The organism is Lachnoclostridium sp. An196, from assembly GCF_002160135.1.
In the GTDB taxonomy this organism is placed as follows: Bacteria; Bacillota; Clostridia; order Lachnospirales; family Lachnospiraceae; genus Hominiventricola; species Hominiventricola avistercoris.
In genome coordinates, this window is record NZ_NFJZ01000003.1 from 1 (window position 1) to 115,343 (window position 115,343).

The 115,343-nt window shown below is 48.2% G+C and carries 96 protein-coding genes, 2 pseudogenes and 1 other annotated feature (1 of these 99 running past the window's edge); of the genes and pseudogenes, 73 read left to right on the top strand and 25 right to left on the bottom strand.

Annotation, left to right across the window (positions count from 1 at the left end; translation table 11 throughout):
* Window positions 1-184 precede the first annotated feature (184 nt).
* The gene (locus B5F29_RS04480) at window positions 185-715 is read left to right on the top strand and encodes an ATP-binding protein (protein ID WP_242955576.1); all 531 of its coding nucleotides are present in this window, start codon (window positions 185-187) and stop codon (window positions 713-715) included.
* A 174-nt stretch (window positions 716-889) separates the two neighbouring features.
* On the opposite strand, the gene B5F29_RS16250 is transcribed toward B5F29_RS04480, so the two are convergent.
* Window positions 890-1,069 (bottom strand): hypothetical protein, encoded by a 180-nt coding sequence (locus tag B5F29_RS16250; protein WP_143449120.1) that lies wholly within the window; start codon window positions 1,067-1,069, stop codon window positions 890-892.
* A 186-nt stretch (window positions 1,070-1,255) separates the two neighbouring features.
* On the opposite strand from B5F29_RS16250, the pseudogene B5F29_RS17140 reads away from it, so the two are divergent.
* From B5F29_RS17140 to B5F29_RS04500, 3 genes and pseudogenes are all read left to right on the top strand, one after another.
* Window positions 1,256-2,263 (top strand): annotated as a pseudogene (locus B5F29_RS17140) (ABC transporter ATP-binding protein); the annotation flags it as partial.
* Window positions 2,264-2,832: 569 nt separating this feature from the next.
* Window positions 2,833-3,672, top strand: coding sequence for an ABC transporter permease (locus tag B5F29_RS04495; protein ID WP_087153492.1), 840 nt, complete (start codon window positions 2,833-2,835; stop codon window positions 3,670-3,672).
* Window positions 3,673-3,676: 4 nt separating this feature from the next.
* Window positions 3,677-5,569 carry an extracellular solute-binding protein gene (locus tag B5F29_RS04500; RefSeq protein ID WP_087153493.1) on the top strand — a complete coding sequence of 631 codons (1,893 nt, stop codon included), beginning with the start codon at window positions 3,677-3,679 and terminating at the stop codon, window positions 5,567-5,569.
* On the opposite strand, the gene B5F29_RS04505 is transcribed toward B5F29_RS04500, so the two are convergent.
* Genes B5F29_RS04505 through B5F29_RS04515 form a run of 3 tightly spaced genes read right to left on the bottom strand, consistent with a single transcriptional unit; the run spans window position 5,517 to window position 7,293 of the window.
* Window positions 5,517-6,071, bottom strand: a complete 555-nt coding sequence (locus B5F29_RS04505; protein WP_087153494.1) for a GNAT family N-acetyltransferase — start codon at window positions 6,069-6,071, stop codon at window positions 5,517-5,519. The two genes, B5F29_RS04500 and B5F29_RS04505, sit on opposite strands and share 53 nt — an antisense overlap.
* Window positions 6,068-6,814, bottom strand: a complete 747-nt coding sequence (locus B5F29_RS04510) for an AAA family ATPase (protein ID WP_087153495.1) — start codon at window positions 6,812-6,814, stop codon at window positions 6,068-6,070. Before B5F29_RS04510 ends, B5F29_RS04505 begins: the two co-directional genes overlap by 4 nt.
* Entirely contained in the window at window positions 6,811-7,293 is a 483-nt protein-coding gene (locus tag B5F29_RS04515; RefSeq protein ID WP_087153496.1) for a GNAT family N-acetyltransferase, read from the bottom strand. The genes B5F29_RS04510 and B5F29_RS04515 overlap by 4 nt, the downstream gene beginning before the upstream one ends.
* 186 nt (window positions 7,294-7,479) lie before the next feature.
* On the opposite strand from B5F29_RS04515, the gene B5F29_RS04520 reads away from it, so the two are divergent.
* The 11 genes from B5F29_RS04520 to B5F29_RS04570 all read left to right on the top strand — a co-directional run bounded on the left by B5F29_RS04520 (window position 7,480) and on the right by B5F29_RS04570 (window position 21,113).
* Window positions 7,480-7,893 carry a pyridoxamine 5'-phosphate oxidase family protein gene (locus tag B5F29_RS04520; protein WP_330397523.1) on the top strand — a complete coding sequence of 138 codons (414 nt, stop codon included), beginning with the start codon at window positions 7,480-7,482 and terminating at the stop codon, window positions 7,891-7,893.
* A gap of 231 nt (window positions 7,894-8,124) precedes the next feature.
* Window positions 8,125-9,654, top strand: coding sequence for an arabinosylfuranosidase ArfA (gene arfA, locus B5F29_RS04525; protein ID WP_087153497.1), 1,530 nt, complete (start codon window positions 8,125-8,127; stop codon window positions 9,652-9,654).
* A gap of 24 nt (window positions 9,655-9,678) precedes the next feature.
* Window positions 9,679-11,178: a sugar ABC transporter ATP-binding protein gene (locus B5F29_RS04530; protein ID WP_087153498.1), complete on the top strand. Its 1,500-nt coding sequence runs from the start codon at window positions 9,679-9,681 to the stop codon at window positions 11,176-11,178.
* Between the two features lie 22 nt (window positions 11,179-11,200).
* Window positions 11,201-12,157: an ABC transporter permease gene (locus B5F29_RS04535; RefSeq protein ID WP_087153499.1), complete on the top strand. Its 957-nt coding sequence runs from the start codon at window positions 11,201-11,203 to the stop codon at window positions 12,155-12,157.
* 14 nt (window positions 12,158-12,171) lie between these two features.
* Complete coding sequence (locus B5F29_RS04540; protein WP_087153500.1) at window positions 12,172-13,386, top strand: sugar ABC transporter substrate-binding protein; 1,215 nt, start codon at window positions 12,172-12,174, stop codon at window positions 13,384-13,386.
* A gap of 29 nt (window positions 13,387-13,415) precedes the next feature.
* Window positions 13,416-14,399 (top strand): ABC transporter permease, encoded by a 984-nt coding sequence (locus B5F29_RS04545; protein ID WP_162608366.1) that lies wholly within the window; start codon window positions 13,416-13,418, stop codon window positions 14,397-14,399.
* 92 nt (window positions 14,400-14,491) lie between these two features.
* Window positions 14,492-16,090: a response regulator transcription factor gene (locus B5F29_RS04550; RefSeq protein ID WP_087153502.1), complete on the top strand. Its 1,599-nt coding sequence runs from the start codon at window positions 14,492-14,494 to the stop codon at window positions 16,088-16,090.
* The gene (locus B5F29_RS04555) at window positions 16,087-17,844 is read left to right on the top strand and encodes a sensor histidine kinase (protein ID WP_087153503.1); all 1,758 of its coding nucleotides are present in this window, start codon (window positions 16,087-16,089) and stop codon (window positions 17,842-17,844) included. Before B5F29_RS04550 ends, B5F29_RS04555 begins: the two co-directional genes overlap by 4 nt.
* A gap of 174 nt (window positions 17,845-18,018) precedes the next feature.
* The gene (locus B5F29_RS04560) at window positions 18,019-19,149 is read left to right on the top strand and encodes an AAA family ATPase (RefSeq protein WP_087153504.1); all 1,131 of its coding nucleotides are present in this window, start codon (window positions 18,019-18,021) and stop codon (window positions 19,147-19,149) included.
* A gap of 1 nt (window position 19,150) precedes the next feature.
* On the top strand, window positions 19,151-19,882 hold the full coding sequence (locus tag B5F29_RS04565; protein ID WP_087153505.1) for a DUF3226 domain-containing protein: 732 nt from the start codon (window positions 19,151-19,153) through the stop codon (window positions 19,880-19,882).
* A gap of 214 nt (window positions 19,883-20,096) precedes the next feature.
* Entirely contained in the window at window positions 20,097-21,113 is a 1,017-nt protein-coding gene (locus tag B5F29_RS04570; protein ID WP_087153506.1) for a hypothetical protein, read from the top strand.
* Between the two features lie 52 nt (window positions 21,114-21,165).
* On the opposite strand, the gene B5F29_RS04575 is transcribed toward B5F29_RS04570, so the two are convergent.
* Window positions 21,166-22,188 carry a threonine aldolase family protein gene (locus B5F29_RS04575; protein WP_087153507.1) on the bottom strand — a complete coding sequence of 341 codons (1,023 nt, stop codon included), beginning with the start codon at window positions 22,186-22,188 and terminating at the stop codon, window positions 21,166-21,168.
* A gap of 115 nt (window positions 22,189-22,303) precedes the next feature.
* On the opposite strand from B5F29_RS04575, the gene B5F29_RS04580 reads away from it, so the two are divergent.
* From B5F29_RS04580 to B5F29_RS04605, 6 genes are all read left to right on the top strand, one after another.
* A complete protein-coding gene (locus B5F29_RS04580; protein WP_242955577.1) occupies window positions 22,304-22,744 on the top strand; it encodes a hypothetical protein in 441 nt (146 codons plus the stop codon).
* A gap of 86 nt (window positions 22,745-22,830) precedes the next feature.
* Window positions 22,831-25,329 (top strand): hypothetical protein, encoded by a 2,499-nt coding sequence (locus B5F29_RS04585; RefSeq protein WP_087153508.1) that lies wholly within the window; start codon window positions 22,831-22,833, stop codon window positions 25,327-25,329.
* A gap of 17 nt (window positions 25,330-25,346) precedes the next feature.
* A complete protein-coding gene (locus B5F29_RS04590) occupies window positions 25,347-26,465 on the top strand; it encodes an aminopeptidase (RefSeq protein WP_087153509.1) in 1,119 nt (372 codons plus the stop codon).
* A 158-nt stretch (window positions 26,466-26,623) separates the two neighbouring features.
* Complete coding sequence (locus B5F29_RS04595) at window positions 26,624-27,325, top strand: response regulator transcription factor (protein ID WP_087153510.1); 702 nt, start codon at window positions 26,624-26,626, stop codon at window positions 27,323-27,325.
* Entirely contained in the window at window positions 27,322-29,343 is a 2,022-nt protein-coding gene (locus B5F29_RS04600) for a sensor histidine kinase (RefSeq protein ID WP_087153511.1), read from the top strand. The genes B5F29_RS04595 and B5F29_RS04600 overlap by 4 nt, the downstream gene beginning before the upstream one ends.
* A gap of 71 nt (window positions 29,344-29,414) precedes the next feature.
* The gene (locus B5F29_RS04605; RefSeq protein ID WP_087153512.1) at window positions 29,415-31,700 is read left to right on the top strand and encodes a hydratase; all 2,286 of its coding nucleotides are present in this window, start codon (window positions 29,415-29,417) and stop codon (window positions 31,698-31,700) included.
* A gap of 49 nt (window positions 31,701-31,749) precedes the next feature.
* Here B5F29_RS04605 and B5F29_RS04610 read toward each other — a convergent pair whose 3' ends face one another.
* Genes B5F29_RS04610 through B5F29_RS04620 form a run of 3 tightly spaced genes read right to left on the bottom strand, consistent with a single transcriptional unit; the run spans window position 31,750 to window position 36,269 of the window.
* Entirely contained in the window at window positions 31,750-33,183 is a 1,434-nt protein-coding gene (locus tag B5F29_RS04610) for a sensor histidine kinase (protein WP_087153513.1), read from the bottom strand.
* Window positions 33,183-33,878, bottom strand: a complete 696-nt coding sequence (locus B5F29_RS04615; RefSeq protein ID WP_087153514.1) for a response regulator transcription factor — start codon at window positions 33,876-33,878, stop codon at window positions 33,183-33,185. Before B5F29_RS04615 ends, B5F29_RS04610 begins: the two co-directional genes overlap by 1 nt.
* Window positions 33,879-33,896: 18 nt before the next feature.
* Window positions 33,897-36,269 carry an endonuclease MutS2 gene (locus B5F29_RS04620; RefSeq protein ID WP_087153515.1) on the bottom strand — a complete coding sequence of 791 codons (2,373 nt, stop codon included), beginning with the start codon at window positions 36,267-36,269 and terminating at the stop codon, window positions 33,897-33,899.
* A gap of 171 nt (window positions 36,270-36,440) precedes the next feature.
* Here B5F29_RS04620 and B5F29_RS04625 point away from each other — a divergent pair, with 171 nt between their 5' ends.
* The 4 genes from B5F29_RS04625 to B5F29_RS04640 all read left to right on the top strand — a co-directional run bounded on the left by B5F29_RS04625 (window position 36,441) and on the right by B5F29_RS04640 (window position 40,727).
* Window positions 36,441-37,703 (top strand): S1C family serine protease, encoded by a 1,263-nt coding sequence (locus B5F29_RS04625; RefSeq protein WP_087153516.1) that lies wholly within the window; start codon window positions 36,441-36,443, stop codon window positions 37,701-37,703.
* A gap of 86 nt (window positions 37,704-37,789) precedes the next feature.
* On the top strand, window positions 37,790-38,734 hold the full coding sequence (locus tag B5F29_RS04630) for a 3'-5' exoribonuclease YhaM family protein (protein ID WP_087153517.1): 945 nt from the start codon (window positions 37,790-37,792) through the stop codon (window positions 38,732-38,734).
* A 92-nt stretch (window positions 38,735-38,826) separates the two neighbouring features.
* Window positions 38,827-40,272 carry a 23S rRNA (uracil(1939)-C(5))-methyltransferase RlmD gene (gene rlmD, locus B5F29_RS04635; protein WP_087153709.1) on the top strand — a complete coding sequence of 482 codons (1,446 nt, stop codon included), beginning with the start codon at window positions 38,827-38,829 and terminating at the stop codon, window positions 40,270-40,272.
* A gap of 122 nt (window positions 40,273-40,394) precedes the next feature.
* The gene (locus B5F29_RS04640) at window positions 40,395-40,727 is read left to right on the top strand and encodes a SymE family type I addiction module toxin (protein ID WP_087153518.1); all 333 of its coding nucleotides are present in this window, start codon (window positions 40,395-40,397) and stop codon (window positions 40,725-40,727) included.
* Window positions 40,728-41,088: 361 nt separating this feature from the next.
* Here B5F29_RS04640 and B5F29_RS04650 read toward each other — a convergent pair whose 3' ends face one another.
* Window positions 41,089-41,700 carry a hypothetical protein gene (locus B5F29_RS04650; RefSeq protein WP_087153520.1) on the bottom strand — a complete coding sequence of 204 codons (612 nt, stop codon included), beginning with the start codon at window positions 41,698-41,700 and terminating at the stop codon, window positions 41,089-41,091.
* A gap of 433 nt (window positions 41,701-42,133) precedes the next feature.
* Here B5F29_RS04650 and B5F29_RS04655 point away from each other — a divergent pair, with 433 nt between their 5' ends.
* From B5F29_RS04655 to B5F29_RS04720, 14 genes and pseudogenes are all read left to right on the top strand, one after another.
* Window positions 42,134-43,105: an ABC-three component system protein gene (locus tag B5F29_RS04655; RefSeq protein ID WP_242955578.1), complete on the top strand. Its 972-nt coding sequence runs from the start codon at window positions 42,134-42,136 to the stop codon at window positions 43,103-43,105.
* The gene (locus B5F29_RS04660) at window positions 43,089-43,544 is read left to right on the top strand and encodes an ABC-three component system middle component 2 (RefSeq protein WP_087153521.1); all 456 of its coding nucleotides are present in this window, start codon (window positions 43,089-43,091) and stop codon (window positions 43,542-43,544) included. The genes B5F29_RS04655 and B5F29_RS04660 overlap by 17 nt, the downstream gene beginning before the upstream one ends.
* Window positions 43,541-45,394, top strand: a complete 1,854-nt coding sequence (locus B5F29_RS04665) for an AAA family ATPase (protein ID WP_087153522.1) — start codon at window positions 43,541-43,543, stop codon at window positions 45,392-45,394. Before B5F29_RS04660 ends, B5F29_RS04665 begins: the two co-directional genes overlap by 4 nt.
* Before the next feature lie 35 nt (window positions 45,395-45,429).
* Entirely contained in the window at window positions 45,430-45,678 is a 249-nt protein-coding gene (locus B5F29_RS04670) for a helix-turn-helix domain-containing protein (RefSeq protein ID WP_087153523.1), read from the top strand.
* 14 nt (window positions 45,679-45,692) lie between these two features.
* On the top strand, window positions 45,693-48,515 hold the full coding sequence (locus tag B5F29_RS04675) for a DEAD/DEAH box helicase (RefSeq protein ID WP_087153524.1): 2,823 nt from the start codon (window positions 45,693-45,695) through the stop codon (window positions 48,513-48,515).
* Window positions 48,512-53,287: an Eco57I restriction-modification methylase domain-containing protein gene (locus B5F29_RS04680; protein ID WP_242955579.1), complete on the top strand. Its 4,776-nt coding sequence runs from the start codon at window positions 48,512-48,514 to the stop codon at window positions 53,285-53,287. The genes B5F29_RS04675 and B5F29_RS04680 overlap by 4 nt, the downstream gene beginning before the upstream one ends.
* Before the next feature lie 14 nt (window positions 53,288-53,301).
* Entirely contained in the window at window positions 53,302-54,000 is a 699-nt protein-coding gene (locus B5F29_RS04685) for a hypothetical protein (RefSeq protein ID WP_087153525.1), read from the top strand.
* Entirely contained in the window at window positions 54,000-54,980 is a 981-nt protein-coding gene (locus B5F29_RS04690; RefSeq protein WP_087153526.1) for a hypothetical protein, read from the top strand. The genes B5F29_RS04685 and B5F29_RS04690 overlap by 1 nt, the downstream gene beginning before the upstream one ends.
* 41 nt (window positions 54,981-55,021) lie before the next feature.
* Complete coding sequence (locus B5F29_RS04695; protein WP_087153527.1) at window positions 55,022-61,345, top strand: DEAD/DEAH box helicase; 6,324 nt, start codon at window positions 55,022-55,024, stop codon at window positions 61,343-61,345.
* 3 nt (window positions 61,346-61,348) lie between these two features.
* Window positions 61,349-63,451 carry a UvrD-helicase domain-containing protein gene (locus B5F29_RS04700; RefSeq protein WP_087153528.1) on the top strand — a complete coding sequence of 701 codons (2,103 nt, stop codon included), beginning with the start codon at window positions 61,349-61,351 and terminating at the stop codon, window positions 63,449-63,451.
* Window positions 63,452-63,475: 24 nt separating this feature from the next.
* Window positions 63,476-63,769, top strand: coding sequence for a zinc ribbon domain-containing protein (locus B5F29_RS04705; RefSeq protein WP_087153529.1), 294 nt, complete (start codon window positions 63,476-63,478; stop codon window positions 63,767-63,769).
* Window positions 63,770-63,951: 182 nt separating this feature from the next.
* Window positions 63,952-64,299: pseudogene (locus B5F29_RS04710) on the top strand (hypothetical protein); the annotation flags it as partial.
* On the top strand, window positions 64,299-64,568 hold the full coding sequence (locus B5F29_RS04715) for a hypothetical protein (RefSeq protein WP_087153531.1): 270 nt from the start codon (window positions 64,299-64,301) through the stop codon (window positions 64,566-64,568). The pseudogene B5F29_RS04710 and the gene B5F29_RS04715, both read left to right, overlap by 1 nt.
* 75 nt (window positions 64,569-64,643) lie before the next feature.
* Window positions 64,644-65,498 (top strand): KilA-N domain-containing protein, encoded by an 855-nt coding sequence (locus B5F29_RS04720; protein WP_087153532.1) that lies wholly within the window; start codon window positions 64,644-64,646, stop codon window positions 65,496-65,498.
* A gap of 132 nt (window positions 65,499-65,630) precedes the next feature.
* On the opposite strand, the gene B5F29_RS04725 is transcribed toward B5F29_RS04720, so the two are convergent.
* Together B5F29_RS04725 and B5F29_RS04730 are read right to left on the bottom strand one after the other, a co-directional pair.
* Window positions 65,631-65,768, bottom strand: coding sequence for a cell filamentation protein Fic (locus B5F29_RS04725; protein ID WP_087153533.1), 138 nt, complete (start codon window positions 65,766-65,768; stop codon window positions 65,631-65,633).
* A complete protein-coding gene (locus B5F29_RS04730; RefSeq protein ID WP_087153534.1) occupies window positions 65,765-66,007 on the bottom strand; it encodes a type II toxin-antitoxin system Phd/YefM family antitoxin in 243 nt (80 codons plus the stop codon). The genes B5F29_RS04725 and B5F29_RS04730 overlap by 4 nt, the downstream gene beginning before the upstream one ends.
* Window positions 66,008-66,498: 491 nt before the next feature.
* Here B5F29_RS04730 and B5F29_RS04740 point away from each other — a divergent pair, with 491 nt between their 5' ends.
* Both B5F29_RS04740 and B5F29_RS04745 read left to right on the top strand, forming a co-directional pair.
* Window positions 66,499-66,678: an HTH domain-containing protein gene (locus B5F29_RS04740; protein ID WP_087153535.1), complete on the top strand. Its 180-nt coding sequence runs from the start codon at window positions 66,499-66,501 to the stop codon at window positions 66,676-66,678.
* 173 nt (window positions 66,679-66,851) lie between these two features.
* Window positions 66,852-67,565, top strand: coding sequence for an N-acetylmuramoyl-L-alanine amidase (locus B5F29_RS04745; RefSeq protein ID WP_087153536.1), 714 nt, complete (start codon window positions 66,852-66,854; stop codon window positions 67,563-67,565).
* A gap of 141 nt (window positions 67,566-67,706) precedes the next feature.
* Here the strand turns inward: B5F29_RS04745 and B5F29_RS04750 are convergent, their stop codons facing one another.
* On the bottom strand, window positions 67,707-68,081 hold the full coding sequence (locus tag B5F29_RS04750) for an ArsR/SmtB family transcription factor (RefSeq protein ID WP_164488371.1): 375 nt from the start codon (window positions 68,079-68,081) through the stop codon (window positions 67,707-67,709).
* 181 nt (window positions 68,082-68,262) lie between these two features.
* Between B5F29_RS04750 and B5F29_RS04755 the strand changes: the two genes are divergently transcribed.
* From B5F29_RS04755 to rpoC, 12 genes are all read left to right on the top strand, one after another.
* Window positions 68,263-68,481, top strand: coding sequence for a cation transporter (locus tag B5F29_RS04755; RefSeq protein WP_087153537.1), 219 nt, complete (start codon window positions 68,263-68,265; stop codon window positions 68,479-68,481).
* Between the two features lie 20 nt (window positions 68,482-68,501).
* Entirely contained in the window at window positions 68,502-70,388 is a 1,887-nt protein-coding gene (locus B5F29_RS04760; protein ID WP_087153538.1) for a heavy metal translocating P-type ATPase, read from the top strand.
* A gap of 108 nt (window positions 70,389-70,496) precedes the next feature.
* Window positions 70,497-71,213 carry a gamma-glutamyl-gamma-aminobutyrate hydrolase family protein gene (locus tag B5F29_RS04765; RefSeq protein ID WP_087153539.1) on the top strand — a complete coding sequence of 239 codons (717 nt, stop codon included), beginning with the start codon at window positions 70,497-70,499 and terminating at the stop codon, window positions 71,211-71,213.
* Window positions 71,214-71,363: 150 nt separating this feature from the next.
* Window positions 71,364-71,513, top strand: coding sequence for a 50S ribosomal protein L33 (rpmG, locus tag B5F29_RS04770; protein WP_087153540.1), 150 nt, complete (start codon window positions 71,364-71,366; stop codon window positions 71,511-71,513).
* Window positions 71,514-71,545: 32 nt separating this feature from the next.
* Entirely contained in the window at window positions 71,546-71,755 is a 210-nt protein-coding gene (secE, locus tag B5F29_RS04775; protein ID WP_087153541.1) for a preprotein translocase subunit SecE, read from the top strand.
* Between the two features lie 20 nt (window positions 71,756-71,775).
* A complete protein-coding gene (gene nusG / locus B5F29_RS04780; RefSeq protein WP_087153542.1) occupies window positions 71,776-72,291 on the top strand; it encodes a transcription termination/antitermination protein NusG in 516 nt (171 codons plus the stop codon).
* A gap of 78 nt (window positions 72,292-72,369) precedes the next feature.
* Window positions 72,370-72,798, top strand: a complete 429-nt coding sequence (gene rplK, locus B5F29_RS04785; protein WP_087153543.1) for a 50S ribosomal protein L11 — start codon at window positions 72,370-72,372, stop codon at window positions 72,796-72,798.
* A 69-nt stretch (window positions 72,799-72,867) separates the two neighbouring features.
* Window positions 72,868-73,557: a 50S ribosomal protein L1 gene (gene rplA / locus B5F29_RS04790; RefSeq protein ID WP_087153544.1), complete on the top strand. Its 690-nt coding sequence runs from the start codon at window positions 72,868-72,870 to the stop codon at window positions 73,555-73,557.
* Between the two features lie 48 nt (window positions 73,558-73,605).
* Window positions 73,606-73,741 (top strand) — a sequence feature (ribosomal protein L10 leader region).
* A gap of 66 nt (window positions 73,742-73,807) precedes the next feature.
* A complete protein-coding gene (gene rplJ, locus B5F29_RS04795; protein WP_087153545.1) occupies window positions 73,808-74,296 on the top strand; it encodes a 50S ribosomal protein L10 in 489 nt (162 codons plus the stop codon).
* Between the two features lie 69 nt (window positions 74,297-74,365).
* A complete protein-coding gene (gene rplL / locus B5F29_RS04800; protein WP_087153546.1) occupies window positions 74,366-74,740 on the top strand; it encodes a 50S ribosomal protein L7/L12 in 375 nt (124 codons plus the stop codon).
* 213 nt (window positions 74,741-74,953) lie between these two features.
* On the top strand, window positions 74,954-78,799 hold the full coding sequence (gene rpoB / locus B5F29_RS04805; RefSeq protein ID WP_087153547.1) for a DNA-directed RNA polymerase subunit beta: 3,846 nt from the start codon (window positions 74,954-74,956) through the stop codon (window positions 78,797-78,799).
* A 16-nt stretch (window positions 78,800-78,815) separates the two neighbouring features.
* Window positions 78,816-82,544: a DNA-directed RNA polymerase subunit beta' gene (rpoC, locus tag B5F29_RS04810; RefSeq protein ID WP_087153548.1), complete on the top strand. Its 3,729-nt coding sequence runs from the start codon at window positions 78,816-78,818 to the stop codon at window positions 82,542-82,544.
* A gap of 120 nt (window positions 82,545-82,664) precedes the next feature.
* Here rpoC and B5F29_RS04815 read toward each other — a convergent pair whose 3' ends face one another.
* Window positions 82,665-83,570: a helix-turn-helix domain-containing protein gene (locus tag B5F29_RS04815; protein ID WP_087153549.1), complete on the bottom strand. Its 906-nt coding sequence runs from the start codon at window positions 83,568-83,570 to the stop codon at window positions 82,665-82,667.
* Between the two features lie 153 nt (window positions 83,571-83,723).
* Window positions 83,724-84,257 carry a VanZ family protein gene (locus tag B5F29_RS04820; protein ID WP_087153550.1) on the bottom strand — a complete coding sequence of 178 codons (534 nt, stop codon included), beginning with the start codon at window positions 84,255-84,257 and terminating at the stop codon, window positions 83,724-83,726.
* A gap of 306 nt (window positions 84,258-84,563) precedes the next feature.
* Here B5F29_RS04820 and rpsL point away from each other — a divergent pair, with 306 nt between their 5' ends.
* From rpsL to B5F29_RS04845, 5 genes are all read left to right on the top strand, one after another.
* Entirely contained in the window at window positions 84,564-84,986 is a 423-nt protein-coding gene (gene rpsL / locus B5F29_RS04825) for a 30S ribosomal protein S12 (protein WP_087153551.1), read from the top strand.
* Between the two features lie 263 nt (window positions 84,987-85,249).
* Complete coding sequence (gene rpsG / locus B5F29_RS04830; RefSeq protein WP_191394908.1) at window positions 85,250-85,720, top strand: 30S ribosomal protein S7; 471 nt, start codon at window positions 85,250-85,252, stop codon at window positions 85,718-85,720.
* Window positions 85,721-85,765: 45 nt separating this feature from the next.
* Window positions 85,766-87,883 (top strand): elongation factor G, encoded by a 2,118-nt coding sequence (fusA, locus tag B5F29_RS04835; protein WP_087153552.1) that lies wholly within the window; start codon window positions 85,766-85,768, stop codon window positions 87,881-87,883.
* A 101-nt stretch (window positions 87,884-87,984) separates the two neighbouring features.
* A complete protein-coding gene (tuf, locus tag B5F29_RS04840) occupies window positions 87,985-89,172 on the top strand; it encodes an elongation factor Tu (protein ID WP_087153553.1) in 1,188 nt (395 codons plus the stop codon).
* Window positions 89,173-89,331: 159 nt separating this feature from the next.
* Entirely contained in the window at window positions 89,332-90,660 is a 1,329-nt protein-coding gene (locus B5F29_RS04845; protein WP_087153554.1) for a hypothetical protein, read from the top strand.
* 445 nt (window positions 90,661-91,105) lie between these two features.
* Here the strand turns inward: B5F29_RS04845 and B5F29_RS04850 are convergent, their stop codons facing one another.
* Entirely contained in the window at window positions 91,106-91,666 is a 561-nt protein-coding gene (locus B5F29_RS04850) for a flavin reductase family protein (RefSeq protein ID WP_087153555.1), read from the bottom strand.
* 37 nt (window positions 91,667-91,703) lie between these two features.
* A complete protein-coding gene (locus B5F29_RS04855) occupies window positions 91,704-92,054 on the bottom strand; it encodes a LysR family transcriptional regulator (RefSeq protein WP_087153556.1) in 351 nt (116 codons plus the stop codon).
* Window positions 92,055-92,241: 187 nt separating this feature from the next.
* Between B5F29_RS04855 and B5F29_RS04860 the strand changes: the two genes are divergently transcribed.
* The 3 genes from B5F29_RS04860 to B5F29_RS04870 are packed head-to-tail and all read left to right on the top strand — an operon-like array spanning window position 92,242 to window position 94,282.
* Window positions 92,242-92,688 (top strand): DUF2975 domain-containing protein, encoded by a 447-nt coding sequence (locus tag B5F29_RS04860; RefSeq protein ID WP_087153713.1) that lies wholly within the window; start codon window positions 92,242-92,244, stop codon window positions 92,686-92,688.
* 20 nt (window positions 92,689-92,708) lie between these two features.
* Window positions 92,709-92,942, top strand: a complete 234-nt coding sequence (locus B5F29_RS04865) for a helix-turn-helix domain-containing protein (RefSeq protein WP_087153557.1) — start codon at window positions 92,709-92,711, stop codon at window positions 92,940-92,942.
* A complete protein-coding gene (locus B5F29_RS04870; protein WP_087153558.1) occupies window positions 92,939-94,282 on the top strand; it encodes a DUF4153 domain-containing protein in 1,344 nt (447 codons plus the stop codon). Before B5F29_RS04865 ends, B5F29_RS04870 begins: the two co-directional genes overlap by 4 nt.
* Window positions 94,283-94,286: 4 nt before the next feature.
* On the opposite strand, the gene B5F29_RS04875 is transcribed toward B5F29_RS04870, so the two are convergent.
* Genes B5F29_RS04875 through B5F29_RS04885 form a run of 3 tightly spaced genes read right to left on the bottom strand, consistent with a single transcriptional unit; the run spans window position 94,287 to window position 96,822 of the window.
* Window positions 94,287-95,567, bottom strand: a complete 1,281-nt coding sequence (locus B5F29_RS04875; protein ID WP_087153559.1) for a sensor histidine kinase — start codon at window positions 95,565-95,567, stop codon at window positions 94,287-94,289.
* Between the two features lie 36 nt (window positions 95,568-95,603).
* Window positions 95,604-96,278 carry a response regulator gene (locus tag B5F29_RS04880; RefSeq protein WP_087153560.1) on the bottom strand — a complete coding sequence of 225 codons (675 nt, stop codon included), beginning with the start codon at window positions 96,276-96,278 and terminating at the stop codon, window positions 95,604-95,606.
* 10 nt (window positions 96,279-96,288) lie between these two features.
* Entirely contained in the window at window positions 96,289-96,822 is a 534-nt protein-coding gene (locus tag B5F29_RS04885; RefSeq protein ID WP_087153561.1) for a PepSY domain-containing protein, read from the bottom strand.
* A 179-nt stretch (window positions 96,823-97,001) separates the two neighbouring features.
* Here B5F29_RS04885 and B5F29_RS04890 point away from each other — a divergent pair, with 179 nt between their 5' ends.
* From B5F29_RS04890 to B5F29_RS04910, 5 genes are all read left to right on the top strand, one after another.
* On the top strand, window positions 97,002-99,293 hold the full coding sequence (locus B5F29_RS04890; RefSeq protein ID WP_087153562.1) for an extracellular solute-binding protein: 2,292 nt from the start codon (window positions 97,002-97,004) through the stop codon (window positions 99,291-99,293).
* A gap of 13 nt (window positions 99,294-99,306) precedes the next feature.
* A complete protein-coding gene (locus B5F29_RS04895) occupies window positions 99,307-100,158 on the top strand; it encodes a carbohydrate ABC transporter permease (protein WP_087153563.1) in 852 nt (283 codons plus the stop codon).
* Between the two features lie 9 nt (window positions 100,159-100,167).
* Entirely contained in the window at window positions 100,168-101,025 is an 858-nt protein-coding gene (locus B5F29_RS04900) for a carbohydrate ABC transporter permease (protein ID WP_087153564.1), read from the top strand.
* Between the two features lie 4 nt (window positions 101,026-101,029).
* A complete protein-coding gene (locus B5F29_RS04905) occupies window positions 101,030-102,655 on the top strand; it encodes an HlyD family efflux transporter periplasmic adaptor subunit (protein WP_087153565.1) in 1,626 nt (541 codons plus the stop codon).
* Between the two features lie 181 nt (window positions 102,656-102,836).
* Window positions 102,837-104,306 carry a carbon starvation CstA family protein gene (locus tag B5F29_RS04910; protein ID WP_087153566.1) on the top strand — a complete coding sequence of 490 codons (1,470 nt, stop codon included), beginning with the start codon at window positions 102,837-102,839 and terminating at the stop codon, window positions 104,304-104,306.
* 73 nt (window positions 104,307-104,379) lie between these two features.
* Here B5F29_RS04910 and B5F29_RS04915 read toward each other — a convergent pair whose 3' ends face one another.
* The 5 genes from B5F29_RS04915 to B5F29_RS04935 form a co-directional block, all read right to left on the bottom strand.
* On the bottom strand, window positions 104,380-105,786 hold the full coding sequence (locus tag B5F29_RS04915) for an amidophosphoribosyltransferase (protein ID WP_087153567.1): 1,407 nt from the start codon (window positions 105,784-105,786) through the stop codon (window positions 104,380-104,382).
* Window positions 105,787-105,879: 93 nt separating this feature from the next.
* Window positions 105,880-106,068, bottom strand: a complete 189-nt coding sequence (locus tag B5F29_RS04920) for a PspC domain-containing protein (protein ID WP_191394897.1) — start codon at window positions 106,066-106,068, stop codon at window positions 105,880-105,882.
* A gap of 4 nt (window positions 106,069-106,072) precedes the next feature.
* Entirely contained in the window at window positions 106,073-106,996 is a 924-nt protein-coding gene (locus tag B5F29_RS04925) for a DUF4097 family beta strand repeat-containing protein (protein WP_087153568.1), read from the bottom strand.
* Window positions 106,993-107,676, bottom strand: coding sequence for a DUF1700 domain-containing protein (locus B5F29_RS04930; RefSeq protein ID WP_087153569.1), 684 nt, complete (start codon window positions 107,674-107,676; stop codon window positions 106,993-106,995). Before B5F29_RS04930 ends, B5F29_RS04925 begins: the two co-directional genes overlap by 4 nt.
* Window positions 107,673-107,996, bottom strand: coding sequence for a PadR family transcriptional regulator (locus B5F29_RS04935; protein ID WP_087153570.1), 324 nt, complete (start codon window positions 107,994-107,996; stop codon window positions 107,673-107,675). Before B5F29_RS04935 ends, B5F29_RS04930 begins: the two co-directional genes overlap by 4 nt.
* Window positions 107,997-108,227: 231 nt before the next feature.
* On the opposite strand from B5F29_RS04935, the gene guaA reads away from it, so the two are divergent.
* A complete protein-coding gene (gene guaA, locus B5F29_RS04940; RefSeq protein WP_087153715.1) occupies window positions 108,228-109,769 on the top strand; it encodes a glutamine-hydrolyzing GMP synthase in 1,542 nt (513 codons plus the stop codon).
* 190 nt (window positions 109,770-109,959) lie between these two features.
* Here the strand turns inward: guaA and B5F29_RS04945 are convergent, their stop codons facing one another.
* Complete coding sequence (locus tag B5F29_RS04945; RefSeq protein WP_087153571.1) at window positions 109,960-110,496, bottom strand: helix-turn-helix domain-containing protein; 537 nt, start codon at window positions 110,494-110,496, stop codon at window positions 109,960-109,962.
* 212 nt (window positions 110,497-110,708) lie between these two features.
* On the opposite strand from B5F29_RS04945, the gene B5F29_RS04950 reads away from it, so the two are divergent.
* The 6 genes from B5F29_RS04950 to B5F29_RS04975 form a co-directional block, all read left to right on the top strand.
* Window positions 110,709-110,888, top strand: coding sequence for a helix-turn-helix domain-containing protein (locus B5F29_RS04950; protein WP_055261463.1), 180 nt, complete (start codon window positions 110,709-110,711; stop codon window positions 110,886-110,888).
* A gap of 18 nt (window positions 110,889-110,906) precedes the next feature.
* Window positions 110,907-112,007, top strand: a complete 1,101-nt coding sequence (locus tag B5F29_RS04955) for a site-specific integrase (RefSeq protein WP_087153572.1) — start codon at window positions 110,907-110,909, stop codon at window positions 112,005-112,007.
* Window positions 111,991-112,314: a plasmid mobilization protein gene (locus tag B5F29_RS04960; RefSeq protein WP_087153573.1), complete on the top strand. Its 324-nt coding sequence runs from the start codon at window positions 111,991-111,993 to the stop codon at window positions 112,312-112,314. Before B5F29_RS04955 ends, B5F29_RS04960 begins: the two co-directional genes overlap by 17 nt.
* A complete protein-coding gene (locus tag B5F29_RS04965) occupies window positions 112,311-113,441 on the top strand; it encodes an AAA family ATPase (protein ID WP_087153574.1) in 1,131 nt (376 codons plus the stop codon). The genes B5F29_RS04960 and B5F29_RS04965 overlap by 4 nt, the downstream gene beginning before the upstream one ends.
* Before the next feature lie 100 nt (window positions 113,442-113,541).
* Entirely contained in the window at window positions 113,542-113,775 is a 234-nt protein-coding gene (locus tag B5F29_RS04970) for a complexin-2 (RefSeq protein ID WP_087153716.1), read from the top strand.
* Window positions 113,776-114,173: 398 nt separating this feature from the next.
* Window positions 114,174-115,343, top strand: partial view of a plasmid recombination protein gene (locus B5F29_RS04975; protein ID WP_087153575.1) — the 5' portion only. 123 nt of this gene lie beyond the right edge of the window; only the first 1,170 of its 1,293 coding nucleotides appear in the window; the start codon lies at window positions 114,174-114,176; its stop codon lies beyond the right edge, outside the window.

Below are 115,343 nucleotides of genomic sequence, written 5' to 3' on the forward strand. Positions count from 1 at the left end.
CAACCTGTGAGATGCTAAAATTTATGCAAAGTAAAAACTGCCGGATTTCCCATAAAACCAATGGATTCGGCAGTAACTTTGCATAACTATTAACTTTGCATAACATCGTGACTACCTGATTTTAGGCAGTGAAGTTCACATTGATATATTTGATGATCGCCTGACGATCTATTCGCCAGGCGGGATGCCGGATGGAACACTGATCCAGGACAGAGACATTACCACAGTCTCTTCCACCCGCCGAAATCCTGTTTTGGCTGATATTTTCGGGCGGTTGGGATACATGGAACGGCAGGGCAGCGGCCTGAATAAAATACGGGATGCCTATGAACAGGCGGCAAACTTTCGCGCTGGGATGGAACCCACATTCTATTCAGACCGCACGCAATTCACTGTTACATTGCCTAATCTAAATTATCACTTGAAAGACCATCAAACTGCGAGTCCTAAAAAGCAAGTTGCGATTGACGTTGCGATTGACGTTGCGATTGACGTTGCGATTGACAGCTTGAACATAACTGCATCGACAAAAGCAAAGATTCGATCCATTTTCAGTCATGTGGGTTACAACACCCCGTTTGGGCGAAAAGATATCGCAGAGATGACCGGCATTTCGCAAACTGCAGCAGGCAATCTAATCAATAAAATGAAAACAGCGGCCCTCATTGAACCAATCAGCGGACTTGGAAAAGGGAAGTACAAATTCAGAAGATAAAAAGCGTCTAGGTCTGCCGCGGTATATCCTTGCTTCGCAGATGCCAAGGGCTGGAAGACAGCTGGCAGTTTGCCAATCTGCCAATCTGCTATAGCATCTTACAATGTCTTCTGCAGATCACGCGCGCATATTTTTTCGGCGAGTCTTCCAGAACGCGTATTTCTCCCGTCCGGATCATATGCTCGATCCTGGCGGCGTACCACAGATCGTTTTGAAAAACGGGATATTTGCCAGCATATGCGCGGGAGGATTGCCGATGACAGAGACGGGACCGTCTGATCTGCACAGGCTTTTCATACTTTTTGCACATTTCATAGAACCGGCTTCGCTTTCGCCAAATAATACTTCTATCAAGATACTTTCCCCCTTTATCTGTTGACAGTTTCAGCATACTGTCCGGGAAACAGCCTGTCAATCCCGGAAGATTTGATTTCTTGCACCGTTGTAATTCTATGAAGGATAAGATAGAATGAAATAAAAGTGTGACAGAGGGATAAGGGAAATTTGACATAAGAGAAAGTGTTGTGAAAGGAGAACGGCATGGCGAAGAAACTGGTGGAGTTCCGGAACATTGTAAAGAACTTTGACGGCCAGATTGTCCTGAAAGGGGTCAATCTGGATATTTATGAGAATGAATTTGTGACGCTTCTCGGCCCCAGCGGGTGCGGGAAGACTACTCTTCTGCGTATCCTGGGAGGTTTCCTGGATCCGGATGAGGGGGAAGTGATCTTTGATGGCGAGGAGATCAGCAATAAACCGCCTTATGAGAGAGAACTGAATACTGTATTTCAGAAATATGCGCTGTTCCCTCATCTCAGTGTGTATGAGAATATCGCGTTTGGCCTGAAGATCAAGAAGATGGCCAAGGATATCATCGATCAGAAGGTCATGAAGATGCTGAAACTGATCGGCCTGGAAGGATATGAGAATAAGAATACGACTTTGTTGTCCGGCGGACAGCAGCAGCGCGTCGCCATTGCAAGAGCGCTGGTGAACGAGCCGAAGGTGCTGCTGCTGGACGAGCCGCTGGCGGCGCTGGATCTGAAGCTGCGCAAGGAAATGCAGTATGAATTGAAGCGGATCCAGCAGGAGGTGGGTATTACCTTTATCTTTGTCACTCATGACCAGGAAGAGGCGCTGACCATGTCTGATAAGATCGTGGTCATGAATAACGGAGAGATTCAGCAGGTGGGAGCGCCGGAAGATATTTATAATGAACCGGTCAACCGGTTTGTGGCAAATTTCATCGGTGAGAGCAATATCCTGCCTGCTGTCATGGTAGAAGACTATAAAGTGCGGTTTGACGACATTACGTTTGACTGTGTGGATTTTGGTTTTAAAGAAAATGAGCCGGTGGATGTGGTGATCCGTCCGGAGGACATCGACATTGTGGATGTGGCGGACGGAAAGATGACCGGCGAGGTGCTGAGCGTCCTGTTTAAGGGCGTACACTATGAGATCATTGTGGAGACCGTGCCGGGAACCAGCGTCACTGTGGATATGCGGGTGATCCGAAACCATGATGTGAGCAGCGAAGACGGCAACGAAATGATCAGCGCCAACGATTTTTATGTGGATGTGGACGACGTGGGAGAGCTGGATGAAAAAGAAGTCATCGCGCTGTCCAACGCCCAGGCATGGGATCCGAAGAGCGACGAATTTATCTCCATCGCAAAGGTGGAATACGAGGTGTCCGAGAAGGAGGGACAATATCCGGTGGTGTTCTCCACTGCCAAGGGCACGAAGATCAAGCGGACAATCTTCGTTGTGGACCAGCCTTTTGTAAAGAATGAAAAAGCCAATGAGGGCATCATGGCGTTTAACTTCTTCAAGACAGTGGATGAGATCACCGAATCCCAGGCGCTGGATACGGATCTGAAGACCTGGGCCAATGCGCAGGGCTGGAAGCTGAGCGATGAAAACCAGAGTATTGATATCAGCGTGGACTATGACTTTGAACCGGAACAGGTGAAAGAAGGAGTCTATAAGATTACATTCTGGACGACCGGCCGGGAGTTTAAAATTCACACTACCGACTATACGGAAGTGGGACAGCAGGTGGGACTTACATTCTTCCCGGAAGATATTCATGTGATGTCTAAGGGGGTATACGGAGGATGAAACGATTCGCACAGCTTGCGCTGCCGTACATTGTGTGGGCGGCTTTGATGCTGGTGCTTCCCATGGCGCTGATCGCCGTGTATTCTTTTATGGATCAGGGAAACAGCATCATACCTTTTTCTTTTACGCTGAGGCATTATATCCGGTTTTTTACAGATCCGGATTTCCTGCTGATCCTCTGGAGATCGATTCTGATCGCGGTGAAGACGACGGTGATCTGCCTGCTCCTGGGATATCCGATCGCATATTTTATCGCGCGCAGTTCGGAACGGCTTCAGAATATACTGATTCTCTGTATCACGATTCCTATGTGGATCAATATGCTGGTGCGTACCTATGCCTGGATCGGGCTTTTGAGCGAAGGCGGACTGGTGCAGCGTTTTCTCGGGCTTTTTGGTCTGGGAGATATGGAGCTTCTGTATACGGAAGGCTCTGTGCTGCTGGGAATGGTATATAATTTCCTGCCGTTCATGATCCTGCAGATTCAGACGGCGCTCAGCAAGATGGACCATTCTCTGCTGGAAGCCAGCGCGGACCTGGGGGCAAATCCCCGTCAGACCTTTCAGCGTGTGATCCTGCCGCTGTCGCTGCCGGGCGTGATCAACGGGATTACGCTGGTGTTCCTGCCGGCCGTGAGTTCCTTCTTTATCCCGAAACTGCTGGGAGGCGGCCAGTATTTCCTGATCGGAAATATGATCGAGAATCAGTTTATCACAGTAGGCGAGTGGAATTTCGGAAGTGCGATTTCCATGATTATGGCAGTGATTATGATGCTGCTGATGATGGCAGTGCATCGGATTGAGATCCGCAACCAGGGCGGAAAGGAGGATGAGTGACCGTATGAAGAGAGGAAAACGGCCGTTCGGAAAATTCCTGATGGTCCTGGCGATCGCATTTTTCTATCTGCCGATCTTATATATGATTGTATTTTCCTTCAATGACGGAAAATCTCTGACGGTTTTTTCGGGATTTTCGCTGCGGTGGTACCGGCATATGCTGGAGTCCGGAGATATGATGGAGGCTCTGTACACCACGTTCAGCATCGCGGTCCTTGCTACGGCGGTTTCTACGGTAGTGGGTACAATCTCGGCGATCGGACTGAGCAAGTCCAAAAAGATTGTCCGTGATGTGATGGAACAGGTAAATAATCTGCCGCTGATGAATCCGGAGATCGTGACGGCCATCGGACTTATGCTGCTGTTCATCACTTTCAGAGTAGAGAAGGGGTATGTGACTATGCTGCTGGCGCATATCGCGTTCTGTATCCCGTATGTGATGCTCTCTGTAATGCCGAAGATCCGGTCGCTGGATCCCAATCTGGCGGATGCGGCCATGGACCTGGGCGCGACGCCGTGGCAGGCGCTGACGAAGGTGATTGTCCCGCAGATCACACCGGGGATTGTTTCCGGAGCGCTGATCGCGTTTACCATGTCGGTGGATGATTTTATCATTTCCTATTTTGTGACGGGACGGGGAGTGAAAAACCTGAGTATCATGGTATATACCATGAGCAAGCGTGTCAATCCCAGCATCAACGCGATTTCCACACTGGTGGTCGTAATCATTACGATTGTGCTTGTGATCATCAATGTGGCGCCGGTGATCGCGGCAAAGCGGACTGCCAAGACGGAAGTGAAACACCGGCGGATCTGGATTCCGGTTACCGGAGGCGCGGTGCTGGCAGTGCTCGCCGTAGGTTTCCTGCAGTTTGGAAGAGGTACTCTGGAGCGCCCGTATGAGGGACAGACGCTTCATATCTATAACTGGGGCGAGTACACCGGGGAAAATATCATCCGTGACTTTGAGGAGGAGACCGGCGCTACGGTGGTAATGGACAATTTTGATTCCAATGAACAGATGTATATCCGGGTGGCGAACGGAGAATCCTACGACCTTCTGGTTCCCAGCGACTATATGATTCAGCGCCTGATCGAAGAAGATCTGCTGCAGAAGCTGGATAAGAGTAAACTGGACTGCCTGGATAAACTGTCCGATGCGGTGAAAGGCCTGCCCTATGACCCGGACAACGACTACTCCATTCCATATTTCTGGGGAACAGTGGGGATCGTATACGATAAGACGAAAGTGGATATCGAGGATCTGGAAAGGGAAGGATACAATATTTTCCTGGACGAAAAATATAAAGGGGATATTTATCTGTATGACTCGGAACGGGATTCCTTTATGATGGCATTGAAAGCGCTGGGGTATTCCATGAACACGGAGAATGAGGACGAACTTCAGGAAGCCTATGAATGGCTTGTGCAGTGCGTGCAGACCATGGAACCGGAGATTGTGACCGACGAGATTATCGACAACATGGCGCAGGGAAGAAAAGCGCTGGGACTGATCTACTCCGGAGACGCCACCTACGTCATGGCGGAAAACGAGAACATGGGTTACTATATGCCGGAAACCGGGACCAACCTGTGGTCGGACGCCATGGTGATTCCGAAAAATGCCCGGAATGTGGAACTGGCACATGCGTTCATCAATTATGCCAGTGACTATGACGGTGCGTATGATAATTCCAGCTATGTGGGCTATACTTCTGCAAATCAGGAAGTGATGGAGGTTCTGTCCGGAGAAGGCGGCGACTATGAAGGAATTAACGCTTATATCCCGCGGACAGACAACCCCAATGACGAGGTTTTCGTGTATAATGAAGAAACCAAAAAAATCATCGGGGATCTGTGGAGCCGTGTGAAGATTGCGGCGAGCAATGCGGATTGACAGCGCAGAACACCAGATGCGGCATGTCCATATGATAATAATGTTTTACCAACTGTCCGACGATTTTCATACTGTTTCTCCTGGCAACATTCTGGGATGCGGTATTGGTATCACGGATAATGGAATAAACTTCGCCTGCATGGAGTACGTCAAATGCGTATTCTTTGCAGGCGATTGCCGCCTCTGTGGCATAGCCCCGGCGCCAGCAGTCTTTTCGCAGGAGGTATCCTACTTCCAGAACCTGCTTTCCGTTGAAATCCTGCCAGGTCAGTCCGCACTGGCCGATCAGTTGGCCGGTGGTTTTCTGAATCATGCCCCAGAGACCGAAGCCATCCGACTGATAGCGTGAAATCTGGCGGTTCAGCCAGTCCCATGCTTCTTCATCACTGAAAGCATGCTCATAAGCGTACATCACTTCTTTATCCTGGAGCATAGCGCACAGCGCTTCAAAATTAGAGGGCTCCATTTCCCTTAAATACAGGCGTTCTGTAGATAAAATCATTCGTTGTCTTCCTCCAGTAATCTTTGGACTAAAATTTCCCGGTTGTTGATAAACAGTTCCGTGATCTGATAGCTTTCCGTATCTTCGTAGCGGCAGGGCCGGACTGCCCCGTCGTCAAAAGTCAGGATCTGCGCGTCCGGAATCCCCAGCAGGATGGGCGAATGGGTAGCGACAATGAACTGTGAACCACGCTCCGCCATCTTTGCCATCTGGATAAACAGGGTGAGCTGCCGTTGCGGAGACAGCGCCGCCTCCGGCTCGTCCATGAGAAAAAGCCCTTCCTGGTCAAAGGACTGGAAATAGGACAGGAAACTTTCTCCGTGGGACTGCTCGTGCAAGGATTTGCCTCCGAAACGGGAGTAATAGGCGGATTTGTCATCGCCGTCTCTGTATTCTTCCGCTTTGGTAGCGACATTGAAAAAGCTTTCTGCGCGGAAAAAATAGCCGGAGTGCGGACGGCGGAATCCTTTTTTCATCCGAACCGCGCGGCTCAGTTCCGAGACGTCGTCATAAGTACTGAACCGGTAGTTTCTGGTTCCGCCCTCCGCATTAAAGCCATACGCCACTGCGATGGCTTCCAGAAGAGTAGATTTTCCGGAACCGTTTTCGCCGGCGAAAAAGGTAATCGGATTTTCAAACGTCAGTTCCTCAATGGAATGAAGGGCGGGAATCTGTTTCAGATAAGAATGTTCTGAGATCTCGTCCCAGTGGATGGAGACGGTCTGGATAAATTGCCGGTTCATAAATCCAACCTCATGTAAATCGAAGAGTCCAGCGGACTGTCATTGTAGCGCGGGATTTCATAAAAACCGTACTGCCGGTACAGACTGATCGCATTCTGCAGGAAAGGGAGTGTATCCAACAGGAGAACGGTATAACCGATATCCCGCGTGTCTCCGATCACTTTTTCGATCAGCTGTCCGCCGATGCGGTGCCCCCGGAATTCAGGACGTACATAGAGCCGTTTCATCTCTCCGGTCTGCGCATCCAGCTTTCGCAGTCCGATGCAGCCGGCAGGACGGTCCCCGAGACAGGCAAGGTACAGCCGGCCGTAAGGAGGACCATATTTTTCGCCCAGATGGGACAGCTCTTTTTCATAATCCTGGATCTGAAGATATGCTTTTACAGATGGATTTTCTTCCGCCAGATAATCCGTATATTCCGTGAACAGCTGCCCGATCTCCTGTAAAGAATCATAGGCAGGAATAATGTCCGGTTTCATGTATATAAACCTCCGTGGGCAAGACTATAGAAAACGGTTTCGATATCTCAATGATACTCTGTTTTGACTATAGTGTAACAGCAGCATATGTGTCAATAATATAATTCACAACTATCTGAAAGTGTGCTACAATTTTTTATGAAAAAGTTCGCTGAAGTCTGCAGAGAATGGAAGGGGGATATAAAAATGACAACAGAACAGAGACAGGCAATGGAAACGGTACATGATTTTATTAAACAGGCGGGCACTTACTATATTGCTTCCGCAGAAGGGGATCAGCCCCGCGTACGTCCGTTCGGAGTGATTCATATTTTTGAAGACAAGCTCTATATTCAGACGGGCCGCAGAAAAAAATGTTACAAGCAGTTCGTGAACCAGAAGGTGGAACTTTGCTGTATGCATGGAGGAAAATGGATCCGCCTCTCGGGAACATTGGCAGAGGACAAGAGGATCGAGGCGGAGGAGGCCGTGCTGAGCGCGTACCCGAGCCTTGGCGGAATGTATAAGGCAGGCGATGGAAATAACTGCGTGCTCTACTTCACAAATGCCCGCGCGACGATTTCTTCGTTTACGGAGCCGGAAGAGGTTTATGAGTTTTAGTCGGTTCCCTAGTAATGAATTTTAGATCATAAGTGAAAAGGATTCCTTGGTTCAAAGCCGGGAATCCTTTTTTTGGAATAATCAGACCATAAAATTTTATACATTTTTCCGTGACTCCGAAAAAACTTAAAAATACTATACAATCTGGAAAAAAGATCGTATGGAGATTCAGGAGCAGGAAAGATAAAATATTGGCATCAAAAGTCAAATAAGAATTAAGGAGGGAACCTTGTGAAAAAGGCAGTTTGTTTTAGCGACAAGCATTATGCGATCGGGAAAATTGACGACAAGATGTATTCTTCTTTTACAGAACATTTGGGAAGAAGCATTTATTCCGGCATTTATGAGCCCGGTCATCCTGATGCTGACGAGGATGGGTATCGAAAAGACGTAATAGAATTGGTAAAAGAGCTGGGAGTGCCTGTAATTCGGTATCCAGGCGGAAATTTTGTGTCTTGCTACGACTGGCATGATGGCATAGGTCCCAAAGAAAAACGACCGAAAAGAATGGATTATGCCTGGGCCAGCATAGAAACAAATGAGTTCGGAATTGATGAATTTTGCAGATGGGCGAAAAAAGTCGGTGTGGAACCTATGATTGCGGTAAATCTTGGAACCGGATCCATCAAAGATGCGGGCGATTTAGTAGAGTACTGCAACCATCCGGGAGGGACTTACTGGAGCGATCTGAGAGCGAAAAACGGAAGTCCGGAACCGTATAATATTAAATACTGGTGTCTAGGAAACGAGATGGAAGGAAGCTGGCAGGCAGGACATTTGTCTGCAGAAGACTATACGAAAAAAGCGCTTGAAGCAGCAAAGATTATGAAATGGGTGGATCCGTCCATTAAACTGGTAGCCTGCGGCAGCAGTTATGAGATGCTTCCCACTTATATGGAATGGGACAGAACCATGCTTACGGAATTGTATGACCAGGTAGATTACCTTTCCACACATAATTATACGATGAACTCCGGGCAGGGAACGACGAATTTTGTGGCTGCATATAAACAACTGGATTCTCACATTAAGAACAGCGGTCGTGTGATCGAATACGTGAAAGCAAAAAACCATTTCGACAAAGATTTGAAAATCTGTCTGGACGAATGGAATGTCTGGAATTTCCAGGATATCAAATTAGATTCCCTGGACGACCTGCAGGGACTTACGACATTTGAGATGACATCTGCAGAGAAGTGGGAGATTGCTCCGGCTATTCTCCAGGAGAAGTATAGTCTGCTGGACGCGATTGTCGTTGGAGGATTGGGAATTACACTTCTAAACAATGCGGATATCGTAGAAATTGCATGCCTGGCACAGCTGATCAATGTGATCGCGCCGATTACCACCATCCGGAATGGAGGGCTTTTTAAACAGGCGATATATCATCCTTTCCATATGCTCAGCAAGTATGGACATGGAACAGCGATGAAAGCAGTTGTGGATGCTCCAAAATATTCCTGTGACTTCGGAGAGTTAAATATTGTGGAACCGGCTGTAGTGTATAACGAGGAATCAGATGAGGTGCGTATCTTCGTTTTGAACTGTGATCAGGAAGAAGATGTGGAATTTGAAATTGACTTACAGGGATATGGAGATAAGAAAGTAAAGAAGCATCTTGTATTGAATGGAGAAAATTATGAGGCCCGCAATACGATAGAGGATCCGGACCGGGTGACGATGAAAGAGCTGGAAGCATCTGGTGCGAACCATGTGGTTCTGCCTAAATTATCCTGGAATGTGGTGATTCTCGGGTCTTGATGCGAAACGGACACGGAGGAAACCATGAAAGGAAAAACTGTATTAAAAGTATTAAATATATCCAAAGACTTTGGCCAGACCCACGCGTTGAAAGATGTGTCTGTAGATATCGAACAGGGCGAGATCATAGGCCTGATTGGTGAGAATGGTTCCGGAAAGTCTACGCTGTCCTCCATCATCTCCGGCGTGTATCCTGCTACTAAGGGGACGATGGAGTTGGACGGAGAAACATATCTGCCAGCTAATCCTATGGATGCACAGAAACATGGAATCAGTATGATCGCTCAGGAGATGGGAACCTTACCGGGCATTCGAGTGGCGGATAACATTTTTTTAGGGAAAGAACAACTTTTTGTCAAAAAAGGAGTTGTAAACCGTAAAAAAATGTATGAAGAAGCCAAACACGCAATGGAAAATATTGGGATTGAAAATATCAATCCTGAAGATCCGATTACCAGATACAGCCTGGAAGAACGCAAGTTGGTGGAAGTTGTCAGGGCGCTGTATTCTGATCCCAGAATCTTTATTGTAGATGAAACGACGACTGCGTTATCACAAAAAGGGCGTAACCTGATCTATCAGATAATTCGTAAGCTGAAAGCAGAAAATAAAACGGTTTTGTTTATCTCCCATGACCTGGAAGAATTGATGGAGATCTGCAGCAAAATGATAGTACTTCGGGATGGAGTCTATATTGCGGAACTTCAGAAAGAAGAATTCCAGGAAGACCGGATTAAAGAATTAATGGTAGGACGCAAGCTGACAGGAGATTATTACCGCAGTGATTATGATGGAAGCTGCAGCGATGAAATCGTTTTGAAAGGAACGGATATCCATGTGGGTGAAAGCGTAAAAGGAGTATCTCTGGAGCTGCATAAGGGAGAAATCCTTGGGATCGGAGGCCTTACGGACTGCGGAATGCATGAACTGGGGAAAGCGCTTTTTGGAAATACACAACTTTTATATGGACAGGTAGTTTTGCAAAATGGAGAAAGAATAAAATCCGAAAAGCAGGCGATCAAAAACAGGATGGGGTATGTATCTAAGAATCGGGATCAGGAGGCGCTGATTCTTTCTGCCAGTATTCTTGACAATACCGTTCTGCCATCGCTTTCAAAATTATCGAAAGCGGGATTAATAACAAAAAAGGCCGAGAGAGATTTCACAAACAAACAGGTTGAAAAAATGAGTATCAAATGCAGAGAAATTACTCAGGATGTGAGGGATTTAAGCGGCGGAAATAAACAGAAGGTCGTATTCGGCAAGTGGCTGGGAAACGAGTCGGAGATTCTTATTTTGGATTGTCCTACAAGGGGTATCGACATTGGAGTAAAAGCATTTATGTATCAGTTGATGTATCAGCTGAAAAAAGAAGGCCGATCCATCATTATGATCTCGGAAGAATTGCCGGAACTGATTGGAATGAGTGATCGTATTCTGATCATGAAGGATGGGAGAGTTCAGAAATCTTTTGAACGGTCAGAGAGCCTTAGTGAAGCAGCTTTGATTCAGGAAATGGTCTAGGAAAGGAAAGGGGCATGAAAGTATGGAAAGAATGAAACAGACGTCTATGACCCATGTGACGGATGTGCTTCGAAAAATTGTTCCCTTCCTTGGGATCATTTTAATGATTTTAATTTTTCAGATCCTGGGTGATGGGAAACTCTTAACAAAAGGAAATCTGAACAGCATATTGAATCAAACCGTATATGTGGCAATTATGGCGTTCGGAGCCGTGTTTGTATATTCTCATGGCGGAATGGATCTGTCTTATGGCGGAGTTATTGGATTCAGCGTTTTGATATCTATATTGGTTGCGAATACTGGTGTGCCGGTTTTTGTAGTGTTTTTAAGCAATATTGCCGCAGCCCTGGTATGGTTTGTCCTGAACGGGGTCGTGTCGGTATATTTAAAAGTGTCTCCATTTATCACATCATTATGTATTATGTACATGTGCCGTGGTATTTTAAATACAGTATGTGCATCGCAGAAATATAGTATTCCGGTGTACCTGTATAACTACGACAACCAAATATTCAAACTGTGTATGCTGTTGGGTGTCTATGTGATTTGTTATCTTTTATTCGAAAAGACTCGGATCGGAAAAGAGAACAAAGCGATCGGCGGAAGTGCGGTAGCTGCGCAGCAAGCGGGAGTCAATGTGCAACGGACCAGGATGCTCGCATATGTAATCAGCGGTATTACAGTAGGAATTGCAGGATTCATTCTGATGGCCAGAGCGGGAAGCGTCAGTACTTCCACGGGTCAGGGGTTAGAGATGAATGTTATCACGGCGCTTGTACTTGGCGGGGTTCCCCTTTCCGGCGGCTCGCGTGTCAAAATGATCGGCGCGCTGGTTGGAAGTTTTTCCGTCATACTGCTGCGTAATGGATTGATAATTCTTGGAGTGAACGAGCGGGTGATAGAAGGCATCCAGGGACTTGTTCTGTTGCTTCTGGTATTTTTGACTTATGTCAAGAACCAGGATGGAATCTTAAAATAAGGAGGATAAGAAGAATGAAAAAGGCAGTGGCATTATTGTTGGCTTTTTCCATGGTGTTTGCGCTTTTTGGGTGCGGGAATACGGATACAGCGTCGGGTACCGCTGGTACAGATACTGCAGGAGCGGCAGAGGGATCTGCAGAAGATCCTGCTGCGGCAGACGAGACGACCAGTGAGGTATGGTCGGATCAGGCAGGAGCAGGGGAAGTATGCGGTGATGAAAATGGGAAATACACCATCGGTGTTGTAATCCATACTACTACGGATTTTCTTTGCGCGAAATACAAAGAGTATTCCGATTATCTCGGAAAAGCCTATGGTGTAAGATTTAATTATTACATTATTGAAAATTTCGCGGATGAGACTTACCTTTCTGCAATTGAGAACCTCTGCGCGCAGGGTGTAGACGCGATTATTACCACTAACTTCTCTGGTACGGCGGTTCTTCAGGGATTGAAAACCTGCGAGCAGAACGGCGTGTATCTAGGGGTAGGCTGGTCGCAGATTGATGAAAGCATTCGTGACCAGGTATTTGCCAGTGAGTATTTTGTGGGCAGCTCTTATGAAGCAGATTTCGATGCCGGATATGAGATCATCACGAGTTTGATTGATGCTGGCTGCACTAATATAGCGGCAATTGGTTATGAACCTGGAATCACTTGTCATGACAGACGTTGGGAAGGTATGATGCAGGCGTTTGAAGATCATCCGGAAGTACAGAAGGCCGGAGAGTACAGAGGCCTGGAATTTACAAAAGCTGTTGAAGATTTTCTGGCAGCAGATGATACCATTGACGGTATTGCAATTACTCTCCTTGGTATTGAATATTGTTCGGAGCCGATTAAATCTGCAGGCAGAGAGGGACAGGTAAAGATTGCCTTCTGCGACTTGTCCGAGAATTGTCAGGGAAGCCTGGACAGCGGTGAAACAGTATGCGCAATCGGCGGACAGTATGTCGACATTGTATTCCCGTTCGTATTGCTTTATAACGCATTGGAAGGAAACCCGATGGAAAAAGTAGAGGTGCCGGTGAACTTTATCGTTTGCAAATCCGGAGAAGAATTTGCTAATTACATGAAATATTTGCACGACGATGGAGTCTATGCGTGGACGACGGATGAAATTGATCAGCTGATCGTTTCCAAGAATAGTGAAGCATCTTCTGAAACACTTCTGGAGATGGGAGCGAATTACAGTATTGAGGATACGATCGCAAGACATGGCGAATAATGAATTCGCTTTCGGAAAGGGGAACTAAAATGAAGATCACATCCATCAATCTGAAAAATGCATTTAAAGTGATTCTGCTTCCCGTATTTGTGTATATACTGTTCTTTGTCTGCTCCGGCGGCAATTTTGGAAAGCCTTCCAGTATTATTATGAACCTGAAGCAGACTTTGACACCGACGCTGATCTCTTATGCGATGTGCTGCAATATGCTTTGCGACAGAATGGATCTGAGTGCGGGAGCAGTCGTGATGCTGTCAGCCATGTTTGGTGCCAAGATGGTGTACTTATATGGAATTGGACTCGTACCATTTGTGCTGCTGGTAGTAGGAGCGGGGATTGTCCTGGGAACTGTCTCCGGAATTATGTATATGCTTTTAAAAGTTCCTGCGATTGTAACTGCTCTGGGTGTCTGCATGGTTTATGAAACATTGTCGAATTTGGCAAGTATATCCTGGGTAACGGCGGTCAGCGGCGAGATTACTACATTAGGAAGATTTCCATGGTGTCTGGTTATCTTCGCGGTCATGTTTGTACTCTTTTATATCATATTTAATCATACAAAATTTGGATATCATGTACGGGCATGCGCGAGTTCACAGCAGATAGCGAAAAGCGCCGGAGTGGATACTAAAAAGACCGCATTTTTATGCTATGTAGTATCTGCATTATTCCTGGGGGTAGCGGCGCTGTTAAAAATTTCTATACAGGGATCCATTGATACGCCTATGTATATGTCCAGTACAAATATTATTTTTAACTGCATGTTGGGAATTTATGTAGGATTGGCACTGGAACCGTACTGCAATCTTCTGATTGGAATTTTTGTAGGTAATTTCATTCTGAATATGCTGACAACAGGGCTTTTGAGCATGGGACTGTCTGCATCGCTTCAGGACACGGCCTCCGGTGTGTTCCTGCTGATTATCATGATTTTTACTTATAATAATCAGAGAGTACTGGATTTTATAAACAGCCGGAAGCAAAGAAGGGAATTGGCAGAAGCACATCAATAAGAAAAAGTTGAACGGCGGTGTCCGGGGCAGTGCAGGAACAGATTCTTGCACGGCTCCGGATGCCGTTATATACTTACTAGGGGGGGAAAGATATGATCAATGTGCTGTTGGTGGATGATGAAAAACTGGCGCTGGAATACCTGGAAAATATTATTGACTGGAATTATTATGGCTTTTACCTGGTTGGAGTGACATCAGACCCGGAGCAGGCGCTGGCCATTTATAAAAAATGTCGGCCGGAGTTAATCATATCTGATGTGAAGATGCCTGTGATGAGCGGATTGGAACTGGTGGATGCGATGAGGGAGTATGGAGGAAATTCCCATATACTGTTCTTGTCTGCATATAAGAACTTTGATTATGTAAAACAGGCAATTCGGTTGAATATTGATGACTACATCCTCAAAAGCGACTTGGATGAAGAGACTCTATTAAAGAAGATATTAAGATTAAAAGAGGTTATTGAAAAAGAAAAGGCAAAAAGCAGTTATACAATTAATGTGATTTTTAAAGAATTGTTTGAAAAGAATATGCCGGAAGAGCAGTATCGGATTATGCTGGATGAAAGTGATTATCTTAAATTGCATAAGAACTATTATTACCTTATTCTGGCTCAGAGAGTGGTGCCAAGATTTATCAGCTCTTATATTCCTCAGAATCCGACACCTATATCTGTTTATGGCTATCAGTTTTCAAGTATATGCAGAAAGAATGAGACGGAAAGAGTGAAACTGGTGTCAGTTTTTGACATAAATGAAAATGAGACTTTGGCAGTTTTGGATCTTATGGGGAATGTATATGGCGAAAAAGAGATTGTCGAAAATATCTATTATTATGCCAGACAGGTTTTTCGGAGTATGAACCGGGAAACAGAAGGAAGATTTTATCTGTATTATTGTCGGCGAAAAGGATCATTGAGGCAGTTTGGCAAGCTTTATCATGAGAATAAAAATCAATTATCACAGAGATATTTGAAGAAGGATGCACAGCTGTTGGAATTTTCGGAGAGTTTGTCACAGCCGGGTTTACAGGGCGCAGTCCCGCCCTCTGTCACACCTGAAGACCTGTATTTCAGGATAAAGCAGGAAGACAGGGATGGAATAGGAATGTTTCTGCAGACTGTGAAAGACGCAGTTCTGGGGGAGGATTATGTAACTTATTTGTGGTATATAAAAAGTATTTTTGAAGCTTTTCATATGTTCGAAGGGTCTCTTGCAGGCGTAAGAAGCGGAAGAAGATTCTCTATGATGGAGGGGAGTTCTGCTTATGATTTGAGTATCCCTGAAGAACTGGTAAGCTATGTGGAATTTAAGGTAGAGGAAATATGGTTTTTACAGGGAGAAAAAGACGAGGGGGCGTGCTCTTCTACAATTGCGAATGCCATAAAATATATCAGAGAGCATTATGGAGAAGAGGAATGCTCTCTTTCTGGTGTCGCAAAACATGTAAATATCAGCCCATCCTGGCTTTCTACTAAATTCAAGGAAGAAGTAGGAACAGGCATTAATGATTTTATAAACAGCGTCAGGATTGAGAATGCAAAAAAACTGTTTGAGAGCGGAGACTATATGGTCTATGAAGTATCGGAGCGCGTGGGTTATACGTCCAGCCAGTACTTCAGCAAGATTTTTAAGGATTTTACAGGCATAACGCCTAATCGGTATCGGAGAGAACTGACAGATAAAAAATGAAATTAAAGAATAAACTGTTTTTTGCGCAAATTATCGTAGTACTGTTGATGTTTGTTACGATGACGCTGATGCTTTCTCAGATCGTATATATGACAAGCAGTCAAAATGACCGCGATAATACCATGATACTGAATGAGCAGATTATGACTCAGATAGATCAGTATTTTGAAGAACTGGAGCGCTTCACAGAAGTAGTGGCAGAAGATGGAGAATTAAAAAATCTGATCTGGGAATGTATGAGGAATCCAACCGAACAAAAGAAAGCCCAGATACGTATATATTTATCCGGATTGGCGGTAAAAAATAAGATGAAATCTTATTCTGTGAGGGGCATATACATTGAACTGCATGACAGTAAAAATGAATATGATTATTCAACGGTAGGATTCTCCGACAAAATAAAAGGATATTTGAGAGAAAAACTGCAGGCAATACCCGAAAACGAGGGGGATTTTATAGATCCTTTTTTAGAGGATGGGGATTCTACAACAGCTTGGGGAAACACGTTTAATATGGTTTATGGGTACGTGCTGCCTTATCAGGACAGTCAGATGTCAGGGCGGATTGTTGTGATATCTGCTTTCGATCAGATAATATATATAGCAGAAAAAATGAGCGGGTACAGTAATGATTATCTGCTGATGAACAGCGAGAATCAGGTCTTTTTGTCCGGAATGAAGGAGACGGGGATTTCTATAAATGAAGTTCTGGAAAATCTGGAATATGGAAATTCTTATATGGAAGGATATTATGAAGAACCGGGAGCGATAACAACAGTACGATTTTCAGAACCTGCCGGATGGAAGATTATGTGCCGGCTGACGAGGGAGGATATACTCCTGAATAATCAGTCATTAATCTTGCTGGATGAGGTTCTGGTGGCTGTATTCGGGCTTTGCGTGGTGCTGATCATGCTTCCGATTGTAAAGAAATTTACTGCGCCTCTTTCCAAAGTATCAGAGCAGATGCAGGAGATCGCAAAAGGCAATTTACAGGCGCGCATACAAGTCGAATCCAACGATGAAATTGCGGAGGTTGGAAGAAGCTTTAATCTCATGGCAGAAAAGTTACAGGAAAACATAGATAAGATGCTTGAGCAGGAAAAAAGAGAACAAAAGATGCGCTACAGTCTTTTGATCTCTCAGGTAGATCCGCATTTTATCTACAATACTATGAACATGATTACTTATCTTGCGCAAAAAGGCCGAAATGAAGATGTGATCGCGGTAAACAGGGCTATGATAGAGATCTTGAAAGACAGGCTTCGAATTGATCTGGAAGAGGTTTACGATACCGTTGACCAGGAGATTAAAGTAACGGAGCAGTTTTTGATTATTCAAAAATATCGTTATGCGGACACGTTTAAAACAGAAATCCAGATAGAAAAAGAGGCAAAAGGCTGTTATATTGCAAAAAATGTGATACAGCCGTTGGTAGAAAACGCTTTGTTCCACGGAATATTGTGCAACCGCGATGAAGATGGAGAAATACTGGGAGGCTGCATCCAGATTCAAGTAAAAAAGGATGGAGATTATATATGGATTTCCATAAAAGACAATGGAATCGGCATGTCGGAAAAAATGATTGAAGAGCTGGAAAAACAGCCAATTTCCAAAATAAGGGGAAAACATATAGGTATACGGAACATTAAGGGAAGAATCCATTATATTTACGGAAATAACTGCTCTTTTGCCATTCGATCGAAAGAGGGAGAAGGGACGGAAGTTCTGGTAAAATTGCCAGAGATGAATTGAATAACAAAATCTGTTCGGTTTATTTATGCAGAACAGAAAAAATAGTAGAGATTATTGCTTAGATACATTATAATATAGACATGCTTTGCAGCCCCCCAAAAAATACGTACGAATCTCTGATTGAACGATTAAAGAGCTTATGGTATCGTTTAAACTTTAAGGAAGGGAACGGAAATGATATATATAAAAAGTTTAGATATTAAATCTTTCAGAGGGATTTCTTCATTGCAATTAAATGAACTATCTCCCATTAATATTCTGACAGGAGATAACAATTGTGGAAAGACAAGTGTACTGGAGGTCTTACAGACTTATAGCAATCCGGAAAATTTTAAAATTTGGGGGACGGTGCTGAGAAGAAATGTTAGTAGAGTTGTTCCATTTTCTCCGTACTCATATTATGAAGGGATATATGACCTTTTTGATGTCAACAGGGAGAACAAATGTATCGAGTATACCGTTGTGAAACAAGAATCCGGGACAGGAATAAACACTGAAAATATCCGGCTTTTTGCAGAAATCATAGAAGAAGAACTGACAGAATCTGAATATGAAAAGATTCAGGGAGTTTCCATGACATTTTCAAAAAAAGGGGATTTGTCAGATGAAATTGTTCATAGTGTAAATAAGATGGAAATACATCTTTTTATCAACGGGAAGCTGAAAGCAGAAGGATATATATTCGACGGTCAAAGGCGAATAGAAGATAATCAAAAGTCCCCCGTGCTCAAATCAAAACGTAATGTTGTGTATATTTCGCCGTCCAGGCATACAGAAGCGGATATCTACCTTACAGATATTTTAAAATATCCGAATTTGTACGAGGAAATGCTTGAGATCCTGAAAGACTATGATGAGGATATTATAAGTATTAATTATGACAATGACGATAAATATCGTGCAAGCAGAGGTGTCTATAAGATATTATCAAAATCTTATAAAGAGGCATTGCCGCTTAATGTGTATGGCGATGGCATGAAAAAGGCGATCTTGCTTATGAGTGCTGTCTTAAAAGCTCAGGATGGCATTCTTTTGCTGGATGAGTTTGAAACCGCTATTCATACATCTGCAATGGACAGGACGTTTGGCTGGATATTGGAAACCTGTCTGAAACTTAATGTGCAGGTGTTCCTGACTACTCACAGCAAAGAGGCTATTGATAAAGTCTTAAAATGTTCTGAGGAAGTACGGGATAATACTTCTTTATATACTCTGTATAAAAACGAAGACAGGATTGCCGTGCGTCGTTTATCGGGGGAAAAAGCAGTAGAAGTACAGGACGAAATGGGATTGGAGCTGAGATAAGATGAATAGTATTATAATTTGTGAAGGCTCCACGGATTCCATTCTTTTGCAGTATTTTCTGAGAAAAGCGTATGGATGGGAAGATACAAGCGAACGTATCCCTTTAAGCAGAAAATTTAGGACGTTCAGAAAACTGAAAAAGGAAGAACGGACGCTCTGCATTGGGGGAAGCGGCGGCGCTAGCCAGATTGAGGATAAATTTGATTATATTCTGGAATTGAACAGCTTTGCAACAAATGGAGAAGAATACAATAAAATTATTATTTTGACGGATCGTGACGAAGTGGATACAGAAGTTGATTTCTGTACAAAAATCAGTCGGATTCTGACAGCGAGAACTGTATATACTGATCAGACAATAAAGAATAACGAATGGGTTCACTGCAAGATGAAAAATGGACAGGGAAAAGAAATATCAGTGGATTTACTTTTGCTGGTGATTCCATTTGAACAGACAGGAGCAATGGAAACATTTCTGCTGGATGCGATTGCTGAAATGGACACCTATGATAATACTATTATCAAACAGGGAAATGTTTTTGTGGATTCCGTTGATCCTGATAAGAGGTATTTATCAAAACGCAGGTATGTAACCAAAGCAAAGTTTGACGTTTACTTTTCTGTGAGAACAGCAGCGGAACAGTTTGTAGAACGCCAGAATCTATTAAAAAGTGTTCCGTGGGAGGAATATCTGTTGATTCAGGACAGTTTTAAAAAATTTAAGGATCTATAAGAGACACGATATATTCAATAGACTCAGAGGGTACGTGTTTGCGTGCCCTCGAACTATTTTGGGCACGATAGGACAGACAAAGCAGCGACGGAATATGATGGAGCGGATAAAAAGTGGAGGGGCAGTCGGAGAGTGACCGGATTTTTACAGAAAAGAACCCCCGACAAGGATATCTGGATCTGGCATATACTGGAAGATAAGGGGGGCCAAGGAGATGAAAAGGGACGGCATCGCAGGTGTCCTGCTGGCGGCAGGCATAATAATGTTTTGTGTTCTGTGCTTTCTTTTCCCGTACCTGAATCCTGTTTACGATAATCAAGAAGGGGTTGTTTTCTACGGAATTGTGGAGAATCTGGACATGAACGGGAGCCGCAGGCAAGTAGTAAATATTCCGGGCCGGGGCCAGACGGAGGTTCCCGAAACAGAAAAAATAACTTCGCGTACTCTGACAGAGGATTTTGAGGAGCTGGAAAACGGCGATCTGATAAAGCTTGTATTTCCAGAAGATGTCAGTATTATGGAGACCTGGCCGGCGCAGTTTTCTGAACCTGCGGACCGCATTGAAGTGATAGCCAGAGGTCCGTTCGCATTAAAACAGAAGAATGGCATGTGTTTTCTCGCGTTCCCGGAAAAGATGATTGCGGGAACGGGGGCGGATTCACTGCGCCCGGGAATTATGCTGGACTTTTGCCGGAACGGGCACGGAGAGACTTCCGGGGAGGAAAGGTTCGCGCTTCTTGAGATTGAGGGGGTAAATCAGGAACAGAACCAGATCTGGGTTAAACTGGATATAGAACAGGCGAAGGCCTTTCTGGAAGGATATGAATCCGGCGTCAGCTGCTATGTGTCAGAAAGACAGGATTTATCCTCAACACAGAAAGAAGATCCTGTAAATGTAATACAGTATGCGATGGATGGAAACGGCCGGGATCTGAAAGCAGAGGATTTTGTGGACGGGGCTGTGTGGGACGGGATTTATACAGTAAGAGCGCGCAGTGTGTCGAAAAATGGAAAGTCTGTATCTGTTCCTGTTCTGGACCGGACTGAAATTTTATTTTCTGAGGACTGTCTGTTCGTGATGGAGGAGCCTGGAGACAGTGGTCTTTACAGCGTAATGAGTTTTGAGGAGTTTGCAGATCTGGCAGAGGAAAAAACAGATCATGAACAGACCGCGTTGTTCTATGCAAAGTTTCAGGACGGGGAGATTACAGAAGTGTTTTTTCCGGATTGAACAGGCTCCGGCATGCCGCCAGAGCCTGAGAAAACAGGAAATTCCCATAACTTTATAACAGCGCTTCCAGCGCGTTGACATCTTCCATTTTTGTCGCCCAGCTGGTGGCGAATCTTACGACTGTGTGACTTTCATCATATTTTTCCCAGAAGCTGAATCTTACGGATTTGCTTAATGCTTCCATCTTCTGGTTGTCCAGTATCACAAAGAGCTGGTTAGTGGGCGAGTCCAGGAGAAAGCGATACCCTTTTCCTCGAAAGGCATCCCTCAGCCGTGCGGCTGTCGCGATGGCGTTCCTGCTGATGTGAAGATACAGCTGGTCGGTGAACAGCGTGTCGAATTGAATGCCCAGCAGCCGTCCTTTGGCCAGTAAAGCTCCCTGTTGTTTTACTATAGTCAGGAAATGATCGGGAGCCTGTCCGGGGAAAACGACGGCTTCTCCGCAGAGCGCGCCTGTTTTTGTGCCTCCGATATAAAACGCGTCGGTGCAGCGGGCAATATCCTCCAGTGTGACATCAGAAGAACTGCAGGCGAGGGCATATCCCAGCCTGGCGCCGTCCAGATACAGAGGAATATGATACTCCTGACATACGGAGGCGAGCGCTTCCAGCTCTTTTCGGGAATACAGTGTCCCGTACTCTGTGGGATGGGAAATATAGAGCATGCCCGGAAATACCATGTGCTCATGATTCTCATCGCCATAAAAGGTTTCCAGATATTCTTTTAATGTTTCCGAGGATATTTTCCCGTCTGTATGAGGCAGGGGGAGCACTTTGTGCCCGGTGTATTCTATGGCTCCGGCCTCATGAGCCGCAATATGTCCGGAAAAAGCGCAGAGCACGCCTTCGTACGCTTTGAGCATGGAACGGATCACTACAGCGTTGGTCTGGGTCCCGCCCATCAGAAAGAAGATTCCGGCCCCGGGACACCCGCATGCGGAGCGGATCTTTTTTTTTGCTGATTCACAGTATCTGTCAGTCCCGTATCCGGGTAATTTCTCCATATTTGTATCGATCAGTTTCTGCAGAATGACTTTGTGAGCGCCTTCACTGTAGTCGTTTTCAAAATACAGCATAAATGAGCCTCCGTTTTCAAATGATCATTTGATCATTATACCATATTTCCCCAGAACCAGTATACGGGCTTCTGCATATAGGTAATATATAAGAAAATAGAATGGAGTGGAATCCATGAGGAATCAAGGAGATTGGAATCCCTATTATATGGATCCGGCGTCCATGGGCACGCAGCAGGGAAGGATGTATCCGTGGCTGTATCCTTACGGAACCCGGCTGAACTGTTGGAATCTGTGGAATTCACCGGAACGCATGGAGGACGAGATGGACAGCCGCCGTCTGCAGGAGCTCTATCCGATCATGGCGCGCCGTCTGCAGCCTTATGTGGAAGAAGTGTGTACCCGTCTGGAGTATCCGGGAAGCATGATGTATGATGAGTATCCGGACCGGCTCTCCCTTCTTCGACAGGCAAAATCTGTGTGGGAAGAGGCAAGAGCACAGGAGAATTTTGAAGAACCGGAACCTAAGTGGGAACAGCTGCAGGATCTGATCGGAGTTCTTCTCCTGCAGGAGATGCTGCGCAGGAGGAAGAAGAACCGGTCCGGATGGAGATGAACCGTTTGGCGGCATATTGACCTTCCGGAAAAAGATTGCTAGAATATGCACATAACAAAGGGAAGTATGGAGACAGACAGATATATATGAAAAAATGGATCATCAGATATGGCACCGTGCTGCTGTGTTTTCTGGCGGGGATAGGAGTCATGAGCTATGCCACCCGGATGAGAAACAGGGATATGACCACGACGATGGCAGAGGCGACTCTGCCCGTGGCTTTCGCAGAACAGGACGGGCAGTTGTTTAATGAAATGCATGGATATGTACAGCCTATGGACGGCAGTTACATGAAGGATACGGTCATCGGAGTGTCAGAAGATCATGTGGTAGGGCTGGCTGTGGAAAAATACAATGCGGAGATTGAGAGCGTCTCTTATGAAGTGCGCAGCCTGGATATGAGCCGTCTGATCGAGAGCGGAGAAGGTCTGCAGGGAGAGGACGACGGAAGATATCTTCATTTTTCTCTGGAGCTGAAAGATTTGCTGGCGGAGGGAGAGTTGTATCTGCTGGTTCTGAATGTGCAGACCCATGAGCATGGGGACGTCTGGTATTATTCACAGCTGAGTTATCAGGGAGAGAACCATATACAGGAGTGCGTGGATTTTGCCCTGGAGTTTCACAATCGGATACTTCAGAAGGATATGGATTATATTCTGCCTTATCTGGAGAGCGACAGTTCCATGGACGGTTCTTCTCTGGGGTATGTGAATATTCATTCCAGGACAGGCCCTATGACCTGGGGAGATATGCAGATAGAGAGGACGACAGATCCGGAACTGACATTTACCGGTGTCAGTGATGATGTGGCTTCTTTAAAATTACAGTATCAGATCAGGAATACCCAGACGGGTGAATCCTATCAGGTAGAAGAGGCGTACCGCGTCCGCTATACCAGTACCAGGATGTATCTGCTTGCCTATGAACGTACGGCAGACAGGATCTTTGAGCCGGGTTCTCAGCTGGTGGAAGACGGACGCATTCAGATGGGTATCCAGAGTGAAGAAGTGAACTGGCTGAAAAATGAAGAAGAAAATGTGATCGGGTTTGTACAGCAGGGGCAGCTCTGGTCCTTCGATTTCGGTCAGAACCGTTTGAGCCTGGTCTATGGGTTTGCGGACGGAGACGACGGGAGGGGGACTTATGATGCCCATGATTTCCGGATCCTGAGCGTGGAGGATTCCGGAAGTATGGACTTCCTGGTCTACGGTTACATGAACCGGGGACGTTATGAAGGCATGAGCGGCGTGCTGCTCTGCCGCTATGACGCGCTTTTGAACACGGTTGAAGAGCAGTTTTTCCTGCCCAGCGATCATCCTTATCAGGCGGTGAAGGAAGAACTGGGAGCGTTGGCGGCTGAAAATGCGAACGGGACGGCATGGCTTTCTTACGGAGGCCAGATCCTGCAGATCAATCTTGCGGATTGTTCTGTGCAGGTATTAGAGGAAAATGTGTCCCAGGATGATTTGAAGATTTCAGGAAACGGCGCGCTGGCGGCCTGGACCGCCGCGGAAGGGACTGCCATCAGTCTTCTGGACGTACAGTCCGGAAGGATCCGGGAGATCCGGGCGGAGTCCGGGGAGGTGCTTCAGGCGCTGGGATTCATGGAGGAAGATTTCATCTATGGAACCGCGTATGCTTCGGATATTGTAACAAATCTGGCAGGGGAAGAGACCATACCTATGTACCGTGTGGTGATTCGCGATCATTCCGGCAATGAGGTGCGGGAATTCAATTATACTTCCAGAGGGAAATATGTGGTTGGAGTTACGATTGTGGAGAACCGTATAGACCTGGAATGTGTAAGCAGACAGGGGGACGGTTCTTACGCGGAAGCGCTTCCGGAACCAATTACTTATACCAGCGAGAGCGAGCCGGAACAGCTGGTGCTCACGGTAAAAGAGGATGAAACCAGAAGAAATGAATATGGTTTTGACTATTCGGGCACTTTAAAGAATGGTTCCATGAGACAGCCAAGAGTGCGTCTGGTGCTGTATGAGGATGACCGTACCCTGGAGGTTGCTCCTTCGGACAGAGAGTTCTATCTGGCTTATACATTTGCCGGGGAAGCATCCGGATTTGAGACTTTGTCTGCGGCTGTGAGATATGCGGATGAGGAGATGGGAAGCGTATGGAGAGACGGGTCCCGCTGCTTCTGGGAAAGAGGAGCGCAGGCGACAAGAGCGCAGCTTGATGGGTTTGAGATTCCGGAGACGGCAGAGAACACCGGCGACAGCCTGGCGCAGTGCCTGCAGCTTCTGCTGCGTCAGAAACAGATTTATACAGACGTGCAGGGGGCGCTGAATGCCGGAAATGCGGCATGGGAGATCTGCCGGGATGAACTTGGAGACAGCTGCTGCCTGCTGCCGGGATGCAGCCTGGACGAGGTCCTCTATTATATAAGCGCGGGAGCGCCGGTCATGGCGGTGACGGATACCGGCAGCGCGGTGCTGATCGTGGGATATGATGCGCAGAATATTGTATATTATGAGCCCGGGCAGAGCGACCTGAGGCGGGCAGGTATGAACGACAGCGCCTCCATGTTTGAGGCTGCCGGAAATCTGTTTTTCACGTATCTGCCATAGGAAAGAGAGGTCTGAGTATGGATGAGAGGATCCGGAAACTTGCCGGAAATCTGGTTAATTATTCTTGCCGTGTGGGGAATGGCGACAAAGTTTATATTCATTATACCGGAGCGTCTACGGCGGAACTGGCCGGCGAACTGGTGAAAGCGGTTTATGAGGCGGGCGGTCTTCCGTTTGTGCACTATACAGATCCCAAGGTGCAACGCAGACAGCTGATGGAATGCACCAGGGAACAGATGGAACTGATGGCGGAGATCGACGCGCTGGAGATGTCCCGTATGGACTGCTATATTGCTGTGCGGGGCAGCGACAATGTATCAGAGCTGTCCGATGTGCCGGCGGAGAAGATGGCCCTCTATGAAAAGTATTATATGACCCCGGTGCACCATGATATCCGGGTGCCAAAGACCCGCTGGGTGGTGCTTCGCTATCCCAATGACGCCATGGCGCAGTTGAACGGGACGAGTACGGAGGCTTTTGAGGATTTCTATTTCCGGGTATGCTGCCTGGATTACAGCAGGATGGCCCGGGCCATGAAACCTCTGGTGGAACTGATGGAGCGGACGGACAGGGTGCACATCAAGGGAAACGGCACGGATCTGATTTTCTCGATCAAAGGAATTCCGGCGATCCCCTGCGCGGGAGAATGCAATATCCCGGACGGAGAGGTCTATACGGCGCCGGTGCGGGATTCCGTAAACGGCGTGCTCAGCTACAATACGCCGTCCGTATACCAGGGATTTACTTACGAGAATATCCGCCTGACCTTTGAGAATGGAAAGATTATAAAGGCAGAGGCAAATGATACAGGAAGAATCAATCAGGTATTTGACACCGATGAGGGTGCCCGCTATGTGGGAGAATTCGCCATCGGCGTGAATCCTTATATACTGAAACCCATGAAGGATACTTTGTTTGATGAAAAGATTATGGGGTCCTTCCATTTCACACCGGGCAACTGTTATGAGGAAGCGCCTAATGGAAACGCTTCTTCGATCCACTGGGATCTTGTGTGTATCCAGCGGCCGGAATATGGCGGAGGGGAGATCTGGTTTGACGATGTGCTGATCCGAAAAGACGGAAGATTTGTCATCCCGGAACTTGAATGCCTGAACCCGGAGAATCTCATATCCTGACAGGACGGACCGCAGCCGCCGGCAGGTTTCCTGCGCTTTCGCGCGGAAGCCTTCCGGCTTTTTCTTATCAGGGACGCGTTAAAAGAATCTTAAGAATTTCAGACCTTTCATCTTAAAAATAAGATGATATAACTATAGGCAGAAAAGGAGAGACGAATATGAACATTTTAGTCTGTGACGATGACCGGGCGATCGTAGACGCCATCGAGATCTATTTAAGCCAGGAGGGCTATACAGTATTAAAAGCATATGACGGACTGGAGGCAATCCGGATGCTTCAGGAGCATGAGGTGCACCTGCTCTTGCTTGATATTATGATGCCCCATATGGACGGTATCCGCGCTACAGTCAAGATACGTCAGACCAGCGGGATCCCGATTATTTTCCTTTCTGCAAAGTCGGAAGATACGGATAAGATTCTGGGTCTGAATATCGGCGCGGACGATTACATCACCAAACCGTTTAATCCGCTGGAGCTGACAGCCAGAGTAAAATCACTGCTGCGGCGTTATACGCAGCTGGGAGCGATCTCTGAGCAGCGGCCGTCCATATTCCGGATCGGAGGTCTGATGGTAGACGACGACCGCAAAGAGGTGACTGTGGACGGAGAGCCGGTGAAACTGACGCCTATTGAGTACCAGATCCTTCTTTTGCTGATGAAGAATCCCGGGAAAGTGTTCTCTATCGCCCAGATCTATGAGAAGATCTGGAATGAGGATGCCATCGGGGGAGACAATACAGTAGCTGTACATATTCGTCATATCCGGGAAAAAATCGAAATCAATCCCAAAGACCCCAGATATCTGAAAGTTGTCTGGGGAGTGGGATACAAGATTGATCGGGAACAGGAGAGAATATGAAGAATAGAAGAAAAAAAACATCCGTTTTCCGGAGAATCATTCTGGGAATCAATCTGGTTATGCTGGCAGTGCTGGCAGTCGGAGCAATTATAGGAAACGGATATCAATATACACAGGAAACCTGGCGGGACGCGCTGAATGGGAAAACATATGTGGAGACGGCCGCATTTCAGGATCTGGCTTCCGACGCGGTCTATAACTCTATTGGAGCGCTGGCAAGAACCAGCAGGATGGAGCGGGCAGGCGAATTTGATCCGGACCGGATTATCCGCATCCGTGATTATCTGGACAGCAGAACAGTCTATGATGAGGTATCGGAGGAGGAGAAAGAAGACGGAATCTGCTACCGACAGGGGGATCTTTACCAGTGGAGCCTGAAAGGAACTACGATTAGGGATAACGTGCTGCAGGAGGTATATCAGCCTCTCTTTTACGGAAGCATTCAGGAATATGCCAACCAGTGCGGAGAAGAATATCAGGAGCTGGTAGATCAGATCCAGGAGGCGATGGAGCGGCTGAAAGAAGACGTGGCGGCCTATCAGCAGGATCTGAAAACCTGGAATTCCGGCGCTACCAATGTGCGCTTCGCGCTCTGGGATCTGGGCAGCGGGGAATTTTACACCAATGTGGCAGAACTGGAGAAGACAGAGCCTGCACAGGAAAGTCTGGAGGCATATTTTAAAGATTTTGGAAGCTATTATATTTTTGACAGCCGTTCTACCAGTGTGTCGCAGGTAAACGTGGGAGACTATTATTCTTATAATACCCAAGCGCTCTTGACGGGCGGCGCCGCGCACCTGGATGGGGAATATCAGCTGTATGTGGGGATTGACACTTCCTTCCCGGTGTCGGATCAGTTTCAGCGCGGCCAGATAGAGTATGAGAATGCTGTCGGAACGATCATCCCGTATATGAAAGGAATGGGAGTGCTGGCGGTCATATGGCTTGTCACTCTGCCGGCGCTTCTTGTTACGCTGATCCGCGGAGCGCGGAGACTGGGAACCGCGCTGCTGGAAAGAGTGCATGTGGCGGTCCGTATCGCGATCTATTTTGTGGCTTATCAACTGATCCAGATGCTGATCCGGCTTCTGCCGGGGACAGGCGCCGCAGAGGACGTGCTGATGCTGACCCTGAACGCGGGAGTGCTGGCGATCCTGATTCTGGACGGAATTCAGCGTCAGAAGCTTCTGGAAGGCGTGGAGTCCATGAAATCCGGCAGGGAAGAATCCGGGATTCCCACAGAGCATCTGTTCTGGAATAACCGCAGGATGGCGGAAGCAGTCAACGGGCTGGGAGAAGACCTGAAGAGCGCGGTGCAGGAACAGATGAAAAGCGAGCGGATGAAGGCGGATCTGATCACCAATGTGTCCCATGACCTGAAGACGCCCCTGACGTCCATCATCAATTATGTGGATCTGATGAAGCGGGAGCCCATCGAGAATACCAGGGCAGAAGAGTACCTGGAGGTGCTGGATCAGAAATCCCAGAGGCTGAAACAGCTGACAGAAGATCTGGTGGAAGCATCCAGAGCCAGCTCCGGCAATGTGACGCTTCAGATTACACGTATTGATCTGAAGGAACTGCTGATGCAGACCAGCGGAGAATTTGAAGAACGATTCGCGGCCCGCGGATTAAAGTTTGTCGCTTCCTATCCGCAGGGACCTCTGTATGTGAAAGCGGACGGGCGCAGATTGTGGAGAATCATCGAAAATCTGTACCGGAATGTGGAAAAATACGCTATGCCGCACACCCGGGTCTATCTGGACGTGGCACGGGAAGAGGGCGAAGCGGTTGTATCCATGAAGAATATTTCGGAACAGCCTCTGAATATTTCAGCGGAAGAACTGACGGAACGCTTTACCAGAGGAGATGAATCCCGTACCACGGAAGGCAGCGGGCTGGGATTGTCTATCGCGAAAGATCTGACAGAACTGCAGAACGGCAGATTCGAGATCTATCTGGACGGAGATCTGTTTAAAGTGACAGTGGCGTTTCCGTGCGATATGGAAAAAGAATAGTATTATTTGTGGTTGCTTTTACACCATGGCAATTGTATAATTGTATACAAATCCGTTTTATGGAGGTGCGTATGATTCAATTATATAATGGAGGCGCTTATGTGCTGAACGGATCCGAGATCATCCCGGATTCCCCGGATGCACAGAAAGTGCTTGCCGGAAAGATGGCTCAGGTGCCGTCCAAAGAAGAGGCGAGAAAACAGACGATTGCCTATGGTATCCTGAAACAGCACAATACATCCGGCAGTATGGAAAAGCTGCAGATACGTTTTGACAAGCTCACATCCCATGACATTACATATGTGGGCATTATCCAGACCGCACGCGCTTCGGGACTGGAAAAATTTCCTATGCCTTATGTGCTGACGAACTGTCATAACAGTCTTTGCGCAGTGGGAGGAACCATCAACGAGGATGACCATATGTTTGGCCTGACCTGCGCGAAAAAATACGGCGGAGTGTATGTGCCGCCTCATCAGGCGGTAATCCACCAGTATGCCCGCGAGATGCTTTCCGGCGGGGGGCAGATGATATTAGGGTCGGACAGTCATACCCGTTACGGCGCGTTGGGCACCATGGCTATGGGCGAAGGCGGTCCGGAGCTGGTAAAACAGCTGCTGAACCAGACCTACGATATCCCCATGCCGGGCGTAGTGGGCGTATATCTGACCGGGGAACCGGTCAGGGGCGTCGGGCCTCAGGATGTGGCGCTGGCGATTATCAAGGAAGTATTCGCCAACGGATATGTTAATAATAAAGTGATGGAATTTATCGGCGACGGAGTCGGAAAACTGAGCGCGGATTTCCGTATCGGCATCGATGTTATGACCACGGAGACCACCTGCCTGTCCTCGATCTGGAAGACAGACGAGGCGATCCGGGAGTTCTATGAGATCCACGGAAGACCTGAGGATTATAAGGAACTGAATCCGGGCGGCACGGCGTATTATGACGGCATGATCGTGGTAGATCTGGGAGAGATCCGTCCCATGATCGCTATGCCGTTCCATCCCAGCAACGCGTATACGATTGATGAGCTGAACGCGAACCTGGACGATATCCTGGCAGATTGTGAGAAGCGTGCCAAGGTCAGCCTGGGAGATCAGGTGTCCTTCTCGCTGAGAGATAAAGTACATAACGGACGCCTGTATGTGGATCAGGGCATCATCGCCGGCTGTGCGGGCGGCGGATTTGAAAACATCTGCGCGGCGGCGGACATTCTGGACGGAAAGAGTATCGGAGCCGACGAATTTACGCTGAGCGTTTACCCGGCTTCCATGCCGATCTATATGGAACTGGTGAAAAATGGTTCCGCTGCCATGCTGATGCAGACCGGAGCGGTCCTGAAGACCGCATTCTGCGGACCTTGTTTCGGCGCAGGGGATACGCCGTGCAACAATGGTTTCAGCATCCGCCATTCCACCAGGAATTTCCCGAACCGGGAAGGTTCCAAGCTGCAGAACGGTCAGATCGCGTCCGTTGCGTTGATGGACGCGCGCTCTATCGCCGCTACGGCAGCCAACAAAGGATATCTGACGGCGGCTACGGACCTGGATGTTGAATACCGGAATCCGAAATATATATTTGATAAACAGATTTATGAAAACCGTGTATTTGACAGCAAGGGCGAGGCGGATCCGGATGTGCAGATCCATTTCGGTCCCAATATCAAAGACTGGCCGGCTATGAGCGAGCTGCCGGAGTATCTGATCCTGAAAGTGGTATCGGAGATCCATGATCCGGTGACGACCACGGACGAGCTGATCCCTTCGGGAGAGACTTCCTCCTATCGTTCTAATCCGCTGGGGCTGGCGGAGTTTACCCTGTCCAGAAAAGATCCGGAGTATGTGGGACGCGCCAAGAAAGTCCAGGCGGCGCAGAAAGCGCTGGAAGCAGGGCAGAGTCCGGAAGAAGCGCTGCCGGAGCTGAAAGATGTCCTGGATACGATCCGCGCTTCTTATCCGGAAGTGACAGACCGGAATATGGGAGTCGGAAGCACGATCTTTGCAGTCAAACCTGGAGACGGTTCCGCGAGGGAGCAGGCGGCGTCCTGTCAGAAGGTGCTGGGAGGCTGGGCGAATATCGCCAACAGCTACGCCACCAAGCGTTACCGTTCCAATCTGATTAACTGGGGGATGCTGCCGTTCCTGATCGAGGAAGGAGACCTGCCTTTTGTCAACGGTGATTATCTGTTTGTTCCGAACATCGCGGAAGCCGTTAAAAATAAAGCTTCGGAAGTGAAAGCGTATGTGGTGAAAGACGGTATGAAGGAATTTACCCTGAAGCTGGGCGAGATGACGGATGATGAGAGAGAGATCATTCTGAAGGGATGTCTGATTAATTATAACCGGGTTTAAAATCTGATAATAAGGCGGAATTTCCTGTCATGGAGATCCCGCCTTTTTCTTACCTGTCTGTTTCCTCCTCCGCCTCGCTCAGCGAGAAGACAAACTCGGTGCCGACGCCTTCGGTGCTGATCACATTGATATTTTCCCCGTGCATCTGGATAATCTCTTTGACGATGGAGAGTCCCAGGCCGGTGCCTCTCTTATCCTTTCCGCGGGAGAGATCTGTCTTATAAAACCGTTCCCATATTTTTTTCAGACTGTCTTTGGGAATTCCGATTCCTGTGTCACGCACAGATACAAAGATCTTTCCAAAGCGCGGCGTGGTTTCTACCGTGATGACCGAATCCGGATGGCTGAATTTGATCGCGTTGTCGATCAGGTTGTAAAGTACCTGCTGGATCTTGCCCATGTCCGCGAAGACATAGGACTGGGGATCGGCAAAGAGCAGGTTGAAGGCGATTCTCCGGGAGGTACAGGTGCCTTCAAAGGAAGCGGCGGTGTTTTTGATCACTGTATTAATATCAAAACGGGTCTTGTCCAGACGGTTTTGCTTGGGATTCATGGCGTTCAGCTCCAGCAGGCCGCTGGTCAGCTTGGTCAGGCGTTCCGTTTCCCGGAGCACGATGTTCAGGTATTTTTCCTGCATCTCAGGAGGGATCGTGCCGTCCAGCATGGCTTCAATATAGCCTTTTATGGATGTGAGCGGCGAACGGAAGTCGTGCGAAATATTGGAAATCATCTTCCGTTGGTCTTCGTCCGCGTCTTTGAGGGCCTGAGCCATAAAATCCATGGTGTTGGAAAGAATGCCCAGTTCGTCGTCACGGTCCATGGCGATGGGATAGTCGAAATTGCCGGCGGCATATTCCCCGGCAGCCCGTCTGAGTCTGCGCAGCGGCAGATAGACGATGAACCAGCCTGCGGCTGCGAAGATAAATGTCAGCAGCATCAAAAGGATCAGTGTAATATAAAACGCAAGCAGATAGCCTTCTTTTTCCTGAATCACGGAAGACATGGGGGTGTGTACCGCAATGTATCCGCGCACATGATAATTATGGGTGACCGGAACCAGTACGCTCAGGGTCTCCTGGTCGAACATGCCGAAAAAATCTCCCGTGGTATAATATTTTCCTCCGGGCAGTACCGAATTAAAATCCGGAATTTCCAGAGATTCTGCGGGGATCTCGTCATCCGCAGAGCTCAGGACCAGACTGCCGTCCCGGCTGATGAGCCATATCTCCGCGTTCAGGTAGACATCCAGGGAAGACAGATAGGGCTGGATTCCGGAAAGCGAGCGTTGATCCTCCATGTCGCCGGGATAAGTAGCTACGTACTGGTCAGCCAGATACAGCCCTTCCTGATAAAAGGAACTGGCCTTTTCTTCCACCGTGTGATCCAGAAGCAGCCTGGATGTGACGGTGGAAATGCAGAAAAAGGCACACAGCCCGAAAATCAGATACGCGATGATAAATTTTATGTTCAGTGAAAGGTGCATTATTTCACCTCGAATTTATATCCGATCCCCCAGACGGTGGCCAGACGCCAGGAATCGTGATCCTTGATCTTTTCCCGCAGCCTTTTGATATGAACATCTACCGTGCGGGTATCTCCGATATATTCATAGCCCCAGATATGATCCAGAAGCTGCTCTCTGGTAAATACCTGATTTGGGGAAGAAGCAAGGAAATATAAAAGTTCCAGCTCCTTGGGCGGCATCTCCACCGTATGGCCCTGATAGATCACAGAATAATTAGTCTGGTTGATGATCAGATCCGGATACTGGACAATTTTGGATTCGCTGCCGGTTTCCGGCCTCGCCGGCTGAAAACGGCGCAGCACCGCTTTGACCCGGGCAACCAGCTCTTTGGAATCGAAAGGTTTGATCATATAGTCGTCTGCTCCCAGTTCCAGGCCCAGTACTTTGTCAAAAATCTCTCCTTTCGCGGAAAGCATGATGATGGGAGTATTGGAACGGGTACGGATCTCCCTGCAGACCTGGTAGCCGTCTATGCCCGGAAGCATCAGATCCAGCAGGATCAGATTCGGCGCGAAGCTGTCAAAGACCTGCAAAGCCTGTTCCCCGTCGGTCACAATTTTTACTTCGTAACATTCTTTGGTCAGATAAAGAGAGATCAGTTCCGCAATATTAGTATCGTCGTCGACGATGAGTATTTTCTGTTTTGAAGCCATAATGTTTCTCCTGTCTGTTTATTTGAACTCCGCAATCGTCACCCCGGCTTCTCCTTCGCCGAAGGTCCCGAGACGGTAGGATTTGATGTACTTGCAGCGTTTCAGGTGCTGCTGCACCGCGCTGCGCAGAGCGCCGGTACCCTTTCCGTGTACGATCCGCACGCTGGGGACATGAGCCAGATAGGCGTCGTCCAGATACTTGTCCAGATGGCCCATGGCTTCGTCCACGGTCATGCCGATCAGATTGATCTCGGTGCTGACAGACGCTGATTTTGACATTTTGATATTGCCGCTGCCGGAGGAGCCTTTTCCGGAGACCGGATGTTCTGCCTCTCCCAGATATTCCAGGTCATTAATATTTACCTGTGACCGGAGGATTCCCATCTGGACAAAGAGATCGCCTTTGGCGTTGGGAAGGGTGCTGACAGTGCCCTCCAGGTTCAGGCTCAGTACGCGCACCCGGTCCCCGATATGCAGGGCTGCCGGTTTGACCTTCTTCCGCGGCTTCGCCGGTTTGGCGCTGGTACTGATTTCGGTATTTTTGATCTTCTCCCGCAGACGGGCGCGCTCGGCCTCCATCTCTTTTACAGAAATATTGTCTTTTCCGAATTTATGGAAATTCTTCATGGTCTCGTCTGCATAGTCTTTGGCCTCCTGCAAAATAGCGCCCGCCTGTTCCCGGGCGTCGCGGAGGATCTTTTCTTTCTGCTCGTCCAGGCGGTCCTGTTTCTTCTGCAGGGCATTGCGGAGAGAACGGATCTCCTCTTTGTACCGGGAAATCTCCGCCTGATCCTTTTCCAATGTAACGCGGCTGTGTTCCAGCTCGGAGATCACGTCTTCGAAGTTCTTATCCTGAACGTCGATCTGCTTTTTGGCATCTTCAATCAGGTGTTCCGGAAGTCCCAGTTTGGCAGAGATGGCGAACGCGTTGCTTTTGCCGGGAATGCCGATGAGCAGCCGGTAAGTGGGCCTCAGAGATTCCACGTCAAACTCACAGCAGGCATTTTCCACGCCCTGCGTGGAGAGCGCGTAGATCTTCAGCTCGCTGTAATGAGTCGTCGCCATGGTGCGGATCCCCTGCCTGTGCAGATGGTCCAGAATCGATATGGCCAGGGCGGCGCCTTCGGTAGGATCGGTACCGGCGCCCAGCTCGTCGAACAGCACCAGAGAGTTCAGGGACGCATCCTTTAAGATAGAAACGATGTTGGTCATATGAGAAGAAAAGGTACTGAGACTCTGTTCAATACTCTGTTCGTCTCCGATGTCCGCGAATACATCGTCAAATACGGCCAGCTCCGAACGCTCGAAGGCGGGGATATGGAGCCCGGACTGTCCCATGAGCGTGAAAAGTCCCACTGTCTTCAGAGAGACGGTCTTGCCGCCGGTGTTGGGACCGGTCACGATGAGCAGGTCGAAATCTTTGCCCAGCCATACGTTGATGGGCACGACTTTTTTAGGATCCAGCAGAGGATGCCGTCCGTCTTTGATGCGGATACAGCCCCTCTCATTGAGCACGGGACGGGTGGCTTTCATCTCTTTGGCAAGCATGGCCCTGGCGAAAATGAAATCCAGGTCCACCAGCAGGCGGTAATCGTCGGATAAGAACTCCAGATAACCGGCTGCCGTCTCGCTGAGGGAAGCCAGGACTTTTTCGATCTCCTGCTGCTCCTTGATCTGCAGTTCCTTATAATCGTTGTTCAGCTTGATCACGGCCATGGGTTCGATGAAAAGGGTCGATCCGGTGGAACTCTGGTCGTGGATCATACCTGCCACCTGGCCGCGGTATTCCGCTTTGACGGGCAGGCAGTATCTTCCGTCCCGCATGGTGACTACCGGGTCCTGCAGGTAAGCGCGTGCGGAACCATTTACCATGGCGTTCAGCGTGCTGTGTACGCGGTCGTTCATCTGACGCATGGAACGGCGTACATGCAGCAGGGCGCCGCTGGCGTCATCTGCCATCTCCTCTTCCGAAAGAATACACCGGCGGATCTCTCCGGCCAGAGACGGAACCGGTTCCAGTAATTCGAAAGATTCGTCCAGAGAATCCCGCGAGTCGTCATCTTCTTCCCGCTGTCCGTACCGGCGCACTTTCCCGGCAGTCTCCAGAAGGGACATGATCTGCAGCAGTTCTCCCATGCCCAGGACCCCGCCCACTTCCAGTCTCTTTATGGAGCCGCGGATGTCGCGGATACCGCCAAAAGACAGGCTGCCTTTGCGGTAAATACGGCGCAGGGCGTCTTCGGTCTCTGACTGCAGGCGCTCGATTTCCTCCAGGGAGGAAGATGGCTTAAGGGTGCGGCAGAGCTCTTTGGCGCCTTCAGAAGCCGCATGCTCTGTCAATATATGAATAATTTTGTCAAATTCTAATGTTTTTAATGCTTTTTGGTTCATAAATATCTCCTGTGTCCGAACTGATATCATTGTACTCCATTTGAAAAGGAATGAAAAGTAGAACTTATAGACACTTTCAGGGAAATCTAGTATAATACTTTCTGGACAACAGCGGGTGAAAACCCTCATGACGGACCGGGGGGAGAAGAGTTTCTTTTGCGGGAGGCTGTAATGGCAGACTTAAAAGATAAAAAGGATTCCGATTATTTATTTATGCAGGAGAAGATCAAACAGAAACCCATATATCAGAATCGGACGGTGCGCAAATGCGCGTCGTGCATTCTGTCCGGCGTGCTTTTTGCCCTGGCGGCGCTGGGGGTCTGGGCTTTTGCGCTCCCTTTCCTGGATAACCAGGCAGAAGAACAGGAGATCCAGCCCATTGAGATCCCCGAAGAGGAAGAAAATACCGAGACAGAAGAAGAGGAAGATTCTACTGTATACATCACGGAAACGGTCAGCATGGAGCTGGAGGATTACAAAAAAATGTATCAGCAGCTTATCCAGATCGGAAACCAGGCAGAAAAAAGTCTGGTGAATATTTCTGTGCTCTCGATGGATACAGACTGGTTTGATGAGATCTATACCAGTCAGAGTACAGTGTCCGGTGTCGTGATCGGAGATAACGGCCTGGAGCTTCTGATCCTGACCGGATATGAAGAAGTACGCGGCGGAGAGAGTCTTCAGATTACATTTTTTGACCGCACGACGGCTGCCGGGACATTGAAAAATTATAATAAAAATACGGGCCTTGCCATGATCAGTGTAAATCTGAGCGATATCTCGGATTCCACAAAGGGAGTGATCCAGTACGCAAATCTGGGATCTTCGAAGACGACCAGGAACGGAGAACCGGTGATCGCAGTGGGGAACCCGGCGGGAGTTTACGGCTCCGTTTTATTCGGAAACCTGACTTCTGTGACTCAGACGGCGGGTATCTACGACGGAAGTTATACGGTACTGACGACGGATATGGCGAAAGCAGACAACAGCAGCGGCGTCCTGATCAACTGGGACGGCAAGATCGTAGGCATTATCCAGAATCGCTGCGAAGTCAACGGCCAGGAAAATATGATACAGGCTTACGGCATATCGGATATGAAAGAAGAGATTGAGCATCTGTCCAACAGCCAGGATCTGGTGTATATGGGAATCATCGGAGCGGATGTGACCACTACGATCTCTGAACAGGAAGAGATTCCGGTAGGCGTGTATGTATCGGAAGTGGCGATGGATTCTCCGGCTATGGCGGGAGGCATTCAGCCGGGAGATATTATTACGTCCATGAGCGGGCAGCAGGTCACGAATCTGAAGGATGTGCGGTCAATCCTTTTAAAATGTTCCAACGGACAGAATATCCAGGTGGTATGTCAGCGTCCGGATAAGGATGGATACCAGGAACTGGAAGTGACGGTACAGCTGACCATATTACAATGACCCTCGCGGCAGCCGCCAAATGGACATGCAGGCATGTCCGTCTGGTTCGCTGCCTGCGGAAATAAATTTAGAAAGAGTGTGTATGAATGAAATATATTGAGACATTCCGGGAAGGGGAGAGAGTTTCCGGTATTTACCTGTGCAAAACCCGCCAGTCGGCGTTGACGAAGGCGGGAAAAGCTTATGAAAACCTGATGTTTCAGGATAAGACAGGAACTGTGGACGCCAAGATCTGGGATCCTAATTCCAATGGAATCGATGATTTTGAGAGCATGGACTACGTGGATATCGTGGCGGACGTGACCAGCTTCCAGGGACAGATCCAGCTGAATGTGAAGCGCGCGCGCAAAGTCCGGGAAGGAGAGTACAATCCGGCGGATTATCTTCCGGTGAGCAAAAAAGATATCGAAAAGATGTATCAGGAGCTGCTGGAATATGTGAACAAGGTAACCAATCCGTATCTGTCGGTTCTGCTGAAGGATCTCTTTGTAAACGACCAGGAGTTTGTGAGAGCGTTTAAATTCAACAGCGCTGCCAAGACCGTGCATCACGGCTTCGTGGGCGGACTTCTGGAGCATACGCTGAGCGTGACAAAGCTCTGCAATTATTATATCCAGGCGTATCCGATGCTGAACAAAGATCTGCTCTATACCGCGGCCATGTGCCATGACATCGGAAAAGTATATGAACTGTCGCCGTTCCCGGCAAATGATTATACGGATGAGGGACAGCTGCTGGGGCATATCGTGATCGGCACGGAGATGGTGGGAGAACGTATCCGGAAGATTCCGGGATTCCCGCAGAAGCTGGCCAATGAGCTGAAACACTGTATCCTGTCCCATCATGGAGAACTGGAATACGGCTCGCCGAAAAAACCGGCGCTCCTGGAAGCGGTGGCGCTGAATTTCGCGGACAACACGGACGCCCATATGCAGACCATGATCGAGGCGCTGGAAGCGGCCGGGGATAAACAGGGATGGCTGGGATACAACCGCCTGTTTGAGTCCAATATACGGAAGACCGGAAAATAGAACGTCAATAATATATGGAAAAGACAATGTGCCGGACGGAAGAAGGCTTGAATCTGCTTTTTTTCGTCCGGCATTTTCAAAAGGAGAGACCGATGAAAAAGGATGATATGATAGAACTGACCATCGAAGATCTGGGCGTTGACGGAGAAGGAATCGGAAAACTGGACGGCATGACATTCTTCGTAAAGGATACGGTGATCGGCGACCGGGTGGAAGCGAAGGTCATGAAGATGAAAAAAACTTACGGCTACGCGCGCCTGATGAAAATACTGGAACCGTCGCCGGACCGGGTGGAGCCCCGCTGCGCCCACGCCCGTCAGTGCGGCGGATGTCAGCTCCAGGCCATGAACTATGAAGCGCAGCTGAGATATAAGGTAAATAAAGTATGGAATAACCTGACCCGTATCGGCGGCCTGACCGGGCTTCCCAGACCGGAGATCCTGGGCATGGAAGACCCCTGGAGGTATCGGAATAAAGCGCAGTTTCCATTTGGAACAGATAAAGAGGGCCGTCCCGTGACCGGATTCTATGCGGCCCGGAGCCACCGGATCATTCCGTGCACGGAATGCCGGCTGGGCGTGGAGGAAAACCGGATCATCCTGGAGAAGATTCTGGATCATATGGAAACATACAAGATCCCTGCTTATGATGAGCAGACCGGAAAAGGGCTGCTCCGCCATGTGCTGCTCCGCAAAGGATTTGCCACAGGCGAGATCATGGTCTGTCTGATCCTGAACGGACGCCGCATCCCTGCTCAGGATGCTCTGACAGATTCTCTGCGGGAAGTGCCGGGCATGACCAGCATCAGTATCAATGTAAATCAGAAAAAAACAAATGTGATCATGGGAAGCGAGATGATCCCTGTGTGGGGGCAGGCATATATCACAGACCAGATCGGAGAGATCCGGTATCAGATCTCGCCCCTCTCCTTCTTCCAGGTAAACCCGGCGCAGACCCGGAAACTCTATGAGACAGCCCTGGAATACGCGGACCTGAGAGGAGAGGAGACTGTCTGGGATCTCTACTGCGGGATCGGCACCATCTCCCTTTTCCTGGCGCAGAAGGCAGGCAAAGTGTACGGCGTGGAGATCGTGCCCGAAGCCATCGAGGACGCCCGCCGCAACGCGGCATTAAATGATATCTCCAACGTGGAATTTTATGTGGGCAAGGCGGAAGAAGTCCTGCCGGAAAAATATGAGAAGGAAGGGATCCGCGCGGACGTGATCGTGGTAGACCCGCCCCGGAAGGGCTGCGACGCCGCCTGCCTGGAGACCATGGTGAAGATGCAGCCGGACCGGATCGTGTACGTGAGCTGCGACAGCGCCACGCTGGCAAGGGACCTGAAGTACCTGTGCGGGGAAGGGTATGAGGTGAAGAAAGTGAAGGCGTGCGATATGTTTCCGGGGACGGTGCATGTGGAGACTGTGTGCCTCTTGAGCAACACCCAAAGCAAGAAGAAAGAGTCCTATATTACGCTTGATGTGGAGATGGCAGATTACTATCGCATCAAGAACGAAGGGAAGAATTCTACCACCTAAGGTTCAGCCTCACAATCGAATAGGAATTTGAATAGATAAGCTGCAGATGCGGACATGATCCGAGATCTGCAGCTTGTTTTGTTTCAAGCCAAAATAGTCGATTGAAAAAGGAGGACAAACACATGGCAAGCAAGAACGAAAGAGAACTGAAGGTTTGTGCGCTGAGCGGGCACAACTACAAGCCTGTTCCGTCGATTCGTTTGATGGGGCAGTGGCTGGAGGCTGCTGGGTTCCATATTGGAGATCCGATATTGGTCAGATGCGAGGACGGCAAGCTCATCATTAGCCTGGACGCTGCAAGAGCGGAGATGATTGAGGCAGAAAAGGCGTTTATGGAGAAGGAAACCAGAAAACTGCATGAAAGATTCCTGAAGGAGAAGAAGGCGCTTCATGCTCAGTTTGTTGCAGAGCGGCAGGCAGAATATGCTAAGGGACAGGGGAAAGACTATGTTTGATGCAACTGATCTCTCCGCTCTGGATCCTAAGTACTTCTCCATCATCTTCACAGATGCCTTTGATGTGACTGTGATGAGCCGAAACACCGGCCATTATTGGTTCATCCATAATCCTGAGTATCCGACACCGGGAACATGCATCATATTCCACAAGCATAAGGCATCGCATCCATATCACCAGCACGGTCGTGCGAATAGTTTGAAGCAGGCTGTCCGGAGCATACAGAGCCACGACCGGTGGCAGATGCAGGGCAGACCGTCTAAGAGATAAAATCGAATATAGAGGCACACAGCAAAAAGGAGAGCAGCATCCGGGCATGCCGCTCTCCCTTTATTTTAATCGGTCAGCAATCTCAATGAATCAATCTTTATAGTAAAGGTCTCGTGCCATTTTCTGGGCGGCCTTGATATCGGCGTATCCCTGGCTTTTGCCCAGATTTAATTCTTCGAGGATCTGGCCTTTTGAACGGTTCTGGCCGAGAAGTTCAAGGATTCTGCCATATTTGGGGTTGATGCCTTTTACTTCTGCAATCAGTTCCTTGATGATGATACCGAGAAGTACGGTGTCTTCGAGAGAAGGTGTTTCTCCGGGTTCAAAACCACTCTGATCTTCGTCGCCTTCAGCATCGTCCTGAAACTTGTTGTAAGACAGATCGTCTTCATGACCATTTTCTTTGAGAAAATCCTCTGTGCCGCCGGTTGCAATATATGTGCGAACCTGAGCGTTGAAGAATCTCATCCAATTATCAAGGGTACCTGCCTGGATAGGAGCGAAAGCTACGGGGATTTTGTGACCGTTGATATTCCAGGTCTCGATGTTGTCTCTGATGATGGACTTGTCTTTGAACATTTCCTTCGTCATGAGCATCGGTGCAAGCTCTTCGTTCGCTGCTGGCGGAATGTTGTTGTACGGTTTCTTGTTTCCGTATTTACTCTGGTTTTCGTTGCTTGAGAAATTTTTACTCTGAAACATAATTCGGGCCCTCCTTCGACCCAAGGCCGAAACGGAAGGTCCGAACTATGTCGCTGTGAACGTTATAGATTTGTACGCAAAATAAAATCGGTGGAAGGCATACAAATCGAACGGAAAATCCGTTTCGGTTTGCATCCTTTCCACCGATGGTCAGGCTGCATTACGCATTAATGGTTATTTGGTTGTGATCCTACTGCCCGGAGTAGGAATTGCAGCGGGAATCAAATGAAATATTTATCTGCGAACGCAAATAATTTATTCACTTATCACCCGAACTGTGCTATACTGTCATTTGGAGTATTGGCTTTGTTCGGAGAGTGTCTCTTCCCACACTGTCATTATATCCGAAACACCTTGAAAAGTCAGTATTTTAAGGGGTTAGAGCGGTTCCTATAAAGTTATCATAAAGTTTCTTTTTGAGGAGGTGAGCTGATTGCGAGAGCTGGTTTTAGCCACGGTAGTGGCAGAAATAAAGAATGCTTTTGTTGATGAGATCAGTGATCCTGAACTCATAGAGCTTCTTTATAGAGGTGTAGCTGAACCGTTGGGGATGACATTAAGCAAAGTGGGGAAAGGTACTGCCAGCAAAATTGTGAACAGGGCACCACAGGGCAATCCGCTTAGAATCATAAAAGGCCATTCGCAAGATCCTGAAGTTAAGTCATCAATTGGAGCCTTTTTCAAAAAGAATGTCACACGGCACTTTATGCCGGGAATGGAAGAAGAAATTATCTTTCATTTTCGGGGAGATATAAAAGCAGACGGTAAAATATCTGACAGCAAAAAAGATGAGCTTCTTCGATTAGGCAAGAAGGAAACATTTGATGAATTCTTAGGACAAGTGTATCTGTATTCTCTTACCAGAGATAATGTCCTTACACCTGAGGCAAATGCCAAGCTGGATACAGAGTTAGAGGAGTATAAGAGACATCCGCTGGAGGATGCGGAAATACCGGAAACGATAATCAAAGAAGAGCACGAATACACGACAGCGCTTGCCGCAGCTTATGCTCAAGCAGAAAACATAAAAGCCTTTCCTATGGATAGAATCGGAGAGTATCCGAAGTATGAGAAGCATCTTTCAGAACAGCGTAAGTACTATTTTGCTGCAGAGGCTGTCAGACGTAGCACACGAGATATTTACGACAAAGAGGATCAATTCGACCTGCTGAAAAGTGAAACATATGAATATATCAAGGATGATTATGAGGATCCTGCAGAAAGCGGCCTGGCTCGACTTAAAGCCGTGTTGAGAAGAGTACGAGATTTTAATTCGAATAGATGCTGGCTTTTGAGAGATACAGATTGGGTAGGTGTACCCCAGAAAAAAGGGGTATGTCACTTCCTTGTAAAGGACGGCACTATAGAAGGGTGGGTGAGAGACGACGATGGACCGATTGTTTAATTCAACGTTTGAAAACTCTTTACGCCTGCTGTTATTGCTGGATGAATATGATATGCCGCAGACGCTGGATATGCTCTATGCGGTGGATTTTATGACGATATACAGTGAGCCGTTTGGTTTATCAGAGCAGAATCTTAACGGCGATAATGACCTGAAATTTAGTGAGTTTGCTTCGCAGAGGGATCTTGTAAAGAAAGCATTAAAGGAACTTGTTTTGAACGGTACTGCAGAGGCTGTCAGCTACAAGGATGGTCTATCATATATCATCACCCCGGAGGGGGAGGACTACTGTGGTGCTCTAACGAGTGAATATGCTCGTGAGTACAGAAAAGCCGCAAAATCTGTCATTAATGCAACAAAAGGAAAGTCCGAGAGATCACTGATTGCAGAGATATTTAAGCTCGGCGGAAAATCTTATCGACAGGAGGGTCATCAATGAGCAGATTTTATATTACAAAGATTGCTGCCTCCGGAGAGAAGGTTGAGTATTCATCAGTACCATTTAAGGATGGCGTTAATTTTATTGAAGGACCTTCTAATACGGGAAAGTCTTATGTTATTGGCTGTATTGACTTCATGTTTGCCGGGAAAGAGGTACCTTTTTCAAAAGATGATACCGGTTACGACACTGTCATGCTGGAAATGGAGTCTGACGATGGTTATTCATTTAAGGCTGAAAGAAAGATAGAAGACGGAAGCAGCGGTGATAAGGGATCGAACGTTGTAAAAGTATACTCTGATTTTCCAGGAGTAGACAAAGACGAATATAAAGTTGGTAACGGGGAATACAGCACGTTATTGTTGAGTCTTATAGGTATCGATAAAGTCCCTAAAATTATCGCAACGCAGGCACCGACGGATGAAGAAATGACTATTCGAACTATCTTTCATTTCTTCTTCCTGAGTGAAGAAAATATATTTGAAAAGCGAACTCCGCTTGATAATCCGGATCATTCCAAGATTACCAAGAGTCTGACTTCGCTTATCTATCTCCTTACAGCCGATGATTTAAACCGTTTCCTGCCCAAAATCAGCGTTGAGGAGCTAGAGAAGAGAGCTACCCGGAAGGCAGGGGTCATTAGTTACCTGAATCAGAAGATAGTGGACTTGTCAAAACAGAAGGAACAGCTCGAAGAAGCTTTGGCTGCTGATGATGGCGTAGATATTGATGCCAAGATAGACGAGTTTGTGGCTGAAATAGAAAAGGTTGAAAGGCAGATTGTCGATGCTTCTGAGGAAAGCCGGAAGTTACTTGTGCAAATATATGAAGTGAATGCAAAGCTTCAGGAAGCCAGATTCCTGGGCAATAGATATCGGGCACTTCATTCACAATATATGTCTGATATTAAGAGATTGATTTTTATCGTGGATGGCGACGCTAAGGGGAAGACCATTCATCACAAGGATAATTGTCCGTTCTGCGGGCATGAGATGGATTCAGAGGAAGAGGATCGTACTTCATACGTTGAATCTGCTAAATCCGAGCTTGCACGTATCAGACTGCAATTGGGTGATCTGGAAGTAACGGAGACAGATACCAGAAAAGAGATAAAAGAACTTGAAGAAACGCTGAAGGCATTAAATGCTCAGAACAGTAATATTACAAAACTGTTGAATCAAAATCTCAGACCTCATGCTGCAGAGCTCAGAGCTGTTGTCGCAGAGTTCCGTAGAATTCAGCATGTAAGGCAACAACTGCAGTTCATTGCATATATGTCAACGGAATTGGGAACAGATGTCTTCGAGAAGGAAAATGAAGAGGATGAGACTGCGACAAAGTTTGATGCAAAGAAGAACTTTGATAAAAATATCTGGAAGGACTTGAGTGAGTCCGTCAATGAAATGATAAAAGATTGCGCTTATACCGGAAAGCCAGAGTCATATCTGAACATCAATACAGCTGATGTTGTTGTTGGAGGAAGACATAAGAAGAACCAGGGTAAAGGATATCGTGCATTTCTGAATACGATAATGCTTTTCAACCTGATGAAGTACCTTGAGAGCAGCGGGAAGTATGCGTCACATTTTCTTGTGTTAGATTCGCCGATCCTGTCTCTAAAGGAAAAGAAATACAGCATCAAGGAAAGTGAGAAGGCCACAAAGGGAATGAGAGAATCTTTGATTCAATACATTATCGATCATTGTGGCAATAACCAGCTGATCGTAGCCGAAAATGAGCTCCCAGAGACGGTAAACTATCAGAATGCGAATCGGATAACGTTTACGATGGATGAAGAGCAAGGACGTTATGGATTCCTGCATAGTGTAAGAAATCCCGAAGAAGAGTAACGCACATTGCATGTGAGAATAAAGAGGGAAAGACCATGAAAAAGACTATTAGTTACGATAAACTTTGGAAACTGTTGATTGATAAAAAGTGGAATCGTACAAAACTGAAGGATGAGAGCGAAATCAGCACAGCTTCACTTGCGAAGCTTGGAAAGAACGCGAATATCACGACAGATGTTCTAGTGAAGATTTGTAATGCTTTGGAATGCGATTTCTCTGACATCATGGAGATGGTTCCTGTGGAAGAAAAGGATATGTCTTCTGAACAGCATGCGGAAGATTGAAAGGATAGATTGTTATGGTAGATTACGCACCAGGGATGAGGACCATCATTCGAGATGAAGAATGGATGGTTAAGAAGGTCGAAAAGAACAACATGGGGAATAATGCCCTTTACTGTGTTGGCGTATCGCCATTAGTTAAGGACAAAGAGGCTGTATTTCTGACTGATCTGGAAGAGATTGCAGTAGTGGATCCGAAGGATGTAAAGCTTGTCATTGATGGGTCATCTTTCTTCCGGCGGACACAGTTGTATCTGGAAAGTCAGTGGAGGCAGCAGATCCCGACAGATACAGATCTACATATCGGAGATAAGGCGGCTATGGACCTGATGCCTTATCAGCTTGAACCTGCGCAGATTTCGCTTCGCAGACCGCGTCAGCGCATCCTGATTGCAGATACAGTTGGCCTTGGTAAAACACTGGAAGCCGGTATCCTGATGAGCGAATTGATTGCCAGAGGAAAAGGCAGGAGGATACTGGTTGTTACTGTTAAGAGCATGATGACGCAGTTCCAGAAAGAAATGTGGAATCGCTTCACAATACCGCTGGTGCGTCTGGATTCAAAGAAGATCCATGATATCAGGGCGAAGCTTCCATCAAACTATAACCCATTCAGCTATTACGACAAGACCATTGTGTCCATTGATACGCTGAAGAGAGATGTTGAATACAGAACACATCTGGAGAAGGCATACTGGGACATCATTGTAATTGATGAGGCTCAGAATGTTGCAGAGCGTGGCGATCATCAGGCGCAGCGTTCCAGATTGGCAAAGCTGCTTGCAGATCGTTCAGATACTATGATTATGCTTTCAGCGACACCGCATGATGGACGGGCGAAGAGTTTTGCATCGTTGATGAATATGCTGGATCCTACAGCTATCGCGAATCCGGATGATTATACCAAGGATGATATTAAAGGCCTGTGCGTGCGTCGTTTCAAGAAGGATGTGAAGGATCAGGTCAGCGGATCGTTCCTGGAAAGAAGAATTGAGCTACAGCGTTGCAAAGCATCAGCAAAGGAAGAGATCGCTTTTGATATTTTTGCAGAGATGCAGCTGCAGATGGATTTGAGTAAAACAAGAGCTCAAGGACAGCTCTTTAAGACCAGTCTGGAGAAGTCGCTTTTTTCCAGCCCGGCAGCCTGCATCAAGAGCATTGATGCCAGACTTAACAAGCTTCGTAAGAAGTACTCAGATAACGAGATCAAGGATATCCGCGCACTAGAAGAACTGAAGAGTGCGTTGGAGAATATTACTCCTTCGGACTTTTCAAGGTATCAACAGCTCCTGACTTTGTTGAAAGATAAAGAATACGGATGGACCGGAGCAACAGATGACCGTGTTGTTATCTTTACAGAGCGCATTGAGACCATGAAATATCTGGCGGCAAGACTCCGCGAGGATCTTAAAATGCCGGCCAATGCGATTCAGGAAATTTCAGGCGCTATGAGCGACGCAGAGCAGCAGACAATTGTTGAGAACTTTGGGCGAGAGGAAGCTCCGGTCAGAGTACTGGTTGCTTCGGATGTCGCATCAGAAGGACTTAATCTGCATTACCTCAGCCACAGGATGATCCATTTTGACATCCCGTGGTCGCTTATGGTGTTCCAGCAGAGAAACGGACGTATCGACCGTTATGGGCAGCAGAAGCGTCCGGATATCCGCTATATGATGATTGAAAGCAATAATCCACGTATTAAGGGTGATATGAGGATTATTGAGATTCTGATTACCAAGGAAGAGCAGGCACTGAAGAATATCGGAGATCCGGCATTGTTGCTTGGTAAATTCTCCATTGAAGATGAAGAGTTAGTGGTATCCGATGCAATAGAGAACGGATCAGATGCGGATGCATTCTCTGAGACATTGGATAGCGGTGAAGCAGAGTTTGATCCTTTTGAGGCGTTGATGGCAGCTTCTGCTGATACAAGTGAACCGGCGAAAGTCAAAAATGATGAGACGCTGTTTTCGGATGCCGATTATCTGTACCTGGCGATGAGTTATCTTAACCAGTCTGAGAGCCATCCGGTTGAAAAGCTTCAATCCGTATCCGGCATGGAAGTGATAGTAACGCCGGATATGAGAAAGCGTCTTACCGCATTACTCCCTGATGAGGCTATGCCGCAGGGCGATTATTTACGGCTGTCCGATGATAAGGAATTCTGCATGGGAGAAATGAAGAGAAGTATGCAGAATAACATGGCAGAAACGGCATGGCCAAAGGTTCAGTATCTCTGGAAGCAGCATCCGTTGTTTACATGGGTAAATGATAAAGGCGGCCTGTTGTATGGACGCGGAGAAGCCCCGTTTGTTGGCATTCCGGATAAGATGAAACCGGAAGAGACCATCTTCATCGTTACGGGAAGCATTCCTAACAAGCGTTCCACTCCGCTGGTAGATGAGTGGTTTGGGCTTCAGTATGAGAATGGAAGATTTGTAAAGAGCCTGAGCATGAACGAGCTGCTTGCACATACCGGGTTCCGAAGCACAAAGATCCCGAACAGTGCAAGCCTGACGGAGACTGATGTGGCTGAAGCTGAAGGCTTACTGCCTGATGCTGTTGAACACGCGAAGAAATATCTGGATGGGTACTATCAGAGCTATCAGAGCCATATCAATCCGCTTCTGGATGAAGAATTGGACAAGTTAGCTGAACTGGAAACACGTCATAAATACTATCAGCTGTCTTTGTTTGAAAGCGAAAGAAAGAAAAGCGAGCAGGAACGTATGGTAGATGAACTATTTGATAAATTTACGACTTGGGTTACGGACACCATGTCGATACAGAATAATCCCTATATCCGGATTATGGCGGTAATGAAGGGGGTAACAAGATGAGCATGGATTTATCCGGAATTACCAACCAAAACGAATATTACACGAATCATTATTTCTCATCAATCTTTGAAGAGAATGCTTCTGAGACGATCTCTGCATGGCGAGCAGAAGCAAAGGAAAGCGAAGAGATCAGGACGCCGTGGGCGCTTCTGCGTGATGTTGCACGCCAGTATTACCCGGTTCATGACCGTTTTCTTCGCTCAAAGTTTGATACCCAGACTTTGGTGAATATTCGCACACTTGCAGATATGTACTTAAAGGCTCTGGGCTATCCGGAGGCGAAGCCAGAGTGGATTGAGATTGATGATACGCTGAAGGCACCTGTTTACCTGGAACTTACCAAGGCGAATGGAGCACCGGCCTTATGGATTCTGCTTGCGACTTCTGATGATAAGGAAGCAGCTATTCTGGACAAGTATTGTTTTGCTGCAGATGAAGTAGCGGAAGAAGGGCTGTATTCCGTACCAGCAAATGTTCTTACCAATATTCCGAATGAGGATCTTGTTACCAAGATTCTCTTTGGCCAGGCAGAGCCTCCGCGATTCATTTTGCTGATCGGAATGAACCAGATAGCTCTGATCGACCGTAATAAATGGAATGAGAAGAGATATCTGCAATTCGAACTTGAGGATATATTCAGCCGTCATGAGGAATCCACGCTGCAAGCGATGGCAGTTCTTCTGCATAGAAATAGCTTGTGCCCTGAAGATGGAACAGCACTCCTGGACGAGCTGGATGCGAATTCTCAGAAGCATGCTGCAGGCGTATCACAGGATCTGAAGTATGCGCTTCGTGAGAGCATTGAGATTCTTGGAAACGAAGTACTTTACGACATGGCTACCCGTCAGGGAAGAAATCTGGAAACAGATCCGGTAGATGCAGGTGATCTGACCTTGGAATGCCTGCGGTATATGTACCGTATGCTTTTTGTGCTCTTTATTGAAGCAAGACCGGAGCTCGGATATGCACCAATCCAGAATCTAACATATAAGTCCGGATACTCCTTAGATAATCTGAGAGATATTGCTGATGATATCCGTGATGATGTGACTGAGGTCGGCAGTGGGTATTTCCTTCATGAGACTCTTTCCAAACTGTATGATCTGATCTACAGCGGATATCCGGAGTCTGAGGAAGACCTGCTGAAGTATTCACAGGAAGAGAGCCTGCACGATATGTTCGTGATTGCTCCGCTGAAGGCTCATATCTTTGATCCTGAATATACAAAGATGATCACAAAGTCGAAGCTTCGCAATTCCTGCATGCTTCGGATTATAGACCTTATGAGTCTTACGCGTGAGACCGGGCGGCGGCACGACAGGCGCGGGCGTATTTCCTATGCAAATCTGGGAATCAACCAGATGGGATCCGTGTATGAGGCACTGCTTTCGTACCGTGGATTTATCGCTGAGACAACGCTCTTTGAGGTAAAGCGTGCCGGAGACAGCTTCAATGAACTGGATGTTGGTTACTTCGTTACTGAAGATGAGTTGGACCAGTATACCGAAGACGAACGTGTTCGCTATGAGAAGAATGATCCGGATGGAAAGTATAAGAAGGGTCAGCTCCGCAAATACGAGAAGGGGACTTTTATTTATCGTCTGGCCGGCAGAGAAAGGGAAAAGTCTGCCTCTTACTATACGCCGGAAGTTCTGACGAAATGCCTGGTTAAGTATGCTCTGAAAGAGTTGCTCGAAGGAAAGAGTGCAGATGAAATCCTACATTTGACCATCTGTGAGCCGGCTATGGGATCCGCAGCATTCTTGAACGAAGCCATCACGCAGCTTGCGGAAGCATATCTGGATAAAAAACAGAAAGAGCGTGGGGAAATGATTCCTGCAAATGACCGGCTGAAAGAACTTCAGAAGGTCAAGATGTATATGGCAGACAGGAATGTTTATGGAATTGACCTTAATCCTGTCGCCGTAGAACTGGCAGAAGTATCACTTTGGCTGAATACGATCTATGAAGGTGGCTTTGTGCCGTGGTTTGGAACGCAGCTGATTAACGGCAACTCACTGATTGGAGCAAGAAGACAAGTATACCGTGTGGAATCCCTCAGTACAACATCAAAGGGGATCCGTTGGTATGAGAATGCTCCTGACAGAGTACCGCTCGGAACAAAACGCATGCCGCGAAAGCAGGTATATCATTTCCTGTTGGGAGATCCTGGCATGTGCAGTTATTCTGATAAAGTCATCAAATCTCTGGAGCCGGATAAGATTAAAGCTATGGCTAAGTGGAGTAAGAAGTTCACAGAGCCATACAGTGAAGATGATCTGGTAACGCTGCTCCGCTTGTCTACTGCCATTGATGAATTGTGGGAAGCACAGATCAATCTGAGAAAAGAGGTGGAGGCTAAAACACAGGATTCTCTGTCTGTTTATGGATATGAGGATGATGCTACAGATTCCCATACAACTATTAGACAGAAGGATCAGATCCTGAGTGAACTTTATAAATCCGAACATATGAGAAACGCCGGTCCATATGCAAGACTAAAGTTTGCTATGGATTACTGGTGTGCACTCTGGTTCTGGCCTATTGATAAAGCGGATTTGCTTCCGAGCAGAAGTGAATTCCTCTTTGACATGTCCTTAATTTTGGAGGGCACAATGGCATCTGTAAATGTTAGCAAAGAGGCAAAAGGCGGACAGCTGTCGTTATTTCCTACAGAAATGGAGCAAATAGCGCTGGATATAGTTGCGACCTATGGATCTGGGTCCGTGGTTGATATTCCACGCTTGCGTAAGGAAAACCCTCGGCTCAATCTTGCTTACGAGATTTCGGAACAGAATCACTTTATGCACTGGGAGTTGGAATTTGCAGATTTATTTGCTGAAAGAGGTGGATTTGACTTAGTAATTGGGAATCCCCCATGGATAAAAGTGAAGTGGGGAGAATTTGATGTCCTTTCAGAAAAAAATCCTCGGTTTGCAATTAAAAAATTAAATGCTGCCCAAGTTAAGGAGCTTCGAGCAGTAGCTTTAAAGAATTCTACGGAACAAGAAGATTATGAGTTGGAATACGTTTCCGCAGCAGGTCAGCTTAATTATTATAACTGCGAGACTAATTATCCTCTTTTACGTGGCCAACAAACCAATCTATATAAATGTATTCTCCCACAAGCTTGGTATATATCAAATGAAAATGGCGTTTCAGCGTTTATTCATCCCGATGGCGTTTATGATGATCCTAACGGTGGATTATTAAGAAAAGTATTGTATCCAAAACTTAGAAAGAGATTTCAATTCGTAAATGAAAAACTACTTTTTACGGAGATAAGTGATACAAGTATCTATGGGTTGAACATATACTCAAACGCATCAACGAAATCGTTTGACATGGTCTCGCATTGCTATTATCCAAGCACAATCGACGAATCATATGAAGGAGCACATCAAAGTGACCCTATTCCAGAAATGAAAGATGCGAATGGAAATTGGACTGTTTCTGGACATCCTCGCCGAGTAGTAAAAATAGGGAAGGATGAGCTAGCAAGTATAGCGAAAGTATATGATGATCCGGAAAATCCACAGTCTACAAGATTACCGGTAATCTATGCCGTAGATTTATTAGGCGTGATTGAACGATTCGCAGAGCAGACAGTTAAAATTGCTGATTATATTGGGAAAACGGATGTATACATGACACAATTACTGGATGAAACCGCATCACAGAGTAATCATGTAATTTCTGAAGGCTCACATTTCCCAGAGGATGATTATGACTTTGTATATTGTGGTCCATATATTTCAATCTCGAATCCTTTGTTTAAAACGCCTCGAAGAGTATGTAAGGAGAAAGCTGACTATGACAAAATCGATTTACAAATGATCAGTAGTGATTATATTCAGCGTTCTAAGTACGCGATTGAAGAAAAAATGATGGATTATTTGTCGGCTTCGCCTAGAACTGATAAGAATACACGATACATTGATACTTATCGGATTGCGGCAAGAAAGATGTTAGGTTTGAACCAAGAGAGAACACTAATGTCAGCGGTCATTCCCCCAAAGACATCTCATATCAATGGTATATATGGAATGTACTTGGAAGATGGCAAATTGCTTATGTTTATACAGGGACTGATGTCATCGTTGCCGTATGATTACCTTATTAGATCTTTGGGGAAAAGTAATTTTCTCGATGACACAGCATACAAGATTCCAATAATTGAAACGAATAGAAGAGGAGCTATAGTATTAAGAGCATTAATGTTGAATTGTGTCTCAGAGAGATATCAAGATTTATGGGAAAGATGCTGGAACCAGTCATATTGCTTAGATGGTTGGTCAAAAGATGATGACAAATTATCAAGAGGAATCTTTAAAACATTATCATCGGCGTGGAGTAGTTCCTCTTTTCTGAAGTCTGATTATGAGAGAAGATGGGCGTTGATTGAGATAGATGTATTGGTCGCGCAGTCACTTGGAATGGATTTAAAACAACTGCTTACAGTTTATAGAACCCAATTTCCAGTATTAAAAAAGTATGAAGAAGATACTTGGTATGACCATAACGGACGTATTGTATTTACAAATAATCGTAGCTTAACTGGAGTTGGATTTGATCGGAATGAATGGGAAAATAGCATCAAGAATTCTCCTGCAGGTGAGAGATTCTGCCGTACCATTACCGATGATACCATACCAGGGGGACCTGTAGAAAGAACGATTGAATATATTGCCCCGTTTGATTGTTGCAATCGAGAAAAGGATTACGAAACTGCGTGGAAGTTCTTTGAAGAAAAATATGGTGTACAAGAATAAGGGGTAACGACAATATGACAAAGAGTTACGTTGAGTACATCCTTTCAAAGTGCAACGATGCCTCAGTATCGAGCGTTTGCGGCCTACATAAAACGAAAGCAGAGCTTATTTCATCTGCACAGAAAGGATTTAATGGCACAGATTATATTTTGGGACAAGGATTACTGATATATGCAGCAGAAGATTTTGTCGCAGAAAATGGATATATAGTTGATAGTGAGCTTGGACACGATGCTCGAAAAATACTTTCCAGGTTTTGCAGAAATCTTGAGGAGATGAAAACAGAAAACCTACAAAGGATAGATATTGATAGAGAGTTCATGTTTAATTCTATGACGGATCTCAATTGGTTGTTATCGAGTAAGTACTATTACACTCAAAAGAATCTTGTTGGGAAGATTGAATTATTAAAGTCATCGACAATGATACGTATTTGGGTGAAGAAGGCTTTAGAAGATGTGATTTATGAGACGGCGCTGTATGATGAGGAACGCTGTAAGCAATATGAATCCGCTCAGTTAATTCGATATCAAATCTTTTCCGGAGTCCACCCCGATTCTCAGGTAAGAGATTTGTATGCACAAGGATGTACTGGATCTGATTTTAAGAATTTAGAGGCTCAGGCTCGTGAATGTAGCATCAGGCGAATGGCTTTATTCTATGGGCTTACTGCAACAGCAGCGAGAGCGGAGGAGATAAGGAGAATGCGATAATGAATCATAATGAAGATAAGAACAGAAGGATTTACCTGTATTCGCACTCTCCAGAGGCAGAAAAAGCCATTGAATCAGGAGAGGTTGCTATTAGCACGGGTGGAGCAAGGCGTCCTGATGGAACTATGATGGATATGGCAAAACCTCTCTCATTTACATTGGATGAATTGAAGGAAATGGTTAGTGATGAGACACATTTGATTGAAGCTGATAAAAAAATCAAGCAGATTGGTGAGAAACTGCAGCTTTCAGAAGAGGGGATGCAGGAGATCTCCAGGATTGGCTGGCTGAACAATGCAGCTATAGGACAGGTGTATTCAATGACATATGCGGGATTTCAGCGCACATTGTCTGGTCTGGAATATATTTCTTCAAACATGGAGGAGTTCAGACAATATGTTCGGCAGAGGGATTTCAATGAACTGAAAGAGAAAACGGAAAGATATATTACTTATCTTGAATCTGATGCGCGAAAGCTGGAGCTACCAAGATTTGATGTGACAAGTAGTAATGTGGATGAACACATAAATGATATTGGTTCATTCATTAAGCGCATATATGATGGTTTGTTGGATGGAAGTGAAAACGGCTTTTTTGCATGCGTTATTATTAATGCACTCATCGTTCCTTTTACAGAAGTACTGAAGAAATACGCGGTTCTGTTTTTCTATGATAATGGCGTGGCGACTGGAGGATGCAATAAGTGGGCAAAGCTGATTAGTGACATATCTTCTGATCAGCGGTTTCGTGAGATAATTCAGTATTACATTCACTTGGAAACAGATATGCCGTATCGGGACAAGGTTGTTTTAGGTCGTAAATGTGTAAAAAGGATTGCTTTATTACCGGATTCTATAGAATTTGATGCAGAATATGCCTTGTACCACAGTAAAGAAGAATACTTATCAAAGAGCAAGGATGTTAAAAAGCTAATATCTGCATCCGATAGTATTCCCGATGATGGGAAGTTGTACTTGTAGGTGGTACAAACATATCAGAATAACGAAGGAGGTCGTGCAGTATGTTACCATCCATACTTGCAAAACAATTAGAGAAAGGAATCGGGGACTATATAGAAACCACATTCCCGATGACGAATGAGCCTTTTAGAGGCTCCGTTAGAAATATGCTGGAGATAAAGGATTCTGTTTATCATGAACCCTATGTATCTGTGCGCCTTCCTTTCCGGGTGGCAGAGAAGATGCCGGACTGTTTCGAGGCAATCCATCCTGCATACCTCCCGTATGTTCATCAGGATACAGCTTTTCAAAGATTGACCGGAGATGATGGACGATCCACTTTGATCGCAACAGGAACCGGTTCCGGTAAAACGGAGTGTTTTCTGTATCCTATTCTGGAATACTGTTATCAGCATCGGGGCGAAAATGGCATTAAGGCACTCATTATTTATCCGATGAATGCGCTGGCAACAGATCAGGCAAGACGTATAGCAGGCCTTATTCACAAAAGTCCGGAGTTACGGGGAAACGTGACTGTTGGCATGTATGTGGGTGGTCGTGAGCATACTCCGAGCCGTATGATGAGCGAAGATAATGTTATCACGGATCATGAAACATTGCTTAATGCGCCACCTGATATCCTGATGACGAACTATAAAATGCTTGATTACCTGCTTGTTCGTCCGAAGGATGCCGGACTCTGGAAAGATAATGCACCGGATACACTGAAATACATCGCTGTCGATGAGTTGCATACTTTTGATGGTGCACAGGGAACAGATCTTGCCTGCTTGCTCCGGCGTCTGAAATCACGTTTGTGGACACCGGCAGGCTATCTTTGCTGCATCGGGACATCTGCAACGATGGGTTCTAAGGATAACGGTAAGGGAATCCTAGAATATGCATCGGAGATCTTCGGAGAACCGTTCGAGGAAAATGCAGTCATCACGGAAGACAGACTTTCACCGGCAGAGTTTTTTGCTGATTCTGATATCACGGACTTTACTATTCCATCGGATGAGCAAGTCAAGAAACTCATCACTTTAACTCAGCAGGATGATGAGGAAGCTTATATCGTTGAGGCGGTAAAGGCATGGATGAATCTTCCTGATACCGATATATCGACACCAGAGGGAAAGATCGCTTTAGGAAAACAGCTGATGCATCACAGCTTCATGCAGGCGATGATTTCCTTCATAAAGGGGAATTATTATCAAGTATCAGCAATCGTTGATGAATTGCAGGTCAATTATCCGGCGCTGAAAGAGATGGAAGACCCGGCAGAGGCTGTAAATGCGCTTCTGGCGCTTATTTCCTACGCCAGAACAGGATCCACGGAAAGCCTGCGGCCTTTCCTAAATGTTCAGGTTCAGCTTTGGATGAGAGAACTGCGTCGTCTGGTGGCAAAGGTGTCGCCAAAGATGGTTACATACTCTATCGCACATGACCTGAATACACAACAGGCGAAGCAGTATTTGCCCGTGGTAAACTGCCGTGATTGCGGAGCTACCGGATGGACTTCGATATTAAGCGAGCGTATGAATGCTACCATTACAAGCCTGGAGGCATTCTATAACCTGTACTTTAAAGCGGATGAAAAAATCGTGATGATGTTCCCTCATAAGGAGAGCGATCGTCCGTGGGGATTTATAGAAGCCCAGTTATGCCCTGAGTGTTTGCAGGTAAAGATCGGCGAGGACGTATCTGCATCATGCGACAATTGTGGAGCTGATACGGTAAAAGTCCTGATCCCGAATCCAATTAAGACCTCAGGTTCTAAAAATCATAAGCAGTTTGTGTGCCCGTTCTGCGGATCAAAGCGAGGCATCTCCCTGATGGGTCTTCGGAGCGCTACGGAGATCAGTACGAGCATCTCACAGCTGTTTGCATCAAAATTCAATGATGACAAAAAGACACTGGCATTTTCTGACAATGTCCAGGATGCTGCACATCGTGCCGGATTCTTTAATGCAAGAACATGGAGATTTGGCTTTAGAAGCGCACTGCAGCGCTATGTAGAGAACGGTGGCGCAGGAAAGTCGCTTGCCGATTTCACAAAGGGGTTCATCGATTACTGGCATGATCAGATGGACGATGAAAGCTTTGTCAGTTTCTTCATTGCTCCGAATATGACCTGGATGCGTGCCTATGAGGAAATGATCCAGAATCGTAAGCTGGGTAAGGATGCACTTGCCAAAAAACTGATGTCAGATATAGAAAAAAGAATCTCCTATGAGATCATGCTTGAGTATGGACTTACAAGCCGTATCGGACGAACACTGGAGAAGTCCGGCTGTTCCTGTCTGTCATTCAAGAAAGAAGAACTACTTGAGGTTGCCGGGAATGTACATGAGCGTGTGATCAATGAAATCGGGTCGCTGCCGAACACCTCTGCGAAGCGATATGAGCAGATGGTTGCGGGCTATGTAAATATTCTGCGACAGAATGGTGCATTTGATGATGATGCATTCTATCTATTTTTGAAAGAAAACGGAAATACCTATCTGCTTTCCAACGATCGGGTGAGCTGGATGCCCGGAAGACAGTCCGGAAGAAATACTCCGCGATTTATTTTTAAACAGAATAATTCTACAGGAAAACGGAACTTCAATTTCGATACTGTTGCAGAGAGGAAATATACGGATTGGATTTCTTCGTGTTGCGATGAATTTATGATTGAGCCATCGACCTTTACTATGATCAGCCAGATCATTCTGGAGGAATTGACGAAGGCCGGTTTGGTGGTAACGATTCAGATCGCCCCGGACTATGTGGTCTATGGCTTGGATAAGGATCGTGTATATATCACAGATAAGGTGATTCAGCTTAAGTGCGATACCTGTGGAATCGGTCATGCAGTATCTGAAGAGAATAAGGATCTATGGGAAGGAGCGCCTTGCACGAGAAGCGTTTGCAACGGCTCTTTTGAAGAAGCAGAGAGTGATGAGCTGGATTATTATGGGAAGCTTTTTACATCAGGCGATATCGCCAGGATAAATGCTAAGGAGCACACTGGCCTTCTGGAGAGGGATGACAGAGAAGCTCTGGAGGTGGATTTCAAGCGGAGTAAAGATGGACAGAAGGTCTGGGATCCGAATGTTCTGTCCTGTACGCCAACGCTTGAAATGGGTATCGATATCGGTGACCTTTCCACCGTCATCCTTTGCAGTATGCCTCCGGCGCAGGCACAATTCCTGCAGCGTACCGGACGAGCTGGACGTAAAGATGGAAATGCATTGACGCTGGCTGTCGCAGCTGCGAGACCGCATGATCTGTACTTCTATGCGGATCCGCTGGATATGATGGAAGGCAATGTACAGCCACCGAAGATCTTCCTGAAGGCTTCTGCTGTTCTGGATCGTCAGTTTGTTGCCTATTGCATGGATTCCTGGGTGAAGCGCGGGGTGCCGGAACAGTCAATTCCTAAAAACATAGGAATTATTCTTGGAAAATTAGAGAACCATCCGATGGATATGTTCCCATTTAATTTCCTTAGCTATGTCCAGAATAACCTTACACACCTGCTGAATTCCTTCATCCAGCTGTTTGTTCAGTACCTGGATGATACCGCAAAGCAGGAACTGAAAGAATTTGCCCAAGGAGACCGTCTCAAAAAGAGTCCGATGCATATGAGCCTCCTTGAAGCTTTTGAGGCAATGAAAAAGCAGAGGGATTCTTTATCGGCAAGTATTAAGCAACTGAAGGACATGGTGAAGGATCTGGAAAGCAAGCCAAAAGATTCTTCCTATGAGGATGAGATAAAGGAACTGAAGGCAGAGCAGGCAGCTCTTATCAACGTGTTAAAGGAACTGAACAAGAAGGATGTGTTCAATTTCCTGTCGGATGAAGGCCTACTTCCGAACTATGCCTTCCCGGAGGCCGGAATCATTCTGAAAGCCGTCCTGTATCGTAAGGACGAGGCAGATGCCGGCGAAGGTGAAACAAAGAAAAAATATAGAAAGTCTGTTTATGAATACAGCCGCAGCGCTTCCGCAGCTATAAGCGAATTCGCTCCGAATAACAGCTTTTATGTTGACGGAAGAAAGCTGACTATAGATCAGATTGATCTGACCAGCTCCCAGTCCGCAAAGTGGAGATTGTGTCCGAACTGTTCGCATGCGCAGATTGAAGAGGCTGGAAAGAATACTGCATGCTGTCCACAGTGCGGAAGCCCGGCATGGGCGGATTCCGGACAGGTTCGCAACATGTTGAAAGTGCAGATGGTCTATTCCAACATGGATTATACCAAGAGCCTTATTTCTGATGAAAGCGATGACCGGTCAAATGTATTCTACTGTAAGCAGCTGCTGGTAGACGTAGACGAAGACCATGATATTTCAAGCGCTTACCAGATGGATAATGAAGAGTTTGCATTCGGTTATGAGTTTGTAAAGAAGGCTACTCTCAGAGAAATCAATTTCGGTGAAAGCGACATGGTGGGAGAAAAGCTTTCTGTGTCCGGTGTTGAGGATGTAAGAAAGGGCTTCAAGATCTGTAAATACTGTGGAAAGATCCAGCCAGATCACGGGAAGGAAGTGCATACGTTCTACTGCAAGACCAGGAAGATGCCTGCATTCAGCAATGATCCCTTTGAAGAGTGCTTATTCCTTTACCGTGAGTTTGCAACAGAGGCGCTGCGTATTTTGATTCCGGCCACAACAATGGATTCTTCCAATGTACGGACAGAGTCATTTACAGCCGCTTTCATGCTTGGAATGAAGGAATACTTCGGCAATGTGGATCACCTTCGGGCAACAGTCAGTGAAGTGCCGGTTCCTGATGCTGATTATCGGAAGCAGTATCTTGTAATATATGATTCCGTTCCCGGTGGTACAGGATATTTGAAGCAGTTGATGAACGAAAAGAATTCGCTCATCGACATCTTTGAACGTGCGCTTCAGAAGCTGGAGCAGTGCTCATGTAAGGAGGATCCTCAGAAAGATGGCTGCTATCACTGTCTGTATGCTTATAGGCAGAGCCAGAATATCGGCAATATATCACGAAGCACGGCAATCCGGATCCTGCGTTCTATCTTGAGCGGAAAAGACAATCTGACAAAGATTGAGAAGCTGGCCAGCGTTCCCGTCAATTCTTTGTTTGACAGTGAATTGGAGCGACGGTTTGTAGAAGCTCTTGCTCAGATGGGGAATGAGAATCGTAAGGTAGATATTTCCAAGTCGCTTATTTCAGGCAAGGAAGGATACATATTAAAGATCAATGATCAGACTTGGGAGATTGAACCCCAGGTATTACTTGATGCGACTCAGGGCGTCAAAGTAAGTTGCAAGCCGGACTTCATAATCAGCCCTGTCGGGAAATCAGATAAGCTTCCGGTGGCAATCTTCACAGATGGGTTTATCTATCATAAGGATAAAGTTGCAGACGATACATTAAAGCGAGAGGCAATCCGGAGAAGCGGAAGATATCGTGTATGGAGCCTCAGCTGGAGAGACGTACAATCTGTGTTTACGCAGCAGGGAGATTATTTCACCCCGACATTAACTTATGAGAAGATGCCGTCCGGTGCAAAGATGTATCAGCCTACAATCAGTGCGGCTAAAGCAGATGCTTTAAGACCGAATAAAATGTCCGCTATGGAACTGCTGATGAGATATCTGGAACTTGATGGATCTGATAAGTTATTTGCGGCTCATGCGCACGGCATATCGTTGTCGCTTCTGGAACCGACTAAGGCAGCAAGTTCCATAGATTTCATCAATTGGAACGATGTTACCGGAAAGGTGAACGGGCAGACTCATTATACGGAAGATGATTTTGTACAGCCGGGAACGTTCTTCGGAACGTGGATTCCGCGGAGTGATAATACCCATCTTTATATGTATGCCGGAATTCTGGCATCTAAGATGAAGGCCGACAGAAATGCAGCTGTTTCAGTGTGTGCTGTGCTGGATGATCGTAAAGATTCCAGAACAGATAAGTATGAACAGGAATGGAATGGCTTCTGGCAGTTCTCCAATGTGATGCAGTTTGATGATCAGTTCATTGCTGTATGCTACACAGGACTGGACAATCAGACGTATTCAGCATTACCTAATGGCAAGGTGGAGACCGCAGCAGAGGATGTTGCACCGGCTGAAGCTTCTGTGGAAGCCTGGGATGAGATTAAATCCATGCTGTTTGATGATATCAGCAAGAGTATTTCCGATGAATGTAAGGCACGGGGCATTCCTGCTCCTGAAGAGGCTGGATATGAGCTGGCAGATGCATCCGGAGAAGTTATTGCAGAAATAGAGCTGGCATGGACCCAGAAGAAGATAGGATTTATGACCGAAGATCAGGCAGAAGATATTGAAAAGGCCAAAGCTTCGGGTTGGAAGATATTTACCGTATCGGATGAAATAGATGATACGTTCAAGGAGGTGTGATAGATGGAGGCAGCAGCAAAGGTAGCTATATCCGCAGATTTCCTGACTGCATTTGCAGCATTGCCGAGGCAGATCCAGGGGAAAGTTACGGAGTTTATCAATAAGTTCCGTAATAATCCTCAGTCTCCGGGAATAAACTATGAGAAGATCAATGGCGGTATGGATAAAAAAATCTGGTCTGTACGGATCGATGATACCTACCGTGGGATTACTGTAAGACAGCCTGAGACAGGAGTTTATCTGCTTCTGTGGGTTGACCATCATGATGAGGCTTATGATTGGGCACGGAATAAAAAATGCGAGATCAATCCAAAGACCGGTGCCATTCAGGTATTTGATATCGTTACAACACCGGTTGTGGAGCCTGCAGCACAGGACTTTGTACTATTTGCGGAACTTACGGATGAGGGGCTGATTGAACTGGGGGTTCCGGAAGAACAGATTCCTTTCGTGAGATCCATCGGAGATGCACAGGAATTCTATGCTAAAAAAGCCAGCTTTGCCAGTGATACATTCGAGGCACTGTCCTGGGTAGTAGAAGGCATTCCCGTTGATGAGGTAATTGAGCTTTTCAAAGAAGAGAAAGAGGGCAGCAAACCTGCGGAAAATTTGGCAGATGCTCTGGAAAGCCCGTTGTCTTTGAAGTCCTTTGTTGTGGTTGAAGGGGAAGAAGAACTTCGTCGTATCATGGCTGAGCCGCTGGAGAAGTGGAGAGTGTTCCTTCATCCAACGCAGAGAAAAATTGTGAATAAAAACTATTCTGGTTCTGCAAGAGTACTTGGCGGAGCAGGAACCGGAAAAACCGTTGTTGCAATGCACAGGGCAAAGCATCTGGCAGCAGGGCTGAAGAATAAGGAAAGAATTCTTTTCACCACTTATACAGCAAACCTTGCCTCTGATATTAAGGATAATCTGCGAAAGATCTGTACGCTGGATGAGATCAGAAGAATTGACGTGATCAATCTGGATGCGTGGGTATCACAGTTCCTTCGTGAGCATGGATATCCGGCAGAGATTGCCTATGACGAAAAGGCGGACAACCTCTGGGAAGAAGCGGTGACAGGAACGGACTTTTCCGGGGAGTTTCCTGTGAGCTTCTATGAAGAAGAATATAATCGCGTAGTCGTAGCCCAAGAGGCTTTTTCGTTAGAGAAGTATGTTAAGGCAAGCAGAACCGGGCGCGGCACCAGACTCGATAGAAAAAAGAGAATGCAGATATGGAAGGTGTTTGAAGCTTACCAAAATCTGATGAAGGAAAATCAGGTCCGTGATATCAATACAGCTATGTATGAGTGCAGGCTGTTAATAGAAAAAACATCCTCAGAAACACGATATAGGCACGTTATCGTCGATGAGGGACAGGATCTTAGCGCTAATGCGTTTCGTTTGCTCAGGTCGATCGCCGGTGAAGAACACGAGAACGATATTTTCATAGTTGGCGATGCGCACCAGAGGATTTATAAAAACAAAGCCGCTCTGTCAAAGTGTGGAATCAATATCAGAGGCAGAAGCAGTGTTCTGAGAATCAATTACAGAACAACGGAAGAGATTCGGAAGGCGGCATTTGCTTTGCTGAATGGAATATTCTTTGATGATTTGGATGACTCCTTCGACACAGGGGACCGTTGTCAGTCCCTTACGCACGGATCAGTTCCGGAGATAATTGCTACTGCGAACGCAAACGAGGAATTTGAAGCAATCCTGGCGAAAATCAAAGGATTGATCGATGGCGGTGTGTCTGCAAAAAATATCTGTGTTGTCGCCAGGACTCACAAATTGCTTGATGATTATATCGCTCATTTCACTTCGAGTGGGATTCGCTGTTATGAGATCAAGGGAAATAAGGCGGATGATCGTGGCCTGGACGGGATCCGTGTTGCCACGATGCACAGAGTTAAGGGACTGGAATTCCAGTATGTATTTGTTGTAGCAGCAAACAACAGGATTATTCCGTTAGCTTCGGCAATCGACCATACAGATTCCGTCAGTGAGCAGGAAACAATGACTGCAGAAAAGTGTCTTCTTTATGTGGCACTGACAAGAGCCCAAAAGGGTGCTTATATCAGCGGGTATGGAAAGATGTCAGAGTTCCTGCAGGGGAAGTAACTATTGTTAAGGAGTATCAGAATTATGAGTTTGATTCTATGCCCAGAATGTGGAACGAAAATCTCTGATAGAGCGACAAAATGTCCTCATTGTGGCTTTCAGAGCGCGGATGCCGAGAGGCCTATTAGCGAACAAGATAAGTATGAGATAGTTCCTATTTTTGAATATGATATTGAGGAGTGGAAACCTAATAGGGGAGATCTGAGCGTGATCTCCTATGAAGACAATAAAAGCCTTATCGAATATTTTGGTAGTTGGGAAACAATTCAGGTCAAACTCCCGGCAATTGCTGAAGTCATAGGGGGCTATGGCGAATAAAGAACATGTGATGATCGCCAAAATGGATAGCTATGTTAAGGACCTGATATACACTTATTGAAAGGATTGACCTGTTTCCTGAAAGACAGGAAAATGGAAGCATCCTGAAGCGAATCAGATTTAAATTCCGCGTAGATTATGACGCTGAAGATGGTGGCAAGGTGTTGCTCAACGAAAACGACGTCGAGACTGTAGTTCTTTTGTCACACAAATCCCCGGACAGTGTTATTAATGTAAAGGTAGAATTTGGAGAAGGCGATGATAAGATATCGTTGGATGCGATTGCAGAACGGGCGAAGAAATATCAGCCGAAACCGAAAATCACATATAAGATGATACGGGAATATGTGGAGCAGAAGTATGGATTTAAGGTACATACCGCTTATATTGCGGAGGTGAAAAGATCTCTGGGACTGACAATGTATGACGCGCCTAATGTGACAGAGGAATTGAAACAGCCGAGGAAACGGCCGCCAAAAGAAAAGGTAGAAGCGATAACGGAGGCATTTAAATATTTTGAGGTAATCTAATGGATGAAAATATTTACCAGATTGCAGGGCAGATAGTCCTATTGCATGAGAAAGCTTATGAGGTTTATTTGCCGTTAGTTGAAGATGTGTGCAGCAGAACTGTGCCAGAAGATGAATTGTCACATTTGTTAGATTATTTACTGGACTTTGCGTGTGATGAAAAAATCCTGGGATTGTACAAAAGGGTATGTAGAAAGTATTTGGATGTATATCCCGGTTGTATTGGGGATTATATTGAAGCATATCGGGAAATGTGGGGAGGAGGATAGTTACTCAGCAGATTTTTCTTAAAGGGAAAAGAATACAGTGTTTCAGAATGTTATGGTTTGTTTAAGGGAGGTACAATGGGGAAGATAATTAAAGATACAATTCATGCGGCCGGAGTTGATATTGGAATTTATACGCAGGATTTTGAAAATGAATTTATTTCCTTGACGGATATTGCCCGATATAAGAGCGATGATCCGACAGCAGTTATTCAAAACTGGATGAGGAATCGGGATGTGATAGAATTTTTAGGTCTCTGGGAAAGGCTGCATAATCCAGATTTTAAACTCCTCGAATTCGAGGGGTTTAGAAAACAGGCTGGCGCGAATGCTTTTACGATGTCGCCTAAGAAATGGATTGAAGCGACAGATGCTATTGGTATTGTTTCAAAAGCAGGACGCTATGGAGGAACATATGCTCATAGCGATATTGCCATGTCTTTTGCAACCTGGATTTCTCCAGAGTTCCAGTTGTATATTATGAAAGACTATAGGCGTTTAAAGACAGATGAAAACAGTCGATTGTCTTTGAATTGGAATTTGAATAGAGAGATTTCCAAATTGAATTATAGGATACATACGGATGCAATCAAAGGAAATTTGCTTCCGCCGGAACTGACACCTGCACAGGTAGCGTATACCTATGCGAATGAAGCGGATATGCTGAATGTTGTTTTATTTGGAAAAACCGCAAAACAGTGGAAAGATGAAAATCCAACATCGAAAGGAAATATGCGAGATGTAGCAACTCTGAATCAATTACTGGTACTTGCGAATCTGGAAAGTTATAATGCTGTTTTAATTAATCAGGGGAAAAGTCAAAAAGAGCGTATGGAATTGTTGCGGCAGTTGGCGGTACAGCAGTTGCAGACGTTGGAAACAGTAAGTTTAAATAATTTTCCAAAATTAGGAACGGATTTGCAGAAAGTATAAAAGTATTTTACAAGTTGTATGAATAATAAGGCATAAAGAAGAATGACGCATATGGATGGCTAAGGTGTACATAGAGGAGAATGGTAATATGGCTATTGTTAAGAAATCATTCGGAAAGAATTATTTGCGGTGTTACAAGAATGAAAAGGGAAAAGGTGCGTTCAGCGCAGAGTCCAGCATTCCTTCATCGCGCAGGCCGGATGAACCTCCGGTTTCTGCAATGAGTTGTTCATGCAGCAGAAGTATCTGCGGTTTGGATAATCGGATCATTTGGCAAGTACCTCGTAAGCCTGTCGGTTCTTTTCAATGAGACGTTTGGAAATAGCCATGACATCTTCATCGGCGGCAAGCTGTTCTTGCTCAGCGGCACTGAATTCTATGACCAGATATCGGGGAACATTGTTCTTTAATATGATAACAGAACCATTCTCATCTACAAGGCGGGCTACTTTAGAGAAGTTTTGATTGGCATCGGTGATGGAAACCAGGTTTTTCGTGTTGATATTCATAATGAGACCTCCTTTGCTCTTTGTTTTTATTATATCCGGGAATAGGAGAAATTCAACCTATTTCATAAAAATTTACAGGCAGGGGCGTTCAAAATCTCTACGACTCTGCCCCGTGGGAACGGGCGCGGGGGCTCGTGCGCGAAAAAAGCGTTTTCAAAAGGGTAATTAAGGGCGGCCGTCTGCGGCTGCTCATTTTTTCGAAGGAAGGGATCCAATAACACAGGCAGGCGTGGCGGTGCGAGACCCGGTGTAGGAAGAAAGAAATCTGCTGTCAAGATTTTGAAGATGAATTTCTTCCTTTGACAGATATTGCCCGGTATAAGAGCGATGATCCGACGGCGGTTATTCAAAACTGGATGAGAAATCGGGATGTAATAGAATTTCTGAGCCTATGGGAATGATTACATAATTCAGATTTTAAACCCCCTCGAATTCGAGGGGTTTAAAAAGCAGGCTGGTGCCAATGAGTTTATAATGCCATCTAAGAGCAGATGATTAGAGTCTTGTCACAAAAACCAAATGCCACAGCAAAGGAGTTAAGTTCAATTTTGGAAATCAGTACACGTAAAGTAGCTCGCGTCATAAAAACATTAAAAAAAGAAGGAAAGATTTCTCGTGTAGGTTCTGATCGAAAAGGATATTGGAAAATTATTGAAGGAGATAAAACTTGAGATAGGCCCCCGCATACTTTGGCTTCCAGAAAATCAAACTCAAGATACTGAGCGTACTATAAATAAAAGAGATTCCGATAATTCTGCAAGGACAAATTTGTGCCCTTATAGAAGCGGCACCCGGATGTTTTGCCCTTGCGTCAGCACAATAATCGGAAGAAAGAGAGGTATCTATGAGGTTTAACGTACATGCCGGCCATAATCCGGCCGGAAAAGTGGCAAGCGGCGCCGTGGGGCTGATCAATGAATCCACGGAAAACCGGAGAGTTAAGGAAGAGGTGATCAGCCAGCTCCGGGAACTGGGACATACGGTCTATGATTGTACCTGCAACAACGGTACCGGACAGACCGATGTACTGCAGAAAATCGTAGCCCAGTGTAACGACCATGATGTGGACCTGGATGTGTCTATTCATTTTAACAGCGGAGCAGGGGATCCGGCCGGTGATGATAAGACCACAGGCGTGGAAGCCTATGTGTATTCTGCATCCAGCACGGCCAAAGCGTATGCGGAGAAGGTTTGCCAGACGGTTTCCGGACTGGGATTCCGGAACCGCGGAGTGAAATACAGCACCAGTCTTTACGTGCTGAAGCATACAAAGGCTCCGGCAGTACTGGTGGAATGTTGTTTCGTGGATGATAAAGATGATGTGGAACTGTACGATTTTCGGAAGATGGCCGCAGCGATCGTGTACGGGATTACCGGACAGCATATCCAGGAGAGCCAGGAAACAGCTCCTGCGGCTCCGGGAGAAGAAACGCCTGTCGGCGATCCGAAGGAACTGTACCGAGTTCAGACAGGCGCATATGGAGTCAAAGAGAACGCGGAGGCTATGAAAGCCCGTCTGCAGGAGGCAGGTTTTGACGCGGTCATTGTGAAAGCATAAATAAAGCAGCGTGGACAAAGCTCATAATTTGCCCACGCTGCAGAAAATACAATCGATATTTTATATCCGCCAATATCAATCTCCACATCTTACCTGATCCCGATCCGCTTTACCGCCGCCGTAAAGATAACCCCGCAGCCGTCATTCCCCGTCCGCTTTCGATAAACAGGTCACCTGCACGATCTGCTCGATCACGTGATGCAGAAGCTGCGCCTGTTCTGTCTCGGCGGCTTTATAATACATTTCTTTTCCGCTGCGGCGGGAGGTGATCAGGTGGCCGGCCTTCAGCTGCTTCAGATGATGGGAGACCGCCGGACTGCTCATGCCTACCATGGAGGCGATATTGATGACACATTCTTCACAGTGGCACAGGATCCAGAAGATACGGACGCGGTTTCCGTCGCCGAGCTGTTTGAAAATATCCGCTGCAGTCTGAAAGACCTCTGCTCCCGGCATCTGATCCAGTTCTTTTTCTATACTCTGCCCGTGGTCATGGGGCAGTCTGGTATCCGTCACAAATATTCCTCCTTCGTTTCCGGTTTGTTCCCATTATAGCACAGTCATTATATAGGAAACAATTGAAAAAAAGTATTGAAAAAGATTACCGCAAGGTATTGACATTCACGGTCAAACGAGATATTATGAATTTAACAATTAAACATACGTTTAATCGAAAAAAGAAGGGAGTTATATAATCATGAAAAAGACCTATAAAATCGAAGTGGACTGCGCAAACTGTGCCAATAAGATGGAAGAAGCAGCGAACAAGACTGCAGGAGTGAAGAGCGCGGTGGTGAACTTCATGACGCTGAAGATGAATGTGGAGTTTGAAGAGGGCCAGGATCCTAAAGCGGTCATGCAGGAAGTTCGAAAAAACTGCAAGAAAGTCGAAGACGACTGTGAAGTGTATATCTAACATACAGGAGGGATCTGGTTATGAGCAAAAAGCAGAAAAAGATGCTGGTCCGCATTATCGCGGCTGCGGTTCTGCTGATCGTTTTGAATTTCATACCAGCGACGGGAATTGTACGGTTTATACTTTACCTGGTGCCTTATCTGGTTATCGGGTACGATATTTTGCTCAAAGCGTTAAAAGGGATCAAGAACCGCCAGGTATTTGATGAGAATTTCCTGATGGCGGTGGCGACCGTCGGCGCGATTGCGCTGGCGCTCTATGACCGGAGCGGGGATTATACAGAAGCAGTTGCCGTTATGCTGTTCTATCAGGTGGGCGAGTGGTTCCAGAGCTACGCGGTGGGTAAGAGCCGTAGAAATATCAGCGAACTGATGGATATCCGCCCGGATTACGCGAATGTGGAACGGGACGGCAGGCTGGAGAAGGTGGATCCGGACGAAGTGGAGATCGGAAGCATGATCGTGGTACAGCCCGGCGAGAAAGTGCCCATCGACGGTATCATCATAGAAGGCTCTTCCAGCCTGAATACCAGCGCGCTGACGGGAGAGAGTCTGCCGCGGGATGCAAGGGCAGGAGATGAGATCATCAGCGGCTGCATCAATATGACCGGCGTGCTGAAGATCCGGACCACGAAGGAATTTGGAGAGTCTACGGTGTCCAGGATCCTGGATCTGGTGGAAAATGCCAGTTCCAGAAAATCCAGGTCCGAGGACTTTATCAGCAAATTTGCCCGTGTCTATACGCCGGCGGTATGCTATGCGGCTCTTGCGCTGGCATTCCTGCCGCCTCTGGCGCGGATGTTCGCGCTGGGGCTTCCGGCTGACTGGGGCACCTGGATCTACCGCGCGCTGACGTTCCTGGTAATCAGCTGCCCGTGCGCGTTGGTGATCAGTATACCTTTGAGCTTTTTCGCGGGAATAGGCGGGGCCAGCAATGCCGGCGTTCTGGTGAAAGGCTCCAATTATCTGGAGACGTTGTCCCAGACGAAGATTGTGGTATTTGATAAGACGGGAACGCTGACCCAGGGTGTATTTGAAGTCAACGGCATCCATCACAATGAACTGGAAGATGAAAAACTGATCGAATACGCGGCTCTGGCGGAAAGCGCTTCATCGCATCCGATCAGCAGAAGCCTGCAGAAAGCGTATGGAAAAGAGATTGACCGCAGCCGGGTGACAGATATCAAGGAGATCAGCGGAGGCGGCGTGATTGCCAGAGTGGACGGCACGGAAGTGGCAGCCGGCAATGACAAGCTGATGAATCAGCTGGGGATTCCGTATATTAATTGTCATTCTGTAGGCACGATTATCCATATGGCGGTCAACGGGACATATGCCGGTCACATCGTCATATCCGACGTCCTAAAGCCGCACTCGAAAGAGGCGGTCCAGGCGCTGAAAGCAGCAGGCGTTCGTCAGACCGTGATGCTTACCGGCGACGCCCGGAAAGTGGCGGACCAGGTGGCTTCAGAACTTGGGCTGGACAGTGTGTACAGTGAACTGCTTCCGGAGGACAAAGTAAATAAAGTAGAAGAACTGTTGAAAAACAAGCCGGAAAATGTTAAACTGGCGTTTGTGGGAGACGGCATCAACGATGCGCCTGTGCTTGGCCGCGCTGACATCGGCATCGCCATGGGGGCCATGGGATCGGATGCGGCGATCGAGGCGGCGGACGTGGTGCTGATGGACGACGACCCGCTGAAAATCGCGAAGGCGATCCGCATATCCCGCAAGTGTCTGCGTATCGTATACCAGAATATAATTTTTGCCATTGGCATCAAGCTGATCTGTCTGGTGCTGGGGGCGATGGGTATCGCGAACATGTGGCTGGCGATCTTCGCCGATGTGGGCGTGATGATTATCGCCGTGCTGAATGCGATACGCGCTTTGTTCGTGAAGAAACTGTAAATGCCGCTGAGAGCGGAATGAGATATCAGGAAGGTCTGATTCGTGCCCTTTGAAATGGGCGGAGTCAGGCCTTTTTGCCTGGCCGGAAGCCGGATGAGGAGGAATAGGATGAAAAAATGTGTAATAGGCGTAGTGCCGCTGGTGGATTATGAAAAACAGAGCTGGTGGATGCTTCCCGGATATATGGAAGGAATCCTGGAAGCCGGCGGGCTTCCGCTGATGCTTCCTCTGACCGATGACCGGGAAGTCATCCGGCAGATGACAGATCAGTGCGACGGATTTCTGCTCACCGGGGGACAGGACGTGTCGCCGGAGTTATATGGAGAAAAACGTCTGCCACAGTGCGGGGAGTGCAGTCCGGAACGGGACCGGATGGAAAAGATGCTTTTGGAAGAAGTGCTGCACAAAAACATACCGGTTTTGGGAATCTGCAGAGGCATACAGTTCCTGAATGCGGCCCTGGGCGGGACCCTGTATCAGGATCTGCCGTCCCAGCGGGGAACCGGGATGACGCATTGCCAGAAGCCTCCGTATGATGTGCCGGTACATGAAGTGGAGATCAAGGAAGGAACACCCCTTTATGATCTGCTGGGCTGCCGCAGCCTGGCAGTCAACAGCTACCATCACCAGGCGGTCAGACAGCTGGCGCCGGGGCTGGAAGTCATGGCGGTGTCGGAAGATGGATTGACGGAAGGAGTATATATGCCTGACCGCAGATTTGTCTGGGCGGTCCAGTGGCATCCGGAATTTTCGTACCGCGCGGAAGAAAACAGCAGAAAAATATTCGCGGCCTTTGTACGTGCGGCGGAAGAATTGCGGAAATAGTAAATCAACAGGAAAAAGCCTTGACATCTTCATGCGCCCTATGCTATAGTAATCTGGCGAATGGAAGTTTAGGCTTTTTTTTTATGCCTAAAAATTGGTGGTTTTCGCAGGATCACCAAAGAAAAAGTATAAAAAGCGAGGTGGAAAGTTGTGCGCGTAAAGATCACATTGGCATGTACGGAGTGCAAACAGCGTAACTACAACATGACCAAAGAAAAAAAGAATCACCCGGACAGAATGGAGACTAAGAAATACTGCCGTTTCTGCAGAAAACATACTCTTCATAAAGAAACGAAGTAATTCTGCCGAAGGATCGTAAAGGATGTGAGAAGATGGGAGAGACGAAAAAGACCCAGAAAGCCCAGAAGACCAGTTGGTTCACGGGGCTGAAAGCCGAATTTAAAAAGATCAGCTGGACAGACAGGAAATCACTCACAAAACAGACGATTGCGGTTATCAGCACATCTGTTGTTTTGGCTCTTATTATCAAAGTGCTGGATATGGTCATGACTTTTGGAATTGACATTCTGGTAACGCTGTAAGCTGGGAGAAAGGTGATTTTATGTCAGAGACAAACTGGTATGTGGTTCATACCTATTCCGGGTATGAAAACAAGGTTAAGGCCAACATTGAGAAGACAATCGAAAACAGACATCTGGAAGATCAGATCCTTGAAGTCAGAGTTCCGATGCAGGACGTGGTGGAGATGAAGGACGGCGTCAGCCGTCAGGTCCAGAAAAAGATGTTCCCGGGCTACGTTCTGATCAACATGGTGATGAACGACGATACCTGGTATGTGGTACGCAACACCAGGGGCGTGACCGGATTTGTTGGCCCTGGATCTAAACCGGTTCCGCTCACAGACGAAGAAATGAGACCGCTGGGTATCCATTCGGATTCTGTACAGATTGATTTTGCGGAAGGCGATACTGTGGTTGTGACCGGAGGCGTTTGGAAAGACACCGTTGGTGTTATCCAGGCGATCAATGAGAACAAGCAGAGCGTGACGATCAATGTTGATCTGTTCGGCCGTGAAACGCCGGTGGAGATAAGTTTCACAGAGATCAAGAAAATGTAAACTGGTTTGCGGATTAGCGTATCCGCAGATCGTGGGAGGGTTCATCCCGCCATTACCACAATAGGAGGTGCCTTAGTTATGGCAAAGAAAGTTACAGGTTATATCAAATTACAGATTCCGGCCGGAAAGGCTACGCCGGCTCCGCCCGTAGGCCCGGCTCTTGGACAGCACGGAGTAAATATCGTGCAGTTCACGAAGGAGTTCAATGCAAGAACCGCTGACCAGGGAGATATGATTATCCCGGTTGTGATTACGGTGTATGCGGACAGAAGCTTCAGCTTCATTACCAAGACCCCGCCGGCAGCAGTACTGCTGAAGAAAGCATGCGGACTGAAAACTGCTTCCGCTAATTCCAAGAAAGACAAAGTCGCTACGATCAAGAAATCTGAGATTCAGAAGATCGCAGAACTGAAGATGCCGGATCTGACTGCAGGCAGCCTGGAGGCAGCTATGAGCATGATCGCCGGTACTGCAAGAAGTATGGGTATCACAGTAGTAGACGATTAATCAACTGTTGCTGACAAATAGACGTGGGAGGGTTCATCCCGCCATTACCACTAGGAGGTTAAAAAGATTATGAAACATGGTAAGAAATATGTTGAGGCTGCAAAACTGTATGACAGGCAGACTCAGTACGATAGAGACGAAGCAGTCGCAATCGTGAAAAAACTGGCAACCGCAAAATTCGACGAGACCATCGAGGCTCACATCAGAACCGGATGCGACGGACGTCACGCAGACCAGCAGATCCGCGGCGCGGTAGTTCTGCCGCACGGAACCGGAAAACAGGTTCGCGTTCTGGTATTCGCAAAAGGACCGAAAGCAGATGAAGCGCAGGCAGCAGGCGCTGAGTTCGTAGGAGCTGAGGAACTGGTTCCGAAGATCCAGGGCGGATGGTTTGACTTTGATGTGGTTGTTGCAACTCCGGATATGATGGGCGTTGTTGGACGCCTGGGCCGTGTGCTCGGACCGAAAGGCCTGATGCCGAACCCGAAGGCAGGTACCGTCACCATGGACGTGACCAAAGCCGTTCAGGATATCAAAGCCGGTAAGATCGAGTACAGACTTGACAAAACCAACATTATCCATGTGCCGATCGGAAAAGCATCTTTTACCGAGGAGCAGTTAGCGGACAACTTCCAGACGCTTATGGATGCAATCAACAAAGCAAGACCTGCCGCTGTAAAGGGACAGTACCTGAAGAGCGTAACCATTGCTCCGACCATGGGCCCGGGCGTAAAGGTCAATCCGCTGAAACTGGCATAAAAGCCTGCAAAGGGTGTTGACATCCACTATAAATTATGATATTTTAAAACAGTTAAAGATGACTGCCCGAAGACAGCAGGTGCCTGAGTGCGTAAGTTGTAAACGCCTGCCGAGGAAAGCATTCGATATGGAATGACTTGTGATCCCTCTGTGTCTGCGGCACAGAGGGATTTTTTTGCCGGAAGATTTTCCGGTGGGAACCAATTCTTGCGGTTGTCACTCTTAAAAATCTATAAGGAGGAAACCATTCATGGCAAAAGTTGAACTGAAAAAACCGATTGTAGAAGAAATTTCTGCAAATCTGGAAGGCGCTGCCTGCGTAGTTCTGGTAGACCCTGTAGGACTGACCGTTGAGCAGGATACGCAGCTTCGTAAACAGATGAGAGCAGAAGGTATCGTTTACAAGGTTTACAAGAACACGATGCTGAACTTTGCAGTGAAGGGAACGGAGTTTGAGCCGCTGGCACAGCATCTCGCAGGTCCGTCCGCCATTGCAGTTTCCAAAACAGATGCCACCGCACCGGCGAGAATCCTTGCCGAGTTCGCGAAGAAGGCAGACAAGCTGGAGATCAAAGCCGGCGTTGTGGAAGGAACTTATTATGATGCAAAGGGTATGTCTGCTATCGCTGCAGTTCCGTCCAGAGAAGTGCTTCTGGGAAGACTGCTTGGAAGCATGCAGAGCCCGATCGCAAACTTCGCGCGTGTGCTTAATCAGATCGCGGAGAAACAGGAAGCGTAAAAAACAGACAGGCTGCCTTGCAGAGGCGGCGTGAAACAAACAGAGAATGAATATTGGAGGTAAATGAAAATGGCAAAGTTAACGACTGCAGAATTTATTGAAGCAATCAAAGAGTTATCTGTATTAGAGCTGAATGAGCTCGTAAAAGCATGTGAGGAAGAGTTCGGCGTATCCGCAGCGGCAGGTGTTGTTGTAGCAGCAGCAGGCCCGGCAGCTGAGGCGGCTGAGGAGAAAGATTCCTTCGACGTAGAGCTGACCGAGGTTGGCCCGAACAAAGTTAAAGTTATCAAAGTGGTTCGTGAAGCAACCGGTCTTGGCCTGAAAGAGGCAAAAGATGTAGTTGACGGTGCACCGAAGGTGATCAAAGAGGGCGTTTCCAAGGCAGAGGCTGAGGAGATGAAGACCAAACTCGAGGCAGAGGGCGCAAAAGTTACCCTGAAATAAGAGAGTGGACAACAAAGAGGCATCGCTGTTGCGGTGCCTTTTTTCGCACTTTAAATAAGTAACAGTTCAGGGAAAAAATGGTTGACACTGCAGATGGTTTATGTTATTATGGACAATGCACTATTGTGGTGAGGTAGGCCTAGCTTACTACATTCCGCAATGGTTATAAACTGGATCATCGCAGTGATTAAAAATATAAGGGGTGAAATGTCAATGGAAAAGAACAGAATCAAACCTGTCAAATCCGGCAGAAATGTCAGAATGAGTTATTCCCGCAAAAAGGAAGTACTGGAAATGCCGAATCTGATCGAGGTTCAGAGAGATTCCTACCAGTGGTTTCTGGATGAAGGTCTCCGTGAGGCATTTGCGGATATTTCTCCGATTACCGACTACAGCGGAAAGCTGAGCCTGGAGTTTACCGACTTTACACTTGACAAAGAGGGTGCAAAGTACACGATCGAAGAATGCAAAGAACGGGATGCCACCTACGCTGCTCCTCTGAAAGTAAGAGTTCGTCTCTATAATAAGGAAACGGATGAGATCAACGAACATGAGATTTTCATGGGTGATCTGCCGCTTATGACAGAGACGGGAACTTTCGTGATCAACGGCGCGGAGCGTGTCATCGTCAGCCAGTTGGTACGTTCCCCTGGTATCTACTATGGTATTGACCATGACAAAGTGGGCAAGCTTTTGTTCTCCTGTACCGTGATTCCGAACCGCGGAGCATGGCTGGAGTATGAGACGGATTCCAATGATGTGTTCTATGTCCGTGTTGACAGAACCCGTAAAGTGCCGATTACGGTGCTGATCCGTGCGTTGGGATACGGCACGAATGCCGAGATTCTGGAGCTGTTCGGTGAAGAGCCGAAGATTTTGGCGTCTCTTACAAAGGATACAGCAGAGAGCTATCAGGAAGGTCTGCTGGAACTTTATAAAAAGATCCGTCCGGGCGAACCGCTGGCTGTTGAGAGCGCGGAGAGCCTGATCACAGGTATGTTTTTCGACCCCAGAAGATATGACCTGGCAAAAGTAGGACGTTATAAATTCAATAAAAAACTTTCCCTGAAAAACCGGATCCGCGGCCAGGTGCTGGCGGAGGATGTGGTGAATCCTGTTACCGGAGAGATTATCGCGGAAGCGGATACGAAAGTGGACGCGGATCTGGCGGTAGAGATTCAGGATTCCGCGGTTCCGTTCGTTTGGATCAAAGGAGAGGAACGCAATATCAAAGTGCTCTCCAACCGTATGGTGGATCTGAAGAAATATGTGGACTGCGAGCCGAGAGAACTCGGCATCAAGGAACTGGTATATTATCCGGTTCTGGAAAAGCTGATGGAAGAGTATACGGATGCGGAAGAGCTGAAAGAAGCGATTCGCCGCGAGGCTTCCGAGCTGGTTCCGAAGCACATTACGAAGGATGACATTCTGGCATCCATTAACTATAACATGCATCTGGAGTATGGCCTTGGCAATGCCGACGATATCGACCACCTTGGCAACCGCCGTATCCGTGCGGTGGGCGAACTGCTTCAGAATCAGTACCGGATCGGTCTTTCCCGTCTGGAAAGAGTGGTGCGGGAACGCATGACGACACAGGATACGGAGGGTATCTCTCCGCAGTCCCTGATCAACATCAAACCGGTGACGGCAGCGGTAAAAGAGTTTTTCGGTTCTTCCCAGCTGTCCCAGTTCATGGATCAGAACAACCCACTGGGCGAGCTGACCCACAAGAGACGTCTGTCCGCACTGGGACCGGGCGGTCTTTCCCGTGACCGGGCGGGATTCGAGGTCCGCGACGTGCATTATTCTCACTATGGAAGAATGTGCCCGATCGAGACCCCCGAGGGTCCGAACATCGGTCTGATCAACTCCCTTGCATGTTATGCGAGGATCAATGAATATGGATTTATCGAGGCGCCGTACCGCAAGATCGATAAATCCGACCCTGCTAATCCGCGTGTTACAAATGAAGTAGTCTATATGACCGCGGATGAAGAAGACAATTACCATGTGGCGCAGGCGAATGAGCCGCTGGATGATGAAGGACATTTTGTCCGCAATAATGTATCCGGCCGTTATCGTGAGGAGACGCAGGAATATGAAAAGACCATGTTCGATTTCATGGATGTGTCTCCGAAGATGGTGTTCTCTGTGGCGACGGCATTGATTCCGTTCCTGCAGAACGACGACGCGAACCGTGCGCTGATGGGATCCAACATGCAGCGTCAGGCGGTGCCGCTGATGATTACCGAGGCTCCGGTGGTGGGTACCGGTATGGAAGAAAAGACGGCGGTGGACTCCGGCGTCTGCGTGATCGCGAAGAATGCGGGCGTAGTGGAGCGTTCTGTATCCAATGAGATCGTGATTCGTCAGGATAACGGAGTGCGTGACACCTATCATCTGACGAAGTTTACCAGAAGCAACCAGAGCAACTGCTACAATCAGAGGCCGATTGTCTTCAAGGGAGACCGGGTGGAAGCGGGACAGGTGATTGCAGACGGACCGTCCACCTCCAACGGAGAGATCGCGCTGGGCAAGAACCCGCTGATCGGCTTTATGACCTGGGAAGGTTATAATTACGAGGACGCAGTTCTTCTGAGCGAGAGACTGGTTATGGATGATGTGTATACATCTATCCATATTGAAGAATATGAAGCGGAAGCCCGTGACACGAAGCTGGGACCGGAAGAGATCACCAGGGATGTGCCGGGCGTGGGCGACGACGCCCTGAAGGATCTGGACAACCGCGGTATTATCCGTGTGGGCGCGGAAGTGCGTGCCGGAGACATTCTGGTAGGTAAAGTAACGCCGAAGGGAGAGACAGAGCTGACGGCGGAAGAACGTCTGCTGCGCGCGATTTTTGGCGAGAAGGCCAGAGAAGTGCGCGATACTTCTCTGAAAGTGCCTCACGGCGAGTATGGTATCGTTGTCGATGCTAAAGTATTTACCCGTGAAAACGGAGATGAGCTGTCTCCGGGCGTAAATCAGGCGGTACGTATCTATATTGCGCAGAAGAGAAAGATCTCTGTGGGCGACAAGATGGCAGGCCGTCACGGAAACAAGGGTGTGGTTTCCCGTGTGCTTCCGGTGGAAGATATGCCGTTCCTGCCTAACGGACGTCCGCTGGATATCGTATTGAACCCGCTGGGAGTGCCGTCCCGTATGAATATCGGACAGATCCTGGAGATCCATCTGAGCCTGGCTGCGAAAGCGCTTGGTTTCGATATTTCCACTCCGGTATTCGACGGCGCGAACGAGAATGACATTATGGATACTCTGGATCTGGCGAATGATTACGTCAATCTGGAGTGGGATGAATTTAAATCAAAGCATGAGCAGGAGCTGCTCCCGGAAGTGATGGATTATCTGTATGAGAACCGTGACCACAGGAAGCTCTGGAAGGGCGTGCCGATCTCCAGAGATGGAAAAGTGCGCCTGCGTGACGGACGTACCGGTGAATTTTTTGACAGCCCGGTAACGATCGGACACATGCATTACCTGAAGCTGCATCATCTGGTGGATGATAAGATCCATGCCCGTTCTACGGGACCGTACTCTCTGGTTACCCAGCAGCCGCTGGGCGGAAAAGCCCAGTTCGGCGGACAGAGATTCGGAGAGATGGAGGTGTGGGCGCTGGAGGCATACGGCGCATCCTACACCCTGCAGGAGATCCTGACCGTGAAATCCGACGATGTGATCGGACGTGTCAAGACCTACGAGGCAATTATTAAAGGAGATAATATACCGGAACCGGGTATTCCGGAATCTTTCAAGGTGCTGCTTAAAGAACTGCAGTCTCTGGCGCTGGATGTGCGCGTGCTGCGTGACGACAACACAGAAGTGGAGATCATGGAGAACAGCGAGTACGGCGATGTGGATATCCGTTCCATTCTGGAATCGGACAGCAGAGGATATGGCAGCGATGACAGATCTTCTTTCGGCGAGCATGGATTCAGCCAGCAGGAGTTTGATGGCGAAGAGCTGGTGAATGTGGATGACGAGCCGGAAAACGACGAGCCGTTCGACCTGGACGAAGAGCTTGATTTTGATGAATAGATAGGAGGTGCCGTTCATGCCGGAAACGACGAACAATGAGGTTTATCAGCCGATGACATTTGACGCGATCAAGATCGGACTTGCGTCCCCTGAGACGATCCGCAAATGGTCCAGAGGCGAAGTAAAAAAGCCGGAGACGATCAACTACAGGACACTGAAGCCTGAGAAGGACGGACTGTTCTGCGAGCGTATTTTCGGACCGAGCAAGGACTGGGAATGCCACTGCGGAAAGTACAAAAAGATCAGGTACAAAGGGGTTATCTGTGACCGCTGCGGCGTGGAAGTAACCAAATCAAATGTGCGCCGTGAGCGTATGGGACACATCGAACTGGCAGCTCCGGTATCCCATATCTGGTACTTCAAAGGAATCCCGAGCCGTATGGGGCTGATCCTGGATCTGTCTCCGAGGACTCTGGAGAAAGTGCTGTATTTTGCATCTTATATTGTCCTGGATCCCGGAAAGACCGAGCTTTTGTACAAGCAGGTGCTTTCTGAAAAAGAATACCAGGATATGAAAGAAAAATATCCGGAACCGGGTGCGTTCCGGGTGGGCATGGGAGCAGAGTCCATCAAGGAACTGCTGCAGGCGATTGATCTGGAAAAGGATTCCGTAGAGCTGAAGACGGCTTTGAAGAATGCTTCCGGACAGAAGCGCGCCCGCATTATCAAAAGACTGGAGGTAGTGGAAGCATTCCGCTGCTCAGGAAACAAGCCGGAATGGATGATCCTGGACGCGATCCCGGTGATTCCGCCCGATCTGCGGCCGATGGTACAGCTGGATGGCGGACGTTTCGCGACCTCCGACCTGAATGATCTGTACCGGAGGATTATTAACAGAAACAACCGTCTTCAGAGACTTCTGGATCTGGGAGCGCCGGACATCATTGTGCGCAATGAGAAACGTATGCTTCAGGAAGCGGTAGACGCTCTGATCGATAACGGCAGAAGAGGCCGTCCGGTGACCGGACCCGGCAACCGTGCGCTCAAATCTCTGTCGGATATGCTGAAAGGCAAATCGGGTCGCTTCCGTCAGAACCTGCTCGGGAAACGTGTGGACTACTCCGGACGTTCCGTTATTGTGGTGGGCCCGGAACTGAAGATCTATCAGTGCGGTCTGCCAAAAGAGATGGCGATTGAGCTGTTTAAACCGTTTGTTATGAAGGAACTGGTATCCAACGGTTCCGCTCACAATATCAAGAGTGCGAAGAAGATGGTGGAACGCCTGCAGCCGGAGGTATGGGACGTCCTGGAAGACGTGATCAAAGAACATCCGGTAATGCTGAACCGTGCGCCTACTCTGCATCGTCTGGGAATCCAGGCGTTTGAGCCGATCCTGGTAGAGGGAAAGGCGATTAAGCTGCATCCGCTGGTGTGTACCGCGTTCAACGCGGACTTCGACGGAGACCAGATGGCAGTGCATCTGCCGCTGTCTGTGGAAGCACAGGCCGAGTGCCGGTTCCTGCTGCTGTCCCCGAACAACCTGCTGAAGCCGTCTGACGGCGGTCCTGTGGCGGTGCCCTCTCAGGATATGGTCCTTGGTATCTATTATCTGACCCAGGAGAGACCGGGAGCGATCGGAGAAGGCAAAGCATTCCACAGTGTAAACGAGGCGGTCCTTGCATATGAAAACGGTGCGCTGACCCTTCAGACCCGTATCAAGGTCCGTGTGACGAAGAAGATGCCGGACGGCACGGTGCTCAGCAGCGTCGAAGAATCTACGCTGGGACGTTTCCTGTTCAATGAGATCCTTCCGCAGGATCTGGGATTCGTAGACCGTACGATCCCCGGAAATGAACTGAAGCTGGAAGTGGACTTCCATGTGGGCAAGAAAGGCCTGAAGCAGATCCTGGAGAAAGTCATCAACACGCATGGCGCGACCAAGACTGCGGAGGTGCTGGACGATATCAAGTCCATGGGTTATAAATATTCTACGAGAGCGGCCATGACCGTATCGATCTCCGATATGACGGTGCCGCCTGAGAAACCGGAACTGATCCGCAAGGCTCAGGAGACGGTGGATAAGATCACACGCAACTACAAACGTGGTAAGATCACCGAGGAAGAGCGTTACAAAGAGGTCGTGGAGACCTGGAAAGAGACCGACGCGGTGCTGACGAAAGCGTTGCTGGATGGTCTGGATAAATACAACAATATTTATATGATGGCGGACTCCGGAGCCCGTGGTTCCGACAAACAGATCAAACAGCTGGCCGGTATGCGAGGCCTGATGGCGGATACGACCGGACACACTATTGAGCTGCCGATCAAGTCCAATTTCCGTGAAGGACTGGACGTACTGGAATACTTCATGTCCGCGCATGGAGCGCGTAAAGGTCTGTCCGATACGGCTCTGCGTACGGCGGACTCCGGTTATCTGACCAGACGTCTGGTGGATGTGTCTCAGGAATTGATCATCCGTGAGACGGACTGCAGCGAAAACGGAGAGATCCCGGGAATGGAAGTACGCGCTTTCACAGACGGCAAAGAGCTGATCGAGTCCCTGGAAGAGCGTATTACCGGACGTTTTGCGGCGGAGACCATCTGCGATAAAGATGGAAACGTGATCGTGAAAGCAAACCATATGATTACTCCGAAACGCGCGGCCGCAGTCGTAAAATACGGCGTGGACAAAGACGGAAAGCCGTTCGAGAAAGTCCGTATCCGTACCGCGCTGACCTGCCGTTCCCGTATCGGCGTCTGTGCGAAGTGCTACGGCGCCAACATGGCGACCGGAGAAGCGGTACAGGTAGGAGAGACCGTAGGCATCATCGCGGCACAGTCCATCGGTGAGCCGGGTACCCAGCTGACCATGCGTACATTCCATACCGGAGGCGTGGCCGGAGGAGATATCACACAGGGTCTTCCCCGTGTCGAGGAGCTTTTCGAGGCGAGAAAGCCGAAGGGTCTTGCTATTGTAACAGAGATCGCGGGCAACGCCACGATCAACGATATGAAGAAGAAGAGAGAGATCATTGTCAGCAATCCGGAGACCGGAGACACGAAGACTTATCTGATCCCGTTCGATTCACGTATCAAGATCATGGACGGCTCTTACGTGGAAGCCGGCGATGCTCTGACAGAAGGAAGCATCAACCCGCACGATATCCTGAAGATCAAGGGTGTGCGCTCCGTACAGGATTATCTGCTTCAGGAAGTGCAGAGAGTATATCGTCTGCAGGGTGTGGAGATCAACGATAAACACATCGAGATGATCGTGCGTCAGATGCTGAAGAAAATCCGTGTGGAAGATAACGGCGACAGCGACTTCCTGCCGGGCACCCTGGTGGATATCCTGGAATTTGAGGATATTAACAAACAGTTGGTGGAAGAAGGAAAAGCTCCGGCGGAGGGTAAACAGGTTCTGCTGGGTATTACCAAAGCATCTTTGGCGACCAATTCCTTCCTGTCTGCGGCATCCTTCCAGGAGACCACAAAGGTTCTGACTGAAGCGGCAATCAAAGGAAAAATCGATCCGCTGCTGGGGCTGAAAGAAAACGTTATCATTGGTAAGCTGATCCCGGCAGGTACGGGAATGAAGCGCTACCGTGACGTAAAACTTAATACAGATCTGAAAGACGAGGATTCCCTCAGCGTCAGCGAAGAGGAAGACGACATTATGGACATAGACGATGATGAGGAGATTCTGGATCTGGATGAAGTATCCGACGATATAGAGGAGGATATGGAAGAAACCTTCGATGAGGAAGAGGCAGAGGACGCCTTTGAGGAAGACGAAGAAGAGTAAATAATAATAAAGTGCTATCGGCTGATACCGATTCTTAGCCTTTGATATGTAAGAAAGAGACCGTTCCGCAGGATTCAGACTTTTTCAGTGTCTGGATTCCAGATGGAACGGTCTCTTCTTCTATTCCTCTATCCTGCCGCCGAATTTCACGGATATCATATATATATAATCGTTCCGCAGATGATCTGCCTGTTCGCGTATATCTTCTACCGGTATTACGCTCAGTCCGTCCCTGCCGTAGAGAAAAGCCGTCAGGTCTATGCCGGCATCGGGAGATATATGGATCTTCTCTGCTATCCCGGAAGCAGACCGGCCATAGTATTCTCTTTCGGAGACCCCTTCCAGAATATCAAATTCCATAGAATATTTTGCTCCGCCTCCGGCAGCGATCAGTTTGATCTTGAAATCCTGAAAATCCGGGATCAGCGCGATCATGCCCTCCCGCGCCGTATCCGCCTCAAAATATATGCCTCCGAGCTCTTCCTCCTGCTCCAGAACACCATCTTTGTACAGCGACATGAAAAACGTCATTTCTGTAAACGAGCCGTCCAGCGAATAATCATACAGATATGCCCCGTCCACATCGGACAGGATCTGCGCGATCTCCATTTCCGCGCTGTCCCGGGGAAGCGGTTCTATATAATTGGTGGAAAATTCTCCATTCAGGAACAAAGCTGCGAACAATATTCCTGTGACGAGCAGCACCAGGCAGAGCAGAAATACGATGATGATTTTCATTTTCTTCTTTTTCTCATCTCCGTCTTTCGCCACCTGTATCAGATTTTTTTCCGATTGTTTTACCACGTTCTCCTGGTCCAGATCTTCTCCTGCAATGAACTCGTTCAGTGTGATGCCGAGGATTTCGCACAGTTCCATGTATACGGACACATCCGGCAGGCAGATGCCTCTTTCCCATTTTGACACCGACTTGTCGCTCATGCCCAGTCTTTCTGCCAGCTGAACCTGCGTTATGCCCAGAGCCTTTCTCTTGGTCGCGATATATTTTCCGATTTTTTCCAGATCCATAATATTACCTCGCTTTTTCTGCCTTTATCTTATACCAGATCCGTAAAATCGTACACCTCTCCATGGTAGAATTGTCGTTTATGCCTGATTTTTGCAAAAAATAACCGCCGTACAGGTTGGATTTTGTGCGGCGGTTTCACTGGTTCGCATTTATTATGCGGTCTTTCTTTCCCTTTTTTTCCGTTTGGCCAGTGGCCGGAAAATGGTCATCCTTCCTATAAAACAGACGAACTGTACCATCAGCACTCCGGCCAGTATGCCGATGCTGTCGATGGCCACGTCGCGTTTGGAAGGGCCGCGCCCGGCAACAAATGACTGGTGGTATTCATCCAGCGCAGCAAAGGCCACGCAAAAGCCTCCTGCCAGGATCGGCAGCCACAGTCCCCGGACCCCGTACACATAGAGGGGGAAGGAGACAGAGACGGCCAACAGAAAATATTCGGTCATATGGGCGAGCTTTCGCACGGGATGATGAATCCGTTCTATGTAATAGTCGATCTGGTCGTCGGACCATTCAAGTTCAAAGGCCTCGTTGGCGGATTCCACGATGATCTCGCTGACTTTGTAGCTCAGGTTGCCGGAAGCGGTACCGTCCTGGGCGGAAAAAGAAAAAATCAGATACATCATCATCAGCGCCGGAACGAAGGAGAAAGGCTTTAAAAGCGCTCTTAAAAAGGTTTTCAGCATATTACAGGTTCCTTTCTCTGAATTTGACCTATCATAGCACTAAAATTCCGGAATGTCCAGAAACTTAAGAAAAATATAAGAAATGGAGTTTCTTCCGATTCTCACGGATGACCTGTCGGCTAAAACAGAATAAAAAACCGCGGAAAACAGCCGAAATTCAGCAAAAAACCGCTTGACAAGAAAAATCGCCTTTTATATAATAATCTAGCATGCGTATTTAGGCGCATGTATTTCAGCAAGTCTGGAATCACAGCAGTCATATTCGCAGGATAGACCTGCCACCAAAATATGCAGGAGGTGAAAGGAATGCCAACATTCAACCAGTTAGTAAGAAAAGGAAGACAGACCTCTGTAAAGAAGTCTACTGCACCGGCTCTCCAGAAAGGATTTAACTCTCTGAAGAAGAGACCGACCGACGCATCCGCACCGCAGAAGCGCGGCGTTTGCACCGCAGTAAAGACCGCGACTCCGAAGAAGCCGAACTCTGCTCTGAGGAAGATCGCCAGAGTACGTCTTTCCAACGGTATCGAAGTTACCAGCTATATTCCGGGTGAAGGACACAACCTTCAGGAGCACAGCGTGGTGCTGATCCGTGGTGGAAGGGTAAAAGACCTTCCGGGTACCAGATATCACATCGTGCGTGGTACGCTGGATACTGCAGGCGTTGCAAAGAGACGCCAGGCGCGTTCCAAATACGGCGCTAAGAGACCGAAAGACGCTAAGAAATAATTTTGGCGAATCATCTGCAAAGCAGATGGATTTTCGAGTATAAAATAAGAAGTATCACAAACAGAACTATGATGGTTGGCAGCACTTGATGTGCCGCCTTGTGCCGGGGGTTCATCCGAACGAACCTATGACTGCGGGGTTTGATTATAGAAGAATTACCGGGCATGAACACACGTAGAACGACACATGTGAGTACCGATGATTTAACAAGTGAATCTTACCGGGGAAGATCCGGTAAAACACGTATTAAGGAGGGAAGTACCGTGCCACGTAAAGGACATACTCAGAAGAGAGACGTACTGGCGGATCCGCTGTACAACAATAAAGTGGTTACCAAGCTGATCAACAATATCATGCTGGATGGTAAGAAAGGCGTAGCTCAGAAGATTGTATACGGAGCATTCGCCAGAGTAGAAGCAAAGACCGAGAAGCCGGCTCTGGAAGTATTTGAAGAGGCTATGAACAACATCATGCCGGTTCTCGAAGTAAAGGCAAGACGTATCGGCGGAGCTACCTATCAGGTGCCGATCGAAGTCAGAGCTGACCGCCGTCAGGCGTTGGCGCTTCGCTGGCTGACCATGTTCTCCCGCAAGAGAGGCGAGAAGACCATGGAAGAGAGACTGGCGAACGAGATCATGGATGCAGCCAACAACACCGGAGCGGCCGTGAAGAGAAAAGAAGACATGCACAAAATGGCAGAAGCAAACAAGGCATTCGCTCATTACAGATTCTAATAAGCGTGCCTCTCGTTTGGCGACTCGTATAAGGAGGAAAATCCATTGGCTGGAAGAGAATATCCGTTGGAGAGAACCAGAAATATCGGAATTATGGCTCATATCGATGCGGGTAAGACCACATTGACCGAGCGTATTCTGTATTATACTGGTGTAAACTATAAGATCGGCGATACCCATGAAGGTACTGCTACCATGGACTGGATGGAGCAGGAGCAGGAGAGAGGTATCACCATCACTTCTGCAGCAACGACCTGTCACTGGACGCTGCAGGAGAACTGCAAGCCGAAGCCGGGCGCTCTCGAGCATCGTATCAATATCATTGATACCCCGGGCCATGTGGACTTTACCGTTGAGGTAGAGCGTTCCCTTCGCGTACTGGACGGCGCTGTCGGCGTGTTCTGTGCGAAGGGCGGTGTAGAGCCTCAGTCCGAGAACGTATGGCGTCAGGCTGACACCTACAATGTACCGCGTATGGCATTCATCAACAAGATGGATATCCTGGGTGCAGATTTTTACAATGCGGTGGACATGATCAAGACCCGTCTGGGCAAGAATGCCATCTGCATTCAGCTTCCGATCGGAAAGGAAGATGAGTTCAAGGGAATCATCGACCTGTTCGAGATGAAAGCGTATATTTATAATGATGATAAGGGCGAAGATATTTCTATCACGGATATCCCGGATGATATGAAAGATGACGCCGAACTGTACCGCACCGAGCTGGTAGAGAAGATCTGCGAGCTGGATGACGACCTGATGATGCAGTATCTGGAGGGCGAAGAGCCGTCTGTAGAAGAGCTGAAAGCAGTGCTGAGAAAAGCTACCTGTGAGTGTACGGCGGTTCCGGTATGCTGCGGCAGCGCATACAGAAATAAAGGCGTACAGAAGATGCTGGATGCAGTGATTGAGTACATGCCGGCACCGACCGATATCCCGGCAATCAAGGGCGTGGATATGGAAGGAAATGAAGTGGAAAGACATTCTTCTGATGAAGAACCGTTCTCCGCTCTGGCATTTAAGATCATGGCTGACCCGTTCGTAGGTAAGCTGGCGTTCTTCCGTGTGTACTCGGGAACCATGAATTCCGGTTCTTATGTATATAACTCGACGAAAGACAAGAAGGAACGCGTGGGCCGTATCCTTCAGATGCACGCGAACAAGAGACAGGAGCTGGATAAAGTATACTCCGGTGACATCGCGGCGGCGGTTGGATTCAAAGTGACCACTACCGGTGATACCATCTGCGACGAACAGCATCCGGTTATCCTGGAGTCCATGGAGTTCCCGGAACCGGTTATCGAGCTGGCCATCGAGCCGAAGACCAAAGCCGGTCAGGGCAAGCTGGGCGAGTCTCTTGCGAAACTGGCAGAGGAAGACCCGACTTTCCGTGCGCATACAGATCCGGAGACCGGACAGACCATTATCGCTGGTATGGGCGAGCTTCATCTGGAGATTATCGTAGACCGTCTGCTTCGTGAGTTCAAAGTAGAAGCGAACGTAGGAGCTCCGCAGGTTGCTTACAAAGAGACCATTACCAAAGCGGTGGACGTGGATTCCAAGTATGCGAAGCAGTCCGGTGGACGCGGACAGTACGGACACTGTAAAGTACACTTTGAGCCGATGGATGCCAACGGCGAGGAACTGTTCAAGTTTGATTCCACCGTTGTTGGAGGCGCGATTCCGAAAGAATACATTCCGGCTGTCGGCGAAGGTATCGAAGAGGCGGCAAAATCCGGTATCCTGGGCGGGTTCCCGGTACTGGGTATTCACGCTACCGTATATGACGGATCTTACCATGAGGTCGACTCTTCTGAAATGGCGTTCCACATTGCCGGATCTCTGGCATTCAAGGAAGCTATGCAGAAAGCAGGCGCGGTTCTGCTGGAGCCGATCATGAAGGTAGAGGTAACGACTCCGGAAGATTACATGGGAGACGTTATCGGCGATATCAACTCCCGTCGTGGCCATATCGAGGGTATGGAAGATATCGGAGGCGGAAAGATGATCAAAGGTTATGTGCCGCTGGCAGAGATGTTCGGTTATGCAACCGATCTTCGTTCCAGAACGCAGGGACGCGGTAACTATTCCATGTTCTTTGAGAGATATGAGCAGGTGCCGAAGAGCGTACAGGAAAAAGTTCTGGCTTCAAAAGCAAAATAAAATGCAAATGGGCTTGCAAAACAGGTCTATTTGAAATATAATCAAAATTAGCTGATTGCGTAAGAAAACTTAGAAGTTTATCTGTTAAGGAGGAAATCAAAATGGCAAAAGCTAAGTTCGAGAGAACTAAACCACATTGTAATATTGGTACCATCGGTCATGTAGACCATGGTAAAACCACTCTGACCGCAGCGATCACCAAAGTGCTGGCTGCAAGAGTTCCGGGCAACACCGCTACTGATTTTGAGAACATTGATAAAGCTCCGGAAGAGAGAGAGCGTGGTATCACCATCTCCACCGCACACGTTGAGTATGAGACCGAGCACAGACATTACGCACACGTTGACTGCCCTGGCCATGCTGACTATGTAAAGAACATGATCACCGGTGCAGCACAGATGGACGGCGCTATCCTGGTAGTAGCAGCTACCGATGGTGTTATGGCTCAGACCAAAGAGCACATCCTTCTGTCCCGTCAGGTAGGTGTTCCGTACATCGTAGTATTCCTGAACAAATGCGACATGGTAGACGATGAAGAGCTGATCGAGCTGGTTGAGATGGAAGTTACCGAGCAGCTTGAAGAGTACGGCTTCGAAGGATGCCCGATCATCAAAGGTTCCGCTCTGAAGGCTCTGGAAGATCCGAACGGAGAATGGGGCGATAAGATCATGGAACTCATGAACACTGTTGATGAGTACATTCCGGATCCGCAGCGTGATACCGACAAACCGTTCCTGATGCCGGTTGAGGACGTATTCACCATTACCGGACGTGGTACCGTTGCTACTGGTAGAGTAGAGCGTGGTGTGCTTCACCTGAACGACGAAGTTGAGATCGTTGGTGTTAAAGAAGAGAAGAAGAAAACGGTTGTTACCGGTATTGAGATGTTCCGTAAGCTTCTGGACGAGGCTCAGGCAGGAGATAACATCGGAGCACTGCTTCGTGGTATCCAGAGAACCGAGATCGTTCGTGGACAGGTTCTTGCAAAACCGGGCAGCGTTACCTGCCATACCAAATTTACCGCTCAGGTATACGTTCTGACCAAGGACGAGGGTGGCCGTCATACGCCGTTCTTCAACAACTACAGACCGCAGTTCTATTTCAGAACCACCGATGTTACCGGTGTTATCTCCCTTCCGGAAGGAACCGAGATGTGCATGCCGGGCGACAACGTTGAGATGACCATCGAGCTGATCCACCCGATCGCTATGGAGCAGGGTCTTACCTTTGCTATCCGTGAGGGCGGAAGAACCGTTGGTTCCGGACGTGTTGCTACCGTTATCGAGTAATTTGCGCGTAAGCAATAAAATATACGCCTGAAAGGCGGAATACAGAAACCCCCGAGTGTTTGCTCGTGGGTTTCTTTTTTCTTTTCAGCTGTAAGACGCCCCAATGTGGTGTATAATTAAAATACAGATTGCGGAAGAGAAAGTGGGAAGATATCTGTCATGAGGAAAAAAGGATTATTGTTCGCGGTTTTGTTTATGCTGCTGGCTGGGATGACTGGATGCGGCAGCGCTCAGGATGAAACAGAAGCTGATATGTCGGAAGATATCTCAGAAGATATTTCGGAGAAAGGGGATCCGGAAACAGAAGCAGATGCCGCGGATGCGCCGGCGTCAGAGGACGATAGTTCGGATACTTTCGGTACGCGCATACAGGATCAGACGTTTCAGACAGATCTGGGCGAATGGGGCAACGTGACATTTGCAGCCTATGCCCCGGAAAACAGTTCTTTTGCGGCGGACGGCATGAATCCGGATGTGAGATTCTACCTCATGGAGGATGGACAGGTATTGTATGAATTCCCCGGATGGAATGAGGAACACACCAATTCAGATCTGTTCCTGGCTGTGTCTGCAGTGGCGTTTAAGGATTACAATGAAGACGGACTGGATGATGTGATCACAATCTGCGAGTATGAGACCATGTCAGGTGAAGGGTATCAGCTTGCCCGGATATACTTTCAGCTGGAAAACAAACAGGGATTCGAGGAAGATCAGCTGCTTACAGAGTACCTGATTAAAAACCGCCTGACAGACAATGTGGCGGCAATCATGGACGCGAAGGAGGACTACTGGGATTACCTTGCATCTATGGATGGACAGAGGAGTACGTACAGTCAGACGCGGGTGATTGCGGAAAACAGGGATATGTGGGCCGGGGATCCGGACTATGCCGACGACCTTTATCAGTATGCGGTTGCGGACCTGGATCACAACGGCAGATATGAGGTGGTCGTCTCCAACATGGGCGGAACCGGTATGTATACCTACAGCAGATTTTATGAAATCAATGAGAACTATGACGGATTAGCAGAGTGTGAGACTGATTTTGTGGAGGGCGATTCCCAGCCGGATCTTATGACCGGATCCATGGGAGGATCTGAAGCGCCTACCAATACTGCCAGTTTACTGAAAACATATATGAATGAACAGGGCGAGTTTTATTATGCGGTTTACGATACCATGAAAAATGGAGCCGCAGAATATTATGAGAATGTTCGTTCTCTTACGCTGCAGGATGGAAAGATCCTGACAACTCCCATTGCCTACCGCACAACCATATATAATGGAGAAACGCCCAGTGTAACCTGTACAGACGCTTCGGGGAATTCCATATCAGAAGAAGATTACGAAAATGCAGCGGACAAATATTTTGCCGGATGGCAGGAGAGCGAGACATGGCTTGGATGGCAGGATATGAATGATCTGGGAAGTACTGCGGAGGAGATTGCAGCACAGCTGGACCAGTCTTTGAATGTGTTTTTATATTAGTAGAACGAGATGTGAAATAGTGGAATAGTGGAAAGAAAAATTTTTTCTTGTACCTTACTTTTATATGTGATATATTGATAATAGAAAAAGGAAAGCCAAACACATACGGCCTACCCGAAAACTAATAACTTTACCTCATATGAGGCAGCCGTCACTAGTGCGAATAGTGGCGGCTATTTTTTCCCCTTAAATATCCCGTAGAAGAGACCTATAAGGGCTACGATGAAGAGACCTATCTGGATCAAGTCCGAATATGTAACATACATCGGCATCGCCCTCCTTTCTTTTGAATCTAAAGGATACAAACCTGGAGGGTTAGCCCCTCCGAAACTCGGAGGGTAGACCGCCTTTTATGTGTTTTGGCTTTCCTGCATTTAGTATAGCATATTACTGCATATATCTCTCAATTGTGTTATTCGCTGAATAACAGGTTCAGTTTATTAGTCTATTTCAGCTGCATTCCATCCTTGAATGCATTTCCAACTTTCTCACCCAGTTTCAGATACGCATTGTTGACCGGATCGAAGGTGATCGGCTCCAGCTTCGCGGGATCGATCTTGCCATTCTCATCGAGGATGCGCTCGTCTGCGCTGACATTGACGATCTCGCCTACCAGGCGGCAGGTCTCGGGATCATAGCTGACCAGTGTGCACTCCAGAGTCATGGGAAGCTCATCGATCAACGGAGCGTCCACAAATTCGGACTTTGTGGCATGGAATCCGGCTTTCTCGAATTTATCAGGCACTTTATTTCCGGAGACGATACCGACATAATCGCAGGCAACCACGTGGGCTGCATCTGCCATACTGACGGTAAAGGCTTTGCGGGCCTGAATATTTTTCACTGTTTTATGTCCGGCGCTCAGGCACATGGAGATCTGCGTGTCGTCGCTGATCCCGCCCCAGGCAGCGTTCATGGCGTCCGGCGTGCCGTTTTCATCATAGGCGGCGATGATCAACACCGGCTGCGGATAAGTATAGGGCTTGGCCCCGAAATTTTTTCTCATAGCAATACCTCCTGTATGATGATAGAATAATACGACGTTACAGACTTATTGTAGCACTGAGGAAGAGAGGGTACAAGAGGCTCTCTTTTGAATTGTTTCCCTCCTGGATAGAACCGGCTTCTTCGATGGAATGTTCGAAGTATCGGATAATATTTTTCCATTGTATATATAGTTCTCTCCCGGCCGGTGTCAGCTGCATTTTTCCATGATCCCGGACAAAGAGAATTAAGCCCAGTTCCTGCTGGATATTCTGTATTGTTTTGCTGACCATGGGCTGGGTTACGTGCAGACGCTCCGCGGCGGCGGAGAAACTTCCGTATTCTGCAGCTTCTATGAAAATGCGTACATGGTTCAGCTTCAGATTAAATAAATCGATCTGCTTCAGCATAATGATTCCCCCTTTTCACTTCATCATATCAGAATGAATTCTAAAATGCCAGCACATCACAAAATGCAATAAAAATTTATCGTAATTCAATAAAAATATATTGACAATCGGTTGCGGCAGTGATATCCTGTCTTCAAAAGGAGCACGGAAATTCATGGAGAACGTGCCGGATTCTGAGGAGGCTGTGATGAAAGACCGATTGACGATATTTACCAAGTGGATGCTGGACGCCATGTTTGTGGGAGGAATTCTGGTGACGCTGACGCTGCCGTTCAGCATCCGTTTTTATGGGACGATCAATCCCCGTTTTGAACAGTATTACGGACAGATGGTGCTGTTGTTTGCCGTTTCCGGACTGCTGGCGGTGCTGATTATCCGGGAACTCAGGAAGATCTTTGCAAGCGTCCTGGCGGACGACTGTTTTGTGAGAGAGAATGTGGAGAGCCTGAACCGGATGGGGACTTACAGTTTTCTGATCGTCCTGGTGAGCGTGGGGAGGGCCTGTCTGTATCTGACGCCGGCGGTACTGGTCATCGTCCTGGTTTTTATTGTGGCGGGTTTGTTCAGCAAGGTATTGGCCCAGGTTTTCGACCGGGCGGTGAATTACAAACTGGAGAATGATCTGACGATCTGACGGAAGGGACGGGATAGAATATGGCGATTATCATCAATCTGGATGTCATGATGGCAAAGAGAAAGATCGGACTGACGGAGCTGGCAAGGGAAGTGGATATTACGCTGGCGAATCTGTCCATACTGAAGAATAACAAGGCGAAAGCGGTACGCCTGACTACGTTGGACGCCATCTGCCGGGCGCTGGACTGCCAACCGGGAGATCTGCTGGAGTATGTGCCGGACGAGGAAGAGAAAGGAGGAGCGGAATCATGAATACAGACAAGAGAGTAACTGCGGACCGGAGGGACCGTATCTTTGCGCTGATTTATCTGCTGCTCGGATATGGATTTATCTACACTTTTTCTGCGGGATATTTTGGAAGAAATCTGGCCCTATTTACGGTTTGCTACGTGGCGGTGGTGCTGGCGTACAATCTGGGGAAGGGAAAGAAACTGACCGTGGAGAGCGTGTTTTGGGCGTGCGCGGTTATCGGGATCGGCGTGCCGGGAGCATTCTGGAGCATTATGCCGGGGCTGCAGGTACTCGCTCTGATTGTGGCGGCTGCCTACTGGACGCTGACGGCGTCGGGCAGACTTCTGGAAGAAGGGAAGACCTCCCGCTGGATATTTTTTGATCTGTGGAATGCGGGCATCTTCGTACCGTTTTCCAATTTTGGCTGCCAGCTGCGGGTCCTGCTGGGAGGAGAGAGAGAGGGTACCGGCACAGAAGAAATAAAGGGAGCGGTTCCGGAAGAGAAAGCAGGAGCAGGCGGGGGCGCCAGACGGATGCGGTATGCGGCCGGCATCGGATGCGGACTGATACTGGCCATTCCCCTGCTGATGATCGTTTTGCCGCTTTTGTCCAGCGCGGATGCCAGATTTGAGGCGGCGCTCGGCGGTCTGGGGATTTATCTGTCGGAACATTTCCTGGCGACTCTGATAAGGATCCTGTTTTCTCTTCCCGTATCGGCGTATCTGTTTGGATTGGTTTACGGCAGTATCCGGGGCCGTTATACGGACCGGATCGACTGCGAAAAGGTAAGGGCGGCCGGAGAGAAAGCAAGAATGCTTCCGGATACGGCATTCTATACGGCGCTGGGGATTCTGTGTCTGGTTTATGTGCTTTTTATCTGGCTCCAGGCGGAATATCTGTTTTCCGCGTTCGCGGGGATCCGGCCGGAGGGCTTTACGTATGCAGAATATGCAAGGCAGGGATTTTTCGAGCTGTGCGTGATCTCGTTTTTTAATCTGTTCTTCCTTTTGTGCGCGTCGCTTTTTTCGGAACATCGGATGGAAGAAAATAAGGGACTGCGTATCCTGAATGTCGTATTATCTGTATTGACATTACTGCTTATTGTCACGGCCATGAGCAAGCTGGTCATGTATATAGATGTGTATGGACTGACCGTGAACCGGATCCTGCCGCAGACGTTCATGATCTGGATGGCGGTCGTGTATGCGGCCATGATCCTGCGTCAGCGGAAGGTTTTTCCCATGGCGAAGATCTGTATCATGACAGGCGCGGTACTGTTTGTGCTGCTCTGTGTAGTACCGGTGGAGGACTGTGTGCAGGCTTACAACATATGGGCGAGAAACCTTGGGCTGATCCGGTAAGCGGTCATGGGAGAGTCAGAATGAAGGTACTCCCTCCGCCCGGCGTATCTTCCACCGTGAGTCTGCCGCCGTGGGCTTTCAGTATCTGGGCGGCGATGGAAAGGCCCAGTCCAAAGTGGCCTTTCTCACTGCGGGACTGATCCGCGCGGTAAAAGCGTTCAAAGATCCGTTTTTTCTCGGCATCGGGTATCCCGATGCCGTTGTCTGTTACGGAAAAGCGTGTATGATGCCCGTCACCGGACAGGGTGAGCCGGATCTGTCCGCCGGAAGGGGTGTAGCTGACCGCATTGTGGATCAGAATACCCAGGATCTGCCGGATCCGTTCCGGATCACAGAGACAGGGAGAAAGAGCCGTATCGGGGAGCTGGATGGAAAGCCGGATGGATTTTTCCCGGGCCAGAGGTTCATAGGCTTCGTAGACGTCCAGGAGAAGCGTGTCTGTTTCTGTCTCCTTTTTCCGGATGTCCCAGCTCTGCTGATCCGCTCTCGCCAGCAGGAGCATGTCGTCGATCAGCCGGGACATGCGTTTTCCTTCAGACTGGATCGCGTTCAGAAACTGACAGCGTTCTTCTCCAAGAGCATGCTCCGATGCGGACGCGCAGGACAGAATGGCAGCCAGAGGGGTGCGCAGCTCATGGGAAGCAGACGCGACGAACTGTTCCTGACGTATGCGGCTTTCTTCCAATGGCATTAAAAGCCGTTTTGTAAAATGCCAGGCAAAAAGGGACAATGCGGCGACGGCGAATACATCCAGCAGGAGGAACAGGATGCGCTGGTTCCGGATCTGCTGTTCCAGCGGATCCAGAGAAGAAAGGATCAGGATCTGGAGTTCGGCGCCGTGCCGGTCGGACAGGGCGGCACAGGCATAATAATCATTCTGCCTGTTCTGACTGGACGAAAAGGGAAATTCCACATGGCGGACGCCATAAGATTCAGTTGTCTCCGTCAGCGGATAGTCTTCTGTACAGATCTCCCATGCCTGTTCAAAAAGCAGACGTTCTGTTTCGGAGTCCGAAAGGCTGAAATGAAGAGGGACGCCGTTGTCCAGAATACGGATCCGGTATTTTCCCCCGGCTTCGATCCGGGTCAGCCACTTGTAGGTAATCTCTGTCTGCTGCTCCAGATTGGAGAGCACAGTATTCATATCGTTCTGAAAAGAGATAAAATGATTGCTGCGAAGTCCCTGCTCTGAAATATACAGATAACCGAAGGACATGGCAAGGAGAATAAAAATTGTAATCCCGGCGCAAAGAAGGCACAGGCGGATATGGACTTTCCGGAACATGGGAACCTCCCTCTGCAAAGTAAATATGTACGTGGTTTACGGCTGCTGGAGTCGGTATCCTACGCCCCGTACCGTCTGGATCTTCAGAGAACTGCCCACGGCCTGCAGCCTGCGGCGCAGGAAATGAATGTAATTGTCCAGATTGCCGTCTTCCACATCGCTGTCCGGTCCCCATACCTTTGTGAGCAGCTGGGGGCGGGAAAGAGTCTGAGACGGATTTCGCAGAAACGTCTCCAGCAGCATGCCTTCCCTCCTGGACAGACTGCAGTTCCCCTGCGGGCCGTTCAGCCGGTTCTCGGAAACATCATAGGACAGATCTCCGCAGGAGACCGCCTCGCCGAAGGCCATCTTCCGGGGGCGCCGGGTGATGCAGCGGATCCGGGCCATCAGTTCTTCAAAGGCAAAAGGCTTGACCAGATAGTCGTCCGCTCCGGAATCCAGCCCTTTGACTTTGTCGTCCAATTCACCCAGGGCTGTGATCAGAATGACCGGGACCTGGCGGCGGGAGCGCCGGATCCGGCGAAGCACCTCCATGCCGCTGACGCGCGGAAGCATTCGATCCAGCAGGATCAAATCATGAATATCCTGCTCCACGTAATACAGCGCTTCTTCTCCGTCCATACAGGCGTCTACCTGGAACCCTTCTTTTTCCAGCTGAAAAGCCAGGGACTGATTCAGTTTTTTGTCGTCTTCCACCAACAGAAGTCTCATAATGCCACTTTTAACTCCTTAAGTCTGCGTTCCAGTCAAAAATACGGCCGGTGGAGCCGTCGATCTCAAACTCATATTTTATTCCGTCAGAGAAGAGCTCGCCTTCAAAGCGTGTACGTCCGTCTTCATTTTCTTCCGTAATATAGATGTCGTCAGAAGATGAACCGGGGACTTTGTTCTGAACGACGGCTGCCGCGCTCTCCGCCGTGGCAGGTTCGCCTCCCAGCGCATCCAGCCACTCTTCGTCGATTTCATAATCTGCGCCTACAACAGCGCCGTCTGATACGGCGATCTCAAAATCGAAATCCCCATATTCCGTCTCAAATTCAATATCATAGACGGGGATGCCGTTATCACCGTCCTGCTCGATTTTCACATTGAAGACGTCATCAGAGGGAACGTCTGCATTTTCCAGCGCTATGGATAAAGCGTCGTCACGGCTGATCTCTTTCGATAAGGGCTCGCTCTGATCCGGAATACTCTGACTGCCGCATCCGGTAAGTAAGAAAACCGTGACTGCAGAAATAAAAATTCGTTTCATCATATATACCTCCCTGTCCAATCATGACGAAGCGCAGAGGACCGACGGCCGGGGACCGCCTTGCTGCCCGCATTATATCATGGTAAAATTCCGGGTGTCAATTTCTTAGAGATTATTTAGAGAAAGCTCTGGTAGGATCATATCAGAAACAGGAAGAAACCATATATGGACAGGAGGAAGATATGAAACGAGCGTGGATATGGCTGCTGTCGGCGGCGCTGTTGCTGGGAGGCTGCGGCTCACAGGACGGATATACAGACCAGAATGAAGAAGGTGGAAGCACGGATGGCCAGGAAAGCATGGGGCGGTACCTGGAGGAAGACATGAGCCTGCCCGAAGGCGGAGATCAGGATTATCAGACCGCCATGCAGGCGCTGGAGGACGGCAGCCTGGCGATTCTGGGGCAGAACAGCGGGCTGTCCGTCTCTTCAGACGGCGGAGAGACCTGGGAGAAAAGGGATGTGTCATGGCTGCAGGAGTTTCAGCAGAATCAGACATATATTACTGATCTGGCGCTGGCGCCGTCCGGAGCTGCGGCAGCCGTCTATATAGGTGATACAGCGGCAGATGATACGGAAGAGGATCTGAGTTATTCTTATCTGTATGCGGACGCGGAAGGAAACGCGTCAGATCTGGAGATCCCCCGGATGGAATATGAAATATACTGCCTGTGGTTCGGGACTGACAGCCGTCTGTACGGATGCGGGCTGGACGGAAAGGTTTACCGGATCGACGAGACGGACGGTTCGCTGGAGGAGCTGATGGATACCGGAGGACTGGTGGATTCTCTGGGATTCACGGATCGCTACCTGATCGCGTTTTCATCGGAAGGGGTCAGCCTGTACGATTTGGAAAACGGCACTCAGGAAGAAGACAAGGTACTGAACGATTTTATCATGGACGACAGAACTGTTTCTATGGGATTGGGAACAGAGACGGACAATTATACCGTGCTGGCGGTACAGGGAGAGCAGGCGGATGTGATCTATGTGGCTTTCTCTAAGGGACTCTACCGCCATGTGATCGGAGGCGCCGCCATGGAGCAGGTAATCGATGGAAATCTCACTTCTCTGGGAGATCCCCAGATGGGAAAAGGCGGCCTGGCGGTATTGGCGGACGACGAATTTGCAGTCCTGTATCCGACGACAAAGCTCTGTCGTTACGTATATGACGGGACGATCCCCACTGTGCCGGAAGAAGAGATACGTATCTACAGCCTGACAGAGGATTACACCGTACGGCAGGCGGTCAGCCTGTTTCAGCGGGAGCACCCGGAGGTCTACGTGAGGTATGAGATGGGAATGTCCGGTTCGGACGGTATGACGGAAGAGGACGCCATCCGGAACTTGAACACAGAGCTTTTGTCCGGAAACGGTCCGGATCTGCTGGTGCTGGACGGACTCTCCGGGTCGTCATACCGCCGGAAGGGAGTGCTGGCAGATGTGAGCGGACTGGTGGACAGTATGGCCGGAGAGTCGGCTTTGCTTTCCAACATCGTGGACGCGTTCCGGGAGGACGGGGCGGTCTACAGTCTTCCTCTTCGTTTCCGGCTGCCCATGATACTGGGCGGGACAGATGCGGTAAACCAGGTGACGGACCTGAAAACTTTGGCCGACGTGCAGGAAAGCCTGCGGCAGGAACATCCCGAGGGTTCGATCCTGGGATTTATGACGGAGGAAGAGGCGCTGTATACGCTGGGACTCGTTTCCTCATCGGCCTGGACAGATGAAAATGGAGCGGTGGACGAGGAAGCCCTGACAGAGTTCCTCACCCAGGCCAGGCGCATTTATCAGACAGAAGCTGCAGGATTTTCTGCAGAAGAGCTGGAGGATTATGTGCAGAATTATCGGGAGGCTTGGAGTACGGACGTCTCTGGAGAGGGACATTATTACGCGAATGCCTCCGCGAGTGCGCTGGATGTGGCGATGGGACAGCAGGTGCTGGCGGTCGGGAGCGTGAGCGGCATGTCTTCGGACTTTAACCTGATCAGCACCGTGGCAGGACAAGGGGACAGCCTGTCATACGGAGCCTGGAATGGCCAGGTACAGAACGGATTCTTACCCGTGACACAGGTGGGCATCACGGAAGGCGCGGCAGACCGGGAACTGGCACAGGAATTTTTCTGTTTTCTGTTCTCGGAACAGCTGCAGGATCTGGAGCTGCCGGGAGGATTTCCGGTGAACGAGGCGTCCTTTGACCGGATGGCCGCGGCGCCTTCCGGACAGGAAGCGTCGAGCATCGCGGTGGCCGGAGATTCCGGAGAGACGTTCAGCCTGGATATTGTGTGGGCTTCGGAAGAAGATTTTCAGAAGTTAAAGGAAATTGCCATTGCCGCGGACACGTCCTGCACAGGAGACTCCGCGCTGGAACAGGCAGTCTGTGAGGTAGGGCCGGACGCTCTGAACGGAAAGATGAGTGTGGAAGACGCAGTGGGCGAGATCTGCCGCAGGGCGGCCATTTACCTGGCAGAATAGGAGGCAGCTGAACATGAACAGGAAATATGCCTGGATCTTGTTTCTGCTTCCGAGCCTTCTGGGTGTCACGGTATTCTGCCTGCTGCCGTTCCTGGATGTGGTCCGGCGGTCATTTCTGACCGCCGTGACCGGGGAATGGAACGGAGTTGGCAACTATCTGGCGGTATTTCAGAATCAGGCGTTTCAGCTGGCAGTGAAAAATACGGTCCGGTTCACGCTGGTCTGTCTGCCGCTGCTGATCGGAACCGGCCTTTTTCTGGCAGTACAGATCAGTAAATTCCGGCAGGGACAGTGGCTGAAATCTCTGTTTCTTTTTCCAATGGCGATCCCGGCGGCTGCCGTAGTGCTGGTATGGAAAATGGTCTTCTCGGAAGGCGGATTCCTGAACGGCGCGCTTTCCATGCTCCATATGCTGCCGGAGGGCGGCGGGACAGATTTCATGGGCACAGGGGCGGCCTTCTGGGTGCTGGTCTTCAGTTATCTGTGGAAAAATCTTGGGTATACAGTGGTGCTCTGGCTGGCCGGAATACTGGCGGTTCCCCGGGAAATGCTGGAAGCGGCGCGTCTGGACGGAGCCGGCGAACGGCAGTGTTTCTGGAAAGTCCTTTTTCCGAACCTGAAGGGCATGCTTTATACAATCACAGTGCTTTCTTTCTTAAATTCTTTTAAGGTTTTCCGGGAAGCGTATCTGGTGGCGGGGTCTTATCCCCATGAGAGCATGTACCTGCTTCAGCACCTGTTTAACAACTGGTTTGTAAATCTGGATCTGGACAAGATGGCGGCCGCAGCCGTCTGCACCGGATGCGTGCTGCTGGCGGTGATCCTGCTGCTGGGAAAAATCTGGGACCCGGATCCCGGGCGGTAAGGAGGAACTATGGCAATCTGGAAAAGAACGAGGCGCGCGGCGCTGTATGTGTTTTTGACGGTATTGGGAATCTTTTTCTGTACACCGGTTCTTTTTCTGCTTACCGGGTCTGTGACCAGCCGGTATGAACTGGGCCAGTATCTGGCGCCTTTGTCGGACGCTGCGAAAGGATTTGTATACTGGAAATGGATGCCGGACTATCCTGCTTTTTCCCATTATGAAAATGTACTGCTTTTTACGCCGCAGTTTTATGTGGTGTTCTGGAATTCCGTGAAGATCACGGCGTTCATTCTGGCAGGACAGCTTCTGGTGGCAGTGCCGGCGGCATGGGCTTTTGCCATATATCCGTTTCCCCGCCGGAGGCAGCTTTTTACGGTATACCTGGTGCTGATGCTGATGCCTTTTCAGGTCACGATGCTGTCCAGTTATCTGGTATTGAACGGACTTCACCTGATGAATACCCACGGGGCAGTGATCCTTCCGGCTGTTTTCTCCACTTTTCCGGTTTTCCTGATTTATCGGAGTTTTTGTGGGATACCGAAGGAGCTTCTGGAAGCGGCGAGAGTGGACGGAGCGGGAGAGTGGCAGATATTCTGGCGTATGGGAATACCGCTTGCTTCAGGCGGGATCCTGTCGTCGGCGGTATTGGGATTCCTGGAGTGCTGGAATCTGATAGAACAGCCGTTGGCATTTCTGAAAGACCAGTCTCTCTGGCCCCTTTCCCTGTATTTGCCGGAGATCAGCCTGGATCAGGCGGGATACGCGTTTGTCGCGTCTGTCATCACATTGATCCCGGCTCTGTTTGTATTTCTTCTGGGAAGAGACTATCTGGAACGCGGAATTGCCGCGTCCGCACTGAAGGAGTAAAAAGATGGAGCTTTGGAAGAAACAAAAGAAAATACTGGCGGCATTCGGCGGGTTTTTCGCGCTGATGTTCCTGGGAACTCTGGTTTCCAGAGCGGTCTATGCCTCCGGCCTGACGCAGGTAGAGACAGAGACGCCGCGGCGCATGTCCCTGGCTCATCAGGTGGAGGCATCGGGGATCGTCCGGGAAGGTCAGGAATACGCGGTCCATACGCTGGCCGGACTGCGGGTTCGTACGGTTTACGTGCAGGTAGGAGAACGGGTAGAAGAAGGGACGCTCCTTTTTGATCTGGATACGGAGGAATTGGAGGAGACGGTCCGGGAGCAGAGGCTGGCGGTAAAGAAGCTGGAGCTTCAGATACAGGCGCTGGAACAGAATCAGAGCAGGGAAGAAACCCTGCGCCGGCAGGAGAGCGCCAGGGCGGATCAGGATTATACCGCTGCCAGGGAGCAGGCGGATCAGAGCGTGGAACGGGCACAGGATGATTTGAACGCAGCGGAGAATGCGCTGGAAGAACATGAGAACAATCGTCCGCAGGTGACGCCCGAGGAGGATCGCCAGGCGCTGCAGGCCGCATATGAAGAATGGGCGGCGAAAGAATCCCAGGCAAAGCAGGCCATGGAGGAGGCAAAAGCCGCATGGGACGCGGCAGAGGAAGAAGTGAAGCGTCTGGAGGGCCAGCAGGCAGAAGCAGAGCTGGAAGCGGCGCGCCGGAAGGCAGCGGAAGCACAGGCTGTTTTTGAAACGGCCCAGGCGGTGTGGAAGACGCTGTCGGACAATCCTGTGGAAAAGCCTGATTTTTCAACGGAAGACAGCGCTCTGGAAGCCTGGCGGGAGCAGCGGGACAGTCTGAAAACCTCCGAGGAGAGCGCGGAGCGAGCGGTGGAAGACGCGGAGCAGTACAGGGAAAATACCCTGCTGGAGGCAGGGCGGAAGGTGGAAGACGCGGCTGCTGTTCCTGCCGCGGACAGCAGCCTGGAAGTGACCCGTCTGGAACTGGAAAGCGCGCAGACCTCTCTGGAACGCTATGAGAAGATTCTGGAAACAGAAGGGCAGATATCCGCGGAGGCAGAAGGGGTGGTTACAGATATCCGCGTCAGCCCGGGAGATCCGGCGCCGGACGGGGCGGCCGTTGTCTATGCGGATCTGACCAGCCCTCTGCAGTTTGGGGCTTCCCTGACAGAAGAACAGAAACAGTATGTGAATCAGGGGGATACGGTGGAACTGAAGCTGGGAAATGCCGCCAGGATCGACGCGGACATAGATTATGTGGCACAGAGCGAATCGTCGCCTCAGATGTATGACATCCGGATCTTTCTTCCGGAAGATGTGGGAAGCATCGGAGAAAGCGGTACCATGTATGCGGAAGTCCAGAGCGAGACTTACGCATGCTGTATCCCTCTGGAAGCGCTGCGCGAAGATGAGAATCAGCGGGATTATATCTATGTGCTGGGGAAACGTTCCGGTATTCTGGGGGAAGAACTGGCCGCGGAAAAGGTCTACGTGCGGGTGCTGGATCAAAATGACAGTTATGCGGCTATTGAGGAAGGAGCACTGGATGCCGATGCAGAGGTCATCGTATCGGAAACGGCGGAATTGAACGAGTGGGACATAGTCCGGTATAAGGAGTAACGCAATAAAAGGCCCTTTTCTGAGAATTGTATAGATTGCACATGCCATATCTAATGCGGCTGAAAAAATTATATAAAACATAAAATTTTTAAAAAGAAAACTGTTAGATTGTTTACAAAAAATTAATAAATGGTATTCTTTTTTTAGCAATATATTTATACAACAGAGAGGAGAAAGAGATATGATAACTTTTATCATTGGTCTCGTGATCCTGATCGGAGGAGCTGCTTTATATGGCAAATTCTGCGAGAGGGTCTTCGGGCCGGACGACAGAGAGACGCCGGCTTATGCGAAACAGGACGGTGTGGACTATGTCCCTATGAAGAAATGGAAAAACAGTCTGATTAATCTGCTGAACATCGCGGGAACAGGTCCGATCCTGGGACCGATTCAGGGTATCCTGTTCGGACCGATCGCATTTATCACTATCCCTATCGGCAATATTATCGGGGGAGCGATGCACGATTATTTTTCCGGTATGATCTGCCTCAGAGACGGCGGAAGCCAGATGCCGGATATGGTCCGCAAATACAGCAACAAGGGTATTTACACGTTTTACCAGATCTTCTGCAGCCTGCTGCTTCTTCTGGTGGGAGCTGTGTTTATCTACACGCCCGGAGACATCGCGGCTACGCAGGTGTTTGGTTTTGACGGAGCCGTGACATCCGTATCCACATGGGTGATTTACGGTGTGATCTTCGTATATTATCTGATCGCGACGGTATTTCCGATTGACAAGATCATCGGGCGTATCTATCCGATCTTCGGCGCGATCCTTCTGTTTTCGGCAGTGGGCGTGTTTATCGGCCTGTTTGTGCACGGATATCCGCTGGTAGAGCTGTGGGAGCCGTGGAACAACGGAATTGTGGCATATGGAGATTATTTTAACGCGAATCATTTTATCCCGATCTTCTTTATCACGGTGGCGTGCGGGATCCTTTCCGGCTTCCATTCCACCCAGACGGCGATCATTTCCCGCACTATGAAGAGCGAGAAGGAAGGCCGCATGACGTTCTACAATATGATGGTACTGGAAGGCTTCATCGCCATGGTATGGGCGGCAGGAGCTATGGGCGTTTACAACCTGGGTCTGCAGGAAGCCAACGCTTCCCTGGCAACAGCCACGATCGGAGTAGTCTGTAAAAACATCCTGGGGCCGGTGGGCGGCATCATCGCTCTGTTGGGCGTGATCGTGCTTCCGATCACTTCCGGCGATACGGCGCTTCGTTCCCTGCGTCTGGCGATCTCTGACTCCCTTCATCTGGATCAGTCCACCAACGGCAAGAGACTGGGGCTGGCAGGAATCATCTTCGCTCTGGTAGCAGTGATTCTGGTGTTCGCGAAACTCAATGCCAATGGATTCAATATCCTGTGGAGATACTTCGCGTGGTCCAATCAGACGCTGGCTCTGTTCGCGTTCCTGGCTATCTCCGTCTGGATGTTTGAGAACGGAAAAGAAAAATTTGTCTGGATGCCATTGCTTCCGGGCGCATGGTACGCGTTTGTGACGATTACCTATATCTCCAACGCGCAGATCGGATTTAATATTCCGTGGACCGGCGCATATATCATCGGATTTGCGGCAGCGGCAGCCTATGTGTGCGCGATTATCTGGTACGGCAAGAAACGCGCCGCTTTAAAGAGAAAATAAAGTAAAATAAAATGCCCCCGGCTTCCATCGTATTGCAGATCGGAAACCGGGGATTTTGTTTTATGGAATAAAATTATTCTTTTCCGTTCCAGCAGTAAGTACAAAGCTTGCACGGTTCGATATCGATGGATGAAAGCAGATCGTCCAGACGGTTGTAACGCAGGGAGGTAAAATTCAGTTCCTTGCGGATCTCTTCCACCATACGGTCATATTTTTCGGAGGATGGATCGGTGTATTCCTGCAGAACTTCCTCCGTGACCTCGTCGCCTTCCAGTTTCCTGATCACTCTGCGGGTAATCAGATCCATGTCGGAATTCGAGCGGGAGAAATTCAAATATTTACATCCGTATACCAGCGGAGGGCAGGCCGGACGGATATGAACCTCTTTCGCGCCGCTCTGATATAAAAATTCTGTCGTTTCTCTAAGCTGCGTACCCCGGACGATAGAATCGTCGATCAAAAGCAGGCTCTTTCCTTCGATCAGCTGATGTATCGGAATCAGTTTCATTCTGGCGATCAGATTACGCCTGTCCTGAATGGTCGGCATGAAGGATCTGGGCCAGGTAGGGGTGTATTTGATAAACGGTCTGGAATAGGGAATCCCGGAGCGGTTGGCATAGCCCACTGCATGTGCGATGCCGGAATCCGGAACCCCTGCTACAATATCGGGCTTGGCATCGTCGCGTTCTGCCATCTTTTCCCCGCAGCGGTACCGCATCAGCTCTACGCTTGTTCCTTCATAAGAACTGGACGGATATCCGTAGTATACCCACAGAAATGTGCAGATCTTCATTTCTTTGCCGGGCTGAACCAGGGTCCGCACCTCATCCGGCGTCACAACTACAATTTCTCCGGGGCCCAGTTCCCGGTAATCTTCATAGCCCAGATTCAAATATGCGAAGCTCTCAAAGGAAATACAGAAAGCGTCTTCCTTTCGGCCCAGAATGACCGGAGTGCGTCCCAGACGATCACGCGCGGCATAGATCCCTTTTGGAGTCAAAAGCATTAAAGTTATGGATCCGTCAATAATTTCCTGAGCATATCGAATACCTTCGATAAGATTTTCTTTTTGATTGATGACAGCGGCCACCAGCTCGGTGGGATTAACGTCTCCGCCGCTCATCTCCAGAAAGTGCGTGTTGCCCTTTTCAAAGATAATCCGGGTGATTTCATCTGTATTGTTGATTTTGCCCACCGTGGTGATAGCGTAGGTACCGTGGTGAGAGCGGACAATAAGGGGCTGGGGTTCATAATCGGAAATACATCCGATGCCCAGATATCCTTTCATCTCTCTCATATCTTTATCAAACTTGGTTCGAAACGGTGCGTTCTCAATGTTATGAATTGCGCGGTCAAAACCGGCTTCGCCATATACGGCCATTCCGCCTCTGCGGGTGCCCAGATGAGAATGGTAGTCAGTTCCAAAAAAAAGATCGAATACACAATCGTGCTTCGATGCAACTCCAAAAAAGCCGCCCATAATCAAAATGTCCTCCATATCAAAAAAATTCCATTCTCATTATAATGCGGCTTTTTTGAAAAGAAAAGATTTTTTTTGCTTAGCCCAGCGGTTTTATGCGTCCGGCATAATGACGGCCGCGATGATATAAATGACGATGCCGGCGCCTGCGCTGAAGAAACTTAAGATCACCCAGATCAGCCGGATCACCGTGGGATCCACATTGAAATATTCTCCGATACCGCCGCATACGCCGCAGATCATGCGGTTGACAGCGGATTTTAACAGTTTCTTTTCTATCATTTGATTATTCCTCCTCGCTGAAATTTAAGTCCAGATTGCCAAGCGCACAGTACGCGTATATATGGCATGCCGCCTGATTATCCTGATTAATATGGCAGCCTGCAGGATCATGGTTTTCTCCATGATGATATCCGTGATGCTGTCCTCCCAGCCGGGCCTGCCCCAGGTCACAGACCAGTTCATAGTTGTAATCCTGTTCCCTTCCTCCGGCAAGAACAGAGGCGTTGCCCATGGCGCAGTTCAGATTCAGATCCGGGCCTTCATAGTATCCAAGATCTACATCCCCGCAGGAAGCATCGATAGACGCGCTCCGGGAAACCTGGAGCCGGTCCAGATCCACGTCGCCCAGATCAAAATGGAGATCCAGATCTCCTGCGGACACAGAGTCTGCTTCCATAGATCCCAGGCTGCAATAAACCGTGACTGTATCAGCGGATAAGGATTCTGCATCGATCTCTCCGAGGTCCAGGGAGATGTCCAGGGTATCCAGTGTCTCTCGCGGAACCAGAAGAGTGAGACGGAGCGCCTGATCCGGGTAAGCGGCAGCGTCATCCCCGAAAATTTCCCGGTGATCCTCCAGAATCAGATCTTCACCGTACTGCTCACAGGAAAAAGTATCCTGCGTGTTGGAAGCGGACAGAGAAATAAAAGACTCTTCGTGGGTACGGATCTGCAGCTCACAGGCGGAGAAATCCAGCGTCAGATTTTTCACGTTCTGATAATCCTGCATTTCTTTTCCGTATGGTTCGGAACTGACGATAGATGAACCGGGAGTCCCATGTGTGAACCGGAGTATGCCCGGGAGGCGGGACAGCCCCCGGAATACGGACGGCCCTCCGCCCAGCGCCATGCCGACGCCCAGTCCGGCGATACCCAGCACGGCAAGGATGCCTGCCGCTGCCAGAGATATTTTAACTGCGGTTTTCATGCGATAACACCTGCCTTTCTAAGAGGAAACGATATTAACTTTACGATGGCGCGGATCAGCCACGGGACCAGTTTGATCCCGACGGCTACTACCAGTAAAGTAACCAGAATCCCGACTGCCAGCAGCAGGCACCCCACTCCGCTGAGGCAAAGCCCCAGGGCGGGAGTAAAGAATATCCGCCAGATCCCGTAGCCGATCAGGACGACGCCGGTGATCAGAAACGCTATACACAGGGCTACCGCGCCGACAGCCATGCCTGCTATGCCAAAGACGACGAGCAGGATCAGTCCGAGTGCAATGCATCCAAGAGGTATGATGACGGGAAGCAAGAGGATACAGAGCAGAATAATACTCAGAATCTTCCAGAAATTGGGCTGTTTCCGTTGTTTCCCGGACGGCTCGCCCGCGGCAGTGCCTTTTGGCGTCAGATTCTGGTGTTCCTGAAACCGGGAATCCGCATAGCCGGTTTCTGTATATTCTCCGTCGGCGTCTGACATGCCGGCTTTGATGGTCCGGGCCACCTGCTCCGGACTCCCCAGTTCTTCGATGATCTGCGCTTCATTTTCCGCGCCTGCGTCGTCGAAATAATCATTGTAATATTGGAGAGCTTCCTCGCGTTCATTTTCCGATATGTCCTGCAGGAGCTCTTCCAGACGCTTCATAAATTCTTGTCTGTTCATTCTGCATGTCTCCCCGTGAATATTTTCGTAATTCTGTTTGAATACCTTTCCCACTCGGCTCGGTATAAATTAAGCTGCGCCAGTCCGGCTTCTGTGATTTTATAGTAGCGCCGGTTGCGTCCGCCGAACTCCCGGTCGTAGACTTCCAGGCATCCGTCACGCTGAAGTCTGCGAAGAACCGGATACAGAGTGGATTCGGATATGTCAATGGCCTGGCGGACGTCCTGGGTGATCTTGTAGCCGTAGGTCCCGTCTTCGTCCATGGATACGACTGCCAGCACAATGGCATCCAGGAGCGCCGCGCCTGTGTTGAATACCATGCAACCCTCTCCTTTATTAATGATTTTATAATATTATATGATGTATAATATAATACTGTCAACAGTATTAAGAAAATCTTCAGAATCTTAAGAATTGACGCTGCAGATGAGACAGTATTTGTGGATTTAAACATGGACCATTTGATGAAAGGGATTTTATCACCCGGACTTGTCAAGGAGGTAGACATCACTTATAATGACAGGAGAGAAAACGATGAGGAGGAAACTGGTTTGGCAAGAGAGATGGTCATTGTGCTGGATTTCGGCGGTCAGTACAATCAGCTGATTGCCCGGAGAGTCCGGGAATGCAATGTTTACTGTGAAGTACATCCCTACACCATGAGCCTGGACAAGATCCGGGAGCTGAATCCGAAGGGAATCATATTTACCGGAGGTCCGAACAGTGTGTATGATGAGACTTCCCCGCATTACCAGAAAGAAATATTTGAGATCGGAGTGCCGATCCTGGGGATCTGCTATGGTTCCCAGCTGATGGCATATACCCTGGGCGGAGAGGTGAAGACCGCTCCGGTCAGCGAATACGGTTATACCGAGACGGAAGTGGATACTTCTTCCATATTATTTAAGGATGTGGAGCCGTCCACGGTAGTATGGATGAGTCATACAGATTATATCGCGCAGGTGCCGGAAGGATTCCGTGTGACCGCACACACCCCGGTCTGCCCGGTGGCGGCCATGGAGTGCGCGGAGCGCAAGCTGTACGCGACGCAGTTCCATCCGGAAGTGATGCACACCAAAGAAGGCCAGAAAATGCTGAGAAATTTCGTGTACGATGTATGCGGATGCAGCGGCGACTGGCAGATGGGATCGTTTGTAGAAGAGACGATCCGGCAGATCCGCGAAAAAGTGGGTACGGGCAAGGTGCTTTGCGCCCTGTCCGGCGGGGTGGATTCCTCCGTGGCGGCGGTTCTGATGTCCAAGGCGATCGGCAAGCAGCTCACCTGCGTATTTGTGGATCATGGCCTGCTCCGCAAAAATGAAGGGGACGAGGTGGAAGCGGTATTCGGACCGGACGGCCCCTATGAACTGAATTTTATCCGTGTCAATGCGCAGCAGAGGTATTATGACAAGTTGAAAGGCGTCACAGAGCCGGAGGCAAAGCGCAAGATCATCGGCGAAGAGTTCATCCGTGTCTTTGAGGAAGAGGCAAAGAAGATCGGCGCCGTGGATTTCCTGGTACAGGGAACCATCTATCCGGATGTGATCGAGTCCGGCCTCGGAAAATCCGCCGTGATCAAATCCCACCACAATGTGGGCGGCCTTCCGGACGTGGTGGATTTCAAAGAGATCATCGAGCCGCTGCGGATGCTGTTCAAGGACGAAGTCCGCAAGGCGGGTCTGGAACTGGGTATTCCGGAGAACCTGGTATACCGTCAGCCGTTCCCCGGTCCCGGCCTGGGCATCCGGATCATCGGCGAAGTGACCGAGGAGAAGGTGCGCATCGTCCAGGACGCGGACGCCATCTATCGGGAGGAGATCGCGAAAGCCGGCCTGGACAAAGGTCTGGGACAGTATTTCGCAGGTCTTACCAACATGCGGTCCGTGGGCGTCATGGGAGATTTCAGAACCTATGATTACGCGGTGGCGCTGCGCGCGGTGAACACCAGCGACTTTATGACGGCGGAATGCGCGGAGATCCCGTATGAGGTGCTGTTCAAGGTGACGAGCAGGATCATCAATGAGGTTAAGGGCGTGAACAGGGTAATGTATGATTTGACTAGTAAGCCGCCGGGGACGATTGAGTTTGAGTGATGAAATGAACTCTAAAAACCCAGTGTTTATACGGGATACAAGCAAATTTGTTTAAGCGCTGGCAACGATTTGGCAACACTTCGGGTATCATTCATTAAATAACAGAATACTTCAATAACAGAAAAACCTTACTGATTTTCAGAAATGAAGCTGAAAGTCGGTAAGGTTTTTTTGATCGGTAAGGAAAGTACTATTTGTCCGGTTTAAGCCTGTCTTTGAACGCTTCTACGAGATAGTCACTGAGTTCCTTTGAAGGCGAAACTTTGTGCCAGTGTCCGGATGTATCCAGTGCAGGATAATTATACCGCCACTGGTCGTATTCCTCTTTGGTTATTTCTCCCTGCTCCAGACGGGCAGCCTGTTCCCGCCATGCGTGGAACATATCAAACATAGTCGAGTAAGTAGAGCCGCTGAATTTATCTAACCGCAGACATACTTCTCCGTCGATTTCTCCGACTTTCAGACCATACATATCTTCCAGAGCAAAGAGTGTGTGCATAAGACCAAGGTAGCTGTCTATATCCGGCACGTCGATTGCCCGTGGACTGACATCAAAGACGTGAGCCATTTCTTTGACGAGATCGAGTTTGGGTTTTCTGGCTTCGGATTCGTATTGCGCTATACGGACATCAGAGGTCTTTCCGAGAAAGCCGAGAATTTCACCGAGTTGTTTTTGTGTCATGCTTTTCCGATTACGGAAAAAGCGGATTCGCTTGCCGATTGCCATAATAAAACCTCCGTTGCAGTTATAGTGATACAATCATTTTGACTTAAACAAATTTGTTGAATTTAGTATAGCATGACACAATAGGAATAGCAAGAAGAAACTTAAATAAAAAAAGTTAATATTTTTCTGTAAGCCACTTGACTTAACGGAATTTATTTAGTATTATACATATAGGCATTAAACAAAAATAGTTAACAGAGGGAGGCGACAGTATGGCAGAAAGATCATTTATGACAGTGGAAGAAGTGGCAGAGGAATTGCGTGTGTCAAAGTCAAAAGCCTACCAGATTGTGCGAGAACTGAATGCAGAATTACAGAAACAGGGCTATCTGACAGTGGCGGGACGTGTGAGCGCTACATTTTTTCATAAAAAGGTTTGTTACAGCGATTGACGGAAAGGAGATGATGAAATGGCTGTATACAAAGATAACGCTACGGGAACGTGGCGGGTAATCTATCGTTTCACGAACTGGAAAGGGGAGCGGAAGCAGACACAGAAACGGGGATTTGCTACAAAGAGAGAAGCACTAGCGTGGGAGCATGAGGTCATGCTGAAACAGGGAGCGAAACTGGATATGACGTTTGCCAGTTTCTTTGAGATTTATGAAGCTGACAAAAAGCAGCGGGTGAAAGAAAGCACATGGGAATCCAAAAGCCATGTAATCCGCACAAAGATTTTACCGTATTTCGGGAACCGAAAGATAGCAGAGATTGAAGCAAAGGACGTTATTGCATGGCAGAATGAACTGATGGCATACCGGGACGAGAAAGGAAAGCCTTATTCAGCGGATTATCTGAAAACGATACACGCCCAGCTGACAGCGATTTTCAACCATGCGGTAAACTTCTATAATCTGCCCTACAATCCGGCAAGGAGAGCTGGAACAATGGGAAATGAGGTTCCGAAAGAAATGAACTTCTGGACGAAAGAAGAATATCTGAAATTTTCCGAAGCCATGATGGATAAGCCCCGTTCCTATTATGCCTTTGAAATGCTTTACTGGTGTGGAATCCGTTCTGGCGAGCTTCTGGCTCTTACGCCTGCTGATTTTGATTTTGAGAAGCAGACGGTCACGATCAGCAAGACGTACCACCGTTCCAAAGGACGTGACATTATCACAAGCCCAAAAACGAAAAAGAGTAACCGTACAATTAAAATGCCGCCATTTCTCTGCGAAGAAATGCAGGAATATATCAAAATGCTGTATGATATTCAGCCAGACGAGAGAATGTTTACGGTCACAAAATCCTATCTCAACCACGAAATGGAGCGAGGGGCGAAGCAGGCAGGTGTAAAGAAGATACGGGTGCATGATATTCGTCACAGCGCAGTTTCTCTGTTAATTAACATGGGATTTTCTGTGCTGGCGATTGGGGAGCGCATGGGGCATGAGGCAGAGAAAATCACCTACCGCTATGCGCACCTGTTCCCTACGGTGCAGACGCAAATGGCGGAGCAACTGGAAATGGAGAGAATGACAAAGGAGAACACAAATGGAAAGAACACTTGATTACAAAGGGCGATGGCGCAATCATACAGTAGCGTTCCGGGTATCGGACGAGGAAGCAAAGCTGATTAACGATTTGGTTGCACCGTCCGGTCTGACAAAGCAGGATTATATCACAAGGCGTCTGCTGTGCCGGGACGTAGTAGTACAGGGTAATCCGAGGGTGTATAAGGCTCTGAAAAATCAGATGGCTGCTATCTATGAAGAATTAAAGCGGCTGAAAACATTAAGCCCTGACAATGATGAGCTGCTCTACACGCTGCAGGTAATCGCAATCACATTATACGGTTTGAAAGGAGAAGATGAATGACAGAAAAAATGAAAACGACTGCTCCCGTATCATCTGTTGGCGCAGATGGGGCGCAGCCGAATATAAAAAAACACAATGAAATTATAGCAAATGAAACAGCACAAATCAATCTGCAAGCCGCACAAAACCTGGAGAAATCCGGAAACGGCAGGCTTCAGACCATTTCCATGACGGAATTGTATGATACGGTCTACCCACCGAGAACGCCCATTGTAGAAGGATTCCTTTATGGTGGTACTTATCTCTTTGTAGGGGCACCGAAAGTAGGAAAATCATTTTTTATGGGGCAGCTTGCCTACCATGTGGCAATGGGGATCTCTTTATGGGATTATACCGTCCGAAAAGGGACGGTGCTGTATCTGGCGTTGGAAGACGATTACGCAAGGCTTCAGCGGCGGCTCTCCGGCATGTTTGGTGTGGAATGTGCGGATAATCTGTATTTTGCGACACAGGCAAAAACCTTGAATGAGGGATTAGACAGGCAATTAGAGGAATTCCTGAAAGAGCATACTGACGCAAGGCTGATTATCATTGACACGCTCCAGAAAGTACGTGAGGTCGGCGGGGACAGGTACAGCTATTCCAGCGATTATGAGATTGTGACAAAGCTAAAATCTTTCAGCGACAAATACGGTATCTGCCTGTTAGTGGTACATCATACACGTAAGCTGGAATCTGAGGATAGCTTTGAGATGATCTCCGGAACAAACGGGCTTCTTGGAGCGGCAGACGGGGCGTTCATTATGCACAAGAAAAAGCGCACTGACAATCTGGCAGTGCTGGATGTTGTGGGACGTGACCAGCCGGATCAGGAACTGACCATAGAGTTTGACCGGGAGCATTGTGTCTGGAAATTTAAGAAGGCAGAGACGGAGTTGTGGAAACAGCCGCCGAATCCATTGCTGGAAGCAATCAACAACTTTCTGACAGAAGACAAGCCGGAATGGGAGGGAACAGCAACGGAACTTGCAGGTCAGCTGACAGATATACAGATACAGGCGAATGTCTTGTCCAGAAAGCTGAATGTAGCTAACAGCCAACTGCTCAACGATTATGGGATTTTTTATAATAACAAGCGGGGGCATGAAAGGAAAATTATTCTTAAACGGCTTGAGTCGAAAGAGTAAAAGCGACGATATGCGACGGTTGCGACGGTATTTTTTACAGCGGGCTGGTATGGAAAATATCGACGCTACCGACGCAAACCGACGCAGAAAGGATGAAGTGATGAAGAACGTGCAAATCCCTTATGAATTATTTGTATCTCTGCTCCGCTATCATCTAATGGAAGATAATGATTGTCTGAATGAAATACGGCAAGGCTTGGCGCAGAAATTGGATTCACTGGTGCGCCATGAATTATATGCGAAATATAAGACTGCGCCCACACAGGAAGATCGGGAAAAAGCCAGACAGGAATATCTGGATAAACGTGGAGTGCCGGACAGTTTCCGCTGGTAGTTTTCCTTTGAGGATAATAAACAGGAGCGTGCCACGCTCCTGTGGATAGCAGACAACGAGAAAGGTATGATTCGATGATATTCAGCCGGAATGGGGAACCCGGAACGTGAACAATTTTTTTTACGAAAGTGAAGCCTGGAGGATTGCCGCACTCAATGAAATTTTTGGGGAAATGGAACTGACGGCGGCAGAAGAAAAGCGGCGGGAACAGTCGCTCCGTCCGTAGGACAGAAAAACTCCCGGCAGGGCGCAAAGGCAGCTTTTGATGGACGGAACGGCTGTCGAAAGTGCTTTTGCGTTACTTTCGGCGAAAGTAACAAAGACTATGCGCCGTATCCGGCGCTGATTACTGCCCGAAAAGGGAGAGAGGAGAGTTATTGAAGAGAACGATCAGTTTTATGACAGGGAAAGGCTCTGTCAACCATAACAGCAGGAAATTCCATGCGAAGAATACAGATCCAGAGAGAAGCCATCTGAATGTGGAGTACTGCAACGAAAATATCAAAGATGTTTATCACGAATTATTTGATGAAGCGTTAGCTCGTTACAATGAAAAACAGACAAGGAATGACCGCAGGATTGACGATTATTACGAAAAAATCCGTTCGGGAAAACAGGAGAAGCCATTTCATGAGATTATCCTGCAGATCGGCGACAGGGAGACAATGGGGGCGGAAACAGAAGAAGGACGGCTGGCGGCAAAGATACTGGACGAATATATGCAGGGGTTCCAGAGAAGAAATCCCACATTAAGAGTGTTTTCTGCTCATCTTCATATGGATGAGGCAACGCCACATCTGCATATAGATTTTGTGCCATATACGACAGGAAGCAAACGAGGGCTGGATACAAGAGTATCTCTGAAACAGGCCTTAATGGCTCTCGGATTTAAAGGAGGCACCAGACAGGAAACAGAATTAAATCAGTGGGTGAGGGCTGAAAAGCAGCAACTTGCCGCAATTATGCTCGAACACGGAATTGAATGGGAACAAAAAGGCACACATGAAAAGCATTTGTCCTTGTTGGATTTTGAAAAAAAGGAGAGGGCAAAGGAAGTTACTATGCTTGAAAAACAGAAATCAGAGTTGGAAGAGCATAATGCCATCATGCAGGAAGTCAACGAAAAATATCTTGATCAGTTGGGGCAGGTTGAGAAGGATATATTTTCAGCACAGGAAAGCCGGGAAGAGGTTGATAAGCAGGCAGAACAGGCAAAGAAAAAGGCAGCGCAATATGAGAAAAGGCTGACGGAGATTGCCCCTATGGTAAAAGAGATGGAGAGGTTTGCAGAGAAATATTCTGCTGATCCAGAAGAGGTACTGCCAGAGGCAGGAACACTGGAACCGGGAAAATCTTACCGTGAGAAAAAGGCAAAGCCGCTGATAAAGAAGATTGTGACGGTACTGCGGTCAGTCTATCGGGCTTATCTCGATCTTTCCAGAAAATTCAGTGATCTGCAAAGGTCATATGAAAGAGCATGGGATAAGGTCAATTCCCTGACTGTCCGTGTAGAGGAACTTTGGAATGAGAATAGAGCGCTAAAGGAAAAAATAGGAGATTTTAACCGG

Coding starts and splice junctions, on each gene's coding strand:
- B5F29_RS04480 (WP_242955576.1), top strand. CDS start 185: ATGCCGGATGGAACACTGATCCAGGACAGAGACATTACCACAGTCTCT.
- B5F29_RS04495 (WP_087153492.1), top strand. CDS start 2,833: ATGAAACGATTCGCACAGCTTGCGCTGCCGTACATTGTGTGGGCGGCT.
- B5F29_RS04500 (WP_087153493.1), top strand. CDS start 3,677: ATGAAGAGAGGAAAACGGCCGTTCGGAAAATTCCTGATGGTCCTGGCG.
- B5F29_RS04505 (WP_087153494.1), bottom strand. CDS start 6,071: ATGATTTTATCTACAGAACGCCTGTATTTAAGGGAAATGGAGCCCTCT.
- B5F29_RS04510 (WP_087153495.1), bottom strand. CDS start 6,814: ATGAACCGGCAATTTATCCAGACCGTCTCCATCCACTGGGACGAGATC.
- B5F29_RS04515 (WP_087153496.1), bottom strand. CDS start 7,293: ATGAAACCGGACATTATTCCTGCCTATGATTCTTTACAGGAGATCGGG.
- B5F29_RS04520 (WP_330397523.1), top strand. CDS start 7,480: ATGACAACAGAACAGAGACAGGCAATGGAAACGGTACATGATTTTATT.
- B5F29_RS04530 (WP_087153498.1), top strand. CDS start 9,679: ATGAAAGGAAAAACTGTATTAAAAGTATTAAATATATCCAAAGACTTT.
- B5F29_RS04535 (WP_087153499.1), top strand. CDS start 11,201: ATGGAAAGAATGAAACAGACGTCTATGACCCATGTGACGGATGTGCTT.
- B5F29_RS04540 (WP_087153500.1), top strand. CDS start 12,172: ATGAAAAAGGCAGTGGCATTATTGTTGGCTTTTTCCATGGTGTTTGCG.
- B5F29_RS04545 (WP_162608366.1), top strand. CDS start 13,416: ATGAAGATCACATCCATCAATCTGAAAAATGCATTTAAAGTGATTCTG.
- B5F29_RS04550 (WP_087153502.1), top strand. CDS start 14,492: ATGATCAATGTGCTGTTGGTGGATGATGAAAAACTGGCGCTGGAATAC.
- B5F29_RS04555 (WP_087153503.1), top strand. CDS start 16,087: ATGAAATTAAAGAATAAACTGTTTTTTGCGCAAATTATCGTAGTACTG.
- B5F29_RS04560 (WP_087153504.1), top strand. CDS start 18,019: ATGATATATATAAAAAGTTTAGATATTAAATCTTTCAGAGGGATTTCT.
- B5F29_RS04565 (WP_087153505.1), top strand. CDS start 19,151: ATGAATAGTATTATAATTTGTGAAGGCTCCACGGATTCCATTCTTTTG.
- B5F29_RS04570 (WP_087153506.1), top strand. CDS start 20,097: ATGAAAAGGGACGGCATCGCAGGTGTCCTGCTGGCGGCAGGCATAATA.
- B5F29_RS04575 (WP_087153507.1), bottom strand. CDS start 22,188: ATGCTGTATTTTGAAAACGACTACAGTGAAGGCGCTCACAAAGTCATT.
- B5F29_RS04580 (WP_242955577.1), top strand. CDS start 22,304: ATGAGGAATCAAGGAGATTGGAATCCCTATTATATGGATCCGGCGTCC.
- B5F29_RS04585 (WP_087153508.1), top strand. CDS start 22,831: ATGAAAAAATGGATCATCAGATATGGCACCGTGCTGCTGTGTTTTCTG.
- B5F29_RS04590 (WP_087153509.1), top strand. CDS start 25,347: ATGGATGAGAGGATCCGGAAACTTGCCGGAAATCTGGTTAATTATTCT.
- B5F29_RS04595 (WP_087153510.1), top strand. CDS start 26,624: ATGAACATTTTAGTCTGTGACGATGACCGGGCGATCGTAGACGCCATC.
- B5F29_RS04600 (WP_087153511.1), top strand. CDS start 27,322: ATGAAGAATAGAAGAAAAAAAACATCCGTTTTCCGGAGAATCATTCTG.
- B5F29_RS04605 (WP_087153512.1), top strand. CDS start 29,415: ATGATTCAATTATATAATGGAGGCGCTTATGTGCTGAACGGATCCGAG.
- B5F29_RS04610 (WP_087153513.1), bottom strand. CDS start 33,183: ATGCACCTTTCACTGAACATAAAATTTATCATCGCGTATCTGATTTTC.
- B5F29_RS04615 (WP_087153514.1), bottom strand. CDS start 33,878: ATGGCTTCAAAACAGAAAATACTCATCGTCGACGACGATACTAATATT.
- B5F29_RS04620 (WP_087153515.1), bottom strand. CDS start 36,269: ATGAACCAAAAAGCATTAAAAACATTAGAATTTGACAAAATTATTCAT.
- B5F29_RS04625 (WP_087153516.1), top strand. CDS start 36,441: ATGGCAGACTTAAAAGATAAAAAGGATTCCGATTATTTATTTATGCAG.
- B5F29_RS04630 (WP_087153517.1), top strand. CDS start 37,790: ATGAAATATATTGAGACATTCCGGGAAGGGGAGAGAGTTTCCGGTATT.
- rlmD (WP_087153709.1), top strand. CDS start 38,827: ATGAAAAAGGATGATATGATAGAACTGACCATCGAAGATCTGGGCGTT.
- B5F29_RS04640 (WP_087153518.1), top strand. CDS start 40,395: ATGGCAAGCAAGAACGAAAGAGAACTGAAGGTTTGTGCGCTGAGCGGG.
- B5F29_RS04650 (WP_087153520.1), bottom strand. CDS start 41,700: ATGTTTCAGAGTAAAAATTTCTCAAGCAACGAAAACCAGAGTAAATAC.
- B5F29_RS04660 (WP_087153521.1), top strand. CDS start 43,089: ATGGACCGATTGTTTAATTCAACGTTTGAAAACTCTTTACGCCTGCTG.
- B5F29_RS04665 (WP_087153522.1), top strand. CDS start 43,541: ATGAGCAGATTTTATATTACAAAGATTGCTGCCTCCGGAGAGAAGGTT.
- B5F29_RS04670 (WP_087153523.1), top strand. CDS start 45,430: ATGAAAAAGACTATTAGTTACGATAAACTTTGGAAACTGTTGATTGAT.
- B5F29_RS04675 (WP_087153524.1), top strand. CDS start 45,693: ATGGTAGATTACGCACCAGGGATGAGGACCATCATTCGAGATGAAGAA.
- B5F29_RS04680 (WP_242955579.1), top strand. CDS start 48,512: ATGAGCATGGATTTATCCGGAATTACCAACCAAAACGAATATTACACG.
- B5F29_RS04685 (WP_087153525.1), top strand. CDS start 53,302: ATGACAAAGAGTTACGTTGAGTACATCCTTTCAAAGTGCAACGATGCC.
- B5F29_RS04690 (WP_087153526.1), top strand. CDS start 54,000: ATGAATCATAATGAAGATAAGAACAGAAGGATTTACCTGTATTCGCAC.
- B5F29_RS04695 (WP_087153527.1), top strand. CDS start 55,022: ATGTTACCATCCATACTTGCAAAACAATTAGAGAAAGGAATCGGGGAC.
- B5F29_RS04700 (WP_087153528.1), top strand. CDS start 61,349: ATGGAGGCAGCAGCAAAGGTAGCTATATCCGCAGATTTCCTGACTGCA.
- B5F29_RS04705 (WP_087153529.1), top strand. CDS start 63,476: ATGAGTTTGATTCTATGCCCAGAATGTGGAACGAAAATCTCTGATAGA.
- B5F29_RS04715 (WP_087153531.1), top strand. CDS start 64,299: ATGGATGAAAATATTTACCAGATTGCAGGGCAGATAGTCCTATTGCAT.
- B5F29_RS04720 (WP_087153532.1), top strand. CDS start 64,644: ATGGGGAAGATAATTAAAGATACAATTCATGCGGCCGGAGTTGATATT.
- B5F29_RS04725 (WP_087153533.1), bottom strand. CDS start 65,768: ATGATCCGATTATCCAAACCGCAGATACTTCTGCTGCATGAACAACTC.
- B5F29_RS04730 (WP_087153534.1), bottom strand. CDS start 66,007: ATGAATATCAACACGAAAAACCTGGTTTCCATCACCGATGCCAATCAA.
- B5F29_RS04740 (WP_087153535.1), top strand. CDS start 66,499: ATGATTAGAGTCTTGTCACAAAAACCAAATGCCACAGCAAAGGAGTTA.
- B5F29_RS04745 (WP_087153536.1), top strand. CDS start 66,852: ATGAGGTTTAACGTACATGCCGGCCATAATCCGGCCGGAAAAGTGGCA.
- B5F29_RS04755 (WP_087153537.1), top strand. CDS start 68,263: ATGAAAAAGACCTATAAAATCGAAGTGGACTGCGCAAACTGTGCCAAT.
- B5F29_RS04760 (WP_087153538.1), top strand. CDS start 68,502: ATGAGCAAAAAGCAGAAAAAGATGCTGGTCCGCATTATCGCGGCTGCG.
- B5F29_RS04765 (WP_087153539.1), top strand. CDS start 70,497: ATGAAAAAATGTGTAATAGGCGTAGTGCCGCTGGTGGATTATGAAAAA.
- secE (WP_087153541.1), top strand. CDS start 71,546: ATGGGAGAGACGAAAAAGACCCAGAAAGCCCAGAAGACCAGTTGGTTC.
- nusG (WP_087153542.1), top strand. CDS start 71,776: ATGTCAGAGACAAACTGGTATGTGGTTCATACCTATTCCGGGTATGAA.
- rplK (WP_087153543.1), top strand. CDS start 72,370: ATGGCAAAGAAAGTTACAGGTTATATCAAATTACAGATTCCGGCCGGA.
- rplA (WP_087153544.1), top strand. CDS start 72,868: ATGAAACATGGTAAGAAATATGTTGAGGCTGCAAAACTGTATGACAGG.
- rplJ (WP_087153545.1), top strand. CDS start 73,808: ATGGCAAAAGTTGAACTGAAAAAACCGATTGTAGAAGAAATTTCTGCA.
- rplL (WP_087153546.1), top strand. CDS start 74,366: ATGGCAAAGTTAACGACTGCAGAATTTATTGAAGCAATCAAAGAGTTA.
- rpoB (WP_087153547.1), top strand. CDS start 74,954: ATGGAAAAGAACAGAATCAAACCTGTCAAATCCGGCAGAAATGTCAGA.
- rpoC (WP_087153548.1), top strand. CDS start 78,816: ATGCCGGAAACGACGAACAATGAGGTTTATCAGCCGATGACATTTGAC.
- B5F29_RS04815 (WP_087153549.1), bottom strand. CDS start 83,570: ATGGATCTGGAAAAAATCGGAAAATATATCGCGACCAAGAGAAAGGCT.
- B5F29_RS04820 (WP_087153550.1), bottom strand. CDS start 84,257: ATGCTGAAAACCTTTTTAAGAGCGCTTTTAAAGCCTTTCTCCTTCGTT.
- rpsL (WP_087153551.1), top strand. CDS start 84,564: ATGCCAACATTCAACCAGTTAGTAAGAAAAGGAAGACAGACCTCTGTA.
- tuf (WP_087153553.1), top strand. CDS start 87,985: ATGGCAAAAGCTAAGTTCGAGAGAACTAAACCACATTGTAATATTGGT.
- B5F29_RS04845 (WP_087153554.1), top strand. CDS start 89,332: ATGAGGAAAAAAGGATTATTGTTCGCGGTTTTGTTTATGCTGCTGGCT.
- B5F29_RS04850 (WP_087153555.1), bottom strand. CDS start 91,666: ATGAGAAAAAATTTCGGGGCCAAGCCCTATACTTATCCGCAGCCGGTG.
- B5F29_RS04855 (WP_087153556.1), bottom strand. CDS start 92,054: ATGCTGAAGCAGATCGATTTATTTAATCTGAAGCTGAACCATGTACGC.
- B5F29_RS04860 (WP_087153713.1), top strand. CDS start 92,242: ATGAAAGACCGATTGACGATATTTACCAAGTGGATGCTGGACGCCATG.
- B5F29_RS04865 (WP_087153557.1), top strand. CDS start 92,709: ATGGCGATTATCATCAATCTGGATGTCATGATGGCAAAGAGAAAGATC.
- B5F29_RS04870 (WP_087153558.1), top strand. CDS start 92,939: ATGAATACAGACAAGAGAGTAACTGCGGACCGGAGGGACCGTATCTTT.
- B5F29_RS04875 (WP_087153559.1), bottom strand. CDS start 95,567: ATGTTCCGGAAAGTCCATATCCGCCTGTGCCTTCTTTGCGCCGGGATT.
- B5F29_RS04880 (WP_087153560.1), bottom strand. CDS start 96,278: ATGAGACTTCTGTTGGTGGAAGACGACAAAAAACTGAATCAGTCCCTG.
- B5F29_RS04885 (WP_087153561.1), bottom strand. CDS start 96,822: ATGATGAAACGAATTTTTATTTCTGCAGTCACGGTTTTCTTACTTACC.
- B5F29_RS04890 (WP_087153562.1), top strand. CDS start 97,002: ATGAAACGAGCGTGGATATGGCTGCTGTCGGCGGCGCTGTTGCTGGGA.
- B5F29_RS04895 (WP_087153563.1), top strand. CDS start 99,307: ATGAACAGGAAATATGCCTGGATCTTGTTTCTGCTTCCGAGCCTTCTG.
- B5F29_RS04900 (WP_087153564.1), top strand. CDS start 100,168: ATGGCAATCTGGAAAAGAACGAGGCGCGCGGCGCTGTATGTGTTTTTG.
- B5F29_RS04905 (WP_087153565.1), top strand. CDS start 101,030: ATGGAGCTTTGGAAGAAACAAAAGAAAATACTGGCGGCATTCGGCGGG.
- B5F29_RS04910 (WP_087153566.1), top strand. CDS start 102,837: ATGATAACTTTTATCATTGGTCTCGTGATCCTGATCGGAGGAGCTGCT.
- B5F29_RS04915 (WP_087153567.1), bottom strand. CDS start 105,786: ATGGGCGGCTTTTTTGGAGTTGCATCGAAGCACGATTGTGTATTCGAT.
- B5F29_RS04920 (WP_191394897.1), bottom strand. CDS start 106,068: ATGATAGAAAAGAAACTGTTAAAATCCGCTGTCAACCGCATGATCTGC.
- B5F29_RS04925 (WP_087153568.1), bottom strand. CDS start 106,996: ATGAAAACCGCAGTTAAAATATCTCTGGCAGCGGCAGGCATCCTTGCC.
- B5F29_RS04930 (WP_087153569.1), bottom strand. CDS start 107,676: ATGAACAGACAAGAATTTATGAAGCGTCTGGAAGAGCTCCTGCAGGAC.
- B5F29_RS04935 (WP_087153570.1), bottom strand. CDS start 107,996: ATGGTATTCAACACAGGCGCGGCGCTCCTGGATGCCATTGTGCTGGCA.
- B5F29_RS04945 (WP_087153571.1), bottom strand. CDS start 110,496: ATGGCAATCGGCAAGCGAATCCGCTTTTTCCGTAATCGGAAAAGCATG.
- B5F29_RS04950 (WP_055261463.1), top strand. CDS start 110,709: ATGGCAGAAAGATCATTTATGACAGTGGAAGAAGTGGCAGAGGAATTG.
- B5F29_RS04955 (WP_087153572.1), top strand. CDS start 110,907: ATGGCTGTATACAAAGATAACGCTACGGGAACGTGGCGGGTAATCTAT.
- B5F29_RS04960 (WP_087153573.1), top strand. CDS start 111,991: ATGGAAAGAACACTTGATTACAAAGGGCGATGGCGCAATCATACAGTA.
- B5F29_RS04965 (WP_087153574.1), top strand. CDS start 112,311: ATGACAGAAAAAATGAAAACGACTGCTCCCGTATCATCTGTTGGCGCA.
- B5F29_RS04970 (WP_087153716.1), top strand. CDS start 113,542: ATGAAGAACGTGCAAATCCCTTATGAATTATTTGTATCTCTGCTCCGC.